Source organism: Nocardioides flavescens (assembly GCF_009823805.1).
Taxonomy (GTDB): domain Bacteria; phylum Actinomycetota; class Actinomycetes; order Propionibacteriales; family Nocardioidaceae; genus Nocardioides; species Nocardioides flavescens.
In genome coordinates this window covers 1-113,851 of sequence record NZ_WUEK01000005.1, presented here as the reverse complement: position 1 = coordinate 113,851, position 113,851 = coordinate 1, and the positions used below count along the sequence as shown (strand labels likewise).

The window sequence follows — 113,851 nt, the reverse complement described above, 5'->3', positions numbered from 1 at the left end:
GATGTACTTGCTCATCTGCGACGAGCTGATCTCGTCCCCGCCTCCGGAGCTCACCACGAACTGCATGGCGACGAGCACGCCGATGACGGCGATGACGATCCAGACCAGCGGGCCCTTGAAGATGCGCTTCACAGAGTTCTCTCGAATGCGGGGTCAGATGGGGTGACGACGGTACCTCTGAGTCGCCAATCTCCAGTGTCTCAGGTGACTGGTGGTCCCGCGAGCCGTCCGGCCCGTGTTCGCTCTCAGAGGACGGATCCTCAGCCTCCGCTCAGCCCGCGCCGGCGCCGGCTCGGTGGTCGAGGAAGGACGAAGTCCTGTCTCGAGACCAGGGCGCAGGTCGAGGGGTTTCGAGACGGCGCTGGCGCGCCTCCTCAACCAGCGGTGCTCCGGTCCAGTGGTCGAGGAAGGACGAAGTCCTGCGAGTCCGGTGGTTGAGGAAGGACGAAGTCCTGTCTCGAAACCACTTGTCGTACCTATCCCCCGTAGACGTGGGGCGCGAGGGTGCCGATGGCCCGCATGTTGCGGTAGCGCTCGCGGTAGTCGAGGCCGTAGCCGACGACGAACTCGTTGGGGATGTCCCAGCCGACGTACTTCACGTCGACGGGCATGGTGAGCGCCTCGGGCTTGCGCAGCAGGGTCGCGATCTCGACGGAGGCGGGGTTGCGCGAGGAGAGGTTGGAGGTCAGCCACGACAGCGTGAGGCCGGTGTCGATGATCTCGTCGACGATGACGACGTGGCGCCCGGAGATGTCGGTGTCGAGGTCCTTCAGGATGCGTACGACGCCGCTCGACTGGGTGCCCGAGCCGTACGACGAGACCGCCATCCAGTCCATCTCGATGTGTCGGCTGAACGCCCGGGCCATGTCGGCCATGACCATCGCCGCGCCGCGCAGGATGCCGACGATGAGCAGGTCGGGCTGGCCCTCGACGACCGGGTGGTCCGCCTCGATCTGGGCGGCCAGCTCGGCGATCCGGGCCTGGATCTGCTCCTCGGTGAAGAGCACGTCGACCAGGTCGGATTCCACGTGGGAGGCGTCCATGCCGTCAGCCTGACACAGCACCGCGGCGCAGCCGCAAACGCCCGTCGGCCCGCAGCGCGGAGACGTGGCCGGGCAGCTGCACCTCCCCGCGGCCGCTGCTGCCGAGCACCAGCCGGTCGAGCGCGGTCACGTGCACGTGGAACAGCTCGGCGGCCGGCGCGCCGGCCTCGAGCGCGGCCCGGCGCAGCACCCGGGTGCGGGTCGCGGTGGGCAGCGCGACCAGCGCGGCCACCTCGAACCCGTCGTCGGATCCGCCGGCGCCCGAGCCCCGCAGCCCGTCGTACGCCGCGTCCGCGAGGTCGTCGAGCAGGTCGCTGTCGGCGCGCAGCTGGTCGGCGGTGCGGGCGAGCGCGGCCGTGACACCGGGGCCGAGCTGCTCCTCGAGCACCGGGAGCACGCTGCGGCGCACCCGCACCCGGGCGAAGCCGGGGTCGTCGTTGTGCGGGTCGTCCCAGTAGGCGATGCCCTCGACCTGGCAGGCCGTGACGGTGTCGGTGCGGGTGACGTCGAGCAGCGGGCGGCGCACGCGGTCGAAGGAGCGGCGCATCCCGGCGAGCGAGCGGCCGCCGGAGCCGCGGGCGAGCCCGAGCAGCACGGTCTCGGCCTGGTCGTCGAGGGTGTGCCCGAGCAGCACCGCGACGGCTCCGAAGTGCTGCGCCATCTGCTCGAGCACGGCGTAGCGCGCCTCCCGCGCCGCCGCCTCCGGACCGCGGCCGCCCTCGCTGGAGACCTGCACCCGGGCCGAGGCCGTCTCGTCGGCGCCCAGTGCGGCCATCTGCTCGACGACGTGGGCGGCGTGCGCGGCCGAGCCCTCCTGCAGCCCGTGGTCGACGGTGGCGCCGACGACCCGCAGGCCCTGCTTGCGGGCCTCGAAGACGGTCGCCGCGAGCAGCGCGAGCGAGTCGGCGCCGCCGGAGCAGGCGACGAGGACGGCCGCCCCCGGCGCGGGCGCGCCCTCCACCACGAGCTCGGCCAGCGTGCGGCGTACGCCGAGACGGACGGCGGCGACCGAGGGGTGCAGGCTCACCGGTCCACGACCCAGCGGGGCATCAGGTGGCGAGGACGCGCGTCATCCAGGCGTCGGGGTCGGCGATCTCGGCCTTGGACGGCAGGTGGTCGGGGGTCTCCCAGACGACGTTGAAGCCGTTCATCCCGGCCTTGTCGACGACGTGGCGCACGAACTTCGCGCCGTCGCGGTACTGCGCCATCTTGGCGTCGAGGCCGAGCAGGCGCCGCAGCAGCCGGTCGAGCACGCCGACGCCCTTGCGGCGCTCGTTGAACGACGAGCGGATCTTGGCGACCGACGGGATGACCTGGGGCCCGACGCCGTCCATGACGACGTCGGCGTGGCCCTCGAGCAGCGACATGACTCCGGTGAGTCCGTCGAGCAGCGCCTTCTGCTCAGGGCTGCCCACGAGGTCGATGAGGCTGCCGCTGCCGGTGCCGCCCTCGCCGCGACCGCGCAGCGCGCGCATCACCCGCTCGATGCCGTCCTCGAGCGCGTTGCTCGGCTCCATGGTCTCGGCGAGCTTGCCGATCTGGCTGAACAGGTGCTCGCGCATCCACGGGACCGCCGTGAACTGCACCCGGTGGGTCTCCTCGTGCAGGCAGACCCAGAGCCGGAAGTCGGTGGGGTCGGCGCCGATCTCGCGCTCGACGTGGACGACGTTGGGGGCGACCAGCAGCAGCCGGCCGTCGGGGGCGTGGAACGGGTCGAACTGTCCGAGCACCTTCGAGGCGAGGAAGCCGAGAACGCCGCCGACCTCGGCGCCGGTGATCTTGGAGCCGACCGCGGCGGTGATGCCGCTCGGCGGCTTCTTCTCGGTCAGCTTCGCGACGATCGGGTCGAGCAGGATCGCGAACGCGTCGGCGTTGGCCTGCACCCACCCGGGGCGGTCGACGACGAGCACCGGTGCGGAGTGGTCGCGAGCGACCAGACCGGTGAAGTCGCGGACCAGACCGGTCGAGCGCTCGGCGCCGGCCCTCAGCTCGGCGACGGCCTTGGCGGCCTCGTCGAGGCGTACGGTCGGGCCCTCGCCGGCCAGCTTGGAGCCGATCGAGACGGCGAGGTCCCAGTCGACCATCTGGCGCCGCGCGTTGTCGGCACCGTCGCCGGGGTACGACTGGGTCATGTCCTCAACCTATCCGGGCCGTGGTCGGCCGATCCGTGGCTCGCGAGCCGTCCCGGTCGTCCCGGCGGGCCGGGTGGGGGCATGAGCGAGGACGTCGTCGACGCACCGGACGAGCGGCGCGACGTCGAGGACTACGAGCCCGACCCGCGGCGCTGGCGCATCCTGGGCGTCTCGCTGGCCGTCGGGTTCATGTCGCTGCTCGACGTCTCGATCGTCAACGTCGCGATCCCCTCGATGCGCGAGGGGCTCGACACCTCGTCGGGCACGATCCAGTGGGTCGTCTCGGGCTACGCCCTGACCTTCGGCCTGACGCTGGTCGCCGGGGGGCGTCTCGGCGACGCGTACGGGCGGCGCCGGATGATGCTGATCGGGCTGGCGGCGTTCGTGGTGTCGTCGGCCGCGGTGGGGTTCGCCCCCAACGCCGAGCTGGTCGTCGCCGCGCGACTCGCGCAGGGCGCGTCGGCCGGGCTGCTCACCCCGCAGAACTCCGGGCTCATCCAGCAGCTGTTCCGCGGCGCCGAGCGCGGCCGGGCGTTCGGGCTGTTCGGGTTCACCGTCTCGTCGGCGTCCGCCCTCGGGCCGGTGCTCGGCGGGCTGATCATCGCGGCGGCCGGGGAGGAGAACGGCTGGCGCTGGCTCTTCCTCGTCAACCTGCCGATCGGCGTCGTCGCGATGCTCGCGGTCGCCCGAATGGTGCCCAGGCGCGACCCCGCGACGATCGACCACGCCCGCATCGACGTCGCCGGCGCGGTGCTGCTCGGCCTCACCGTCCTGGCCCTGCTCTACCCCATCGTCTCGATCGAGCGGGGTGCCCGGCTGCCGCTCGTGCTGCTGGTGCTCGTGCCGGTCTTCGCGGTCGCCTTCGTGCGCTGGGAGCACCGGCTGACCCGGCTGGGCCACCAGCCGCTGCTCGACGTCGGGCTGCTGCGGACGCTGCCGGGCTACGTCAACGGCCTCACCGTCGGCACGCTCTACTTCACCGGCTTCACGGGCCTCGTGCTCGTCATCTCGGTGTGGCTGCAGGAGGGGCTCGGCTTCACCCCGCTGCACGCCGGGCTGCTGATCATGCCGTTCGCCGTCGGCTCCGCTGTGGCCGCGCCGGTCGCCGGCCGGTTCGTCACGTCGGTCGGCCGCGCGCTCACCGTCGGCGCGCTCGTGGTGATGATGACCGGCACGCTGCTCTTCCTGCTGCTCGCACCTGGTCGCGACCCGCTGTGGGTGTGGGCCGCCCCGACCCTGCTGATCGCCGGCCTCGGCGCCGGCGCCGTCGTCTCCCCCAACATCACCCTCACGCTCGCCGAGGTCCCGCCCCGGATGGGCGGCGCCGCCGGCGGCGCCCTGCAGACGGGCCAGCGCATCGGCGCCTCCATCGGCGCTGCCGTGCTCATGACCGTCTACCAGGTCGCCGCCCCCTCCGGCGCCGACACCGCCCTGCGCCTGTCCCTGGCGACCGGCGTCGTGCTGCTCTCCCTCGCGCTCGTCATGGCGGTCCGGGCGGTGCGCCAGCAGGGCTGAGCCCCGCCGTACGCCGACCCGGCGTGAAGTGCTGTCAGATGTACGTCGACCCGGCGTGAAGTGCAGTCAGATGTACGTCGACCCGGCGTGAAGTGCCGCCGGAAGAGCGCCGACCCGGCGTGAAGTGCAGTCAGATGTACGTCGACCCGGCGTGAAGTGCAGTCAGCCGAGTTCACTTCGCGCCGGGTCGGCGTACGTCCAGCAACCATTCGCGCCGGGTCGGCGTACGTCCAGCAACCATTCGCGCCGGGTCGGCGTACGTCCAGCAACCATTCGCGCCGGGTCGGCGTACGTCCAGCAACCATTCGCGCCGGGTCGGCGTACAGCGAGCAGCACTTCGCGCCGGGTCGGCGTCACTGCAACAGCCGTTCGCGCCGCGAGGCCCGTCCGCCGCCTGACGAGGTGGGGCGGACGGGCCTTCATCCATGCGTTCGGCGGGTGACCGATCAGTGGCAGCCGAGACTGCCGCGGAAGCCCTGCGGGACCTGGCCCGCGGCGACCTGGTCGGCGAGCTCCCAGACCATCTCGGGGTAGTCGCCCTCGGCGTCCATCTCCTGCAGGACGGGCCAGTCGCGCGAGGTGCCGAGGAGCCGCGCGGCCGCGGCGGCCCGGGAGTCGTCGCCGTCACGGGTCGCCGCCGCGAACTCCTCGATCCACGCGCAGGCATAGGCGCCCGCGACGTCGGCGCCGAGCTGGTAGGGGTCCTGCTCCTCGGAGTCGACCGTGCGCTCGGCGCCGTCGGGCCAGCCGGCGCCAGTGACGCCGACGATGCCGTCGATGAGGGAGACGCCCGCCGCCGGCCGCTCGTCGTCGGTGACGAAGCGGTCGGGCAGGCTCGCCTCGAACGCCCCCCGGTCGACGATGCGGACGTTGCTCAGCGCCTCGAGGAGGGCCTGGAGCGTCATCTCGCCGCCGCGCAGCTCGAGCCACGAGCCGTCCTGCACCTCGCGGATGACCGTGTGGTCGTCGGCGGAGTAGGCCCACATCTGACCGGCCAGGCCGGCGACCTCGACGGGCTCGCCCGGCGCGGGCGGCTCCACGATGTGCTCGCGGTCGTCGACGTACATGTCGTAGCTCGAGGCCGGGTAGCGCGTGATCTCGAAGCGGGCGTCGCCCTTCTCGTAGGTCACGCTGGCGTAGTCGCCCTCGGACTCGGCGTACGTCGCCACCCAGCCGGGCGCGTCCAGGACGGCGTAGGTGCCCGTCGCCTCGGGAGCGGGGGCCGTCGTCTCGACGGCGGCGTCGTCGCTGGGGCTCGCCGCGACGGTCGGCGCCGTGGACGAGGCGGGCGCAGGCGTCTGCTGGCCGCTGCCGCCCGCCCAGAGCGAGGTGGCGCCGACGACGCCGGCGACGACCGCGGCGGCGGCGAGGGGGATCAGCCAGCGACGGTGGCGGGGGGCGGTGGCGGGCAGGTCGGCGGGGCGTTCGGTGACGTCGGTGCTCACGATCTCCTCCAGGAGCTCGGCCCGCGCGGCGTGGAGCGGCAGGCGCGACACCGCGTGGTCGGTCAGCTTGGGGGACTGGTCGAGGCGGTCGTTCAGCGGGTCCATCGGGCGCTCCTCCCGGGCGTGGCGGGTTCGGGTCGGTCGTGGAGGTGATGTCCGGCCGGTGGTGGATCGTTGCCGAGGAGGTCGCGCAGCCGGGCCCGGGCCCGCGAGAGCCGGGGGCGTACGACGGTCGTGGTGAGCCCGAGCACCTCGGCGATCTCGCGGGGCTCGAGCCCCTCCCACAGGTGCAGCTCGAGCACCTCCTGGTCGCGACCGCTCAGGCGCCGCATCGCTGCGGTCACGTCGGCGCGCTGCACCACGTCGTCGCTCGCGTCGGGCACGTGCGAGCGCAGCTCGCGGCGCAGCCGCTCGCCCAGCGAGGTGCGACGCCGCTCACCGCGGCGCTGGTTGGCGAGCACGCGCCGCGCCACGCCGTACAACCACGGCCGCAGGTCGGGCTCGGCCGGTGCGTGGGCGAGCCGGCGCCAGGCGACGAGGAAGGTCTCGGCCGTGACGTCACCGGCGTCCTCGGGACGGTCGACGCGGCGCAGCGCGAAGCCGAGCACCGCGTCGAAGTGCGCGGCGTAGAGACGCCGGAACGACGCCTCCCGGTCCTCGGCGAAGCTGCTCACACGAGGTCTCTGTCCGGCACCGGCGGCATCGTTGCAGCCGACCTACAAGATCGCGCCCGGCGTGTACGCCGCCGCGTCAGGGAAGCGCGCGGTCACGGCCTCGACGCGGCGCACGACCTCCTGCACCTGGGAGACGGCCGCACCGGTGAAGGTGATCGGGTCGGCCACGAGGGTGCCGAGCTGGTCGGCGGTGAGGCCGAGGCGCTCGTCGGCGGCGAGCCGCTCGAAGACGTCGTTGCGGGCCGCCCCCTGGCGCATGTCGAGCGCGACCCCGACCGCGGCCTCCTTGATCGCCTCGTGGGCGGTCTCGCGCCCGACGCCGTTGCGCACCGCCGCCATCAGCACCTTGGTCGTGGCCAGGAACGGCAGGTACCGGTCGAGCTCGCGCTGGATGACCGCAGGGAAGGCCCCGAACTCGTCGAGCACCGTCAGGAAGGTCTGGAAGAGCCCGTCGGCCGCGAAGAACGCGTCGGGCAGGGCGACGCGGCGCACGACGGAGCAGGAGACGTCGCCCTCGTTCCACTGGTCGCCCGCGAGCTCGCTGACCATCGACAGGTGGCCGCGGAGCACGACGGCGAGACCGTTGACGCGCTCGCACGAGCGGGTGTTCATCTTGTGCGGCATGGCCGACGAGCCGACCTGGCCCTCGGCGAAGCCCTCGGTGACGAGCTCGTGGCCGGCCATCAGCCGGATCGTGGTGGCGAGGTTGGACGGCGCGGAGACGAGCTGGACGAGCGCGGAGACGACGTCGAAGTCGAGCGAGCGGGGGTAGACCTGGCCGACGCTGGTCAGCACGTCCTCGAAGCCGAGGTGGGCCGCGACCCGGCGCTCGAGCTCGGCGAGCTTGTCGGCGTCGCCGTCGAGCAGGTCGAGCATGTCCTGGCTGGTGCCCATCGGGCCCTTGACCCCGCGCAGCGGGTAGCGCGCCAGCAGCTCCTCGACGCGCTGCAGCCCCACGAGCAGCTCGTCGGCGACGGTGGCGAACCGCTTGCCGAGCGTCGTCGCCTGCGCGGCGACGTTGTGGGAGCGCCCGGCCATCACGAGCGACTCGTGCTCGGCGGCGAGCCGGCCGAGGCGGGCGAGCGCGGCGACGGTGCGGTCGCGCAGCAGCTCGAGCGACTGGCGCACCTGCAGCTGCTCGACGTTCTCCGTCAGGTCGCGGCTGGTCATGCCCTTGTGGATCTGCTCGTGACCGGCGAGCGCGCTGAACTCCTCGATGCGCGCCTTCACGTCGTGGCGGGTGACCCGCTCGCGCGCGGCGATCGAGGCGAGGTCGACCCGGTCGACGACGGCCTCGTAGGCCTCGACCGCGCCGTCCGGCACCTCGACCCCGAGGTCGCGCTGGGCGCGCAGTACGGCGATCCACAGCTGCCGCTCGAGGCGGATCTTGTGCTCGGGCGACCAGATCTCGGCGAGGTCGGCTCCGGCGTACCGGGTGGCCAGGACGTTGGGGACGCTCACGGGCGTCCATCCTCCCACGGGTCTCAGGCGGGGACGACCGCCGCGAGGTCGATCGAGACGACCCCGTGCTCGCCCACCTGCACGCTGCCGGTCGGGTGCTGCCTGTCGAGGTGGAGAAGCGGCTCCCAGCGGCCCTCCACGTTGGTGAAGACGTCGATGCTGCGGTGGTCGGGGTCGACGACCCAGAACTGCCCGGCGCCGGCCTCGGCGTACTCCGGCCCCTTGCGGACCGTGTCCTCGGTGCGGGTGCTCGGCGAGAGGATCTCGACGACGAGGACCGGTGCGGTCTCCACCCAGGTCGCCTCCGGCCGGGTGTCCGTCACGGTGATGTCGGGTCCGCGCATCCGGTTGTGAGGCAGGCGGACCCCGACCTCGCTCATCACGAACAGGTCGGGCAGGGCCGATTTGAGGGCGACGATCAGCCCCGTGGCTGCCAGAGCGTGACCCGGGCCGACCGGCGGGCTCACGACGACCTCGCCGTCGACCCACTCGGCGCGCTCGCTCGGGTAGGCGAGGAACTCCTCCCACGACATGCGCAGCCGCAGCAGCCCCTTCTCGGCGACGACCATGACACCCCCGGCGAACGACGACACGTCACGTCCCCTCCCAGTGTGGACCCGCGGCGCGGACCGGACCAGCCCGTCGCCCGAGGGCTGCCGGCGCGAACGGCTCTCCGCAGGGCTACGCCTTGTCGGGGCTCCCAGGCACCGAGGGCGTCAGACGCCGGCGGCGATGTCGCTGCGGTGCTGGGCGCCGTCGAAGGTGACCCGCTCGACCCCGGCGTACGCCGACGCGCGGGCGGCGGCCACGTCGGCCCCGGTCGCGACGACGGCGAGCACGCGGCCGCCGGCGGTGACGAGGTCGTCGCCGTCACGCGCGGTGCCGGCCTGGATCACGTGCACGTCGTCGAGCGCCTCGGCGGCGTCGACCCCGGTGATGACGTCGCCGCTCGACGACGACGCCGGGTAGCCCCGGCTGGCCAGCACGACGCCGACGGCGGCGCCGGGCTTCCACCGCGGCGGCTCCACGTCGGCGAGGGTGCCCGTGGCGGCGCCCATCAGCAGCGCGCCGAGGGGCGAGTCGAGCAGCGCGAGCAGCGGCTGCGTCTCGGGGTCGCCGAAGCGGGCGTTGAACTCGACCACGCGCACACCGCGCGAGGTCAGCGCGAGGCCGGCGTACAGCAGGCCGGAGAACGGCGTGCCGCGGCGCGCCAGCTCGTCGACGGTCGGCTGCAGGACGTCGGCGAGCACCTCGTCGACGAGACCCTCGGGCGCCCACGGCAGCGGTGTGTAGGCGCCCATGCCGCCGGTGTTGGGGCCCTCGTCGCCGTCGCCGATGCGCTTGAAGTCCTGGGCGGGCTGGAGGGGGTAGACCGTCGCCGTCTGGCCGTCCCACCCGCACAGCGCGAAGAGGGAGACCTCTGGGCCGTCGAGGTACTCCTCGATCACGACCCGCTCGCAGCCGGCGGCGTGCGCGACGGCCTCGTCGCGGTCGGTCGTCACGACGACGCCCTTGCCGGCGGCGAGCCCGTCGTCCTTGACGACGTACGGCGAGCCGAGGTCGTCGAGAGCCGCCTCGACCTGCTCGGGCGTGGTGCAGACGTGGGCGCGGGCGGTCGGCACGCCGGCCGCGGCCATCACGTCCTTGGCGAACGCCTTGGACCCCTCGAGCTGCGCGGCCTCGCCCGACGGCCCGAACACCGCGATGCCGCGCGCCCGCACCACGTCGGCCACCCCGGCGACCAGCGGCGCCTCGGGGCCGACGACGACCAGGTCGACCCCGAGCCGCTCGGCGAGGTCGGCGACGGCCTCACCCGAGAGCGCGTCGACGTCGTGGAGCGTCGCGACGGCAGCCGCCCCCGGGTTGCCCGGCGCGACGTGCACCTCGGTGACCGCCGGGTCGAGCGAGAGCGCCCGGGCCAGCGCGTGCTCGCGGCCGCCGTTGCCGATGACGAGGGTCTTCACGGGCCGTCAGCCTACGGAAGGCGGGCGCAGGGCCTGTCGCGCGGACAGTGGTTTCGAGACGGTCCGCCTCGGTGGTCGAGGAAGGACGAAGTCCTGTCTCGAAACCACTTCCCGGTACAGGTGGTTTCGAGACGGTCCTGGCGGACCTCCTCAACCACCGGCGCCAGCTCAGGCCAGGTCGTGCACGACGATCGTGGCGTCGCGGGCGGGGCCGACGCCGATGGCGGAGATGCGAGCGCCGGAGAGCTCCTCGACGCGGGCGACGTAGGCCCGGGCGGCGGCGGGGAGCTCCTCGACGGTGCGGCAGCCCGAGATGTCCTCGGTCCAGCCGTCGAGCTCCTCGTAGATCGGCTTCGCGTGGTGGAAGTCGGACTGGTTGACCGGCATCTCGTCGTGGCGGACGCCGTCGACGTCGTAGGCGACGCAGACGGGGACCTTCTCGAGGCCGGTGAGCACGTCGAGCTTGGTCAGGGTGAAGTCGGTGACGCCGTTGACGCGGGAGGCGTAGCGCGCAATGACGGTGTCGTACCACCCGCAGCGGCGCGGGCGGCCGGTCGTCGTGCCGAACTCGGCGCCGGTGGTGCGCAGGTGCTCGCCGAACTCGTCGTGCAGCTCGGTCGGGAACGGCCCCTCCCCCACGCGCGTCGTGTAGGCCTTCACGATGCCGATGACGCGGTCGAGGCGGGTCGGCGGGATGCCGGAGCCGGTGCAGGCGCCGCCGGCGGTGGCCGACGACGACGTCACGAACGGGTAGGTGCCGTGGTCGACGTCGAGCAGCGTGGCCTGGCCGGCCTCGAGCAGCACGGTCTCGCCACGGTCGAGGGCCTGGTTGAGCAGCAGCCCCGAGTCGACGACGTACGGCGCGAGGCGCTCGGCGTACGACGACAGCTCCTCGACGATCTCGTCGACCTCGGGGGCGCGGCGGTTGTAGACCTTGGTGAGGATCTGGCCCTTGAGCTCGAGGACGCCCTCGACCTTCTGGCGCAGGATGCCGTCGTCGAAGAGGTCCTGCACGCGGATGCCGATGCGGTTCATCTTGTCGGCGTACGTCGGACCGATGCCGCGGCCGGTGGTGCCGAGGCGTCGCGAGCCGAGGAACCGCTCGGTCACCTTGTCGAGGGTGCGGTTGTAGGAGGCGATGACGTGCGCGCTGGCCGAGATCTTGAGCAGCGAGGTGTCGACACCGCGGGCCTCGAGGCCGTCGATCTCCTCGAACAGCACGCCGAGGTCGATGACCACGCCGTTGCCGATGACCGGGGTGACGCCGGGGGTGAGGATGCCGCTCGGCAGCAGGTGCAGCGCGTACTTCTGCTGAGACTCGCCCTGCCCGATGACGACCGTGTGGCCGGCGTTGTTGCCGCCGTTGAACTTCACGACGTAGTCGACGCGGCTGCCGAGCACGTCGGTCGCCTTGCCCTTGCCTTCGTCGCCCCACTGGGCGCCGATGATGGCGATCGCTGGCATGCGGGGGTCGCTCCTTGCTGAGGGGCTGCTGGGGGAGGGTCCGTCGTCCCGGCCCGGGGTGACGGTCATGAGGATAGGGTCAACAGCGATGGACCCCCTCCTCGTGATCACCAACAGCGACGCCGGCACCGCCGACGACGAGACGCTGGCGGCGGCCCTCGCGGTGCTGCGGGAGAGGTGCTCGGTCGAGGTGACCGCCACCTCCGACCCCGGCGAGCTCGACTCGGCCCTGCACCGCGCCGGCGGGCGGCGCATCGTCGTCGCCGGCGGCGACGGCTCGATGCACGCGGTGGTCGCTGCGCTCTACCGCCGCAACGACCTCGAGGACGCGGTCCTCGGCCTGCTGCCGCTGGGCACCGGCAACGACTTCGCCCGCACCAACCACATCCCCCTCGACGTCGAGGAGGCCGCCCGGGTCATCCTCGAGGGCACCCCGCGGCCGATGGACCTCATCGTCGACGAGGTCGGCGAGATCGTGGTCAACAACGTCCACGCCGGCGCCGGCGCGCAGGCCAGCCGCCGTGGGGCGCGCTGGAAGAAGCGGCTGCACGAGATCGGCGTCGGCAAGGTCAACCTCGGCAAGCTCGGCTACCCCATCGGCGCCTTGCAGGCGGCCGTGCAGCCGCCGTTCATCCGGGTGCGCGTGGAGGCCGACGGCGAGGTGCTGGTCGACCTCGACGAGCCGATCCTCATGGTCGCGGTCGGCAACGGCGCCGACGTCGGCGGCGGCACCGCGCTGACCCCCGGCGCCGATCCCGGCGACGGCAGGGTCGACGTCATGGTCTCGCGCTCGGTCGGCCCGCTGGCGCGGGTGGCGTACGCCGCCGCGCTGGTCGCGGGGCGCCACACCAAGCGCGACGACGTGATCTACCAGCGCGCCACGACCGTCACGGTCTCCGGCGAGGAGTTCTGGTGCAGCGCCGACGGCGAGATCTACGGCCCCGAGCGGCACCGGAGCTGGCGCGTCCAGCCCGCGGCGTACAAGCTCGTCGTCCCCGGCCCCTGACCCTCCCCCTGACACAGCCCTGACCTGGGTCCGCTCCCCTCCGGCCCGGTAGCCTGACCCCTCGTGGCGAGGCAGCGTGGAGGACAGCAGGGCGACCCCTTCGACTGGGTGACGCGGGCCGCCGACGACACCCTGCGCCACGCCGAGCAGAGCGGCGAGCCGGGCCGGCTCATCACCTGCGCGTCGGGTGCGAGCCCCTCGGGCCCGGTGCACCTGGGCAACCTGCGCGAGTTCCTCACCGTGCACTTCGTCGCCGACGAGCTGCGCCGCCGCGGTGTGCCGGTGCGCCACCTGCACAGCTGGGACGACTTCGACCGCTTCCGCAAGGTGCCTGCGGGCGTCGACCCGTCGTGGGCCGACCACATCGGGCGGCCGCTGTCGGGCGTGCCCGACCCGTGGGAGTGCCACCCCTCGTGGGCCGAGCACTTCAAGGAGCCGCTCCAGGCCTCGCTGCGCGAGCTCGGCGTCGAGATGGAGGAGGTCTCGCAGACCGAGAAGTACCGCGCCGGCACCTACCGCGACCAGGTCCTGACCGCGGTCGAGCGCCGCGACGACATCGAGCGGGTGCTGGCGCGCTACCGCACCAAGGCCGCCGCCCCCACCGAGGCGCCGCCGGAGGGCCAGGAGGAGGCCGCTGAGAGCACCGCCGAGCAGGACGCCGACGGCACCGGCGCACTCGCGCGGTTCCCCTACAAGCCGTTCTGCGCCGAGTGCGGTCGCGACACCGTCGAGATGCTGTCCTACGACGACGCGAGCACCGACCTCGCCTACCGCTGCACCAGCGACGGCTACGAGGGCGTCGCCACCCTGCGCACCCACACCGACGGCAAGCTCGTGTGGAAGGTCGACTGGCCGATGCGCTGGGCCTACGAGGGCGTCGACTTCGAGCCCGGCGGGGTCGACCACGCCAGCCCCGGCTCGTCGTACACCGTCGGCAAGGAGCTCGTCTCGGAGATCTACGGCGGCCGCGCGCCGACGTTCGTCGGCTACTCCTTCGTGGGCGCCGGCGGTCAGGTCAAGATGTCGTCCTCGCGCGGCGGCGTGCCCACCGCGGCCGACGCGCTGCAGATCCTCGAGGCGCCGGTGCTGCGCTGGCTCTACGTCCGCCGTGCGCCCAAGCAGGCGTTCAACGTCGACTTCGGCCCCGAGGTCGTGCGCCTGTACGACGAGTGGGACTCGCTCGGTCGCAAGGCCGCCGACCCGGCCAAGCGTGACGCGCAGGTGCTCGCCTACGAGCGCTCCATCGCCACCGCCTCGGCCGGCACCCTGCCCGCCCCGCGCGTCGTCGTGCCGTTCCGGCTGCTCAGCTCGGTCGCCGACGTCACCCAGGGCAGCGACGAGCAGATCAGCCGCATCGTCGCCAGCGCCGGGCACCCGCACGACGAGGTCGCCGACCTCGAGCCGCGCCTGTCGAAGGCCGTCACCTGGATGCGCGACTTCGTGCCGGAGTCGGAGCGCACCACCGTGCGCGACGAGCCGTCCCCGCGTCTGGGCTCGCTCACCGAGGACGAGCAGCGCTGGCTCGCCCAGCTGCTCGACCGGCTCCCCGACCGGCTCGAGCTCGACGAGACCACCGCGCTGATCTACGGCGTCCCCAAGCTCGCCCGCGGCCTCGGCGTCGACGACGCCCCGACCGACGAGGTCAAGGCCGACCAGAAGGCGTTCTTCGGGCTGCTCTACGAGCTGCTCGTCGACGCCGAGCGCGGTCCGCGCCTGCCCACGCTGTTCCTCGCGCTCGGCTCCGAGCGGGTGCGGACGCTGCTCACGCCCCCTCCGACCGCTGGTTGAGGAGGTCGCGCCAGCGACCGTCTCGAAACCACTCGAGTGGTTTCGAGACAGGACTTCGTCCTTCCTCAACCACCGTCGAGTCCCTCCCCGGCCGCGGTGCGCGCCTCTGACGGGAGGCCGACGTCGTCCTGACAGTTCCCTGACATCTGCTCGCCAGAGTCGGGGACATGAACCTCATCGACCTCCTGACCACCGTCCTCGCCGCCCCGCTCGCCGCGGGCGCCCTCTCCCTGCCGAGCCCGGCCCCGGCCGACTCGCCCGCCGACGCCGGCCCGCCCGTGCTCCGTGTCGTCGACGTGACCAGCCAGGGCAGCGCCCGCCACGACCGGCTCGACCAGGCGTGGACCGACTGCCTCATCGAGGCCGGCGCGCCGACGGTCCCTGCCGACTCCGAGCCGCGCGCCGTGCCGAACTCGGCGTTCTCGCAGGACACCGGGCCCGTCCTCGACTGGCCTGCGCCGGCGGCCGCTCGCGAGGCGTGCGCCTCGGTCGAGCCGGAGTACCCGCCCGTCCTCGAGGCCGCCACCAACCCCGACTTCGCGGCGATGGCGCAGACCTACGTCGCGTGCCTCGAGGCCGGTGACCTGCACGTGCGGCTGCTCAACGACGAGAACCTCGACTGGACCTACCGCGCGGCGTACGACGTGCCGACCGACAGCGTCGCCACCGAGGACTCCTGCCTGCTCGGCACGTTCGGGCGGGACTGACGGGCGGCCTGACAGACTCGCCGGTCGTGGCACGCATCCTGGTCGCCGAGGACGACCCCAAGCAGGCCGAGCTGATCCGGCGCTACGCCGTCGCGGAGGGCCACACCGTCGCCGTGGTCGGTGACGGCGGGGCCGCCCTGGACGCCGTACGCCGCGACCGGCCTGACCTGCTCGTCCTCGACGTGATGCTGCCCGGCGTCGACGGCCACGACGTCACCCGGCTGCTGCGGGCCGATCCCGGGACGGCGGCGCTGCCGATCCTGATGCTCACGGCGCGGGCCGGGGAGGACGACCTCCTCCTCGGCCTCGACGTGGGCGCCGACGACTACGTCACCAAGCCCTACAGCCCGCGCGAGCTGATGGCGCGGGGCCGGGCGCTGCTGCGCCGGCACGCCGTGGGCGAGGTCGAGCCCGTGCGGCCGCCGCTGCGCGTCGGCGACGTCGAGGTCGTGCCGGCGCGGCACGAGGTGCTCCACCGGGGCGAGCGCGTCGAGTGCACGCCCGGGGAGTTCACGCTGCTGGAGCTGCTGGTCTCCGAACCGGGCCGGGTCTTCACCCGCGACCAGCTGCTGCGGCGGCTGCACGGCGCGGAGGGGTACGTCTCGCCGCGCACCGTCGACGTGCACGTCGCCAACCTGCGCAAGAAGCTCGACCCCGCCCTCGTCCGCACGGTGCACGGGGTCGGCTACGCCTGGGCCGTGCCCGCATGAGACCCCGCACGATCTCCGGCACGACCTGGCTGCGCGGGCTGCGGCTGCGGCTCTTCGCGCTCGGCGCCCTCATCGCCCTGGTCGCGGTCGTCGCGGCCACCTGGGCGACGGTGCGCGCGACCACCGTCGCGGTGCAGGAGGAGCAGCGCGAGTCGCTGCACGCCGACGCCCAGACCTACGACGCCCTGCTCGGCTACGCCGCCACCCACCGCTCCTGGTCGAGCGCGACCGGGCTCGTCGAGCGGCTGGCGCGTGAGCACGAGGGCGCGGTCGTCGTGACGGACCCGAGCGGTCGGGTCCTCGTGTCCTCGACCGCCTCGACCGGGTCGACGACGGGCGACACCCTCTCCCCCGACGACGCCCGGGCGCGCATCGACCCGCTCGACGTCGACGCGGCGCTCTTCGACCCGGCCGACCCGGTCGAGCCCTCACCCGTCCCCGCACCCACCGAGGACGGCTGCGGCGCCTCGAGCGGTCGCGGCACGGAGCCGAGCGAGTGCCGCACGGCCGTCGTCGACTCGTCGCTGCGTCTCGACCCTCGTCTCGAGACGCCGCTGACGTCCGACGAGGTCGACGCCGACCCCGCGTGGCGGCTCCTCGCGCTCCAGGTCACCGACTGCCTCGCCGACGCCGGACTGCCGGGGGCCACCCAGGTGCTGCCGGGGCCGGCCGTCCAGGTGCCGTTCCGCGACCACCGACGGGTCGCCACGTCCTGCCTCGACGACGCGCTGCGCGCCGCCCTCTCGCCGTACGTCGCCCCGCCGGCGCTGCTCCACGTCGGTGGCGAGGGCTCGCGCGCCGAGGTGTTCTGGGACCTGTCGCCGCGCAGCCAGGGGCGGATCGCGCTGCTGGCCGGGGCGGTGCTGCTGGTCGTGCTCGGGCTGTGCGCGCTGCTCGCCGCGAGCATCGCCGGGCCGCTGCGGCGCACCGCGGCCGCCGCCCGCCGCGCCGCCGACGGCGACCTCTCCGCCCGGGTGCCGGAGGGCCGGCGCGACGAGCTCGGCGAGGTGGCCCGGGCCTTCAACCTGATGGCCGAGCGCCGCGAGCAGCTCGAGGACTCGCGACGCCGGCTCATCTCCGACGTGTCCCACGAGCTGCGCACCCCGCTGGCCAACCTGCGCGGGTGGGTCGAGGCGGCCCGCGACGGGGTCGTCGAGCCCGACCGGGAGCTCATGGCGAGCCTGCTCGAGGAGAGCCTGCACCTGCAGCACCTCGTCGAGGACCTCGCCGGCCTCGCCCAGGGCGACGCCGGCGAGCTGCGGCTGCACGTCGAGCGGGTCCCGCTGGCGGCGTTCCTGGGTCAGGTCGCGACGTCGTTCGAGGTCGCCGCGGCGGTGGGCGGGGTGCGCCTCGACGTCGAGTGCACCGAGGGCGCCGAGGTGCTCGCCGACCCGGTGCGGCTGCGCCAGGGCGTCACCAACCTGGTCGCCAACGCGCTGCGCCACACCCCGCCCGGCGGGGTCGTGACGCTGCGCGGGGCTCCGGGCTCGGTGGCCGTCGAGGACACCGGGGAGGGCATCCCGGCCGACGAGCTGCCCCACGTCTTCGACCGGTTCCGCCGGGTCGACCCGTCCCGCACCCGCGCGACCGGTGGCACCGGCCTCGGGCTGGCGATCGTGCGCCAGCTCGCCGAGGCCCACGGCGGGTCGGCCCGCGCGGAGAGCGTTCTCGCGCGCGGGACGACGGTGACGCTGACCCTGCCTCAAGCCTCGGTCGTACCCGACTGATCCTGCTCGGCCGGGGCGAGCAGCACGTCGTACGCGGTCTGGCTCGAGTCGCGCAGGAAGTCGCGGCAGCGCTCCCACTCCTCGGTCTCGCCGATCGACTGCGCGGCCAGCGCGAGGATCGCCAGGCAGGCCAGGAACCCGCGGTTGGGCACGTGCTCCCACGGCACCGGGCCGTGGCCCTTCCACCCGTTGCGGCGCAGCCGGTCGAGGCTGCGGTGGTAGCCGACGCGCGCGTAGGCGTAGACCGTCACGTCGGGCTGGCCCTCGCTCGAGGCACGCGTCGCCAGCTCGGCCCACGCGGTCGGCGACGCCGGGTGGCGGCGTACGACGGCCATCGGGTCCGCGCCCGACGCCAGCTCCTCGTCGGCGGGGTCGGCGGGCAGGTGCGTCGCCGGCGGGCCGGCCATCAGGTCAGGGTGGGAGTGGGTCACCCCGCCATTGTCGCGCCCGCCGCCCCGGCTGCGGAGGGGAGGGCGGAATCCCAGCATCTGCTGGTACTGCCAACGTTCTGGGGTGTTGCAACACCCCAGAACGTCAGGGATCCCAGCAGATGCTGGGATTCCGACACCTCAGCCGAGCGACTTGCCGGCGGAGCGGAGGTGCTCGCAGGCCTCGACGACGCGGGCGGACATGCCGGCCTCACCGGCCTTGCCCCAGGCGCGGGGGTCGTAGGCCTTCTTGTTGCCGACCTCGCCGTCCACCTTGAGCACGCCGTCGTAGTTGCCGAACATGTGCCCGGCGATGGGGCGGGTGAAGGCGTACTGCGTGTCGGTGTCGACGTTCATCTTCACCACGCCGAAGTCGACGGCGGCGCTGATCTCCTCGGCGGTGCTGCCGGAGCCGCCGTGGAAGACCAGGTCGAACGGGCGGGCGTCGGCGGCCAGGCCGAGCTCGTCGATGACGGCCTGCTGGGCCTTCTGCAGGATCTCGGGGCGGAGCTTGACGTTGCCGGGCTTGTAGACGCCGTGGACGTTGCCGAAGGTCAGCGCGGTGAGGTAGCGCCCCTTCTCGCCGGTGCCGAGCGCACGCACGGTCGCGATGGCGTCCTCGGGGGTGGAGTAGAGCTTGTCGTCGATGGCGCCCTCGACACCGTCCTCCTCGCCACCGACCACGCCGACCTCGATCTCGAGGACGATGTTGGCGGCCTTGCACTTCTCGAGGAGCTCCTCGGCGATCTGGAGGTTCTCCTCCAGCGGCACGGCCGAGCCGTCCCACATGTGCGACTGGAACAGCGGCTGCTCGCCGCGCTTGACCCGGTCGATCGACACGTCGAGCAGCGGGCGGACGAACCCGTCGAGCTTGTCCTTGGGGCAGTGGTCGGTGTGCAGCGCGATGCGCACGCCGTAGCTCTTGGCCACCTCGTGGGCGTAGGCCGCGAAGGCGAGCGAGCCGGTCACCATGCTCTTCACGCCCTGGCCGGAGAGGTACTCCGCGCCCCCGGTCGAGACCTGGATGATGCCGTCGGACCCGGCGTCGGCGAAGCCCTTCAGCGCGGCGTTGAGCGTCTGTGACGACGACACGTTGATCGCGGGGAAGGCGTAGTTGCCCTTCTGGGCGGAGTCCAGCATCTCGGCGTACTGCTCGTGAGTGGCGATCGGCATGGTCAGACACTAGTGGGGCCCACCGACTGGGCCCACCCTCCTACTGTGGTGACGTGCACCGACGCCTGCGCCTCCACCGCTCGACGCGGGCCAGCACCCTCCTGCGCGAGCCCGACGACGTCTGGGTGCGCCTGACCGCTGCCGGCCTCGGCCCGCACTGGTACGTCGACGCGGCGCCGCTCGTCGTCCGCGGGTTGATCGACCGCGCCGTCGGAGGCGAGGGCCGCCGCTGGCCGGTCCCGGAGCGCGAGCAGCTCGAGACCGGCGACCAGGTCGGGTTCTGGCGGGTCACCCAGGCCGAGAAGCACACCCTCGAGCTCGTCGCCGACGTCCGTTCGCCGGGCCGCGTCGTGCTGACCACCGCGGTCACGCCGACCGACGACGGCTGCCGCGTCACCCAGGACGTCGCTTTCGAGCCCGACGGGCTGGTCGGCCAGCTCTACATGCTCACCGACATCGCCGCCCGCGAGACCGTCATCGAGCTGATCCACCGGCGGCTGCTGGCCGAGCTCGGCTGACAACCGATCCGGTCGCTCCCCCGTAGACCGGGCATGGACGACCTCGACCTCGCCACCCGGCTCGACCGGAGCATCGGCTCCGCACCCCACGGCGGTGCACCTCTGCCGACGCTGATCGCCGAGGGGCGGCGCGTCGTACGACGGCGGCGGCTGCGGGCCGCCGCCCTCTCGCTCGCCGCTGTCGTAGCGCTCGGCGGCTCCGCGACAGCGTTCGTCGACCGGAGCGCGCCGACGCCCGCGCCGACCGGTCGCCCGGATGAGCGGTCACTCGAGCTGCGGCCGCCGGCCAACGACATGCCGCTGACGTACACGCCGGCCGGCGACCTGCGGCTCGACCCGGCCTACGAGGTGGTGATGCGCGTCGACAATCCGTACTTCCTGCCCTCGCCCGATCGCTCGGTCGCCCTGGTGGTCCAGAACCAGGACGGGGAACGCTTCTGGGGAGCGGCGTTCTGGTACGCCCCGCAGGAGGGGCGGAACGAGGGCCATCCCCTGAGCGGCAGCAGCTTCGGACCTGCCGCGGCCGAGGGGGAGACGTTCCAGACGTACGTCGACCAGTCCCTACCGGTCGGGACCACGACCTCCCCCGCCCGCACCCGCCTCGTCCGCTTCGAAGGTGACGGCTTCACCCCGTTGCTGGGGGTCACCGTGCTGGAAGGGCGCAGCGACGTCGATCTGGGAACGCGGTTCGCCACCGGAGAGGACGACGTCGCGGCCGCCGAGGTGCGCTCGCCGGGCGGCGACGTCTACTACGTGCTCGGCCGACAGGGCCCGGTACTCGAGCCGTGGGTGTACGTCGTGACCAAGGCCGAGGGAGGCGCCGACCTCGACGCCTTCCTCGACTACGCCCGCGACCGCTGGGGCGGCGACCGTGCGGAGTGAGGACCGCGACGCGGCGTTCTCGGAGTTCGTCGCGGCACGCCGCACGCACCTTCGGCGGGTGGCCTACGCGATCTGCGGCGACTGGCACCAGGCCGACGACCTCGTGCAGACCTCCCTGGTCAAGCTCTACGCGGCCTGGCCGCGCGTACGCCGCGACGGCGGCGAGGAGGCCTACGTGCGCACCATCATCGTGCGCGCCCACATCGACGAGACCCGCCGACCGTGGCGCCGCGAGCGCAGCGGCGACGTGCCGGAGACGCCGGCGCGGGCGGGGGCGAGCGCGGAGGAGCGCGACGCACTCTTCGACGCGCTGCAGGCGCTCCCGATGATGCAGCGCAAGGTCGTGCTGCTGCGCCACTGGCTCGGCCTCTCGGTCGCGGAGACCGCCACCGAGCTGCGGATCAGCCAAGGCACCGTCAAGAGCCACACCTCCCGCGGTGTCGCCGCCCTCCAGGCCGTCCTCGGGACGCCCGCCGAGCCCCGCTGTTGACGGCGTCAGCCGCGCCAGGCGGTCTCGCCGGAGAGGTCGGCGTGGGCGCGGACCCAGGAGTGCATCGCGATGGCGGCGGCGGCCGAGGCGTTGATGGAGCGGGTGGATCCGAACTGCGCGATCGAGAACGTCGCGTCGCAGGCCTCGCGCGCCGACTCCGACAGCCCGGGACCCTCCTGACCGAACAGGAAGCAGACGTCGCGCGGCACCTCGGTCGTCTCCAGCGGCAGCGAGCCGGGGAGGTTGTCGACGCCCCACAACGCGACGTCCAGCCCGGACAGGTAGGACGCCAGGTCGGCGACCGTCGGGTGGTGGCGCACGTGCTGGTAGCGGTCGGTGACCATCGCGCCGCGCTTGTTCCAGCGACGGTTGCCGACGATGTGCACCTCGGCGGCGAGGAACGCGTTGGCCGTGCGCACGACGGTGCCGATGTTGAAGTCGTGCTGCCAGTTCTCGATCGCGACGTGGAACCCGTGGCGCCGGGTGTCGAGGTCGGCGACGATCGCCTCGAGCGTCCAGTAGCGGTAGCGGTCGACGACGTTGCGCCGGTCGCCCTCGGCGAGCAGCGCGGCGTCGTACTCCTCGCCCTCGGGCCACGGCCCCTCCCACGGCCCGACGCCGACCTCGGGCGGGCCGTGCGGCATCGGGTCGTACGGCGCACGCTCGTCGCCGGTCTCGCTCACGGGGGGCCAGCCTAAGACGTGGCTCACACCCACCCCGGGCGGACAGCGGACGCACAGCGAGGACAGGTACCGTGAGGGCGTGTCACTGCCGGACGTCACGTCCCTCGTCCAGCCCATGCTCCTCGGCATCAAGTGGCTGGACCCCGCGTGGCTCCAGCAGCACTACGGCTCGGCGTTCATCTGGATCGCGCTGCTGATCGTCTTCGTGGAGTGCGGGCTGTTCTTCCCGTTCCTGCCCGGCGACACGCTGCTGTTCGCGCTCGGGCTGTTCATCGCGGGCAGCAACGCGACGGGCTACTCGGTCTTCGGCTTCACCAACGAGCCGCTCGAGCTGGTCCTCGCGATCGGGCTGCTGACGGTCGCGGCGTTCGCCGGCAACGTCGTCGGCTATGAGATCGGGCGCAAGATCGGGCCGCCGCTCTACGAGCGCGACGGTCGCATCCTCAAGCGGAAGTACCTCGACAACACCGCGAAGTTCTTCGACCGCCACGGCTCCAAGGCGCTGGTCCTCGGCCGGTTCGTGCCGTTCGTGCGCACCTACATCACGGTCGTCGCCGGCGTGACGCTCATGGAGCGGCGCCGCTTCTTCATGTGGAGCGCGGTCGGCGCGGTGCTGTGGGTCGTCTCGATCACGCTGCTCGGCTACTTCCTCGGCGCGGCCTTCCCGTGGCTCGGCGAGAACATCGACTACGTCACCGTCGCCATCCTCGCCTTCACCGTGGTGCCGCTCGTCGTCGAGTGGCTCAAGCACCGCCACGACGAGCACGACGAGGCCGACGGAGCCGCGGCCACCGAGGGCTGAGTCCCGGCGTACGCCGGCCCGCGGGTCGGGCGCGAGCCAGCTGAGCGTCAGCCGCGCGCGGCCGCCGCGGCGTCGAGGTCGGCGCGGGTGAGCACGGAGCGCACCTCGAGGTCGACGTCGGCGAGCGGGTTCTCGCCCTCCGGGCTGCGGTCGATCGCGCAGACGACGACTTCGACGACCGCGCCGAGCTCGCGCAGGGCGCGGGTCGCGTCGCGGACCGCTCCCCCGGTCGTGATGACGTCCTCGATGAGCGTGATCCGGCGGCCGGAGACGTCGGGGCCCTCGGCGAGCTTGCAGGTGCCGTACTCCTTGGCCTGCTTGCGCACGAACAGGCTCGGCAGCCCGGTCAGGCTGCTCACCACCGTCGCGATCGGCACGCCGCCGAGCTCGAGGCCGCCGAGCAGCTGGGTGCCGTCGGGGAGCTTGGGCACCATCAGGCGCGCCACGCGGGCGAGCAGCAGCGGGTCGGCCTCGAAGAGGTACTTGTCGAAGTAGGTGTCCGAGACCTGGCCCGAGCGGAGCGTGAACTCGCCCGACAGCCGGCAGGTGGCGTCGATGTCGGCGGCGAGGCCCGGGTCGACGGTGCTGGTCTGGTCTGCGTGGTCGGCGCTCACGGCTCGCCACGCTAGCGTGCTGAGGTGGACTCCGCGCGTCTGGCCACCCGGCTGCAGGGCATCGCCCCGACGATCTTCACGCAGATGTCGGCGCTCGCGGTCCGCACCGGCTCGGTCAACCTCGGGCAGGGGTTCCCGGACGCCGACGGTCCGCCGTCGGTCATCGCGGCGGCGGTCGCGGCGCTCGAGGGCGGGCGCAACCAGTACGCCCCCGGCCCGGGCGTGCCTGACCTGCGCTCCGCCGTCGCCCGCCACCAGGCGCGGCACTACGGCCTCGAGCTCGACCCCGACACCCAGGTCGTGATCACCACCGGCTGCACCGAGGCGGTCGCCGGCGCCCTGCTCGGGCTGGTCGACCCCGGCGACGAGGTGGTCGTCCTCGAGCCCTACTACGACTCCTACCGCGCGGTGCTGCAGATGGTGGGCGGCGTACGACGGCCCGTGACGCTGCGCGCGCCGGCGTTCCGCCTCGACGTCGACGAGCTCCGGGCAGCGGTCACGCCCCGCACCCGCTTCGTGCTCCTCAACTCCCCGCACAACCCCACCGGCACCGTGCTCACCCGCGCCGAGCTGCAGGCGGTGGCCGACGTGGCGATCGAGCACGACCTGGTCGTCATCACCGACGAGGTCTACGAGCACCTGGTCTACGACGGCGTCGAGCACGTACCGATCGCGACCCTGCCGGGGATGGCCGAGCGCACGCTGACGCTCTCGTCAGCCGGCAAGTCGTACTCCTTCACCGGCTGGAAGGTCGGCTGGGCCACCGGGCCCGCCGAGCTCGTCGCGGCGGTGCTGGCGGCCAAGCAGTGGCTGACCTTCACCTCCGGCTCGCCGCTGCAGCCGGCGGTGGCTCTCGCGCTCGATTCCGAGCCCGACTTCCCGGCCGACCTCGCCCGCGACCTCCAGTCGCGTCGCGACCTGCTGCTCTCCGGGCTCGCCTCCGCCGGGCTGCCCGCGGCGTCGGTCCCGCGGGGCGCCTACTTCGCCACCACCGACGTCCGCCACCTCGGCTGGTCGGACGCGATGGAGTTCTGCCTCGCGCTCCCGGAGCGCGCCGGCGTCGTCGCCATCCCCTCCCAGGTCTTCTACGACGACCAGGCCGAGGGCGCGCACCTCGTGCGGTTCACCTTCTGCAAGGACCGCTCGGTCATCGAGTCGGGCGTCTCGCGGCTCGCCTCGGCCGACCTGGCCCGGTAGTCCCCTAGGGCCGCGGGGCGGCGTACCACGCCCGCGCCTCGGGGCGCAGGAGCAGCGAGCTGGCGAGAGCGCAGGCGGCGAGCGGCACGACCATGAGCACCGAGCCGATGAGCATGACCAGGCAGAGCACGCCGGCACAGGCGGCGGAGACGGTGAGGGCGATGGCGGCCCAGCGCACCCGGCGCCAGGTGAGGACGCCGAGCGCGAGGGCCACGCCCGACCACACGACGATGACGCCGCCGAGGGTGAACAGCGTGGCGCGCATGACGCCGTCGGTCATGCCCTGCTCGACGAGGTCGGGGTTCTGCCGGCGCACCTCGGCGAAGAGGGCGTCGGGGTCGGCGGCGACCACGAGCATGGTCACGACCAGCAGTGTCGCGGTGAGCCCGGCCGCGATCCAGGTCAGCACGCAGGCCCACACCACGGAGGCGGGGCGCGCCTCGGTCGTGACACGTGACGCCTGACCGGAGGCGTACGGCGTGGGGTGGAGCGGGGGCGCCGACGGCGGCGGCAGGTCGAGCAGCGGGTCGCGCGAGGGCGCGGAGGCCGCGAAAGGGTCCGGACGAGCGGGGCTCGAGGCAGCCGGGCGGGCCGGCGCCGGGGCGCGGCCTGCGAACCAGTCACGCGCCGGCTGGAACCACAGCATCACCGACGCCGCGACGACCAGAGCCGAGACGAGGCCGCCGGTCACGAGGCCGGTCACGAGCAGCGGGAGGGCAAGCACCGAGAGCGCGATCCGCGCACCCTTCGACCGCTGGAGCACCTGCCAGCCGAGGATGGCCGTCGCCGCGGCGCAGGCCGCGGCGACCATCGTCATGACCCGCATCGCCTGGAGCGCGCCCTGCACGCCGATGCCGAGCGAGTCGCCGGGCGGGGTGGAGAGGTAGTCCTCGACCGCCTCGCGGGTCTGCAGCGAGCGCAGCTCGGAGACCTGGCCGAACGCCATGAGCACCACGATCACCGAGCCGGCCAGGATCATCCAGCCGGCCATCGTCACCTGCGGGGGACGCGCGGGCGCCGTGTCACTCATGGGGCTCATCCTCCCAGGCGGGGCCAGCGCCCCCTGACGGCCGTACGACGGGCCGGGGCCCGGGCGACGCGATGGTCACCCGGGCCCCGACGTACGCCGCTGGGATCAGCGGCGCTTCTTCTTGAGCACGACCTTCTGCTTCGTCGTGGTCGTGGTGCCGTCGGCGCCGGTGAAGGTGATCTTCACCGTGACGGTGCGCTTGCCGGTCTTGAGCAGCTTGGCGCGCTGCTTGGCCGTGAGCTTCACCTTCAGCTCGACCTCACCGGCCGCGGTCGTGACGACCTCGACCCGCTTGACCTTGCCGCCCGAGAGGACGACCCTGCCCGGGCCGTTCACCGTCACGGCGAGGGTCGCGGTGCCCTTGCGGGTGTCCTTGTCTACCGAGTCCACCGCCGGCGGCTGCGTCGGCGTCACGGGCTGGGTCGGCTGGGTCTGCGTCGGCTGGCCCGGCTGGGTGCCGGGCTGCACGGTCGGCGGCGTGGTTGTCACCGGGCCGGAGGTGACCGGGATGGTCACCGTGGTCCGGCTGGGGGCCGCCACGACCTCCACGACGTCATCGGCGCGGGCGGTGCCCGGCACGGTGAAGGCGACCGTGGCCGCACCGCTGGCGACGGCCGAGGTGCTGAGCGTCGTACGGGTGCCGCCGCTGACCAGCGACGCCGTCACCGAGGTGTTGGCGGGGCTGCCCAGCGAGGTCAGGTCGAGCTGTGAGAGACCGAACGTCGTCGACTGGCCTGCCGCCAGCCCCGTCGGCAGCCCGGAGGCGCGGACCTGCTGACGGGCGAAGTCCGGCGCGAGACCGGGACGGGCCTGCAGGTAGGAGATCCACAGGTCGCGGTCGACCAGCGCGGTGTCGGTGCCGGTGCCCTGGGCGAACGCGCGGAAGTTGTCACCGCCGTCCTTGAGGAACGACACGGTCGAGACGGTGTAGGTCTTGGCCGGGTCGAGCGGCTGGCCGCTGATCCGCACGCTCGTGACGCGCGAGCCGGCGGCGGCCGTCGGGTCCGTGGTCACCACGACGTTGTCGGAGAGACCGAGCTGCAGGTAGGGACGCGAGGGCACGGTGCCGTCGGCGTTGGTCTGCCACTGCTGCTCGAGGACCTGCTTGAGCTGGGAGCCGGTGAGGCGGACCAGCCACATGTTGTTGGCGAACGGCAGGACCGCGTTGGCCTCGCTGTAGGTGACCACGCCGTCCTTGTCGACGCCGGTCGTCGTCGTGCCCTTGTAGAGGAGCTCGGCGCGCAGGCCGCCGGGGTTGACGATGCCGAGGTCGGGCTTGCCGACGCTGGCCGGGACGCCGTCGCGGAACGCGTTGGCGACCAGGTCGCCGAGCGTGGACTCCGAGGCCCGGTCGTCGCGGGTCGCCCCGTTGGCGGTGTAGGCCGTCGTGATGTCGGCGGTCACCGACCCGACCTGCACGTTGCCGACGGTCTCGGCGTTCTTGAGCGCGGCGTCGGTGATCTCCTTGACCTTCGCAACCCGGGGGTAGGTCAGGTTCTCGGTGGTCGCGCGGGCGACGTTGCGCTGGGTGTAGGACGCGACGTCACCGGTGGCGGCGTCGACCTTGAGCTGGACCTGACCGATGCGCTCGCCGTACGAGCCGGTCTGCAGGATCGGGCGGGTCTTCGTGCTGCCCGGGACCGGGCCGTTGCAGGCGTACTCCTTGTGGGTGTGACCGGTGAAGATCACGTCGACGGCGGCCGAGGTGGTGCGGGCGATCTTGCCGAACGTCGTGTCGGCGGCGATCTCCTGCGCGCAGGTCGCGGTGTCGGGCAGGTTGGCGCCGGCGCCCTCGTGGTACTCCGCCACGATGACCTGGGCCTCGCCGTTCGCGGGGTTGCCGTCGCTCAGCTGGGCGGCGACCCGGTTGACCGCAGCGACCGGGTCTCCGAAGTCGAGGCCGGAGATGCCGCTGGGCGAGACCAACGACGGCGTCTCCTGGGTGACGACGCCGACCACGGCCACGCTCACGCCGTTGACGGTGAAGGTGTCGTACTCCTTCAGGGCGGGCTTGGTCGTGCCCTTCTCGTAGACGTTGGCGCCGAGGTAGGAGAAGTCGGCGGCCGCGTCGACCCGACCGGTGAGGTCGGCGAAGCCCTGGTCGAACTCGTGGTTGCCGACGGCCGAGCTCTTCAGCCCGAGGGCGTTGAGGACGTCGATCGCGGGCTTGTCCTGCTGCACCGAGGAGGCGAAGAGCGAGGCGCCGATGTTGTCGCCGGCGGAGAGGAACAGCGTGCTGCCCTCGCCCGCAGCGGCGCGGAGCTGCTCGATGGTCGTCGCGAACTTCGTGGTGTTGGAGTCGATGCGGCCGTGGAAGTCGTTGATGTTGAGCAGGTTGACGTCAACCGGGGCCGCCGGGACGACCGCGGGCACGTCGATGCCGACCTTGACCGGGTCGTGGTCGGAGGAGCGGAACGCGTTGGCCTCGTAGAAGTCCGTCGCGTTGTAGTTGTAGCGGCTGTACTCGAACGCGATGGACTCACCGGAGTTGATGTTCCAGACGTCCGAGCCGGTGACCCAGGCCTTCGCCTTGGCGTTGCCGAGCACGTGGTCCAGCGAGCCGGACTGGCCGCTGAAGCTGTAGGTGTACTCGCCCTCGGGCGCGAGATTGCTGTAGCCGTCGGCGTAGAGGACCTGCATGGGGTCCTCCTGGCTGTAGGAGTTGAAGTCTCCGGTCAGGAAGACCGCGCCGCTACCGCCGAGGCTGGCCGAGAACTGCTTGGCGAAGTCGGAGAGCGCGCCGGCCTGGGCGATGCGGTCGGGGTTGGCGTTGCCCTGCCCGGTGCCGTCGTCGGTGCCGGAGCCCTTGGACTTGAAGTGGTTGACCACGACGGCGAACGCGTCGGAGTCGGGCGAGCCGACGGCCTTGAAGCCCTGGGCGAGCGGCTGGCGGGCGTTGGAGAACGCCGAGCTGTTCGTCAGGACCTTCGACGAGCCGACGAGGGCGACCTCGGCGGGCTGGTAGATGAAGGCGGTGCGGATGACGTCCTGCGCCGAGGTGGCGGGCAGGTCGGCGGCCGCGGGCGAGGGCACGAGCGCCCAGCGCGAGGAGCCGGCGGCGGTGTTGAGCGCCGTGACCAGCGTCTGGAGGGCCTGGTCGCGGTCCTTGCCGAACTTCACGGAGTTCTCGATCTCCTCGAGGGAGACGACCGAGGCGTCGAGGGTGTTGATGGCCGCGACGATCTTGGCCTGCTGGCGCGCGAGGTTCTCGGCGTTCGCCGCACCGCGGGGGCCGGTGTCACCGCAGGAGTTGGCGGTGATCGGGTTGCCCGCGCGGTCCTTGTAGGTCGACGTGCAGCCGGCGAGCTCGGCGGTCTGGGTGAAGTAGTTGAGCACGTTGAACGACGACAGCGTGATGTCGCCGCCGACCTCGGCGGGCTTCGCCTCCTGGGTCCGCGTGTTGGCGAACGTCGCGGTGCCCGCGCCGTCGCCGGTGACCTGCTGGCGGGGCTGGAACTTCCAGGTGCTGTTGCGGGACTCCAGGATCACCGGGCTGGTGAGCGTCGCCCGTGCCCCGACCCGGACCGGGTTGGCCTTCGAGAGCCACGGGAGCGGGATCGCCTTGTTGGCGTCGCTGCCGAGGAAGTTGATGCTCGCGCCGTCGTCGAGGACGACGCCGCGCTCGTAGTTGTCCTTCACGACTGCGGCGACCGCGGCGGTGTCCTGCGCGTCGGCGACCTCGGTCGGCGTGATGAGCGGCTTGGTGCCGGTCGCCAGCCCGATCTCGGCGTACTGGTTGGTGGAGTAGGTGTTGGTGACCGTGAAGGTGTTCGTCGGGGCGAGCAGCTCGCCCTCGTGGGCCTCGCGGTCCGCCTCGGTGGTGGGGTACGCCGTCGCGAGCGGGGTGACCGCGCTCAGCGCGGGCGTCACCGGGGTGACGGCGTTCGAGGTGATCTGCGTGCTGCCGTTGAACTCGCTGACCGCACCGGTCACCTGCACCGAGGCTCCGACGGCCGGGAAGTTCGCCGCGCCGAGCGAGGGCGCGTAGACGAACACCGCGTCGGAGGCGCCCGGCGTGGCGTCGTTCGCGCCACCGGTGCCGCCGGTCTGGAGGTAGTAGCCGTTGAACCCGCCGGTCGGGTACGCCGCGGTCACGACGCCCTGGGCGGTCACGGTCTGGCCGGCCTTGGGGCTGGTCGCGACGTCCTTGCCCTGGATCTCGGCGATCGGGGTCACCGTGCCGCCGGTCGGCGGCGGGTCGGTCGGGGTGGTGGTGCCACCGCCACCGCCCGGGGTGGGCGACGGCGCGGCGAGGCTGATGTCCGCGGCGTTGGAGTCGCTGTCGGCGCCGTTCGCGGCACGGTTGAGCGACTGCGTCGTCGTCGCGGCGACGGTGGCGGCAGCCTTCTCGTAGCTCTGCGCACCGCTCGTGCCGACCATGTCGACGACACCGGCGGCGCCGGCGAGGTCGCCGGTGCCGTACGTCGTCGCGGTGCCCAGGATCGTCTGCCCGCCCGCGGCGGCCATCTGGATGTTGGTCGACGAGACCTGGTCGGGCGTCGGGAGCGCGGCGCCGTTGGTGCCGGCCGTTCCCATCTGCACCAGGAAGGTCTTACCCGCTCCGACCGTGCCGGTCAGCGCGAGCGTGCCGCCGACGTTGTTGTTGTTGGCGCGGTACTGCAGGTTGAGCCCGCTGAGCGAGATCGTCGCCGTGGTCGGGTTGTAGAGCTCAACGAAGTCGGCGTTGTAGACGGCGCCGTTGTTGCCCCCGGCGCCGTACACCTCGTTGACGACCAGGCCGGTGCCGGTCGGGTTGGCAAGGGCTGGAGCAGCGGCGAAGACGCTGATCCCGCTGGATGCGACGGCCAGGGCAACGATGCCGAGGCCGAACCGCTTCCGCGATGAAGGCATAGGAGTACTCCGGTTCGGATGGGGAGGCGCGCGCTGCGGACCCCTCGTCCGCGCGCCCGGCCGACCCAACAGAGACTTCCGATACGGAAGTCACCCGGGAGGTGAACGGCCAGTGACCTCCGGCGGTCCGGTGTGCACCCAGTGGACCCCACTTGGCAACCCCGAATGACCCGACCTAATAACACGGGAGTCGTCTAGGGTCGCACATTCCGCGCGTCAAGGCGAACTTCATCTGCAGCGATTCAGACTGCGAGAACTGAAAGGTAGGACCCCGTTGAGCGCCTTGAGTTGCAGGTCGCGCGATTCGGATCAACACGCAACTCCGCACATGTTGCAGACCCCGACACCAATGCTAGTTTCGCTAGATGGTCAGCGTGTCAAGCCGGACTGCGTACGTTCTACTCGCGAGCATCGAAGATGAGTTCCGGGCCATCTCGGATCGCTTTCTCGGAGATCAGGCCCCGCGCGACGTCCTAGACGTTGCGCTCTACGACCGCGCAGCGGAACGTCGGCTCCGCGACGGGCTGTCTGGGGAGCCAGAGGCTTTGGCCCAACTCCTCCCCTACCTCGACTTTCAAGACAGTTATCAATTGGCCAGCTCCGCAGGTGAGGCGCTGCCGGAGGATCTCAGATCAGGTTTGCGCGCAATATCGAAAGGCGTCGGCCGGATAACGTCGGTCCGAAATCGGGTCGCCCACAACCGTCCTCTCGAGGTAGACGACCTTCCTACCATAGTCGACTTTGCGGCAACTTTGGCCAGCATTGACGGGTGGGATTGGACTTTCGTGGTTCAAACCCAGCAGGAGCTCGCATCCGACCCCGGATACATTTTCCGGGTGTCGGCGCAGCTAATTGTCGACCCCGATACGTCCGTTCCGAACAACCTCCCCTCACCTGACTTCGACGAGACATCACTGCTTGGCCGCAAGGAAGAGCGACGGCAGATTCTCCGGGCACTTCGCGGCGCTTGGCCGGTCATTTCAATCCTCGGCGACGGCGGGATTGGCAAGACCGCTCTCGCATTACAAGTTTGCTACGACCTTGTCGCGATGGAATCGTGTCCGTTTGAGGTCATTGTCTGGGTCACAGCCAAAAATGCGCAGCTCACTTCGACCGAGATTGTCAGGATCGAGTCGGCCGTCGAGGACTCGCTGGGCCTCTTCGCTTCCGCAACCGAAGCTCTCGGCGGAACCGGGAACTCTGCCGAGGCAATCAATGAGTTGCTTGATGTCCTTGACATCTTCCCGACGCTACTAGTTCTGGACAACGTAGAAACGGTTCTCGACGAGAATTTTCCGATTTTTTTGAGGGATGTACCAGTTGGCAGCAAGGTCTTAATCACAAGTCGTATTGGAGTGAAAACCGAGAACCCCTTCCGGCTGAAGGGCCTATCCCCAGATGACGCGGCTCGCTTGATGAGGATAATCGCCCGCTCGCGGGGTATAGATCTCGGGGCCGTAGCCTCACAGGAGGATCTGCAAACTTGGTCCGAGAGGATGAGTTGTCATCCGGCTTACATCAAGTGGTTCATGTCGGGGCTCCAAACTGGCCAGACTCCCGAACAGCTCCTTAGTGACAATGGTCTTCTGCTCGACTACTGCATGTCGAACGTCTTCGACTACCTCAACGCAACTGCTAGAACAGCGCTTGTCGCCATGCTGGTCGTGCCCGGCTCGCACACGATGGCAGAACTTGCCTTCCTCACTGACCTAGACGCAGCACAGATTCAGCAGGCGATTCTTGACTTGACTACCACGAACTTCGTGTCACAGGTCCGTGGCGGCGCCTCAGGGACTGCACTCGAGTTGAGCGACTTCGCCCGGGCGTACCTCAGGAGAACGCTTGACATCGACGGGGCGGAACGGCGACTTCTGATGGAGAAGCAAACGCAGCTATATGCACTTGGAGGCGGCCTGAGGGCGGCACATTCCTTGAACCCTTTCCATTCCGATACCATTGACATTCGGGGGGTCGGGGACTATTCGGCGGCCAAACTCCTGCGCGAGGCCATCGACGAGTCCGAAAGTGGACGCGTGGACCAGGGGTTGCGTCTGTGCGCGGAGGCTGCGGAACTAGCGCCCGGCTATCACGAGGCCTCAAGGGTCGAGGCGTTACTGCACGAGAGGGCTACCAACTTCGGCGAAGCGTACGAAGCCTACTCGCGCGCGAAGGACTTAGCGCCCGAAGATGCATACGTCGCTTACCACTTTGGCGACTTCATGGTGCGGTCAGGCTTCAATCCGGCCTACGGGCTTCGCGAACTCCAACGAGCAGCAAAGCTCAAGCCAGAATCCTCTTTCCTCCAGCTCGCTATAGCCGATGCGCATATCAATGGCGGCGACACGGAATCAGGGATGGAAGCAGCAGCGTACGCTCTGCGCGCAGCCGACGGCGCTGAACAAACCGACGCCTTGTACGTGCTCTGGAGAGCGTGCGCATTCAAGGGGCAAACTTCGGTAGCGGCAGCAGATTGGGCCCGCCTCGCCGAGGACTTGGAATTTACCTTAGGCGCCAACAAGTTAGCCAGCGGCGCGGATCTCGTTCCCGCTCTGGACTTCCTTCTCTGGCTTGAGCGTATGGCCGCGTCCGGCGCAACTAACGCTACTGACAACTTCATCGCGAGCAAGTTGACCGAGCTCTCCGAAGCCCTCCGAGTTGGACGACTATCTGAAGACGCATCGCACGCGTTTAGAGAGATTGGAACAGTCGAGTCTCTGGTGGCTGCACGAGGCTTTGGCTTTCTTCGAGCCAGCGGTGGACAGTTCTTTTTCCACGCCACGCAGTTGTGGGATCGTCGCTCATTCGACTCACTTCTGTTGGGTTCGACGGTCGCCTTCACTCCGGGCGCCCATCCCCGCGACGGGAAGCCAGAGGCAAAATCCGTGAACTGGATTGGGTGAAGGGGTTCGTACGACTCCAATTGCTAACTGGCACGGACGGCCGAACCGGCCTTGCCCGGTACGCCTAGATGCCAATGGAGTCAAGCGTTGAGATGGTCCAATCTCTTCGGGACCAAGCGGCTGGGCAGCTCGACTCGGGCCGCCAATTATGCCGACCGCCGCAATTCGCGTGCCCACGTCGCATACGCAGCCTGCACAAGAACTCAACGATTGTGACCCCGGTCCCGACCCGCAGTTGATGGCCCCCTGGCCGTCGAGCGGGAAGGGCCCTCCGCGTCAGCTGGTCGCGGTCAGCACCAGCCCGGCGCCGTCGTCGGGCGCGCGGTCGACGGTGACCGAGCCACCGTCAGCGACCTGGCCACCGATGAGCAGGCGGGAGAGCGGGTCGCCGATGGCGGTCTGGATGAGGCGGCGCAGGGGGCGGGCGCCGTACGCCGGGTCGTAGCTGGTCTCGGCGAGCCAGGTCTTGGCCTCGTCGGTGACGGAGATGGTGATGCGGCGGACGGCGAGGCGCTTCTCCAGCAGGCCGAGCTGCAGGTCGACGATCTCGGAGAGCTGTTCGAGGGTGAGCGCGTCGAACATGACGATCTCGTCGAGCCGGTTGAGGAACTCCGGCTTGAACGACGCGCGCACGGTCGCCATCACCGAGTTGCGGCGGGCCTCGGCGTCGAGGAGAGGGTCGACGAGGAAGTTCGAGCCGAGGTTGCTGGTGAGGATCATCAGCGTGTTGCGGAAGTCGACCGTGCGGCCCTGGCCGTCGGTGAGGCGGCCGTCGTCGAGCACCTGCAGGAGGATGTTGAAGACCTCGGGGTGGGCCTTCTCGACCTCGTCGAGGAGCACGACGGAGTACGGGCGCCGGCGCACGGCCTCGGTGAGCTGGCCGCCCTCGTCGTAGCCGACGTAGCCGGGAGGGGCGCCGACGAGGCGGGCGACCGAGTGCTTCTCGGAGTACTCGCTCATGTCGATGCGCACGATCGCGCGCTCGTCGTCGAAGAGGAAGTCGGCCAGCGACTTCGCGAGCTCGGTCTTGCCGGTGCCGGTGGGGCCGAGGAAGAGGAACGAGCCGGTCGGGCGGTTGGGGTCGGAGATGCCGGCGCGCGAACGGCACACGGCGTCGCTGACGGCGTTGACCGCGGCGCGCTGGCCGATGAGCCGCTCGCCGAGGACGTCCTCCATCTGCAGCAGCTTGCTGGTCTCGCCCTCGAGCAGGCGGCCGGTCGGGATGCCGGTCCAGGCCTCGACGACGTCGGCGATCTGCTCGGGGCCGACCTCCTCGCCGACGAGCGGCTCGGTGTCGGTCTGCTGCTCGGTCACCTCGACGTTCGCGATCTGCGCCTCGAGCGCGGGGATGCGGCCGTAGAGGATCTCGCTGGCGGCCTCGAGGTTGCCCTCGCGGGTCATCCGGTCGGCCTCCATGCGCAGCTGGTCGAGCTGGCGGCGCAGCTCGCCCTCGCCCTCGAGCGAGCTCTTCTCGCGCTCCCAGCGCGCCTCGAGCCCGCGCAGCTCCTCCTCGCGGTCGGCGAGGTCCTGGCGCAGCGTGGCGAGGCGGTCGACGGAGGCCGCGTCGGTCTCCTTCTCGAGCGCGAACTCCTCCATCTTGAGCCGCTCGACGGAGCGGCGGAGCTGGTCGATCTCCTCCGGGGAGGACTCGATCTCCATGCGCAGCCGCGAGGCGGCCTCGTCGATGAGGTCGATCGCCTTGTCGGGCAGCTGGCGGCCGGTGATGTAGCGGTCGGAGAGGGTCGCGGCGGCGACGAGCGCGGCGTCGGTGATGCGGACGCCGTGGTGCGCCTCGTACTTCTCCTGGATGCCGCGAAGGATCTGGATGGTGCCCTCGACCGACGGCTCGCCGACGAAGACCTGCTGGAAGCGGCGCTCGAGGGCGGGGTCCTTCTCGATGCGCTCGCGGTACTCGTCCAGTGTCGTCGCGCCGATCATGTGCAGCTCGCCGCGGGCCAGCATCGGCTTGAGCATGTTGCCGGCGTCCATCGCCGAGTCGCCGCCGGCGCCCGCGCCGACGACGGTGTGCAGCTCGTCGATGAACGTGATGACCTGCCCGCCGGCGTCCTTGATCTCCTCGAGGACGGCCTTGAGCCGCTCCTCGAACTCGCCGCGGTACTTCGCGCCCGCCACCATCGCGGCCAGGTCGAGCGAGAGCACGCGGCGGCCCTTGAGCGAGTCGGGCACGTCGCCGGCGACGACGCGCTGGGCGAGCCCCTCGACGACGGCGGTCTTGCCGACGCCGGGCTCGCCGATGAGCACGGGGTTGTTCTTGGTGCGTCGCGACAGCACCTGCACGACGCGGCGGATCTCGGAGTCGCGGCCGATGACCGGGTCGAGGCGGCCCTCCTCGGCGGCGGCGGTGAGGTCGACGCTGTACTTCTCCAGCGCCTCGTACGTCGACTCGGCCTCCTGGCTCGTCACCCGGCGGTTGCCACGGATGGCGGTGAGCCCCTCGCGCAGGCCCGCCTCGGTGAGGCCGTGGTCGGCGAGCACCTTCTGGGCGCTGCTCTCGGTGCCGGCGAGCGCGATGAGCAGGTGCTCGCTGGCGACGAAGTCGTCCTTCATCGACCGGGCGAGGTCCATCGCGGAGGCCAGCACGCGGGTGAGCTGGGCCGAGGCGCCGGGCTGCTGGACCGTCGTACCGCTTACGCGCGGCAGCGCGTCGGCAACCTTCTCGGCCTGCGCGAGCAGCACGCGGACGTCGACGCCGGCCTTGATGATCATGGTGGTCGCCGAGCCCTCGACGTCGTGCAGCAGCGCGACGAGCAGGTGGATCGGCTCGGTCGCGGTGTTGCCGGCGGTGGTCGCGGCGAGCTGGGCCGCCTCGATGGCGCTGCGGCTGCGGGTCGTGAACTTGTCGGCCCCGAACTGGCTCATGCGGATCAGTCTCCTGCGCTGACGTGGGTCGTGTCTTGTCAGTCCCAACATCCGAAGAGTTGAGTCAATTCCACTCAACTCTGACAGGTGTCGCGGAGTTCCCGTCGGGCCTGTTGAGAACTCAACAGAACGCCGACAGTCCCCTGCGTTCCGGCCCGGCGACCCCACTCCCGTCCCTACTGTCACTCGGGTCCGACCAGTGGGAGGTGAGGGACGTGCACGCAGTCGTGTCCGCAGCCGCGGCACCGGGTGCCACCGTGCTCGCGCACACCCTCCACTATGCGATCGTCGGCGGCGGCGCACTCGGCGTCGTCGCGCTGCTGGCTCCCCGGTGGCTGCCCAGCCCGAGCGCGCCGCGCGACGCCCACGAGGCGCGGGTGCAGGCGCTGCGCCAGGCCCTCGCCGCGCCGTACGACGCGACCCGACTGCTGGAGGCGGGCCGACCGTCGTACGCCGGACCGCGGGTCGGCACGCCGGCGAGCCTGAGTGAGCGCGTCCTGCTGCCGCTCGCCGTCGTGGCCTCCGCGGCGGCCGCCGGGGTGCACGCGGCGGCGGGGCCGGCGCACTTCCGCGAGGCGACGGTGTTCGGGCTGTTCTTCACGGCCGGCGCGCTGGCGCAGCTGGCGTGGGCGGGCGGCCTAGCGCTGCGCCCGACCCCGCCGCTCCTGGTCGCGGGTGCCGTCGGCAACCTCGCGGTGGTCGCCCTGTGGGCGACGACCCGCACGATGGGCCTGCCGTGGGGGCTGCTGCCGCAGCCGGAGGCGATCGGGCCCTGGGACCTGGCCAGCGTGGCGTGGGAGCTGCTCGTCGTCGGGTGCTGCGTCGCGGCGCTGCGGAGCGGCGTACCGCAGACCCGGCTCGCCGACGCGGGCCGGTGGCACCCGGGCGTGCGGTGGTTCGCCGTGGCCTCGGTGCTCGGACTGGTGATGCTCTCGCTCAGCGGCGCGGGCTCGTGAGGAGACGGCACAGGTGAACCTCGGGAGCTGGCAGCTCGGCCTGGTCTGCAATGCGGTGATCATGGTCGCCTACGGGTGCATCGCGATGGCGATCGTCGTGCCGCTGTGGCGCAGCCGGCAGCTGCGCACCAACGCCCTCGGCGGCGCGACCGCGGCGATCTTCTTCACCTGCGCGGTCCACCACGGTGCGCACTCGATCCACATGCTCATGCCGTCCCTGGGCGTCGACGACCCGCGGGGGCTCGCGATGCGCGAGGCGTGGGGCTGGCCGCTGGCCGGGTGGGACGTGATCGGCGCGCTGGTGGCGCTCTACTACCTCAGCCTGCGCCGCAGCTACGGCTCGCTCCTGCAGGGCGCTCAGCTCTTCGAGGACATGCGGGTGCGCGAGCAGCAGGCCCTCGAGCTCAACGACACCGTGCTGCAGGGGCTCGTGGTCGCCAAGATGGCGCTCGACCTCGACCAGCCCGCCCGGGCCGAGCAGGCGCTCGCCTCCTCGATCAGCTCCGCCAGCAAGATCATCACCGAGCTGCTCGGCAGCAAGCACCACACGCTCGACCTCATCCGCAGCGTGCCTGCGGCCGTGACGGTCGGGGCAGACACGGCGCCCGCCTCGGAACGGGTCGTCCAGGACATCGGCAAGGAAGGGGACCCCCGATGACCCTCAGCGCGACCACCCTCGGCGCCACCCGGGTGCGCCCGAAGCGCGTCGTCATCATCGACGACACCTTCGACCTGCGCGAGCTGCTCCGCATCGCGCTCACCCGCGGCGGCATGGAGATCGTCGGCGAGGCGGGCGACGGTCTGGCGGGCATCGAGGCCGTGCGCACCGAGCGCCCCGACGTCGTCCTCCTCGACCTGTCCATGCCGGTCATGGACGGTCTCGAGGCGCTGCCGAGCATCCGCCGCCTGGTGCCGTCGGCCAAGATCATCGTGCTGTCGGGCTTCGGCGCCACCCAGATGTCGGAGCGTGCGCTGGCCACCGGTGCCGACGGCTACCTGCAGAAGGGAATGTCGCTCAAGCGCATCCTCGAGCACGTCCAGGAGATCGCCGAGGGCGGCCGCGAGACCCCCAGCGTGCCGGCGACGCCCGCGCACCCCGCTCAGGTGTCCGAGCCGCCCGCCCGCCACGTCGCCCAGCCCGACCCGGTCCTCGACGCCGCGCCCACGGCGCCCGCGGCCGCCGCGATGCCGGAGGTGTCGGCGTGGGACGCGCTCGCGCTGGCGCCGTACGGCGTGCTGGAGGTCGCCGACGAGCCGTTGTTCCGCATCATCCACGCCAACCCCACCGCCCAGCGCCTGCTCGAGAACCGCGCCCGCCACGGCACGCCCCTCGGCACCGTCGCCCCGCTGCTGAGCAACCTCGTCGCCTACAACCGCCTCGACGGCGAGGCGTCGTTCGTCGCGGAGGTCAACGGGGTCGGCGTGCACGCCACCCTGCGGCGGGCGAGCAACTCGCTGCTCGTCTTCCTCGACTCCAGCGCCGAGGACCACGGCGTCCTGCGCCGCGCGATCGCCACCACGGCCCACGAGATCCGCGGCCCGGTCGCGGTGCTGTGCGGCATCGCGGAGTCGATCGCCGCCGACGGCGCGACGATGAGCGAGGCGCAGCGGCAACGGCTCATGTCGTCGGTGACCCGTCAGGCGCGGGTGCTCGACAGCATCACCGCCGACCTGCTCACCGCCGCCGAGCTGCAGCGCGGCTCGCTGCGCCTGGCCCCCGAGCAGGTGCGCCCCGCCGACGTCGTGCGCGCGGTCGTCGACGACCGCTACCTCGTGCACGTCGAGACCGTCGTGCGCGACGACCGCACCGTGCTCGCCGATCCGCTGCGTCTCGAGCAGATGCTCGGCAACGTCCTCGGCAACGCGTTGAAGTACGGCCGCGCGCCGTTCGTCGTCGCCGTCCGCCCCCACCGCGACCAGCCCCACCTCGTCGCCATCGAGGTCAGCGACTGCGGCGACGGCGTGCCGGAGGAGTTCCGCGACCGACTGTTCCGCGAGTACACCCCCGCCGGCGGCTCCGTCGCCACCGGCACCGGCCTCGGGCTCTACGTCGTCCGCTCGCTCGCCGAGGCCCAGGGCGGCGACGCGACCTACACCCCCGGACCCGACGGCGGTGCGTGCTTCACCATCGCGCTGCCGGCGTACGACGTCGACTGAGTCGGTCGCTCGGTCGGCGGCCTTCGCGGGCCGGTGCGGTAGTCACCGACGTTCTGGGGCCTGAGAGCCGTCTCAGACCCCCGGAACGTCGGTGACTACCGCACGTCGACCTCCTCGAACGTCTCACCGTCGTCCGCCGAGACGTAGACCCGCTGCTCCCAGGTGGTGAGCCAGACGAGCTGCTGGTCGGCGTCGGCCTCCAGTCGCACCACGTCGCCGTAAGCACCCCGCCGCTGACTCAGCGGCGGTGAGAACGTCGCCTCGCTCGGCGCCGAACGGGTCCAGTCGTCGCCGTCGCTGACCCACAGCCCGCCGCGACCGCGCACCGTCAGCGCGGTCAGCAGCCGGCCGTCCGCAAGAACCACAGCGCCGCTGACCTGGGCTCGTGCCGGCTCGACCACGTCCTGCGGCGCCTCACCATCTCGCGCGACCCGGCGGAACGGCGGAACGGTCGCGCCGTCGGCACCATCGACGGACACCGTCGTTCCCGGTCGCAGCGAGCCGTCCCCCGTGGCCGCCACCCTTGCTCGGAGCTCGTCGGCGTCACCAGACTCGTAGCGCGCCTCGCCCCCGGCATGCCTGGACACCGCGATCGCCGGCAGGCACTCGTCGTGGTCGCACGAGACCCCCCACACCGCCGTGACGTCGTACCCGTCACCGTCCCGGGTGAGGCGCACTCCGTAGAGGTTGTCGGCACGGGCGACCAACTCCTGCAGCGTCTCGTGGGCTCGGGGTCCGCCTCGCTCGACGAGCTGCCACACCAGCACGCGGGTGGCCGCCGGGTCGCCGGGCACGACGACGCTCCAGGTGTCGCGCCCGATCTCGAGGCGGTGGACGGCGTCAGGCCCGGCGGGCACGACGGACACCGGTCGCCCGCGCACCTCGTAGGTCCGCGCCGCCTCGACCGGCGGCGCCAGGCGCGTCTGCACGACGTACGCCTGCACGTCGAGTCCCTTCCACCGCGCGGCGACCGACTGCACCGCACCGCCGTGGGAGGGCTCGTACTCCCCGAGCGCCACCGCGCGCACGGCTCGCAACGTACGCCGGGCGCGTGCGTAGAGCTGCGGGTGGCTCATCTGTGCCGGCACCACCGACGGCACACCCGACGGCACGGCCGAGGGAGTCACCACGTCGACGGCGGTCGTGGTCGCCGTGGGCTGCGGCGACAGCGACGCCCGGTCGGAGTCGTCGTCGCACCCCGCGACGGGCAGGAGGAGCAGCGGCAGCATCAGGAGTCCCCGTCTCACGGCCCTCAGACGCTCACCGGGCATCGCTGGTTGCCTCAACCGGCCACCGTTCGTCCACAGGAGCCGGCACAGCATTCCCCCGGGGCGCCCCGATCCCTCGGCTCGCGAGCACACCCCTACCGATCGGGGTCCTCGTGCGCCGACTGCTCCCTGTCCTCGTCGGCCCGAGCGCCTCGGCGATGCCGGTGCCGCTCGAGCCGGGCGCCGCTGCCCAGGCCGAGTCGAACGTCCGATGCGGCACCGGTCTCGTCGGGGCGGGGAGCGACGGTCGCGTGCGCCCGCGCGGCTTCACCAACGCCCGGCTCAAGGTCAGCCTCGTGACCCGACAGAAGCTCAAGAGCGACGTCACCGCGTGGGGGCTCTACAGCCAGAACGACGACGGTCTCACCCTGGCGGCTGTCACCGGCTCTGGCCGTCCGGAGCTGATCACCCTGAAGCGCACGAAGCAACGGCTCGCGATCGCGCGGGTCAGGAAGCTCGACCAGCGAGGCTCCACTCCCCCGGTGTTCACCGACGGCTACTCCTCCTTCGCCTACACCGTGGGCGGCGACAGCCTGCAGCGGTGGACCCTCACCCCGGGACCAGCGGGACCGGATCAGGTACGTCGGTCCGCAGCGCATCGCCTCCGGGTTCGGGTTCGGCGACGCGACCGCGATCACCTCCGGCCGAATCTGCGACATCGGCAAGGTGCCGACCGAGATCCTCTACCTCACCCGCGCGGACGGCTCGATGTCACAGGTGCGGGTGGAGGAGACCAAGGGCAAGCCGCGGGTGCGCACGCTGCAGATCGCGAGCACCGGCTACGCCGGCGTCACCGAGCTGGCCTGGTCCGTCTGCGTCAAGCCCCGGGGGGCGGCATCGCTCATAGCCGTCGTGCCGAGCGAGGACCGCGCGACGTGGACCACGGTCGCGCGGGTCGGCACCGAGCCGCGAGACACGCTGTGAGGCGACCCCGAGGGCGACCTCGACTGGAGCCTGATCACCGCCGCCTACTGACCCCTCAGCGGTCGAGCGCCCCGAGGTAGCGCGTCGTCATGAACGACTGGAACGCCGTGGCCGCCGGCCCGCCGAGCCGGGTCAGCAGGGTGCCGGGGCGCGAGAACGCTGTGATGGTCAGCGTGATCGCGCCGTCGTCCCCCTGGCGCAGCCAGAACGACTCCTCGCCCTGCTCGGGGTGGCCGGGCAGCGTGCCGTAGACGAACCCCGCCTCGCCGGGCTCGTCGACGACGCGCACCACCCGGCACGGGATCCGCAGCGAGAGCGGACCCGGACCGAGCCGCAGCACCACCACCGTGTCCTCGCGCAGCGGGACCTCGGAGGCCGCGACCTGCAGCCCCGAGCGCGCCTGCACCTGCCAGGCGAACAGGTCCCGCGCGGCGCCGTCCAGGTCGCGCCGGCGCAGCACCCGCGACTTCTCGAGCCAGCCGTAGCCCGGCGGTGGACCGGTCAGGTCCTCCCCCACCGGCGTGTAGGTGAGCGGCTGCGCGCGCAGCTGCTCGGTCTCGTCGTCGCTCAGTCGTCGTACGTCTCTCCCCACCCGGCCATCATGACCGGGATCCGGTGACCGGCGCGGGTACCGATCCACCATGACGAAGCACTGGTTCATCACCGGCACCTCCAAGGGCTTCGGCCGCGAGTGGGCCATCGCCGCCCTCGAGCGCGGCGACAAGGTCGCCGCCACCGCCCGCGACACCTCGACGCTCGACGACCTCGTCTCGACGTACGGCGACGCGGTGGTGCCGATGCAGCTCGACGTCACCGACCACGACGCGGCGTTCTCCGCCGTGCGCGAGGCGCACCAGCGGCTCGGTCGCCTCGACGTGGTGGTCAACAACGCCGGCTACGGCCACTTCGGCATGGTCGAGGAGATCACCGAGGACGAGGCCCGCGCCCAGCTCGAGACCAACCTCTTCGGCGCGCTGTGGGTGACCCAGGCCGCCATCCCCCTGATGCGCGAGCAGGGCAGCGGCCACATCGTCCAGGTCTCCTCGATCGGCGGCATCTCGGCGTTCCCGACCGTCGGCATCTACCACGCCTCGAAGTGGGCGCTCGAGGGACTGAGCCAGGCCCTGGCCCAGGAGGTCGCCGGCTTCGGCATCAAGGTGACGCTCGTCGAGCCCGGCGGCTTCTCGACCGACTGGGGCGGCCCGTCGGCCTCGCACTCCGAGGAGATGGAGGAGTACGCCGGCGTGCGCGAGGCCGCCGCCAACCGCCCGAGCCGCCGCGGCACCCCGGGTGACCCGGTCGCCACCCGCGGCCCGATCCTCGAGATCGTCGACGCCGACGAGCCGCCGCTGCGCGTCTTCTTCGGCGAGCTGCCGCTCTCGATCGCCAAGGCCGACTACGAGCAGCGCCTCGCCACCTGGGAGGCCTGGCAGCCGACCGCCCTGCGCGCCCACGGTGGGGACGCGGCCGATCAGGCCTGAGCCCCGTCCGGAGTGGTTTCGAGGCAGGACTTCGTCCTTCCTCAACCACCGGGGAGCACTCGGCGGTTGAGGAGGTCGTGCAACGACCGTCTCGAAATCACCCCATCCGACCACCCCTCGGGGTGCTCCATCAACCAGTGACACTGCCGAAACAAGAGGGGTCTTAGCCCGACACACGGACCGCGTAGACCTTGCCGCGACCCGCACCTCGTCGCGAAAGGCTCCACCGACCCATGCCCATCTCACCGCGCGCCCGGGCCTCCACCCGGTTCGCCGCACTCCCCGTCGCCGCCGCGCTCGGGCTCTCGGCCCTCGCCGTCGCGCCGTCCGCCTCGGGGATCACCAGCGTCACCACCACCGGCACCAACGCCACGGTCAACGTCAACGACGCCCGCCGCCCCGGCCTCGACACCGGCTCGATCCGCAACATCAGCCTCGCCCGCGCCGAGGGGATCGGCAGCCTGTTCCTGCACGTCGACGGCCCCGCCGCCTCGGCGCCACGCATGAACGACCAGATGCTGCGCGGCTTCGGCCTGACCGCCTCGACCCCAGGGTCCTACCGCTCGACCAAGGCGGTCCGGCTCGGCGACGTGCTCGTCACCCGCAAGCTGCAGGTCGGTGCCGCCACCAGCACCGCGACGTTCTTCGACACCTTCACCAACACCTCCACCGCCCCGGTGACCATCGAGGTGTCGTTCGGCGGGTCGCTCGGCTACGGCACCGCAACCAACGCCGGCCCCATCACCGCTTCTACCGACGGCGACGCCGTCGTCGAGCCCACCGACACCTGGGTCGTCTCGACGCCGACACCCACCACCCTCCGCCCCATCGGCCTCGTCGTCGGCTCCGGGGTCGACTCGCTGGCCGACCAGCAGTCCGACCCGTTCACCACGCCGTACGTCGCCACGGGGAGCCGCGCCAACGACCTCGGCTTCGTCCGCGAGCTGACCATCGCGCCGGGCCAGACCCAGTCGCTCGCGCAGTACGTCGTGATCGGCGCGGTCAACGACGCCCAGATCTCGGCGAACACGGCGAGCGCCGCCGCGACCCCCGACTTCTCGGCGCTCACCCTCGACGAGATCTGCACCCTGCAGAACTGGGACATCTCCTCCTACGCCGCCGCCTGCGTCGGCGCCGAGCCGCTGCAGCTGCCCGACGCCGAGCCCTCCGCGACGCCGTCGACCGACGTGGCCTACGACGTCACCGGCAAGACGATCGCCGCACTCCAGGCCGACCTGCGAGCCGGCCGTGTCACCTCGGTGCAGATCACCAAGGCCTACCTCGACCGGATCGAGGCCTACGACGACGGCGCGCTCGGCTTCCACGCGTTCATCACCGTGGCCAAGGACGCCGTGGCCCAGGCGCTCGCCGCCGACCGGGCCCGCGCCGCGGGTCGCGACGACGACCTGCTCGGCATCCCGATCGCGCTCAAGGACCTCTACGACACCAAGGACATGCCGACCTCGGGCGGCACCCTGGCGCTCGCCGACTGGCAGCCCGGCAAGGACGCGTGGCAGGTCGCCAAGCTGCGCGAGGCCGGCGCCGTGATCATCGGCAAGACCAACCTCTCGGAGTTCGCCAACTCGGGCTCGTTCAGCGAGAGCGGCCTCGAGCAGACCTGGAACGCGCTCTACCCGTCGAAGACCTCGTTCGGCTCCAGCGGCGGCTCGGCCACCGCGGTCGGCGCCGATCTCGCCGCCGCCGCGATGGGCACCCAGACCGGCGTCTCGCTCTACGCCCCCTCGACCGGCGCCAGCCTGTCGACGTTCCGCGGCACCGACGGCCTCACCAGCACCAACGGCGTCATGCCGCTGACCTGGGCCACCGACTACGCCGGCCCCATGGCCAAGTCCGTCACCGACCTGGCCTCGATGCTCGACGCCGTGGCCACCCGCACGACCGGCAACGACCCCGACGACCTGCTCACCAGCCGCGTCGACAACTCGCTGCGCCCGGCGGAGTGGAAGAGCGCCCTGCGCCCCGACGCCCTGCGCGGCAAGACGATCGGCTACGTGCCGGCGGGGTTCCAGTCTCTGCTCGTGACCGACGAGAACGCCGGTCTCGTGGCCCTCGCCCAGGCCCGGGCCGCCATCGAGGCGGCCGGCGGCACGCTGGTGGCGCTGCCGGCCGGGTCGTCGGCGACGGCACCGGTCCAGCCGGCCGCAGCGGACTACCCGACGACCGGCAACCCCGGCGCCGAGGGCTGGGAGCGCTACATCGCCGAGTCCCGCCCGGCGACGTTCCCGCTCACCACCAAGCAGCTCATGGAGAGCCCGAAGAACCTGCCCTACAACGTGTCGGGCAACTACACGCAGCAGCCCATGGACGACGCCAGCGTCGCCAACCTGCTCGCGCGCCGCGACGCCTACAAGGCCAGCGCCGCGACCTGGATGGACACCGCGTTCGGCACCCCTGTCGACGCAGTGATCTACCCGGGCTTCCTCACGAGCATCGGCAACAACGACACCTCGACCGCCACGCTGACCTCCGACCGCGCGTCGGGCGTCATCACCCAGACCGTCGGGCTGCCCACCGCGATCATCCCGATCGGCCGCAACGACGAGGGCCAGTCCAACTCGGTACAGATCGTCGGCCGTGCGTGGAGCGACGCCTCGGTGCTCGGCATGGCCTACGCCGTCGAGCAGCAGACCGCCGGCCGCCAGGCAACGACCTTCGCCCCGGCGCTGCCCTGGACCGGTCCGGCCGCCTCGACCACGTCGGTCTCGCTCGGCACCACCGGCGTGACCTTCGGCTCCTCGACCACCGCCACGGTCGCGGTCGCGGCCGACCCGTCCGCCACCGGGTCCGTCTCGGTCGCGGTCGCCGGGCGCACCGTCACCGGCACCCTCGCCGGCGGCCGCGCGACGCTGACCCTGCCGGCCGACCTGCCCGTCGGCACCCACCTGGTGACGGCGTCGTACGCCGGCTCCCCGACGGTCGCGGCCAGCCAGGCCACGGCGACGCTCAAGGTCGCCAAGGCGGCCCCCGGCCTGACGGTGAAGGTCAAGAAGAAAGCCAAGGCCAAGCGCACCGGCCGGGTCACGCTGAAGGTCGCGGTCTCGCCCGCGCCCGCCGGCGGCACCGTGCTCGTGCTCGACGGCTCGCGGGTCGTCCGCACGGTCTCGCTGCCGGCCGACGGCACCCGCACCGTGCGTCTGAAGAAGCTGTCCGCAGGCAAGCACAAGCTGACCGTGCAGGTCGTGAGCACCGCGGAGTACGACGCCGCCACCTCGGCTCCGATCACCCTGCGGGTCCGCAAGCGCTGAGGCGTTCGATCCAGAGCGAGTGGTTTCGAGACAGGACTTCGTCCTTCCTCGACCACCGGGAGCATCCGGTGGTTGAGGAGGTCGTGCAACGACCGTCTCGAAACCACTCGCGGCATGATCAGGGGATGCAGCTCGAGAACGTCGTCGTCGACGCCGCCGACCCCCGCAGCCTCGGTCGGTTCTGGGAGGCCGCGCTCGGCACCGAACGCCTGACCGACGAGCCCGACGTCTACGAGACCCGGTTGTCGGTCGAGAGCGGGCCCTGGCTCGACCTGTGCTTCCAGCGCGTCGCCGAGCCTCCCGCCCCCGGTCCGCGCCTGCACCTCGACCTCGACGGCGGCGCCGACCCCGCCGCGACGGTGGACCGGCTGGTCGGGCTCGGCGCCACCCGCCTCGACACCGCACCCGAGGGCGCCGACTGGGTCGTGCTCGCCGATCCCGAGGGCCACGAGCTCTGTGTCGTCGGGCCGCGCCCGGCGTACGCCGGCACCGGACCGCTCGCCGCGCTCGCCCTGCACTCGGCCGACCCGGTCCGTGACTCGGCGTTCTGGGCCTGGCTGACCGGTTGGACCCAGGTCGACGCCGTCGCGCCGCGCTCGCTGCGCCACCCCTCGGGGCGCGGGGTCCTGCTCGAGTTCGTCGACGAGGCGCACCCGAAGGGCTCGACCAAGAACGCTCTGCATCTCGACGTCCGGCTCGAGGCGCACGAGGACGCCGACGAGGTCGAGGCCGCGATCATAGAGCGTGGCGGTCGGCCCGACCCGCACCCCGAGTGGGGCGACCTGCCGTGGCGGACCTACCTTGACCCGTCCGGCAACGAGTTCTGCGTGCTGCGGGCCAGTGAAGCTGCGCTCAGCTGAAGACTGCGGTGCGCCGCCCAGGTCGCACGACCGCGGTCGAACCGACGCCTGCACCGACCAGCGCGAGCAGCAGCGCTACGCGCGCCCGCGTGCCGTCACTCGCCGCACACGCGCGTTGCAGGCCCCGCTCGGTGTCGGTGGAGGCGGGGGGCACTGGTCCCCCTGACTCGGCGGCGACGATCGGCCCGGCGCAGGCGCGGGTCTCACCGCCGTAGGACACGGTCGCCCCACCCCCCACGAGCAGACCCGCCGCGAGCAGCAGACCGACCGACACCACGACGACGAACCGATCGACCATCCATGGAGCGTAGGCGCCCCCGGCCCGGCAGGGCCAGAGACGCAGGGGGACTGCACGTCCGCCCCTCAGTGGGCGAGGTCTCGGACCAACCCCAGCGCGTCGCTGTCGCGGAGCCCGAGCGACCGGGTCTCAGTGAGGTAGGCGAGTGCGGCCGCCTTCGCGCGACGCGTCACCCCGTCGCCGGTGACGAAGCTGCCGCTGCGCCCTCGGGTCTCGATCACACCGGCCTGCTCCAGCTCGCGGTAGGCCCGCGCCACGGTGCCCGGCGCGACCCCCAGCTCGTCAGCGAGGCCGCGGACCGTCGGCAGCCGGTCGCCCGCCACGAGGTCACCGGCGTCGACCGCCTCCGCGACCGTCACCCGGATCTGCTCGTACGGCGGCACGCCGGACCCGGCGTCGAGGCGGATCGCGAAGCCGGTCACGGGGTCGGTCACGAGGCCCAGCCTGCCGGGTCGGAGCCGGCCCCGCCCGATCCCGGTCGGTACTCACCGACGTTCCGGGGCCTGAGACCCCTCTTACACCCCCGGAACGTCGGTGAGTACCGACCGAACGTCGGTAACTACCGCTCGCGAGCCAGGCCAGCCGGGCTCAGCGGCCGCGGCGCCAGACGACGATGGAGTGGTCGCGCTCGGGGGGCCGGAGGGCGGGGAGGCGGGACTCGACGGGGCGGGCGGCCAGGGCGGCGCGCAGGGCGGCCCGGGTGGCCTCGAGCTCGTCCTGGAGCTCCTCGTTGCGGGCCGCGAGGGCGGCGGCGCGGTTCTCGAGGTCGAGGATGCGGCGCACGCCCTCGATGCCGATGCCGGCGGAGGTCAGCTCGCTGATCTCGCGCAGCCGGTCGATGTCACGGGCGGAGTAGCGGCGACCGCCGCCGCCGCTCCGCCCGGGCGTGATCAGGCCCATGCGCTCGTAGGTGCGCAGCGTCTGCGGGTGCAGCCCGGACAGCTCAGCGGCGACGCTGATGACGAACACCGCCGCGTCCGGCGACGGAGACCCGAACGGCGGCACGGTGGCGGACATCGTCAGCTCCTCGCTTCCTCGAACAGGTTGGCCCGCAGCGGGCGGTCGGCGGTGGCGGCGCGGTAGGCCTCGACGGCCTCGCGGGCCGCGGGGTCGAGCGTGCCCGGCACGTGCACCAGCACGGTGGCGAGCAGGTCGCCGTAGGTGCCGTCCTTGCGGCGGGCGCCCTTGCCGCGCACGCGGAACGTCCGTCCGGACGGCGTACCCGGCGGCACCTTGACGGTGACGGGGTTGCCGCCCCGGGTCGGGATGCGCACGTCGGCGCCCAGCGCGGCCTCGTCGAAGGAGATCGGCACCTCGAGGGTGAGGTTGTCGTCCTTGCGACCGAAGAGCCGGTGCGGCGTGACCTTGACGGTGACGAACAGGTCGCCGGCCGGTCCGCCGCTGGAGCCCGAGGAGCCCTTGCCCTTGAGGCGGATCCGCTGACCGTCCTTGACCCCGGCCGGGATGCGCGCCTGGATGGTGCGGGCCGACATGCCGTGACCCGAGCCCTTGCAGGTCGGGCACGGCTCGTCGTAGATCAGCTGGCGGCCGCCGCAGCGCGGGCAGGTCTCGTTGAGCGAGAACCCGCCGCCCGCCGTGCTGGCGACGTAGCCCGCGCCCTCGCACTCCGGACAGATCCGCGGCTTGGTGCCTGGCTTGCCGCCGGTGCCGTTGCAGTCGGGGCACGGCGCGTCGGAGGTGAGCCGCAGCGAGATCGTGACGCCCTCGAGGGCGTCGTCGAACGAGATCGTCGCGGTGGTCTCGGCGTCGGCGCCCTTCTGCGGGCGCGGCTGCGAACTGCGCCCACCGCGACCGAAGCCGCCGAAGAGGTCACCGAACAGGTCACCGACGCCGGGGCCACCGGCCCCGGCGCCACCGGCGCCACCGCGGTCGCGGAGCAGGTCGTCGAGGTTGAAGCCCCCGCCGCCGAAGCCGCCGCCACCGCCGCTCCCACCGAAGCCCCCGCGGAACCCGCCGGAGCCGTAGAGCGAGCGCATCTCGTCGTACTTCTTGCGCTTCTCGGTGTCGCCGAGGACGTCGTAGGCCTCGGCGACCGCCTTGAACCGCTCGTGCTTCGCGGTGTCACCCGGGTTGGAGTCGGGGTGGTTCTCGCGCGCCAGCTTGCGGTAGGCCTTCTTGATGTCCGCGATCGCGGCGTCCTTCTTGACGCCGAGCACGGCGTAGAAGTCCTTCTGCGCCCACTCGGGGCGGAAACCGTCGTTGGCTGCCATCCGGCGCGCCTCCCTTCTGCCTCTCCGGTGTCTCTCTCAGGTGGTGCTGGCGACTACTGCTGCTCGGGCGTCTCGCCCGCGGCGGGCGCGGAGCCGGCCGCCGGATCGACGACCAGCACCTGCGCCGCGCGGACCACGCGGTCGCCGATGCGGTAGCCGGCCTTCGCGACCACCTTGCAGGTGGTCACGCTGACCTCGGGGTCCTCGCCCAGGTGGCTCAGCGCCTCGTGGTACGCCGGGTCGAAGGCGTCGCCCGGGGCGCCGAACTTCACGAGCCCGGCCGTGGCCACGACCCGCTCCAGCTGGTCGGCGACGGCCCGCAGGCCACCGTCGATCTCGCTGTCGCTCTGCGCCGCGCTCTCGCGGGCGCGGTCGATGGTGTCGAGCACCTCGGTGATCGGCGCGAGCGCGGCGTAGGTCGCGTTCTGCTTCACCAGCTCGCGGTCGCGGTCGACGCGGCGCTTGTAGTTGAGGTACTCCGCCTGGACCCGCTGCAGGTCCGCCGTCAGCTCGGCGACCTGCTGGGCGGCGGCGTCGTCGGCCGCACCGCCGTCCGCGGGCGGCGTCACCTCGACCTCGGTCTCGTTGGGCATCTCGGCGGACGCGTCCGCCGGGAAGGAGCCCGCCTGGTCGGCGGGCTCCCCCCGGGTGACGTCCTCGTGGGAGGAGTCGGTCACTTGCTCTCGCCCTCGGAGCCCTGGGTGCCGTCGGTCGGCTCGTCGACGATCTCGGCGTCCACGACGTCGTCGTCGGACTCACCGGTCGCGCCGGTGCTGCCGCCGGCCGCCGCCGAGTCGGCCTCGGCCGCGGCGTACATCGCCGCACCCATCTTCTGGCTCGACTCGCTCAGCTTGCTGACGCCCGCCTGGATCTCCTCGCTGGTGGAGTCGGCGTTCTCCAGCGTCGCCTTCAGGCTGTCGACGTCGCCCTGCACCTCGGTGCGGACGTCCTCGGGCAGCTTGTCGGTGTTGTCGTTGAGGAACTTCTCGGTCGTGTAGACGAGCTGCTCGGCCTGGTTGCGGGTCTCGACGGCCTCGCGACGCTTGGCGTCCTCCTCGGCGTACTCCTCGGCCTCGCGCACCATGCGGGCGATGTCGTCCTTGGCCAGCGACGAGCCGCCGGTGATCGTCATCGACTGCTCCTTGCCGGAGGCCTGGTCCTTGGCGTGGACCTGGACGATGCCGTTGGCGTCGATGTCGAAGGTGACCTCGATCTTCGGCACGCCGCGCGGCGCCGGGGGCAGACCGGTGAGCTCGAAGTTGCCGAGCGGCTGGTTCTGCGCCCACATCTGGCGCTCGCCCTGGGCGACCTTGATCTCGACCGACGGTTGGTTGTCGTCGGCGGTGGTGAAGATCTCCGAGCGCTTGGCCGGGATGGTCGTGTTGCGCTCGATGAGGGTGGTCATGACACCGCCCTTGGTCTCGATGCCGAGCGAGAGCGGGGTGACGTCGAGCAGGAGGACGTCCTTGACCTCGCCCTTCAGCACGCCGGCCTGGAGCGAGGCACCGACCGCGACGACCTCGTCGGGGTTGACGCCCTTGTTGGGCTCCTTGCCGTTGAGCAGCTCGGTGACGACGCGGCTGACGGCGGGCATGCGGGTCGAGCCACCGACGAGGACCACGTGGTCGATGTCGGAGATCGCGACGCCGCCGTCCTTGAGGACAGCCTTGAAGGGCTCCTTGGTGCGGTCGAGCAGGTCAGCGGTCAGGCGCTCGAACTCCGAGCGGCTGAGCTTCTCCTCGAAGTGGAGCGGGCCGGACTCACCGTGGGTGATGTAGGGCAGGTGCACGGTGGTCTCGCTGGAGGACGACAGCTCGATCTTCGCCTTCTCCGCGGCCTCCTGGAGGCGCTGCTTGGCGATCTTGTCCGCGCCCAGGTCGACGCCGTTGCCGTCCTTGAACTTCTTGATCATCCAGTCGACGATCCGGGCGTCCCAGTCGTCGCCACCGAGGTGGTTGTCACCGGAGGTCGCCTTGACCTCGATCGTGGAGAAGCCGTCGTCGTCCTTGCCCACCTCGAGCAGGGAGACGTCGAAGGTGCCGCCACCGAGGTCGAAGACCAGGATGGTCTGGTCGCCGTCGCCCTTGTCGAGGCCGTAGGCCAGCGCGGCAGCGGTCGGCTCGTTGACGATGCGGCTGACGTTGAGGCCCGCGATCTCGCCGGCCTCCTTGGTGGCCTGGCGCTGCGCGTCGGAGAAGTACGCCGGGACCGTGATCACCGCGTCGGTGACGGTCTCGCCGAGGTAGGCCTCGGCGTCGCGCTTCAGCTTCTGCAGGACGAACGCGCTGATCTGCTGGGGCGTGAAGTTCTTGTCGTCGATCGCGATCTTCCAGTCCGTGCCCATGTGGCGCTTGACGGAACGGATGGTGCGGTCGACGTTGGTGACGGCCTGGCGCTTGGCGACCTCGCCGACCAGGACCTCGCCGTTCTTGGAGAAGGCGACGACCGACGGGGTGGTGCGGGCGCCCTCGGCGTTGGCGATGACGGTGGGCTCGCCACCCTCGAGGACCGCGACGACGCTGTTGGTCGTGCCGAGGTCGATGCCGACAGCTCGTGCCATGGTGGGGTGCTCCTTGTTCTCGGTGGTTCTCAGAGGTTCGCTGGTCTGTGGGCCGCTGCGCTCGGTGGCTCAGGGGTTGAGCGCCGGCGACTCAAGTTTGCTCACTGGGCACAACGCTACCCAGTCGGCCAAGTGTTCCCACCCGGGCCGGCGAATTCCTGCGCGTCTTTCCGTGCGACCAGGACACACTGCGGTCCGGGCCGGACAGGGGGTGGACATGGACCGGACGAGACCACCAGCACACCCACCCGACCCGTTCGAGGCGTCGTTCGAGGCGTCGTTCGAGGCGTCGTTCGAGGCGTTGTACGCCGCCACCTGCGCCGACCTGCTCAGGTTCGTGCAGCGCCGCACCCGCACCCACGACCGTCGCGTGCACGCGGAGGACGTCGTCGCCGAGACCTGGGTCGTCGTGTGGCGACGCTGGGCCGACGTGCCGGGCGACCCTGACGACGCGCGGGCGTGGGTGCACGGGGTGGCCCGGCAGGTGCTGATGAACGTCGAGCGCGGCTCCCGACGGCGCCGGGCGCTCGGCGTACGTCTCGCCCAGGCGGAGCTCCACGAGCCCGGCGCGAGCACCGACCACGACGACGCGCTGCTGCGCCTCGACGTCGCCCGGGCCTGGTCGCGACTGTCGGAGGCCCACCAGGAGACGCTCGCCCTCACGGTGCTGGACGGGCTCGACGGCCCCCAGGCCGCCCGGGTCCTCGGCATCTCGCCGGTGGCCTATCGCCTCCGGCTCAGCCGCGCCCGCCGCGCGCTCCGCGCCCTGCTCCAGCTCTCCCCCACCTCCGAGAGGACCCCCTGCGATGTCCCGTGAGCTCTTCCTCCCGACCGGCGACCCCAACGACGCCGCCGTCGACGCGGCGCTGCGCTCCCTCGACCCCGCGGACCGCGACGTGACGGTGCCGCCCGTGCCGTCGTTCGCCAGCGGCGGTGCGGCGCCGACCCCCCTCCGGGCGCGCCGGCGCGTGGGTCGTCTCGTCCTCGCCGCGGCCGCGGTGGTCGCGGTCGCCGGCTCCGTCGTCGCAGCACCGGCCCTCACCCGCGGCGACGCGGCGTTCGCGACCTGGGAGCCGGTGCCGACCGGCCTGTCCGCCGGCGAGGCCCGCGACGCCGCCGACCAGTGCCGCGAGGCGCAGGGGGTCGACGGCGGACGGGCCGTGGTCGCCGAACGGCGCGGGGCTTGGACGACGGTGGTGATCGCCAGCGCCCAGCCCGGGGCCACCTCCGCGCTCTGCGTGACCGACGAGTCGCGCCCCTTCTTCCGCTCGTGGATCGGCTCGAGTGGGCCCGCGGTCGACGAGCCCGGCCCACGTGAGGTGGTCGTGACCGACCTCGGCACCGGCTCGATCGACGGCGCCGACATCTCCCTGGCGGCGGGCCGGGTCGGCTCCGACGTCGTCTCAGTGGCGCTGGGCGATGTCGAGGCGACGGTGCACGACGGCTGGTTCGCCCTCTGGGAGCCCGGCGCGGCACTGACCGACGCTCCTCGCGACGGGGTGCAGCTGCGCGTCGGCCTCGCCGACGGCTCGAGCGACCTCGTCACGGTCCGCCTCGACTGAGCGCGAGCTCCGGCGCTTGTGGAAAGCGCCTGCCCAGGGGTCGCATCAGCCCTAACCTGAGTCGAGTCGACGACGGGCAGGGACGGAGGACCCCGGGTGACGAGGCTGACGCGTCCTGGACGGGTCCTCGCGGTCCTCACCGCGATCCTGGTGGTCGTGCACGTCTGCACCGACCCCAACGGCGCGCTCGGCATCACGACCTATGTCACCGCCATCTCCCTGGGCGGCGCCGTCGCGACGGGCGCAGCGCTGCAGCGCCCCCGGGGCGAACGGCTCGTGCCGGGCCTCGTCGCGACCGGTCTGACCGCCAACGCGGTCGCAGAACTGCTGTGGTCGGTCATCAGGGCGAGCGGGGAGTCACCCACCATGTCGGTCGCCGACGTGGGGTTCACGGTCTGCTACGCGAGCCTCGCGGCTGCGCTGCTGGCGGCGCTGTTCAGGCGCGGCGCGCGGAGCCGTGGTCAGAACGTCGACGCCCTGCTCGACGCCATCACCGTGGTCCTGATCTGCATGATCGTCCTGTGGAGCGCGGCCGTGCGCGAGATCGCGTTCGACGCCTCCCTCCGGCCCAGCGAGCGGGTGTTGCTCGCCGTCTACCCGATGCTCGACGCACTGCTGTTCGCCCTGGCCCTGCGGATCCTCCAGTCACGGGCGCGTGGACAGCTGGGGCCGGGCTTCGTCGTCGGGATGCTCCTCTGGCTGGCCGCCGACATGCTCTACCTCTTCAGCAGCGACGGCGCCGTCACCGTCAGGCTGGAGGACGTCGGCTGGATGCTCGGTGCCCTCCTCATGGCCTCGACCCTGTGGCGCACCCCGGCTCAGGAGGCCGCCGAGACGCCGGCCGCACTCACGTCGTGGCGGCTGCTCGGCCGCCTCGCGTACGCCGGCGTACCCCTGCTCGTGCCGCCTGCCCTGATCGCCGCGGCCATCGCCACCGACCGGCAGGTGCGACCCGTCGACGCCCTGGTCGGCACCCTGCTGGTCGTCGCGATGACGGCGCTGAGACTGGCCCGTCTGCTCCTCGCCGAGCAGCGCACGCTGCAGGAGCTCTCGACCGCCCGCGACGAGGCGCTCGCCGCCTCGCGGGCCAAGTCGGCGTTCCTGGCGACGATGAGCCACGAGATCCGCACCCCGATGAACGGCGTCATCGGCCTCAACGACCTGCTGCTGACCACGACCGCACTCGACGAGCGCCAACGGCAGTACGCCGAGGGCGTGCGCGACGCGGGCCACGCGCTGCTCGGCGTGATCAACGAGATCCTCGACTTCTCCAAGATCGAGTCGGGCCACCTCGAGCTCGAGTCGATCGACTTCGACGTGGTCGAGGTCGTGGAGTCCGTCGCGGGCCTGCTGGCCGAGCCGGCCCAGGGCAAGGAGCTCGAACTGCTCGCCCATGTCGCGCCCGACGTGCCGTCCGCCCTGCGCGGCGACCCGTCGCGGATCCGCCAGGTCCTGCTCAACCTCACCGGCAACGCCATCAAGTTCACCGCCACCGGCGAGGTCGTGCTGCGCGCCCGGCTCGACCCGGTGCCCGAGCCGAGCGCCCTGGACGGGCCCGTCCTGCCCTCGCAGTGGGTGCGGTTCGAGGTGTCCGACACGGGCATCGGGTTGGCCGAGGAGGGGCGCGCCCACCTGTTCGAGGCCTTCTCGCAGGCCGACACCTCGACGACGCGGGTCTACGGCGGCACTGGTCTCGGACTCGCGATCTGCCGCCAGCTCGTCGAGGCGATGGGCGGCGAGATCGGCGTCGACAGCGTGCTCGGTGAGGGCAGCACCTTCTGGTTCCGGCTGCCGCTGCACCCTGCCGAGGCACCCGCCAGCACCCCACACCCCCTCAGCGGGCTCGCGGGGCTGCGCGCCCTCGTGGTGGACGACAACGCCACCAACCGCGCGATCCTCCACGACCAGCTCGGCACCTGGTCGGTCCCGGTCGACGAGGTGCCCGACGCGGCGGCTGCGCTGGCCGCGCTCGCCGACGCCGCCGCGACCGGGCGGCCCTACGACCTGGTGCTGCTCGACCTGTGCATGCCGGTGACGGACGGCCTCGAGCTCGCCCGCCTGATCGCCGCCGACCCGACGTACGCCCGGGTCGGGGTCGTGCTGATGACCTCGGGCCCGAGCGTCAGCGACGGGGAGGCCCGCGCCGCCTCGATCGACGTCGCCCTGACCAAGCCCGTCGGCCGCACCCGGCTGCACACCGCACTGCAGCAGGCCGTCGCGGCGCGCACGCCCCACGTCGTCGAGACCGGACCGGAGGCTGCCGCCGCGCTCGCACCCGTGACGTCCCGCGGCCGGGTCCTGGTCGTCGAGGACGGCGAGGTCAACCAGCTCGTCGCGGTCGGGGTGCTGACGCATCTCGGCTACGACGCCGACGTCGTCGAGGACGGGTTCTCGGCCGTCGAGGCGGTGCGCACCACGACCTACGACGCGGTCCTGATGGACGTGCAGATGCCGGGGATGGACGGCTACGACGCGACGGCGGCCATCCGGGAGCTCGAGGCCGGCGGGCGGCGCACTCCCGTCATCGCGATGACCGCCGGGGCCAGCGAGGGCGAGCGCGAGCGGTGCCTGGACGCCGGCATGGACGACTACCTCACCAAGCCCTTCGACCGGGCCCGGCTCGCGGAACTGCTGGAGGCGTGGGCGCCGGTGCGCTGAGCCACGGTGAGGAATGGAGCCGCAGCCTTGCGGCTACCGGATCCTCATGAGCGTCCCGACCATCACCCTCAACAACCAGACCCAGATCCCGCAGCTCGGCTTCGGCACCTACCAGGTGCCGCCGGAGCAGACCGCCGAGGTCGTCTCGCAGGCGATCCAGGTCGGCTACCGCCACATCGACACCGCCGAGATGTACCAGAACGAGCAGGAGGTCGGCGAGGCGCTCAAGGCGACCGACGTCCCGCGCGACGAGCTGTACATCACCAGCAAGCTCAACAACGGCTACCACCGCCCCGACGACGCCAAGCGCGCCTTCGACGAGACGATGTCGAAGCTCGGCCTCGAGCAGATCGACCTGTTCCTCATCCACTGGCCGCTGCCGACGCTGTACGACGGCGACTACGTCTCGACGTGGAAGACCCTCGTCGAGTTCGTGCAGGACGGCCGGGCGCGCTCGGTGGGCGTGTCGAACTTCCAGCCCGCCCACCTCGACCGGATCGTCGCCGAGACCGGCGTGGTGCCCGTCGTCAACCAGATCGAGGCCCACCCCTACTTCCTCAACGACGAGGCCCGTGCCGCCACCCACCGCCACGGTGCGGTCGTCGAGGCGTGGTCGCCGATCGCCCAGGGCAACGTGCTCGACGACGCCACCATCGGCGAGATCGCGAAGGCCCACGACAAGACCCCCTCGCAGGTCACCCTGCGCTGGCACGTCCAGCGCGGCGACATCGTCTTCCCGAAGTCGATGCGACGTGAGCGCATGGAGGAGAACTTCGCGATCTTCGACTTCGAGCTGAGCGAGGACGAGATGTCGAAGATCAGCGGGCTCGACAAGGGCGAGGAGGGCCGCACCGGCCCCAACCCCGACACCTTCGACTACGTCCCCTCCTGACGGCTCCGCGACTCCCTCACGACGGCCCGCTCGGCTCCCCGCCGGGCGGGCCGTCGTACGCCATGGTGGCGTGACGCGGTCGGTAGTCACCGACGTTCGACCGGTAGTCACCGACGTTCCGGGGGTCTGAGAGGTGTCTCAGGCCCCGGAACGTCGGTGACTACCGCTCGGGAGGGAAAGGCGCCCGGATCGGGCGGCCGGGCCGGTCTCAGCCGACCTGGACGGTGACCGCGTTGGAGACCGCGTCGGAGTCGGTGTCGCGGACGCGGAACTGGTTCTCACCGGCGCGTGCAGTCAGGACGTACGTCGAGAAGGTGGTGCCGCTGACGACGGCGTCGACGGTCGCGAAGTCGACCCACTCGCCGTCCTCGAGGCGCTGGACCTGCACGACCTTGCCGTCCCCGCCGGTGTAGGTGCCGGTCAGGTAGATCTCCTGCATCGGGCTGACCTGCGCGTCCGCCGCCGTGAGCTGGATCGGGTCGGTCGGGGTGGGCGGCGCGGTCGGGGTCGGCGGCGCCGAGGTCTCACCGGGCGCGAGCGTGACGAGCGGGCCGTCGGTGGACTCGGTGGCCGACGGCTTGGGGAGGTACATCGACTCCCGGCTCGTCGCGTTGCCGCTGTCGTCGCCACCGCCGAGGCCGAACACCGAGGTCGCGGCCAGCGCGCCGCCGCTCACCAGCAGGCCCACCACCACGGCGACGGCGACCAGGGCGAGGAGCCCGGCGAGGACGGGATGACCGTCCGGGTCGCGGGTCTTGTCGGTCACGGCGAGTCCTTCCGAGGGGGTCGCGGGGTCGCGTGCCGCCCATTCTCGGCCAGCATCGCCGACCGCTCCAAGCCGCGGTGGAGCTTCAGCCGCCGCACAGGTCGGCCGAGCCCGCCCAGGGTCGCCAGGGGCCGCTCACCGAGCCGCCCGGGACCTTCGCCACCCGGAACTCCAGGCGCGTGTAGGCCTCGGTCGCGGCACCGCAGGTCCCCAGGTCGGTGGCCCGCAGCACGATCCGCGCGGGCTTGCGGTAGTAGCCACCGCCGGGTCGGAAGATCGGCGTCAGGCCGCGCGCCTTCGTCGTCGGCTCGCCCCACGAGCGCCAGCGCAGCGCCTTGACCGAGCCCGACGGGTCGCCGCCGTTGTCGATCACCCGCGGGTGCGCGGTGCCCCAGCCGACGCCGTACGGCGCCATGTAGGACGGCGAGCCCAGCACGGGGGTCGGGGCGCCGGTGGCGCCGCCGGAGGAGGCGGCGGTGAGCACCGCGAGGGCGGTCAGCAGGGTGACGGTCAGCACCGCCACGGTCGTGAGGGTGCGGCGCAGCAACAGCTCCATGTCCCGGAGACGCGCGCCGGGGGCGGTCGGTTGCCGCAGGTGTCCCGACGCGGGGTCGTGTGCCCAGCCCGACGGAGCGGTGCACCAGCAACCTCCTGCGGGATCAGGATGGTTGCTCAGGCACCGCCACCCCCGAGGCGCGGCTCAGCGCGCAGCGGGCGGCAGCTCGGCGGGGTCGGCGGCGGGAGCCGCGAGCGGGTCGGCCGGGAGCGCGGTGACCTGCTCGACGCACCAGGGGCTGACGTCGCGGGTGCCGGCGAGGACCTCGGCGCGGAAGGAGCCCCACTCGACCCAGACGTGGTCGGCGACCTCGGCGGCGTCGAGCGCGAGCGACGAGGCGGCGCGGGCGACGAAGACCGGGCAGAGCTCGTGCTCGACGGTGCCGTCGCCCATGACGGCGCGGTAGCGGAACCGCGGCAGCACCAGGGTCAGGTCGTCGAGCTCGAGGCCGAGCTCCTGCCGCACGCGGCGGCGTACGGCGGCCTCGGCGGACTCGCCGGGGGCGGGGTGGCCGCAGGCGGAGTTGGTCCACACGCCGCCCCAGGTCGGCTTCTCGTGGGCGCGCTGGGTCAGCAGGAGACGCCCGTCGGCGTCGAAGACGTAGCAGGAGAAGGCGAGGTGGAGCGGGGTGTCAGGGCCGTGCACGCCGGCCTTGGCGGCGGTGCCGATCGCGTGGCCGGCGTCGTCGACCAGCACGACCTCCTCGACGGAGCCGGAGGAGCCCGAGGGGCCGGAGGAGGTGGTGGTCGTCATGCGGGCCTCGCGAGCTGGTCGACGGCGGCGCCGAACACCCGCGGCAACCGGGCGGCTGTCGGCACGATGAGTCGGCGTACGGCGGGAACGCGGGCGCTGCTCAGCAGCGCCTGGGTGAGGAGCTGGTGACGGCGCCCGAGTCGACGGTAGGCGGTCTCGTAGTCCTCGGCGCAACCGGCGACGACCGCCTCGACCGCGGCGGCGGCCTGGGCGAGACCGAGGGCGATGCCCTCGCCGGTGATCGCGTCGAGGTAGCCGGCCGCGTCGCCGACGAGCAGCGTGCGCCCGACGACGCGGCGGGTGACGCGCTGACGCAGCGGGCCGGCGCCGCGCACGGGCGACCAGGTGGCCCCGGCGAACCTCTCGGCGAGCCCGCGGTGGTCGGCGAGGAGCTCCGCGAACGGCGCCGGCCGGTCGGTCAGGATCGCCAGGCCGACCTCGTCGCGGGCGACCGGGGTCACGTAGGCCTCCGAGCGGCGCGACCAGTGCACCTCGACCTCGGAGCTCCAGGGCGCGACCGCGGTGTGGGCGCGCAGGCCGTAGCGCTTCGCTCCGGAGAGGTCGCGCTCGGCGCCGACGAGACGCCGCACCCGCGAGTGCAGGCCGTCGGCGGCGATGAGATGGCCCGCGGGCTCGTCGTCGACGAGCACGTGGTCGTCGCGCTGCTCGACCGCCTCGACGGGACGGGCCACGACCTCGACCCCGGCCGCCGCGACGGCGTCCAGGAGCGCCGCGGACAGCGCGGTGCGTCGTACGCCGCGACCGGGGCCGTGGCGGAACTCCGCGACCGCGCTGTCGTGGTCGTCGACGTAGCGGATGCCGGTGATCGGCACGCCGGGCGGGTCCACGCCGAGATCGGTCAGCGCGGCCAGCGCGCCGGGCATCAGTCCCTCGCCGCAGGCCTTGTCGATCGGCGGGCGGCGCGGCTCGCGGACGACGACGTCGAGGCCGGCCCGCGCGGCGTGCAGCGCTGCGACGAGTCCGACCGGCCCGCCGCCGGCGACGACCAGGTCACGCACGCGCGACCCCCGCACCGGCGGGACCGGTGAGCTCGGCCAGTGCGGCGTCCTCGCACCGGATCCGCACGGTGAGCAGCGCGGCGTTGAGCACCGTGAAGACGAGCGCGGTGATCCACGCGGAGTGCACGAGCGGCAGCGCGGCGCCCTCGACGACGACGGCGACGTAGTTGGGGTGGGAGAGCCAGCGGTAGGGCCCGCGCCGCACCGGGGAGAGCCCGGGGACGACGACGACGCGGGTGTTCCACTGCGGGCCGAGCGTGGTGATGCACCACCACCGCAGCACCTGGCTCGCCACGACGAGGGCGAGCATCGACCAGGCGAGGGCCGAGGGCACGTCGGGGCGGCGCACCCACCCCTCGACCAGTGCGCCGACGAGCAGGCCGGTGTGGAGCACGACCATGAACGGGTAGTGGCCGAAGCCGCGCTCGACGCCGCCGCGCTCGAGCGACCAGGCGAGGTTGCGCTTGCTGACGACGAGCTCGGCGATGCGCTCGACCCCGACGAGCAGCACGAGGACGGTGAACGCCGCGAGGGTGGTCACGCCGCCGCCTGCAGCAGCACGAGCTCGGAGCAGAAGCCGGGTCCCATCGCCATCAGCATCCCGTAGGTGCCCGGAGCGGGCGGGCGGTCGCGGAGGGTGTCGGCGAGGACGTGGAGCACGGAGGCCGACGAGAGGTTGCCGATCTGCGCGAGCGAGGAGCGGGTCAGCGAGACGGCCTCGTCGGGCAGGTCGAGCGTCTCCTGCAGCGCGTCGATGACCTTCGGGCCGCCGGGGTGGCAGACCCACCAGCCGATGTCGTCGCGGGCCAGGCCGTGGTCGGCGAGGAACCCGTCGACGTCCTCGCGCACGTAGCGCCCGATCACCGTCGGCACCTCGGCGTCGAGCACGATCCGCAGGCCGGTGCTGCCGACGTCGAAGCCCATGACCCGCTCGGAGTCGGGGTAGAGCCGGCTGCGGGTGGCGAGCACCTGCGGCGCGGAGAGATCGGCGGGCGCGGTGCGCGACGCGCCGGTCGCGACCACGGCGGCCGCGCCGTCGCCGAAGAGCCCGCTGGCCACGAGGTTGGGCACCGACACGTCGTCACGCTGCACGGTGAGCGAGCAGAGCTCGACCGCGACGAGCACGGCGACCTCGTCGGGGTGCCCGGTGAGGTAGTCGGCCAGCCGCGCGATCCCGGCGGCGCCCGCGACACAGCCGAGGCCCACGAGCGGCACCCGCTTGACGTCGGGGCGCAGCCCGACCCGGGCGGCGATGCGCGCCTCCAGAGTCGGTACGGCGAGACCCGTCACCGTCGCGCCGACGATCAGGTCGACGTCGGACGGCGTGAGGTCGGCGGCCTTGAGCGCGTCGGTGAGCGCCCGCGCACCCAGCTCGACGGCGTGCTCCAGGAAGTGGTCGTTGGCCTCGGTGAACCCGCTGAGCTCGCCGTACGCCGACAGCGGGAGCGCGGTGTGGCGGTGCTCGACGCCCGCGTTGGCGTGGAAGCGGCGCAGCAGCCGTTCGTCGAGCCCGCCGCCCGTCGCGATCACCCGCGCGAACGCGTCGGTGATGTCGGCCTGCGCGTGCCGGTGACCCGGCAGCGCGCCGCGCACGGCCGCGACGTTCATCAGAGACCGCGTCTGAGGTGTCATCCTGCGCTGCCCACCCGTCCCGAGAGCCGACCCCTGAGCCGATCGGTGACGCGCTCTGCGCCCTTGCGACCCAGCCCGCCGGCGAGTCCCAGGACGAGCCGCCCCGAGATCCGCCCGTCGCCCAGACCGAGCTCCACCAGCTCGTCGAAGACCCTCGGGTCCCGGCGGGCCACCCGGATCCCCCCGTCGACGATGACGGGGTGCTCCGCGAGCCGCGACGCCGCCCACGTGTGCTTGAGGTGCCGGCCCAGCAGACGGCGTACGGCCTGGCGGTGCAGTGCCCCGGCGCCGAGGGGCTCATGCGCCCGGACCGCCCTGGCAGCCGCCAGGCCGGCCTCGACGCCGGTGGCGACGGCGTAGTAGATGCCCTCGCCGGTCATCGGGTTGATCAGCCCGGCCGCGTCGCCGACCAGCAGCACCCGCCCGTCGGGCTGGTGCCAGCGCCACCCCGACAGCGGGAGGTGGTGACCCTTCCAGTCGGTGCCGCCCTCCGCGGCGCCGGGCAGCAGCTCCTCGAGCTGCTCCATCAGCAGCGCCCGCGACGGCGCCCCACCCGGCTCGCCCGGGCCGGGGAGCAGCTCGCCGTACCCGACGTTGGAGAGGCCGTCGCCGCGGTCGAAGGCCCAGGCGTACGCCGGCTGACGGCGGTCGCCGTAGCGGATCACCTGGGTGCCGCGGCGGTGGTCGGGGGTGGGCGCGTAGCCGCGGATGGCCAGCGCGCGGCGACCCCACGGGAGCCCGAGCTCGGCGCGCACGAACGAGTGGGCGCCGTCGGCGCCGACGACCACCGCGCCGGCCGGCAGCTCGGCCAGGGAGTGCACGCGACGACGCTGCAGCACGGCGCCGCGCTCGACCGCACGCTCGACGAGGCGGGCGTCGAAGACCTTCCTCGGGATGACGTGCACCTCGCGGGCGAGGTCGCGCGCCACGGCCGTCTCGCCGCGCGCGAGCTCGAGCTGGGTGAGCGGCGTCCAGCCGTCGGTGACACCGGTGACGCCGACGCGCGCCAGCGCGACGCCCACGTGGGGCGGGATGCCGTCACCGCACGACTTGTCGCGCGGGAAGTCGGCCCGGTCGAGCAGCAGCACCCGCAGCGACGGGTCGGCGTGCAGCGCCGCGAGCGCAGCGCTGCTGCCGGCGGGACCTGCGCCGACGATGACGACGTCCCAGTGTCCCTCGATCTGTCCGCTCGGCTCGTTCATCGAGACCACACCAGCACACCGACGTCGACGAGCGCCATCACCACGGCGATCCGGAACGGCGTGCGACCCTGCGTCGCCAGCGCGGCGACCGCGAGGACGGCGGTCACCGCGAGCGTCGCGACGGCCAGGCCGACGGGCTCGACGGGCGCGGCGAGCACGACCACCACGGCCGCCGCGACCAGCACCCCGACCGCCACCGGCGGGCACCAGCGCGGCCCGAGCCGGTGCGGCAGGCCACGCACACCGGTCGCCTCGTCGTCGGCCAGGTCGGGCAGCACGTTGACGACGTGGGCACCGACGCCCAGCAGGGCGCCGGCCACCGCGAACCACACCGGCGGGCGCTCTCCCGCCGCGAGCGAGACGAACGCCGGCAGCGCGCCGAAGGCGACGGCGTACGGCGCCCAGGACAGGACCGTGGCCTTGGCGCCGAGGTTGTAGACCCACCCGGCGGCGACGTGGAGCAGCTGCACCAGGCCCGCGGCCCACCCGAGCGCGAGCGAGAGCGGGACGGTGGCCACGAGCGCGAGCCCGCAGGCGACCTGGATGGCGCGGACGCCGATCTCGCCGGACACGAGCGGCTTGTCGGTGCGGCCGACCGCACGGTCGCGGGGCAGGTCGATCAGGTCGTTGGACCAGCCGATCGACAGCTGGCCGGTGAGGACCGCCGCGACCACCAGGACGACGGCGCCCGCACCGAGCCCGACCGCGCCGGCGAGCAGCCCGGCCAGCACCGTCACCGCGAGCGCCGGGCCGGGGTGGGCCGCGCCCAGCAGTCTCATCGGGGCAGCCTCACCCGGTGTACCGGATCTCGGTCACCCGGTGCCGCACGACGGCGCTCTCGTCGTCGGCGCGACAGGTCAGCAGCGCGCGGTCGGGCCCGCGCAGCGTCTCGACGGTCACGGCGTAGGTGCGGTCGTCGACGGCGAGCACCGCCTCGGTGCGGTCGCCGTCGCGGGTGCGGGAGACGAAGCGGACGCCGTCGAGACGGCGCTCGTCGACGTGACGGCGCAGCGCCAGCTCGGCGACCTGCAACGGCGGCGCGAAGCCCGACCGGCCGCGCAGCACCTCGAGCGGCACCTCGCCGGCGCGCAGCAGCCGCACCGCCTCGCGGGCCGACTCGGGGGTGAGCCGGCCGAGGTAGAGCCCCCGGGGCAGCACGACCGCGTTGCCGGCGTACCGATCGCCGCCGAGGTGCGAGACCTCCCAGGTCTCGCCGGGGAACGCCTCCTCGAGCGCCTGCGAGACCGGGCGCCCGCGCTCGGCGCAGCAGGCGTCGTGGCGACCGTGGGTGCAGACCGCGACGAGCGGTCCGTCGTACGGCGTGAGGCCGAGCGAGCGGCCCTCGACCAGCGCCGTCAGGTCGAGGTCGGCGGCATCCTCGATGCGGTCGAGCACGGTCGTCTCGAGCCAGGGCGCGGCGTGGTCGGCGTGGGCGGCGAAGACGCGGACACCCCCGCTCTCCTTCGAGGCGCCGTTCGGGCGCCGGGTGAGCAGCACCTTGGCGCCGGCCTCGGCGGCGCGGCGCTTCAGCTCCGTGCCGAGGCCGTCGGGCAGACGCGCATCGGTGAGAGCGGTGACGCCCCAGGGGCCCGGGTGCTCGACGAGCAGGAACGCGCGGGTGGTCGAGGCGCTGCCGGCCAGCAGGTCGTCGCGCGCCTCGCTGGCGACGGCGCAGCGGAACGGTTCGCTCACCACCCCGCCATCCTGACCCCTCACTCCCGGTCGATGCGCAGGAGCCCCTCGCGGACGAGCCGGCGGGCCAGCACGAGCCGGCTCCGCGGGTCGAGCGGCAGGTCGGCGGGCGTGAGCACCTCGTGGCGGCGCACGACCTCGAGCGCGTCGGCGAGGTGGGCCGGTACGTCGAGGCTGCGGTCGCCGAGCAGCACCTCGAGGCGCTCGCCGCGCTCCACGACCACGCACGCGTGGCCGGGGCGGCGGCGCAGCCGGGTGGTCTCGTCGATCGTGTCGAGGGCCAGGCCGTCGACCAGCGCACCCTCGAGACGCGGCGGCCGCGAGGCGAGGAACCTGCGGAGCTCGGCGTCGACCGCGGCGGTCGGGTCGACCTCGCGCAGCCGGTCGGCGACGTCGGAGAGGTGGCGCCCGAGCTGGTGGGCCAGCGCCTGCGGGTCGTCGAGGTGGCCGGCCGGGAGGTGCTCGTCCGGCACGGCGTCGGCGAGCGAGGCCAGCGCCCGCTGCACCAGGCCACGCCAGGTGAGCTGGTTGATGCCGATGGTGACGTGCAGCGAGACGGTGTCCTGGGCGCGGGCGGCGTGCGGGGTGCCGGTCGGCACGTACATCACGTGGCCCGGCTCGAGCAGCGGCTCCTCGACGGCGTCCGCCGGGTTGCGCGGACCGGGGTGGAGCTCCCACTGCTTGGAGCCGGCGGTCTGCAGGACGAAGACGTCGTGGACGTCGGAGTGCACCGCGAACCCCTGCGAGCCCGGCGGGGTGAGGTAGGCGTTGGCCTGGCACGGGTGGCCGAGCTCGAGCTCCAGCTCCGCGCACAGGTCGACCAGCGGCGGGAACGAGCGGTGCAGCCCCTGGAAGACCACCGTCGCACCCTCGCGGAACGCCTCCACCGCCTTGCGCCCGTCGACCAGCCCGGTCAGCGAGCGGCCGGCCAGCGTGGCGCCGCGCGTGAAGTCGCCCTCGGGCAGCACCGAGCCGTCGCGCACGAGCCGCACCTGCGGCGTACGCACGGCCGTGGCGGTGAGCAGCCGGTCGGCGTCCTCGAGCGAGAGGTAGCCCGCGAGCCGGTCGGGGTCGACGTGGTGGTGGTGGACCCGCGACGCCCAGACCTTCTCGCGGAAGGTCTGGGCGTCGCCGGTCAGCAGGTCGAGAGTGCTGGTGCCGATGGTCAGGACGCGTCCTTGGGGCCGACCTCGGGGCCGTCGCCCGCGTCGACTCCGTCCTCCGACTCGCTGTCGCCGGCGTCGGCGTCGGAGGTGTCCATCGGGCCGGTGTCGGGACCGGGGCCGGCGTCGACGCCGTCCGCGGAGCCCTCGGAGCCCGCTCCGGCGCCGTCGGTGGCGCTGGTGGTCATGTCGTCGTCGTCGAGCGGCTTCTCGGTCATGGTGCCTCCGGTGAGTGGGTGAGGTGGGTCACAGGTGGGGTACCCCGAGCCGGTTGGCGCAACGGCCGCCCCGGGCAGCTTCACCCCAAAGGTGCGGTGAGCTCGACGTTGATGTCGTCGGGGTCCTGGAAGGACAGGATCGCGAGGCCGGAGTCCTCCATGTCGATGATCTCGCCGTGCTCGATGCCCGCCTCGGCGAACGCCTGCTCGGCGCGCTCCAGCGCGTCGCGGGAGTCGACGGAGAAGCTCACGTGGTCGAGGCCGGTCCGCGTGTCGTCGAACGCGTCGCTCCCGACCGGCCGCAGACCGAAGAGCGTGCCCTGCGGCGTCTGGTAGACGACGCCCCCGTAGAACTTCTCCGGCGCGTCCTCGACGCCCGGCTCCCCCGCGTGCTCGGTGCCGTCGACGGCCACCTCCCACCCGAAGACCTGGTCGTAGAACGCCTTGGACCGCGCGATGTCGGTCACGGTGAGGCGGACGTGGGCGAAGCCTGTGCTGTCGACGAGTGCCATGCTGAGTCGGTACCCGGCCGGCGCCGTACGCCGGGCCCACCGAAGGGGTGGTCCCCGCCGGCACCGCCCGCTTGTAACGCGGAGTTGATGACGGTTCCGACCCGTTGCAACGGGTCGGGAGGGCCTCCAACTCCGCGTTACAGCTGGAGGGTGCGGGCGAGGATGGGGGCGTGAGTGACGAAGTCACGTACACTGAGGAGTCCGAGATGGAGCGCCTGGTCGCGCTGCTCGACGACCGGCTGGGCCGCGCCCGACGTTCTCGGGACGGCATCGACGTGGTGGTCGCCCCCGGCCGGTAGGTCGGGGTGGTGATGACTCCGGCAGAGCTGGACGACCTGGCGGTCGCGGGGTTCGTGTCGACCGAAGCCGTCGCCGACCACATCGAGGGCCTGCTCTCGGTGCTGCCGGCGAGCGCCTCCTACCTCGTCTGCTCGCAGTACTCCTTCGAGCCGAGGGAGACACCGACCCGCTGGACGGTCGCGGACTCCGTGCGAGCCGTTCGCGACGGGCGGTGGCGCAGGGGGGCCGGGCCGCAGCTGTAACGCGGAGTTGATGACGGTTCCGACCCGTTGCAACGGGTCGGGAGGGCCTCCAACTCCGCGTTACAGCTGGCGGGGCGGGCGCAGAGGGGGCCGGCGGTCAGGGCTCGAGGAGGCCGCGGCGGCGGGCGATGGCGGCGGCCTCGGTGCGCCCGGCGGCGCCGAGCTTGCCGAGGATGCGGGAGACGTGGACCGAGACGGTCTTGGTGCTGATGAACAGCTGACGGCCGATCTCGCCGTTGGTGCGGCCCTGGGCGACGAGGGCGAGGATCTCGGCCTCGCGCGGGGTGAGCGCATCGGGGGCGGCGACCTCGCGCGGGCGGGAGGCGGCGCCCTGGGCGCGCAGCCGTTCGAGCAGCGGCCGGGCCCCGAGCCGGTGGGCGACCTCGCGGGCTGCGTCGGCGAGCTCGCGGGCGGCGGCAGCGTCGCCGCTGGCGCGCAGGATCCCCGCCAGGACGGCGCGCACGCAGGCGGTCTCGTGGACGTGGCCGAACGCCGCGAAGAGCGACTCCGCGGACCGCCAGGCACCCACGAGCTCGTCGACGCCCGGCGCGTCGACCCCGGCCGCCCAGTGGGCGCGCAGGGCCTCGGCGTCGAGGCGGGCGACCCAGGCGCGGCCCTCGGGTCCCCAGTGGCCCGACGGATCGGCGTACAGCTCGACCACGGTGTGGCCCTCCGCCCGCAGCCGGTCGACGACGGAGACCCAGTGGGCCCGCTCGGCGGCGGGTACGGCGGGCAGCGCGTCGGCGATCGCCCCGGCGGTCACGGCCGCGAGCCGGGTGCGGGCGCTGAACCACTCCGTCCACAGCCGCGACAGCACGCCGACGACGTCGTCGTGGACGGCGAGCACCGCGGCCGGGCCGCCGGTCGACGCCGCGTCGGCGAGCTCGGCGACGGCCGAGTGGATCGCGATCGCACCGTCGTGCTCCCAGTGCTCGCGCAGCGCTCGGGCCTCCTCGCCGACGCTCTCACCGCGCCCGAGCCGCACCAGCACGCCCACCGCGGCCAGCAGCGCCGCGGGCGGCGGTGCCACGGGTTCGCCGTCGGTGCCGGCGAGGCGGAGCGCCTCGTCCCACGCGCCGGTGACGTAGGTGACCCAGGCGAGCTGCCAGCGCGCCTCGAAGGCGTAGGGCGCGTAGGGCAGCCCGGCCGCGGCGGCCGCGTCCATCGCGCTGCGGAACCACCGCTCGGCCTCGGCCCACTCGGCCCAGTCCTGGTGGGAGCGGCCCAAGAAGTACCGCGCGCGCAGCTCGGCGTGCAGCGCTCCCGCCACGACCGCGCTGTCGACGGCCTCGGCCAGCGCCTCGCGCAGCCCCTCCTTGGGCCCGGTCCGCTTGACCTGGGAGAGCGTGATCTCGACGTCGGTCGCGAGCTCGTGCAGGTCGAGCCGCTCGGTGAGCTCGAGGGCGTCGAGCCCGACCGCCCGCGCCTCCTCGAACCGCCCGGCGCGCGACAGCAGCCGGGCGTACGTCGCCAGGACGGCCGCGCGCAGGCCGCCCGGCGCGTCGTCCGGGAGGGCGGCGACGGCCTCGGTGGCGACGTCGAGCGGGTCCTCGTGGCCGTCTATCCCGTCCAGGGCGTCGGCGCGGTGCACGAGCAGCCGGGCCCGCCAGTGCGGCGGGGTGTCGTCGTCGAGCCGGGCGAGCTGGTCGGTGAGCAGCGCGACCGCACGGGTCGTCTGGCCCGACAGCACCAGCGCCTGCGCGGCGGCCGCCGCGACCGCCGAGACGTCGAGGTCGCCGCGACGGCGGGGGTCGGCGAGCAGGGCCAGCGCCTGCTCGTAGGCGTCGGCGGCCTCGGCCGCGCCGGCCACCGCCATCGCCTCGTCGCCGGCCCGGATGCCGGCGTGCAGCGCGGTGTCGAGGTCGTGGGCGAGCCGCGCGTGGCGGGCGAGCTCGGCGGCGGTGCCGCGGGCGCGGCCCTCGCGCAGCGCGTCGGCGTACGCCGCGTGCAGGCGCACCCGTTCGCCGGGCAGCAGGTCGTCGTAGACCGCCTCGGCGAGCAGTGCGTGCCGGAAGGAGTAGGTCGCGTCGCCGGGCACGAGGAGGTGGCGCTCGACGGCCTGGCGCAGCCCCTGGTCGAGGTCGGCGGGGGCGAGACCGGACGCCGCCTCGAGCAGCTCGTGACCGACCCGGCGCCCGGCGACGGCGGCGACGCGCACGACCTGGCGGGCGGTGTCGTCGAGCCGGTCGAGGCGCACGAGCAGCACGTCGGCGAGCTCCTCGGGCAGCTCCTCGGGCACCCAGCTCCCGGGCTGCGCGGCGGTGGCGACGAGCTCCTCGACGAAGAAGGCGTTGCCGTCGGCGCGCCGCACGATCGAGCCGACCTGGTGCTCGCCCAGCGCAGCGAGGCTGCCGATGAGGAGCCGCACGTCGTGCTCGCCGAGGGGGGTCAGCGAGACCCGCTCGAGGGCCGCGAGCCGCGACCACTCCGCGAGGTGGGAGCGCAGCGGGTGGCGGCGGTGCAGGTCGTCGGCGCGGTACGACGCGACGAGGGCGACGGGCGCGGCGAAGGGCCGCGAGAGCAGGAAGCTCAGCAGGTCGCGGGTCGAGCGGTCGGCCCAGTGGACGTCCTCGACGACCACGAGCAGCGGCCGCTCGGCCGCCGCCGCGTCGAAGAGGGCGTGGACGGCCGCGAACAGGTCGCCGCGGTCGAGGCTCTCGCCCTCGGCTCGCGCCGATCCCTCGGCCAGCACCCGCCGCCCCGGCTGCAGCCGGGCGAGCACGGGGTGGGTCGCCGCGACGGCGCGCACCACCTCGGGCAGCTCAGACCCGAGCCGCCCGAGCACCTCCGAGAACGGCAGGTAGGGCAGCGCGCTGTCACCGAAGTCGAGGCAGTGTCCGGCGACCACGCGCCACCCCTGCTCCAAGGCACGGTCACGCAGCGCGACCAGCAGCCGGGTCTTGCCGACACCCGCGTCGCCCGCGAGCAGGACGTGGCGGCCCGGCGCGGGCTCACCGTCCCCTACTCCCAGGGTGCGCGCGAAGTGCGAGAGCTCGGCGTCGCGACCGACCATGGGGTGCTCGGCGCGGGTCACGCCGACCATGATCCCGCGTGCTGCGGTCGAGGCGTCGCTCACCGCACGTCGCGCGGAGCCGGGTCGCCCGGCGTACGGCGAGCGGAGAGGAACCGCACGCGGCGGCGGTTGCGGCCGACGCCCGTGCGGACACGGTTGGCGCGGTACTCGATCTCGGCGGTCCAGATGTCGGTCCAGATGTCTGAGGTGTGCATGACGACCACGTTCGGCGCCTGAGGTAGCCCCGCACATCGGGCGACCTCCCTATCTGGGGACGATCGCTACCTCAGCCCAGACTGCCGGCGACCACCTCGGCGCCCATGAGCGTCGCGACGACCAGCGGCACCCCGGGGCGGTAGGCGAGGTGCACGGCGCTCGGCGCGTCGAGCACGACGAGATCGGCGCGGGCTCCGGGGGTGAGGTGGCCGACGTCGTCACGACCCAGCGCGCGAGCGCCGCCGGCGGTGGCGGCGTGCAGCGCCTCGGCCGGCGTCATCCCCATCTCGCGCACGGCGAGGGCGATGCAGAACGGCACCGACGAGGTGTACGACGAGCCGGGGTTGCAGTCGCTGGCGATCGCGACGTGGATCCCGGCGTCCAGCAGGCGACGCGCGTCGGGGTAGGGCTGGCGGGTCGAGAACTCGACGCCCGGCAGCAGCGTCGCGACCGTGCCGGAGTCGCGCAGCGCGTCGACGTCGGCGTCGGTGAGGTAGGTGCAGTGGTCGACCGCGGCGAGGCCGAGCTCGGCGGCGAGCAGCACTCCCGGGCCGGGGCCGAGCTGGCTGGCGTGGAGGCGACCGCGGAGGCCGTGGGCGGCGCCGGCGACGAGCACCGCGCGGGCCTGGTCGACGTCGAAGGCGCCGGTCTCGCAGAAGGCGTCGACCCAGCGCGCGTGCGGCGCCGCGGCCTCGAGCATCGGGCCGGTCACCAGCTCGACGTAGGCCGCCGGGTCGTCGGCGTGCTCGGCCGGCACGACGTGGGCGCCGAGGAACGTCGTCTCCTCGGTGAACTGCCGCGCCACCGCCAGCGACCGGGCCTCGTCGTGCACGCTGAGGCCGTAGCCGGACTTGATCTCGAGCGTCGTCGTGCCCTGGCGCCGCATCTCCTGCACGAGCCGTGCGACGTGGGCGGTGAGCTGCTCGTCGCTCGCGGCGCGGGTCGCGGCGACGGTGGTGCGGATCCCGCCGGCGGCGTACGGCGTGCCGGCCATCCGGGCCGCGAACTCCGGGGCCCGGTCGCCCGCGAACACCAGGTGGCTGTGGCTGTCGACGAACCCCGGCACCACCGCGCGCCCACCGACGTCGACCCGCACGTCGGCGGCGGGCGCCTCGGCGGTCGGCCCGACCCAGGCGACCCGGGAGCCCTCGACCACGAGCGCCGCATCGCTCAGCACCGGCCGCTCGGGGTCGTGCGTCGTGAGCTCGGCGATGCCGGTCAGGACAGTGCTCGGGCTGTTGCTCATCCGAGTGCTCGGCACAGGGCCTCCTCCAGCTCGGCGCCGATCCCGGCGTCGTCGCCCGTCTCGTAGACCGTCTCGCCGCCGACCACGACGCGGGTCACGTCGGCAGCGGTCGCGGCGAACACCGCCGTGTGCTCGTCGGCGCCGGTGCCCGCGGTGCGCGGGCTGCGGGTGTCGAGGGTGACCAGGTCGGCGGGCTCGCCGACGGCGATCCGAGCCCCGGCGGCACCGACGTCGAGCAGCTCGGCGGCGCTCCAGTGACCGCGCTCCCCGGTCGCGAGCCGCTCGTGCATCTCGAGTGCGCGCAGCTCCTCCCAGGGGTCGACGACCGCGTGGCTGTCGCTGCCGATCGTGATCCGGCAGCCCGCCTCGTGCAGCCGCCGCGCCGGCCCGATGCCGTCGGCGAGGTCGCGCTCGGTGGTCGGCGTGATGCAGACCCGCGTGCGGCTCTCGCCGAGCAGCGCGACGTCGTCGTCGGTGAGGTGGGTGGCGTGCACGACCGTCGTGCCCGGCCCGAGCAGCCCCTCCTCGTGGAGCAGCCGCGTCGGGGTGACGCCGTGGGCCGCGACGCAGGCCGCGTTCTCGGCGGGCTGCTCGCTGAGGTGGACGTGCAGCGGAGCGCGCCCGCGGAACGTCGCGAGCTGCTCGCGCGGGACCGCGCGCACGGAGTGGATCGCCGCCGGACCGGGGCCCGCGCGCTCCGCCCAGCGCGTGGCGTCACCGTCGCTGAAGCGCCGCTGCACGCCCTCGACCGGCGCGCCGAAGCCGCTGCTGACGTAGCAGGTGTCGAGCAGCGTGAGCCGGATCCCCGCCTCGGCGGCGGCCTGCTCGAGGGCATCTCGCATGGCCAGCGGGTCGGCGTACGCCGAGCCGTCGGGGCGGTGGTGGAGGTAGTGGAACTCGCTCACCGCGGTGCAGCCGGACGCTACAGTCTCGCGGTAGGCCGCCCGCGCGAGGGCGCCGTAGGTCTCGGGCGTGAGCCGCCCGGCCACGGCGTACATCTGCTCGCGCCAGGTCCAGAACGTCCCCCGCTCGCGCTGGGTCCGCCCGCGCAGCGCCCGGTGGAAGGCGTGGCTGTGGTCGTCGACCATCCCGGGGAGGGTGAGGCCGGCGAACCGCGTCCCACCCGTGCCACCCGGCTCGACCCGCGTGAGGACCCCGCCGTCGATCTCGACGAGCACGTCGTCACGGACGGCGCCGTCGACCCAGGCGCGTTCCAGGAGGTAAACCGTCGTCACGAGCCGAGCCGTTCGAGCGCGTCGGCGAGGGCCTCGACGCCGGCGAGGCAGTCGGCCATCTCGGCCGACTCGGCCGGTGAGTGCGAGACGCCGGTCGGGTTGCGCACGAACAGCATCGCCGTCGGCACGCCCGCGGCCGCGAGGACGCCGGCGTCGTGGCCGGCGGCGGTCGGCACCACCGGCCACGACGGTTCGGCGGCGCGTCCCGTCAGCTCCGCGTCGAACCCCACCGCACCCGAGACCGACTCGGGAGTCACCTGCACCGTCGTGCCGTCGCGCTCGGCGCGCTCGCGCGCTTGGCGGCCGACCGCCCCGACCAGCGTGTCGAGCACCTCGGGCGTCGCGCACCGCGCGTCGAGCCACGCCCGCACCCGCGACGGCACCGCGTTGGTGCCGTTGGGCACCACCTCGACCCGCCCGAAGGTCGCGCGCGCGTCGAGCAGCCGAGCCTGCTTGTTGGCGGCCAGCAGGGTCATCGCGCACGTCAGCATCGGGTCGGCTCGGTCCTCCATCCGCGTCGTGCCCGCGTGGTTGGCCTCGCCGTCGAAGTCGAAGCGGTAGCGCCCGTGCGGCCAGATCCCGCTGCCCGCCCCCACGGCGGCCCCCCGGTCGACGAGGTCGCGGCCCTGCTCGACGTGGAGCTCGACGTAGGCCCCCACGTCGCCGAGCAGTGGGGACGCATCAGTGCCCTCGACCACGTCGCCGAGCGCGGTCCCGTCGCGGTCGCGCAGCTCGCGCGCGGCGTCCCAGGACACCGCGCCGGTCGCGAGCCGGGACCCCAGGCAGGCCAGCCCGAAGCGCGACCCCTCCTCCTCGACGAAGACCGCCACCCCGATCGGGCGGCCGGGCTCGACTCCGCGCTCGCGCAGCCGGTCGAGCGCGGCCAGCGCCGAGACGACTCCCAGCGGACCGTCGTACGCGCCGCCGTCGAGCACCGAGTCGAGGTGCGACCCGGTCAGCAGGCCCGGCCCGGAGCCGGTGCGCCACCAGGCGACCGTGTTGCCGAACGCGTCGGTCTCGACCTCGAGACCGCGCGCCCGCGCCTGCTCCTCGAACCACGCCGCGAGCTCGCGCTCGGCCGAGAGGAACGGCTGACGGAAGTAGCCGCCCGAGGCCGCCGAGCGACCGACCGGCGCCAGGTCCGCCCACATCCGCTCGAAGTCGTCCACCCCCCGATCCAACCGCGGCCCACCGACAGTCGGCCACCGACCGCGCCCGCTACCCGTCTCGCATCCGAGACGCGCCGGGGCGGAGGGCAGGATGGGCGTCGTGGAGTTCCAGGACGTCGTCCGCCGTCGCCGCATGGTCCGCGACTACCGCACCGACCCGGTCGACCCGGAGGTCGTCGAGCGCGCGCTGGCGAACGCCGTACGAGCGCCGAGCGCGGGGTTCAGCCAGGGCTGGGCCTTCCTGGTCCTCGACACCCCCGAGGACGTCGCGCGCTACTGGCGGGCCGCGGCCGACGACGTCGAGAACGCCGACCGGTGGCTCACCGGGATGATGCGCGCCCCCGTGCTGGTCATCCCGTGCTCGAGCAAGGCGACCTACCTCGAGCGCTACGCCCAGGACGACAAGGGCTGGACCGACCGCGACGAGGCCCGCTGGCCGGTGCCGTTCTGGCACATGGACGCCGCGATGGCCAGCCTCCTCATCCTGCAGACCGCCACCGACGCCGGTCTCGGCTCGGCGTTCGTCGGCGTCCCGCCCGCGCGCACCGCGCAGGTGCGGGCGGAGTTCGCGATCCCCGACGACCACGACCCCGTCGGTCTCATCACCATCGGTCACCGCGCTGACGCGGAGTCGCCGTCCGGCTCCCCGCGCGTACGCCGCCGCCGGCCCATGGGCGACGTCGTCCACCGCGGCCACTGGGGCCGCTGAGCGGTTCCGGTCACCGAGGGTGGCTTCGAGACAGGCCTAGCGGCCTTCCTCAACCACCGGGGCGGTGGTTGAGGAACGACGAAGTCGTGTCTCGAAACCACCCGACCACCGCACCCCTGTCGCCTGTCGGCGCCGCCGCGTAGGTTCGCGCCATGACCGACCGCGCAGTGGCGAAGCTCCAGGCCCTGGTGCGCATCCCCACGGTCTCCCACCGCGACCGCGAGCGGCTCGACGTGGCGGCGTTCGACCGGTTCGTCGCGGAGCTGAGGGCGCAGTTCCCGCTGCTCCACGACCGGCTCGACCTGACCCGGGTGCTCGACCACGGGCTGCTCTTCCACTGGCGCGGGCGCGGCGACGGCGACCCGGTCGTGCTGATGGCCCACCTCGACGTCGTGCCGGTCGAGGGCGACTGGCAGCACGACGCGTTCGCGGCCGAGGTGGTCGACGGGCACGTGTGGGGCCGCGGCACGCTCGACGACAAGGGCGCGCTGGTCGCGGTCTGCGAGGCGGTCGAGACGCTGCTCGAGGACGGGTTCACCCCGGCGCGCGACGTCTGGCTGTCGTTCGGCTGCGACGAGGAGGTCGCAGGCGTCGCGGCCCCGGCGGCGGTCGACGTGCTCCGCGAGCGGGGCGTGCGGCCGTGGTTCGTGGTCGACGAGGGCGGCGCGGTGGCGACCGAGGCGATCGCCGGCGTCGACGTGCCGGTGGCCGTCGTCGGCGTGACCGAGAAGGGGATCATGTCGGTGCAGCTGAGCGTCGAGGGCCGCGGCGGTCACGCCTCGACCCCGGCCCGACTCGGGCCCACCGCGCGCCTCGCCCGCGCGATCACCCGCATCGACCGCTCCTCGATGCCCGCGAGCGTGCCCGCCCCGACCGTCGAGCTGTTCCGCCGCGTCGCGCCCCACGCCGGACTGCCGCTGCGCCCTCTCCTCGCGAACGCCGAGCGGCTCGCCCCGGCACTCGCCCGCGCCCTCGTGGCGCTGGGCCCCGAGACGGCCGCGATGACCCGCACGACCTTCGCCGTGACGACACTGCAGGGCTCACCGGCGCTCAACGTCATCGCCCAGCGCGCCACCGCGGGGGTCAACGTCCGGATCATGCTGGGCGACACCGTCCAGGGCGTCCTCGCCCACCTGCGCAAGGTCGTGCGCGACGACGCGGTGGGCATCGAGGTGCTCGAGGCCGAAGAGCCGAGTCCGCTCTCGCCGTACTCCACCCCCGGGCGGCCCGACCCGGCGTTCGCCCTGCTGGAGGCGACGATCGGCGAGGTCTTCCCCGACGCGGTGGCGGCGCCCTACGTGATGATGGCGGCCACCGACTCGCGCAGCTTCGCCGCGATCTGCGAGCGGGTCTACCGGTTCGCGCCGTTCCGGATGAGCAGGGAGCAGCGCGAGGCGATCCACTCCTACGACGAGCGCATCGGCGTGGAGACGTTCCTCGAGGGGGTGCGGTGGTACAGGCGACTGGTCGAGCAGCTCCCCCGGTAGGCAGCGCGGCACGCGGCCTGGTCGCGATCGTCGGCTTCCTCGTCGCGGTCGAGGTCGCGAGCGGTGTGCTCCAGGGCTACTACACGCCGATCTTCAGCGACATCGCCGACCACCTGTCGATCGCCGACGGCGACGTCAACTGGTTCGAGGCGGCGCAGCTGATCGTCTCCGCGCTGCTGGTGCCACCGCTCGCCCGGCTCGGCGACCTCGTCGGCCACAAGCGGGTGCTGGTGTTGTCGACCGCGGTCACGGCGGCGGGCTCGTGGGTGCTGGTGGTCGCACCCGGCTTCGAGACGTTCCTGGTCGGGTGGGCCCTCCAGGGCGCGTACGTCGTCTGGCTGCCGCTCGAGATCGCCATCGTGCACCGCCGCACGGCCGGCACGGGTCAGCAGGCGCTGCTCACCCGGCGATCGGCGGCGGTCCTGGTCGGCGCGCTCGAGCTCTCGGTCATCGTCGGCGCTCTCACCTCGGGTGCGCTCGTCGAGGCGACCTCGATGACCTTCCTGCTCGCGCTGCCGGCCATCGTCGTGACGGCGGTGCTCGTGGTGATCTGGTTCGGTGTCGAGGACGTCCCCGGCGAGGCCACCGGCGGCTACGACTGGGGCGGGCTCGTCCTCGTGACCACGGCGGTGGGCCTCGTGATGGGCGGCCTGGTCTGCATCCGGGTGCTCGGGCCGGGCTCGGTCGCGCCGTGGCTGCTGGTGGTCCTCGGGCTGCTGGCCCTCGTGCCGTTCGCACGCTACGAGGCGCGCCACCCCGAGCCGATGGTCGACGTGCGCCTGCTCGCCACGCCGGGGCAGTGGCCGGTCCAGGTGACGGCGTTCCTCTTCGGCATCTCGGTGCTCGGCGCCCAGATCCCGCTGTCGACGTTCGCCCGCACCGACCCCGACGCCGCGGGCTACGGTCTCGGCGCCGACGCGGCGTTCGTCTCGACGCTGATCGGCGTCTACGTCGTCTTCCTGGCCGTCGGGGCCTTCACCCTGCCTCTGACCTCCCGGCTCTTCGGGCCGCGCGGCGCGCTGGTGGTCGCAGCCCTGCTCGTCGCCGTCGGCTACGGGCTCTGGCTGCTGCTGCACGACTCGACGGGCCAGGCCCTGCTCAACATGGCCGTCGCCGGGCTCGGCTCGGGCGCCCTCGTCGCCGCACTGCCGGCCACGGCGGCCGCCGCCGCACCTCCCGACCGCACCGGCTTCGCGACGGGCATGACCAACGCGACCAAGACCATCGGTGGCGCGATCGCCTCGTCGGTCTTCGCCATCTGCCTGGCCTCGACCGGCTCGATCGGCGACCCGACCGAGGGCCACGCGCCACTGTCGGGCTACCTCACCGTCTGGGCGATCTGCTCGGTGGCCGCCCTGGTCGCGGCCCTCGCCCTGCTGGTGATGCCGCGCGAGGCGACCTCGCGACCCGTCGGGGTCTGAGGGGCACCGGTGGGCCACCGCACCGACCAGTGGGACGACGAGCCGATCGGCGACCTCGACCTCGGCTTCCGGCGCCGGTGGCGCCGGGCCTGGCACCACTACGCCGCGATCATGCTCGGCTTCGTGGGGTTCGTCCTGGCCGTCGGCTCCGTGCGGGCCCCCGGCCTGCCCACCCTCGGCGCCGCCCTCGTGCTGCTGAGCCCGTGGGCACTGACCCGCGCCGACGGTCCCCGGGCCCGCGCCGGAGCACCCCCGCCCCCGCCGCCGCCCCTGCGCGACGAGCTGTGCTGGACCGCCGCGGCCCTGGCCCTCGCCGTCGTGGGGGCCGGGCTCTTCGCCGTCTGAAGCGCCCGATCCGGTTCGGGCGCGGGGTTACCGTGGAGGGCATGGCGGACGCACCACGCCCCGACGGCAAGGGAGCCGCGGCGGCCCGGATCGCCCAGCAGCACACCTGGGTGGACCTGCAGGTCCAGCAGGCCATCGAACGCGGCGACTTCGACGACCTGCCGGGGGCGGGCAAGCCGATCCAGCTCGACGACACCCACGACCCCAACTGGTGGGTCAAGAAGCTCATCGAGCGCGAGAACGTCGCCATCGTCCCGGTCAGCGTCGCCCTGCGCCGCGAGGACGCCGAGCTCGACGAGCGGCTCGACCGCCACCACACCGAGGCCGACGTACGCCGTGAGCTGAAGTACTTCAACGAGCGGGTCGTCGCGGCCCGCTACCGCCTGCCCGAGGGCCCGCCGCTCATCACGATGCCCCGCGACGTCGACGCCACCGTGGCCGCGTGGGCCGAGCGCCGCGCCGCCCGCCTCGCCGAGCAGCGCGAGCGCGCCGCCGAGCTCCGCGCCGAGCGCGAGTCGCAGCGGCGCCGGCGACGCTGGTTCCGGCGTACGGCCTGACCTGCAGCGCTCAGGGCTGCAGCAGCTCGAGGTCCTGGAGCAGCCCGGGGTGGCTGGGGGTCCAGCCGAGAGCGGCCCTCGTGTGCGCGCCCGACGCGGGCTGGTCGAGGGCGAAGATCGGCCCGAAAGGACCGAACTCCTCCTCGGGCAGTGACCGCACCGGCAGACCGAGCCGGCGGCCGATGACGCCGGTGATGGCGCGCACCGTGTCGCCCTCGTCGCCGACCGCGTGCCAGACGGTGCCGGCCGGGGCGGACTCGAGGGCGAGGCGGAAGAGCGAGGCGGCGTCGGCCGCGTGCACCGCCGGCCAGCGCTGGGTGCCGTCCCCGGGGTAGCCCGCGACGCCCCACCCGCGGGCCATGTCGGTCAGCAGGCCCGCGAAGCCGCCGTGGCCGTCGGCGTGCACCGTGCGTGGCAGCCGCACGGCCACCGCACGCACGCCACGGTCGGCGAGCGCGAGGGTGGCGGCGACGGTCTGGGCGCGCCGGGCGACCGGCCCGTCGGTCGGCAGGGGGTCCTGCTCGGTCGAGGCCCGGCCCGGCACCCACGGGGTGCCCGAGACGATGACCAGGGGCCGGTCGGTGCCGACGAGGGCCTCGCCGAGCGCCTCGACGGCGGCGGCCTCCTCCGCCATGCCGGCCTCGACGGCCTCCGCGCTGCCGTAGTCGCGGCTGAAGGCGAGGCTCACCACGCCGTCGGCCCCGGCGGCCGCGGCGCGCAGCACGTCGAGGTCGCCGAGCGACCCGCGCACGGGTCGGGCCCCCGCGGCGACGAGCGCCTCGGCCGAGGCGTCGGAGCGGGCGAGGGCGCTCACGGTGTGGTCGTGGCTGATCAGCTTGGCGACTACGGCGGTGCCGATGGTGCCGGTGCCACCGGTGACGAAGACGTGCACGGGATGCTCCTGGGGGTTGATGCGACAGTTGTCCCGTCACGCTAGCACCCGATGCGACACATGTCGCGTCATCTGCCCTCCGGGCTAGGCTCCACTCGTGCCACGTTGGGAACCCGGCGCCCGGGAGCGCCTCGTCCTCGCCGCGGTCGACCTCTTCACCGAGCAGGGGTACGACGACACGACGGTCGCGCAGATCGCCGAGCGGGCCGGGGTCACCCGGAGCACGTTCTTCCGCCACTTCTCCGACAAGCGCGAGGTGCTCGTCGCCGGCCAGGAGTCGCTCAGCCGGTTGCTCGCCGAGGGCATCACCGAGGCCCCGTCCGACGCGACCCCGCTCGAGGCGGTCGGCGCCGGGCTCGCGCGCGCGTCCGGCGCGATGGGCCCGCACAACCGCGAGCTCGGCCCACGCCTCCAGGCCGCCGTCGCGGCCAGCGCAGAGCTCCAGGAGCGCGACGCGCTCAAGAGCGTCGGGATGGCCGCCGCGATGACCGAGGCCCTCGTCGGGCGCGGCGTGCCCGAGACCGCCGCCCACCTCGCCGCCGAGATGGGGGTGCTCGCCTTCAAGCGCGGCTACGCCCGGTGGTCCGAGGGCGAGCGCAGCGACGACGACACCCTGGCCCCCCACGCCGCCGACGCCCTCGCCGAGCTGGTCGAGGCGAGCGCCCTCCTCCGCTGAGGTCCCCCTCCCCGGGCCGATACCGCGCGGTACTCACCGACGTTCCGGGGGCCTGAGAGACCTCTCACCCCCCTCGAACGTCGGTGACTACTGACCGGACGTCGGTGACTACCGCCCGGACCGGGGCGCACGCCGGCCCGGCCAGGTCCGCGCGAACCGGGCGGCGACCGTGTCAGATCGGTCATACCGCGGCGGCCACAGGGTCTGGTTACCTTCGGGTATGACTGGCTCGCGACCCGCCAAGGACTTCTTCCGGCCCCTTGCGGTGGGGGCCCCCGAGCCGGTGCGCGAGGTGCCGGCCCGCCCCAGCCGGGCGATCCACTTCTTCGACCCGAGCAACGCCAAGATGGCCGCCAAGGTGCCCGACATGGTCGGCACGGTCGACGTGCTGCTCGGCAACCTCGAGGACGCCGTCAAGGCCGACAACAAGGTCGCGGCCCGCGAGGGGCTCGTCGAGATCGCGCAGGCCACCGACTTCGGCCCCACTCAGCTGTGGACCCGCATCAACGCCCTCGACAGCCCGTGGGTGCTCGACGACCTCACCACGCTCGTGCCCGCGATCGGTGACAAGCTCGACGTGGTCATGGTGCCGAAGGTCCAGGGCGCCGAGGACATCCACTACATCGACCGGCTGCTCGCCCAACTCGAGGCCAAGGCCGGGCTCGACCGCCCGATCCTCGTGCACGCGATCCTCGAGACCGCTCGCGGCGTGGCCAACGTCGAGGAGATCTGCGGCGCGAGCCCCCGCATGCAGGGGCTCAGCCTCGGCCCCGCCGACCTCGCCGCCGACCGGCGCATGAAGACCACCCGCGTCGGCGGCGGCCACCCCGGCTACCTCGTGCGCGAGGACCCGCCGCGCGTCGACGGGGTCGCCAACCTCGAGGCCAGCCGCTCGACGTACCAGCAGGACCTGTGGCACTACACCATCGCCCGGATGGTCGACGCGTGTGCGATGCACGGCATCTACCCCTACTACGGACCCTTCGGCGACATCAGCGACGTGGTGGCCTGCGAGGACCAGTTCCGCAACGCCTTCCTCCTCGGCTGCGTCGGCACCTGGTCGCTGCACCCCAAGCAGATCGCGATCGCCAACCGGGTCTTCTCCCCGAGCACCGAGGACGTCGCCCACGCGCGGCGGGTCGTCGCGGCTATGGGCGACGGCACCGGCGCGGTGATGCTGGACGGCAAGATGGAGGACGACGCCTCGCTCAAGCAGTGCCTGGTGATGGTGGAGCTCGCCGAGCAGCTCGCCGCGATCGACCCCGAGCTCAAGGCGGCCTACGACGCGATCGAGGTGGCCTGAGCATGAGCGAGCAGGCCTCCGCCCAGAGCTTCACCCCGCTGCGCAGCGTCCTCTACATGCCGAGCTCCAACGAGCGGGCGCTGGAGAAGGCGAAGTCGATCCCCTGCGACGCCCTGATCCTCGACCTCGAGGACGCCGTCGCCCCCGACGCCAAGCCCGCGGCCCGCGAGGCCGCCTGCGCCGCCGCCGCGAGCGGTGAGTACGGACGCCGCACCGTCACCATCCGGGTCAACGGCATCGGCACCGAGTGGCACGACGCCGATCTCGCCGCCGCCGCCCAAGCCGGTCCGGCCGCGGTCGTCGTGCCCAAGGTCGGCAGTGCCGACGAGGTGCGCCAGCTGGTCGACGGTCTCGAGCGGGCCGGCGCCCCCGACCACACCCGGCTGTGGGCGATGGTCGAGACCCCGGTCGCGGTGCTCGACGTGCTCTCGATCGCCCAGGCCTCGCCGCGCCTCGGTGCGTTCGTGATCGGCACCAACGACCTCGTCAAGGAGCTGTACGCCGAGCACGTCCCCGGTCGCGCGCCGATCCTGCCGAGCCTGCACCAGATCCTGCTCGCCGGCCGCGCCGCCGGCATCGCCGTCCTCGACGGCGTCTACAACGACGTGAAGGACGCCGACGGCTTCCTCGCCGAGTGCCGCCAGGGCCGCGAGATGGGCTTCGACGGCAAGACGCTGATCCACCCCGGCCAGGTCGAGGGCGCCAACGCGGCGTTCGCCCCGAGCCCGGAGGCGGTCGAGGACGCCCGCGGCCTCATCGCGGCGTTCGAGGAGGGGCGCGGCTCCGGGGTCGTCACCTACCACGGCCGGATGGTCGAGCAGCTCCACGTCGACTCCGCGCGTCGGACCCTCGCCATCGCCGAGGCGATCGAGGCGCTGGCCGACTAGTTGGCCGACGAGCTGGCCGACTAGAACGGCTCCAGGAAGACCGGGCGTCAGGGGTTTCCGCACGGCGGCGTTCGGGTAAGGCACCGCGGTGACGAACCCCCTCCCGCCGCGCCGCACGCGCGTCCTGGCCGCCTCCGGCGCCACCCTCGCCCTCGCCGCCGGCCTGCTGGCCGGCACCACCCCGGTCGCCTCCGCCGAGCGCAGCGGCACGACCGGCAGCAGCGTCTCGGCCGCGGCCGTCGCCGGTCCCGCCGCCGGCGAGCAGGCCCGCCGCAAGAAGAAGAAGCTGAAGGTCGTGTGGGACTCCACCACCTTCAACCCCGGCGGCGCCGGCGTCGTCGCCCACGGCAAGGTCTCGGGCAAGAAGCGCAAGCTCGCCCTGCAGGTCAAGATCAAGGGCGGCTGGACGAGCTTCGGCAAGACCCGCGCCGACCGCAAGGGCAACTTCGCCATCTCCGGCGCGCTCGACTGGTACGGCGCGCACAAGGTGCGCATCACCACGAAGGGTGGCGGCAAGCGGCTGAGCAAGAGCACCACCGCCACCGTCGTGCCGTACTACACCCCGCGCGGCAACCCGGCGGCCTACTCCTACATCTCCGGGATGCACACCGAGCGGCGCAAGGCGTTCGCGTTCAACCCGTGCAAGACGCTGACCTACGCGGTCAACTACTCCCTCGTCGGCGACACCGGCCTGGCGCTGGCCCAGCAGGCCATGGCCCAGGTCTCGTGGGCGACCGGCATCAAGGTCCGCTACGTCGGCCCGACGAGCAACGTCCCGCACTCGAACTACCAGAAGCCCGTGCCCAACCCGAAGGGCGTCGACCTGGTCATCGCCTGGGGTTCGCTGGCCCAGGTGCCGGAGTTCCAGGCCCAGAACAAGGCCGGCTTCGGCGGTCCGGTCAAGGCCGTCTACGCCCGCAACGCCAAGGGCAAGCGGGTCATCCAGACCCGCACCGCGGCCGTCACGATCGCGGCGGAGTACTTCGACCCCAACAACCAGTACGGCTTCGCCCAGAGCTTCGACTCGACCCGCCAGCCCACCCAGGGCGAGATCCTCATCCACGAGATCGGGCACGCCATGGGCCTCGACCACGTGCCGTCCAACCCCGAGGAGATCATGAACGGGGTGACCTACCTGCGCTACCCCGACGGTCACTACCGCGGTCTCTACGCCCTCGGTGACCTCGCCGGTCTCCAGACCCTCGGGCTCGGCGAGGGCTGCACCCGCCCGATCCGCAAGGGCGGACGCCGCGAGGCCGTCGTCGACGTCCCGCTGGCTCGCGACTGACCCACCCCGCTCCCTCATCGCTCCCCTGGGCCTCGGCCCCGGGGAGCGGTGTCGTCTGCGGGACCCGTCAGCCGCTCAGTCGCTGCCGCGCGTGCGCCGCAGCTGCTCGTCGAACCAGATCTTGGCGCTGCCGAGGAACCCCGCGACCTCGTGGACGAGGTTGCCGAGCGCGTCCTGGGTCTGGCGGAAGGTGTCGGCGTAGCTCGCCGCGGCCGCGCGGGCGGCGTCGGTCATGCTGGCCGACGCGTCGTCCTCGCGGCGCGGGTAGTCGCCGCCCAGCACCCGGGTGTAGTCGCCCGAGTCGACCCAGCGCCGCAGCTCCGCCGCGCGTACGGCGGCGTAGGGGTGGGTGGTGCGCTCGACCAGCATCAGCTTGAGCACGGAGTCGCGGACGTCGCTGGTGTCGAGGTACTCCTGGCCCTGTGCGAAGAACGACGTCTGGTCGAGCTCGGAGAGGTCGCCGGAGCCGCTGGCGAGCTTCATGTGCACGCGGAAGGCGACGGCCGGGTCCTGGGTCGCGAGCAGCCCGGCGCGGTCGGCGGACAGCTCGGACTTGCGCTGCCACTCGTAGAGCGCGGCGATGATGACGCGGACGCCGAGGGCCCCGCCCGGCACCGCGCCCCAGACCCCGGACAGCTCGAGCAGCCGCATCAGCAGGGTGCGGTAGACCGCGTGCCCGCTCAGGGCGTGCCCGATCTCGTGGGCCACGACGAAGCGCAGCTCCTCCTCGGTGAACAGGTCGAGCAGCGCCGAGTGGAGCACGACGATCGGCTTGTCCATGCCGATGGTCATCGCCCCGGTGAACGGCTGGTTGACCACGAAGACCTCGGGCAGCTCGGCCACGTCGAGCACCCGCCCGACCTCGGCGACGAGCCGGTGGATGCCCGCGAACTGGCGGTCGTCGACGCGGACGCCGGAGCCGAGGTACTCCAGCCGCACCCGGCGCTCGCTGACCAGCCCCGAGACGGCCTTGAGCACCGAGTCGAACCCCTTGAGCTTGCGCAGCGCGACCAGCGCGCCCCGGTCGGCCGGGTGCTCCCAGGCTCGCGAGCTGATGCCGGTGAGGCTCGTGCGGGACCGCGCAGGCTGGCTCGTCACGCGGTCAGCCTACGGATCGTGTCCAGGCCGGGTCGCGACCGATGAAGCCGACCAGCCGGGTCTCCGCATCGGCGTCGTCGGGCACCGCGACGCGGGGGCCGTACTGCCCGCTGCCGCGCAGGAGCCCCTCGATCGGCTCCATCCCGGCGAGCATCTCGGCGCACCGTGCCGGGTCCAGCCGGGCCGGCTGACCGGTCGCGCGGGCCAGGTCCCACGTGTGCATGAAGACGTCGGCGGTGAAGAACTGCGCGACCGCCTGCGGCACCGGCACCTCGCCGATGTGGGGGTTGCTGAGCGTCCGGTCGGCGTACGCCGGGTCGTCGAGCAGCGCCTGCACGCCGTCCTGGAGCACCCGCCACGCCTGCGCCGGGTCGTCGTCGACCGACGGCCCGGCCGGCAGCTCGATGCCCGCGCCCCCGGCCAGGAACGGCGGGAACCACCCGACGAGGTGGCGTACGACGTCCCGCGCGACCCAGCCCTCGACGGGCGCCGGCGCGTCCCACGCCCCCTCGGGCACGGCGTCGACGACCTCGGCGAAGCGACCGGCGACCTGGCGGAACTCCTCGGCGGGCGTGCTCACCGGCACGACCCTGCCAGACCTGCGGCGTGGTTTCGAGACGGTCGCTGCACGACCTCCTCGACCACCGGGAGGTCCGGTCACGGTGGTCGAGGAAGGCCGCCAGGCCTGTCTCGAAACCACCTCACTCCTGCATCGGCACCCGCACGCCGCGCTCGGCAGCGACCTCGGCGGCGAGGTCGTAGCCCGCGTCGACGTGGCGGACGACGCCCATGCCGGGGTCGTTGGTCAGCACCCGCTCGATCTTCTCCGCGGCGAGGTCGGTGCCGTCGGCGACGCAGACCTGGCCCGCGTGGATGGAGCGGCCCATGCCGACGCCGCCGCCGTGGTGGATGGAGACCCAGGTGGCGCCCGACGCGGTGTTGACCAGGGCGTTGAGCAGCGCCCAGTCGGCGATGGCGTCGGAGCCGTCGAGCATCGCCTCGGTCTCGCGGTACGGCGAGGCGACGGACCCGCAGTCGAGGTGGTCGCGGCCGATGACGATCGGCGCCTTGAGCTCGCCGGAGGCGACCATCTCGTTGAACCGCAGCCCGGCGCGGTGGCGCTCGCCGTACCCCAGCCAGCAGATCCGGGCGGGCAGGCCCTGGAAGGAGACGCGCTCACCGGCCATGGTGATCCACTTCCGCAGCCGCTCGTCGTCGGGGAAGAGCTCGAGGATCGCCCGGTCGGTCGCGGCGATGTCGGCGGGGTCGCCCGAGAGCGCGGCCCAGCGGAACGGGCCCTTGCCGGAGCAGAACAGCGGCCGGATGTAGGCCGGCACGAAGCCGGGGAACGCGAACGCCCGGTCGTAGCCGCCCTTGCGCGCCTCGTCGCGGATGGAGTTGCCGTAGTCGAAGACCTCGGCGCCCTTGTCCTGGAACCCCACCATCGCGCGCACGTGCGCGGCCATCGAGGCCTGCGCGTCCTTCGTGAAGCCGTCGGGGTCGCGCTCGGCGGCGCCCTTCCAGTCGGCGAAGGGGACGCCGACCGGGAGGTAGGACAGCGGGTCGTGGGCCGAGGTCTGGTCGGTGACGACGTCGATCGGGGCCTCCAGCTCGAGCAGCCGCGGGAACACCTCGGCGGCGTTGCCCAGCACGCCGATCGACAGCGGCCGCCGCGCGTCGCGGGCCTCCACTGCCAGCTCGAGGGCGTGCTCGAGCGAGTCGGCGCGGACGTCGAGGTAGCGGTGCTCGATGCGGCGGGCGATCCGGGTCTCGTCGACGTCGACGCAGATGGCGACACCGTCGTTCATCGTCACCGCGAGGGGCTGCGCGCCGCCCATGCCACCGAGGCCGGCGGTCAGGGTGATGGTGCCGGCCAGGGTGCCTCCGAACCTCTTGTCGGCCACCGCCGCGAAGGTCTCGAAGGTGCCCTGCAGGATCCCCTGGGTGCCGATGTAGATCCACGACCCGGCGGTCATCTGGCCGTACATCGTCAGCCCGAGGTCCTCCAGGCGGCGGAACTCCTCCCAGTTGGCCCAGTCGCCGACCAGGTTGGAGTTGGCGATCAGCACCCGTGGGGCCCACGCGTGGGTGCGCATGACGCCGACCGGCTTGCCCGACTGCACGAGCATCGTCTCGTCGTCGCCGAGCGTCTCGAGCGTGCGCACGAGCGCGTCGTACGCCGCCCAGCTGCGCGCGGCCTTGCCCGTGCCGCCGTAGACGACGAGGTCCTCGGGGCGCTCGGCGTTGTCGGGGTCGAGGTTGTTCATGAGCATCCGCAGCGGCGCCTCGGTCTGCCAGGAGCGGGCGCGCAGGGTGGTGCCGCGGTCGGCGCGGATCGGGAGACGGGGGTTGCGGTCGGCGGTGACGGTCATGCGAGCTCTCCGGTGACGTTCTCGACGGTGGACAGGACGGCGCCCGAGGCGACCAGGCCGACGGCGGCCTCGATCTCGGGGGCGAGGAAGCGGTCGGTGCCAGGACCCTCGACGCCGTGCTCGCGCAGCAGCGCGACGACGGCGGCCGTGGCCGGGGCGGGCGCGAGCGGGGCGCGCAGGTCGAGCGCGCGGGCGGCGGTCATCACCTCGACGGCGACGACGCGGGCGAGGCCGTCGACGGAGCGGCGCAGCTTGCGCGCGGCGTTCCACCCCATCGAGACGTGGTCCTCCTGCATGGCGCTGGAGGGGATCGAGTCGACGCTGGCCGGGGTGGCGAGGCGCTTCAGCTCGGAGACGATCGCCGCCTGGGTGTACTGCGCGATCATCAGCCCGCTGTCGACGCCCGGGTCACCGGCGAGGAACGGCGGCAGGTCGTGGCTGCGCGCCCGGTCGAGGAACCGGTCGGTGCGCCGCTCGCTGATGCTCGCGACGTCGGCGGTGACGATGGCGAGGAAGTCGAGCACGTAGGCGACCGGCGCGCCGTGGAAGTTGCCGTTGCTCATCACGCGCCCGTCGTCGAGGACGACCGGGTTGTCGACGGCCGAGGCGAGCTCGCGGTCGGCGACGGTGGCGGCGTGCTCGACGGTGTCGCGGGCGGCACCGTGCACCTGCGGCGAGCAGCGCAGCGAGTAGGCGTCCTGGACCCGGTGCACCTTGTCCTCGCGGTGGCTCGCCATGACCTCCGAGCCCGCCAGGATGCGCACGAGGTTGGCCGCGGAGAGCCCCTGCCCGACCTGCGGGCGCAGCGCCTGCAGCTCGGCGGCGAAGACCCGGTCCGTGCCGAGCTGGGCCTCGACCGACATGGCCGCGGCGACGTCGGCGGTGCGCAGCAGCATCCTCAGGTCCGCGATCGCCATGAGCAGCATGCCGAGCATGCCGTCGGTGCCGTTGATGAGGGCTAGCCCCTCCTTGGCGCCCAGCTCGACGGGGGTGAGGCCGGCCGCGGCCAGCGCCTCGGCCGCCGGGCGCAGCTGGCCGTCGACGTCGCGCACCGGTCCTTCGCCGATCAGTGCGAGCGCGCAGTGCGACAGCGGTGCGAGGTCGCCGGAGCAGCCGAGCGAGCCGTACTCGTGCACCACCGGCGTGATCCCGTGGCTCAGCAGGGCGGCGAGGAGCTGCGCGGTCTCGCGGCGTACGCCGGTGTGGCCGGTCGCGAGCGTCGACAGCCGCAGCAGCATCAGCGCGCGCACCACCTCGCGCTCGACCTCGGGACCCGAGCCGGCGGCGTGCGAGCGCACGAGGGAGCGCTGCAGCTGGGCCCGCATCTCGACGGGGATGTGCCGGGTGGCGAGAGCACCGAAGCCGGTCGAGATGCCGTACGCCGGGGTCGGGGCGGCGGCCAGCTCCTCGACGACCGAGCGGGCCCGGTCGATCGCGACGAGGGCCTCCTCGCTCAGCTCGACGCGGGCGCCGCGGCGGGCCACGGCGAGCAGGTCGTCGGGTCGGACGGGGCCGGTGCCGACGGTCACGGACGGGGGGTGCGGGTGCGTCACGCCCTCAGTGAACGCCGCGCCGACGGGACCCGACCACGCCTCGGAACCCGCCCGGGTCTCGGATCCGAGAAACCCCAGACTGGTGCGGTGACGACCACCGAGGCCCGACCCGACATCGGCACCGGCCGGCGCTGGGCGATGCTCGCGGCGAGCACGGCGGCGCAGGCGGCCTCGGCCGTGCTCGTCCACGGTCCGGCGTTCCTCATCCCCTCGCTCCACGAGCGCGAGGGGCTCAGCCTCGCCTCCGCGGGCCTGGTCGCGGCGGCGCCGCTCGCCGGCATCACGCTGGCCCTGGTGCCGTGGGGCATCGTCACCGACCGGCGCGGCGAGCGGCTCGTGCTCCTCGTCGGTCTCACCGGCAGCGTCGTGTGCGGGGTGCTCGCCGCGCTGTCCGGCAGCCCCGTCCTGCTCGCCGCCGCGCTCGCGCTGGGCGCGGCGTTCGCGGCCACGACCAACGTCGCGAGCGGGCGGGTGGTCGTCGGCTGGTTCCCGCCGCAGCGGCGCGGCCTCGCGATGGGCATCCGTCAGATGGCCCAGCCCGCCGGGGTCGGCATCGCGGCCGTGTCGATGGCGGTGGTCGCCGACCGCTCGGGGCCGTACGCCGCGATGTGGGTCGCCGTCGTCGTCTGCGCCCTCGCGGCCGGGCTCGTCGCCGCCGTCGTGCTCGACCCCCCGCGGCCCGCCCGGGGGTCGGTCGCGGCGCCCAACCCCTACGCCGACCGCTACCTGCCCCGCATCCACGGCGTCTCGGTGCTGCTCGTGGTGCCGCAGTTCCTCGTGTGGACCTTCGCGCTGGTCTGGCTCGTGCAGGACCGGGGCTGGTCACCCGGCGCCGCGGGCACGCTCGTCGCCGTCGCCCAGGTCGCCGGGGCGCTGGGCCGCATCGGCGTCGGCCAGCTCTCCGACGTGGTCGGGGCCCGGATGCGACCGCTGCGCTGGGTCACGCTCGCTGCCGCGGTCACGATGGGGCTGCTCGGCGTGAGCGCCGGTCTCGACCTCGCGGTCGCCGTACCCCTCGTGGTGCTCGCGACCGTCGTCACCGTCGCCGACAACGGCCTCGCCTACACCGCCGTCGCCGAGCGGGCCGGGCCGCACTGGTCGGGCCGCGCGCTCGGGGTGCAGAACACCGCGCAGTACCTCGCCGCTGCCGCCGTCCCGCCCGTCGCCGGCCTCGCGGTCGCCTCGTGGGGCTACTCCGCGACGTTCGCGCTGGCCGCGGCGTTCCCGCTGGTCGCCGTCGCGCTGGTCCCCGTGCGTGACGAGCGACACCTCTCCTGACCTGCACAGGGACGTCCCACCACCCTTTACGGGTCTTGTCGTGGCGGTGCCCGTCGGTCATGATCGACCCCACACCCGCAGAGGTGGGGAGGGGTCCACCGGGGGGTCGGATCCGACGCACACGTCGAAGGATCCGGGGGGACCGGTGCTCAAGAACGCCGCCATGATCGTCGTGGTGGTCCTCGTGGTGCTCGCGATCGCCGCGGTCGCGCTGCGCGGACGCTCGCGCCCGGGCCGGGGCGCCCCGACCTCGTCGGCACCGGCCACGGTGCGCAAGCCGACCTTCTCGCTCAGCGAGGAGCGCGACCGGCGGGCCGAGCGGGCCGCCACCCGTGACGAGGTCGCCCGCCGTGTCGTCGAGCGAGCCCGCCGCGCCGCCGACGAGCAGCGGCACGAGCCCGGAGCCTGAGAAGCCTCCCCTAGGCTGACCGGCCGTGGGACAGGTGCCGGCTGCGACCCGCACGCTGCGGGTCCTGCGCTACCTCGCCACCCAGGCCGACCCGGTCAGCCTCGACGCGATCGCCCGGGCCTGCGCGCTGCCGCGCTCCTCGGCGTACCACCTGCTGACGGCGATGGTCGAGGAGGGCTTCGTCGTCCACCTGCCCGACGAGCACCGTTGGGGGCTCGGGGTGGCGGCGTTCGAGGTCGGCAGCGGCTACAGCCGTCAAGCGCCGCTGCAGCGGCTCGCGCGCCGCCCGCTGGCCGAGCTCGTCGACCGGGTCGGGCACTCCGCCCACCTCGCGGTCCTCCACGGCTCGGACGTCCTCTACGTGCTCGAGGAGCGCGCACCCGGGCGCCCACCGCTGGTCAGCGACGTGGGGGTCCGCCTGCCCGCCCACCTCACCGCCTCGGGTCGCGCCGTGCTCGCGCACCTGCCGCCGGCCCAGCTGCGGGCGCTCTACCCCGCCGCGTCGGCGTTCGTGACCCGCCACGGCACGGGCCCGACCTCGCTCTCGGCCCTGCGCGTGCTGCTCGCCGAGACCCGCCAGCGCGGCCACGCCGAGGAGCGCGGCGAGGTCACCCCCGGGCTCGCGTCCGTCGCCGTCGCGGTGCTCGACCACAACGCGCACCCGCTGGCCGGGGTCGCCGTCACCTTCCCCGAGGGAGACGCGGGCGGCGACCTCGAGCGCCTGGTCACCGAGGTGGCCCGCACCGCGGGACTGCTGTCGCGACGGCTCCGCGGACCGACGAGCGCCGGCCCGGCGCCCCGGGGGCGAACCGGGCCGAAGTTACCCAGAAGTAGGATTTCTCTCACCCCGCCCTGAGCGGGGGTGCCGAGCCGTAAGGTTCGAGCGGCAGGGCGACGCAAGCGACGAAAGAGGCTCGAACGTGGATCTGTGGGTGCTGATCGCCGGACTCGTCATGATGGCGGTCGCGCTGCCCTTGGCGGGCAAGCGGGTGTTCTTCCTCTACCGGCTGATCAGCAGCGGCAAGCCGGCCCCCGACCGCATCGAGCAGGCGCGGCGCAACATCGGTGAGACCACGCGGGCCCAGCTCGTCGAGGTGCTCGGCCAGCGCAAGCTGCTGAAGTGGTCGGTGCCCGGCGTGGCGCACGCGTTCGTCTTCTGGGCGTTCCTGATCCTCGGCACCGTCTACCTCGAGGCGTTCGGCATCCTGTTCAGCCGCAACCCCGAGTGGGCCATCCCGGTCGTCGGCCACTGGGACGTGCTCGGCTTCGCGCAGGACATGATCGCCGTCCTCTGCCTCGTCGGCCTCGGCCTCTTCGCCTGGATCCGGCTGCGCAACAACCCCCGCGAGCTCGGCCGTCGCTCCCGCTTCTCCGGCTCCCACCTCGGTGGCGCCTGGCTGATCCTCTTCATGATCGTCAACGTCATCTGGACGTTGTTCCTCTTCCGCGGCGCGGCCGCCGCCGAGGGCAACCTGCCCTACGGCTGGGGCGCGTTCGTCTCCACCGCGATCGGCAAGCTGCTGCACCCGATCGGCGCCGACGGCCTCGAGGTGCTCGAGGGTGTCGGCCTGCTGCTGCACATCGGCGTCATGCTCGCCTTCCTCGTGATCGTGCTCAACAGCAAGCACCTGCACATCTTCGTGGCCCCGCTCAACGTCATGTTCAAGCGCGACCCGGTCGCCCTCGGCGCCGTGAAGCCGCTGATGAACGACGGCAAGCCGGTCACCCTCGACGACATCGACGACCTCGACGAGGAGGCCACGCTCGGCGTCGGCTCCATCGAGGACTTCAGCTGGAAGGGCCTGCTCGACATGGCCAGCTGCACCGAGTGCGGCCGCTGCCAGAGCCAGTGCCCGGCGTGGAACACCGAGAAGCCGCTGTCTCCCAAGATGCTGATCATGAACCTGCGCGATCACGCGTTCGCGAAGGCGCCCTACATCCTGGCCGACGAGGCCGCCCGCGCCGGCCTCGGCACCGACGTCCTCGAGGAGGCCGAGCGCCCGCTGGTCGGCGAGACCGAGGGGCTCGCCTGGGAGCCCGAGGGCGGCGCGATCATCGACACCGACGTGCTCTGGTCCTGCGTGACCTGCGGCGCCTGCGTCGAGCAGTGCCCCGTCGACATCGAGCACGTCGACCACATCGTCGACATGCGCCGCTACCAGGTGCTCGTCGAGTCCAACTTCCCCGCCGAGCTCAACCAGCTCTTCAAGGGCATGGAGAACAAGGGCAACCCCTGGAACATGTCGCCCACGGCGCGCATGGACTGGGCCAAGGGCCTCGACTTCGACGTCAAGGTCGTCGGCGAGGACGTCGAGTCGCTCGACGAGGTCGAGTGGCTGTTCTGGGTCGGCTGCGCCGGCGCCTACGAGGACCGCCAGAAGAAGACCACCCGCGCGGTGGCCGAGCTGCTGCACATGGCCGACGTCGAGTTCGCCGTCCTCGGCAACGGCGAGACCTGCAACGGCGACCAGGCCCGCCGCGCCGGCAACGAGTTCGTCTTCCAGGGCCTCGCCCAGCAGAACGTCGAGACGTTCAAGGAGTTCAAGGTCAAGAAGGTCGTCTCGACCTGCGCCCACTGCTTCAACACGCTCAAGAACGAGTACAAGGAGTTCGGCGTCGAGCTCGAGGTCGTGCACCACACCCAGCTGCTCAACCGGCTGGTGCGCGAGGGCAGGCTGACCCCGGTCGCCCAGGGCGCCGGCGCCCACCAGCGCAAGATCACCTACCACGACCCCTGCTACATCGGCCGCCACAACGGCGTCTACTCGCCGCCGCGCGAGCTGCTGCAGGTGCTCCCCGGAGCCGAGTACGTCGAGATGGAGCGCCACTCCGAGCGGTCCTTCTGCTGCGGCGCCGGCGGCGCGCGCATGTGGATGGAGGAGAACATCGGCGAGCGGATCAACATGAACCGCTCCAACGAGGCCATCGGCACCGGCGCCGACCAGATCGCCGTCGGCTGCCCGTTCTGCCGCGTGATGCTCTCCGACGGCCTGACCGCCGCCCAGGACTCCGGTCAGGCCCGCGCCGAGGTCGAGGTCCTCGACGTCGCCCAGATGCTGCTCGCCTCGGTCAAGGGCGAGATGGCCACCCGGGCCGCCCCCGGCTCGCTCGACGGCTCGTCGAACGGCGTCCCCGCCTCCCCCGAGGCGCGGGCGACCGCACCGACCGAGGGCCGCTCGGTCGAGACCAAGGCCGAGCCCGAGCAGGGCGACGTCACCCTCGAGAGCCCCGAGAACACCGTGGTCGACACCGCGGAGGCCTCCCCCGCCGCCAAGGCGTCGGGTGGTGGCTCCTCGCTGTTCGACAACCCCTTCGAGGACGCCTCCGAGGACCCGGACAAGCCCGCGACGGCCGCCGCCGGCGCCTCGCTCGCCGAGGAGGCGCAGGCCGCGAAGCCCGCCACCTCGGGCGGGTCGCTCTTCGACGTCGACGACAGCTCGACCACCGCTGCCGACGAGCCCGCCCCGGCGGCGAAGCCCGCCGGCACCTCGGGCGGCTCGCTGTTCGACGTGGAGGACGACGCCCCGGCCGAGCCCGCCCCCGCGGCGAAGCCCGCCACCTCGGGCGGCTCGCTCTTCGACGTCGCCGAGGACGAGCCGACCCCCGCCGCCCCGGCGGCGAAGGCCGAGCCGGCCGCGCCGGCCGCGCCGGCCGCCGAGACGTCGCTCGGTGGCGGGTCGCTCTTCGACATCGCCGAGGACGAGCCCGCCCCAGCGGCGCCGGTCGAGCCGGCCGCACCGGCCGAGTCGTCGGTGCCCGACGAGACCCCGGAGCTCGCCCCGGCAGCCGAGGTCGACCTGTCCTCGGGGGGCTCGCTCTTCGACCTCGAGGAGCCGGCGGACCCGGCCCCGGCGGCGCCCGCCGAGGCGTCCGAGGCCGCGGCACCCACCGGGGCGCAGGTGGCCGCGGAGACCGAGGCCGAGCCCGCCGACCAGGTGCAGACCGAGCAGGCCCACGAGCCCACCTCGGCCAACACCACGGTCGCCGAGCCCGAGCAGCCCTCGACCCCGCCCAGCGCGGCACCGGTCCAGGCGAGCGGCGCCGACTTCAGCGGCTCGCTCTTCGACATCGCCTCGCCCACCGTCGAGAGCACCCCGGCACCCACCCCGGAGCCGGAGCCGGCCCCGGCGCCGGTCGTCGAGGAGCAGCCGGCCACCGAGGAGCCGGAGCCCGCTGAGGAGCCCGCGTCGAAGCCGGCTCCGAAGCCCGCGGCCTCCGGTGAGAGCCACACGCCGAAGACGGGTGTCGACATCGACGAGTCCGGGTCGCTGTTCGACCTCTGAGTCACTCCGCATCAGCGAGAGCGCACGTCTGGCACCGCCGGACGTGCGCTCTCGTCGTTCCCACCCCTGGGGGGCCTGACTAGGCTCGGGACGGAGGGGTGGAGTGGACTTCGACCAGTACGTCGCGGCGCGCTACGGGCGGCTCATCGAGCACGCCGTGCTGCTCGGCGTCGCCGAGGGCCAGGCCGGCACCTACGTCGACCGCGTGCTGCTCGAGCAGCGCAAGCGGATCCGCCGCGCGGACGACCCCGACCCGCTGGTCCACGAGGCGCTGGAGCGAGCGATCGGCGGTGAGGAGAAGCGCGAGCGCAGCCCCGGGCCGTTCGTCGCGGTGGCGATCGTCGCCGTCGTGGCCGTGGTCGCCGTGGCCCTGAGCTGGCGACCCTCGACGCAGGCCATGCCCTCGCTCTTCGGCCTCGACGGCACCGCAGCGGAGGGCTTGCTGGACGACGCGGGGTTCGACGTCGTCCTGCGGCCCTCCCGCGCCTGCGAGCCCGACGGCCTGGTGCTGGGCTCCGACCCGGCGGCGGGGCGCCTGGTCACCGAGGGCTCCACGGTGACGGTCCGCACCGCGGTGCCGTCCGGATCGACCTGCGACGCCGACTACCCCGCCCGCACGGCGGCCTGGGGCTTCATCGCGTTCGCTCTCGGCGGGCCCGCGCCGGACTTCGCCCGCACGGTCCGGGTCGTCGTCGACGGCAGCGAGCCCTGGGCCCTCGACCGCGTCGCCGCCGTCGACCAGGACCGCTGGTCGACGCTGCTCGAGGCGATCGCCACCGCCGGTCGCGTCCCCGCCTCGACGCCCACCGGGATGCCGCGGCTCGTCGTACGCACCTCGACGCCGCCGGCCGAGACCTGTGGCGTCGAGCGCCCGCCCGGCGTGGGCGACCGCGAGGCGCTCCGCTTCGAGATCGACCCGCGCGCGGACGACGAGGAGCCGGGCTGCCCGTTCACCGTCGACCTCTACCGCACCGGCGGTCCCCTCAGCGGAGCCATCGACGGCGTCGTCGTCTACACCGGCCGCTGACTTCCGCGGGGCCCCTCTCCTGGAGCCACTTCCTGACGTTCTGGGGTGTTGCAACCCCCCAGAACGTTGGCGATCCCAGCAGCTGCTGGGATTCCCCACCCCGTCAGTGCGAGGGGCCGCCGCGGTGGTCGGGGTCCGAGACGTGTTCGGGGACGACGACCGGGCGCAGCCGCGCCCAGACGAGGAACACCGCGCCGACCACGAGCAGGGCGATGCCCGCCCAGAGGTTGGCGTTGACGTCGCCGGTCTTGTCGAGCTCCTTGTCGCCGAAGAGCCCCATCAGCGTGAGGATCAGGCCGTAGGCGCCCAGCAGCCCGCCGATGATGTTGCGGATGTCGAGGGCGCCCGCGGTGTGGGTCCTGCCGCTCTGCTCCGCCGTGGTGTCAGCCATGTCGTCCTCCTCAGAAGGCCACGTTCAAGATGATGACGAGCACCAGCGCGATGCCGGCGAGCGGCAGCGTGCGGTTGAACCACGGCCGCGACGCCTCGTCGGCGTCGACCAGGTCCTCCTTGGGCGTCTCGGAGTAGACCAGCCCGCGCAGCTCCTCGACCGGCTTCGGCTTGGTCACCATGGAGATCGCGATGCTCAGCACCACGTCGACGACGAAGGCCACCGAGGCCGCGAGGAACGACGCGCCCTGACCCGAGAGCGGGATGACGCCGACGCTCAGGCCGCCGAGCGTGCCGTCGCACAGGATCGCGGTGACGACCGCGGCGATGGTGCCGGAGGCCAGACCGATCCAGCCCGCCGCCGGGGTCATCCGCTTCCAGAACATGCCGAGGATGAAGGTCGCGAACAGCGGCGCGTTGAAGAACCCGAACAGCGTCTGGAGGTAGTCCATGATGTTCGAGAAGCTCGAGGCGAGCGCCGCGGTGAAGATCGCGACGAACGTCGCCACCACGGTCGCGAGCCGCCCGACCCGCAGGTAGTAGTCGTCGCTGCGCTCCTTGACGACGTACGTCTGCCAGAGGTCGTAGCTCAGCACCGTGTTGAACGCCGAGATGTTGGCCGCCATGCCGGCCATGAACGCCGCGAGCAGACCGGTGATGGCGAGCCCGAGCAGGCCGTTGGGGAGCACGTCGCGCATGAGGTAGAGCAGCGAGTCGTTGTAGGTGACCCCGTCCCCCGACGCACCGCCCGCGACCGTCTCGCCGGCCTTCATCCGGGCGATGTCGGAGACCAGGACGGCCGCGATCATGCCGGGGATGATGGTGACGAACGGGATGAACATCTTCGGGAAGGCACCGATGATCGGCGTCTTGCGGGCGGCCGAGATCGAGTCGGAGGCCATCGCGCGCTGCACCTCGACGAAGTTCGTGGTCCAGTAGCCGAACGACAGCACGAACCCGAGCCCGAACACGATGCCGACCACCGACCAGAAGTCGGAGTCGAAGCCGGTGAGCGCGTTGCCGGGCCAGGAGTTGAGCTGCTGGGCCGCCGGCGCGATCGTGTCGCTGCGCGAGGCCGCCTCGGTGATCTTGTCCGTGAGGCCGCCCCAGCCGCCGACGCGGTGGAGGCCGATCAGGGTCAGGGGCAGCAGCGCCGCGACGATCACGAAGAACTGCAGCACCTCGTTGTAGATCGCCGCCGAGAGGCCGCCGAGGGTGATGTAGGACAGCACGATGGCCGCAGCCACGATCAGCGCGACCCACAGCGGCCAGCCGAGCAGCGCGTGGATGATCGAGCCGAGCAGGTAGAGGTTCACGCCCGCGATGAGCAGCTGGGCGACGGCGAACGAGATCGCGTTGACCAGGTGGGCCCCGGTGCCGAAGCGGCGCCGCATGAACTCCGGCACGGAGCGGACCTTCGAGCCGTAGTAGAACGGCATCATCACGACGCCGAGGAACAGCATCGCCGGGATCGCCCCGACCCAGAAGTAGTGCACCGCCGGCAGCCCGAACTGCGCGCCGTTGGCGGACATGCCCATGATCTCGACCGCGCCGAGGTTGGCCGAGATGAAGGCCAGGCCGGTCACCCACGCGGGCAGCGAGCGCCCGGACAGGAAGAAGTCGACGGAGTCGGAGACCTGGCGTCTCGCCATGATCCCGATGCCCAGGACGACCGCGAAGTAGAGGAAGACGATCAGGTAGTCGACCGCGTTGGCCGAGATGATCGTGTCGGACGCGAGGGGGACGGGTGCTTGCATGCGGGCGCGCCTTTCTGAGCCGGGGGGCCCGAGGGCCACGGGACGCGGTTCCCCTTGACCTCGGCAACCAAACCCGCAGGTCGTGACCACGACCACAGCGGCCCACGCACCAGCGCAATGCCGCACGACACCATCACGACACCATGGTGGTGTCACAACCGCTTGACCTGACGTCACTGTGGTGTCATGGTGGTGCACATGGACCTCACGCCGTACGTCGACAGCCTGCGCCGCGACCTGCTCGCCGCGGCCGAGGCCGCCGGTCCCGAGGTGCGTCAGGCCGCCGAGCGCCTGACCTTCGCCCTCGACCCCGCGGCGCGCCTCGCCCTGATGGAGGCCGTCTCGCAGGCGGCCAGCGAGATCACCGCCGAGATGCCCGACGGCGGCGTCGACGTCCGCCTCGACGGCCGCGAGCTGGCCTTCGTGGTCGACGCGGCCGTGCCGACGCCTCCGGCCCCGCCGGCCCCGCCCGCGCCACCGGCCCCACCCTCGACCGAGGACGCCGACGACGTCGCGATCGCCCGGGTGACCCTGCGCCTGCCCGAGTCGGTCAAGGCCAAGGCCGAGGAGCTCGCCGCCCGCTCGGGCCACTCACTCAACACCTGGCTCGTCACCGCGGTCCGCGCCGCGACCCGGGAGGGTCCGATCCACGTGGACCTCGACCTGTCCAGCCTGCCCTTCTCCTCGGGCGGCCAGCCCGGACACCCCGGACACCCAGGCCGCACCAGCCGCCGCATGACCGGCTGGGTCTGACCCGCCGGCCCCACCACCTCACCCACTCACCACCGGTCTGCCCGAGCGGGCAGGACAGGAGGCTCCGCCGTGCCCACCCACCACTTCGAGACCCACCAGCCCGTCGCCCTGCACGTCGAGATCGGGCGCGGCGACGTCACCGTCCACTGTGTCGAGACCACCGAGACCACCGTCGTGGTCGAGGGCAGCGGCGCCGACCAGCTGGTCGTCGAGCAGGACGGCGACACCGTCCGCGTCGTCGAGCCGCGCCGCACGGGCCTGTTCCGCAGCTCCTCGGTCAGCGCGGTCGTCACGGTCCCGCTCGACAGCGACGTCACCGTGCGCACCGGCAGCGCCGACGTGGTCGCGGACGGCCGCGCCGGCGACGTGCAGGTCCGCAGCGGCTCCGGCGACGTCTCCCTCGCCGAGGTCGGGGGCCGCGTGCACGTCGAGACCGGCTCGGGCGACGTCCACGTCGGCCGCATCGGGGGCGACGGTCGCGTCAAGAGCGGCTCCGGCGACCTCAGCGTCGAGCGCGTCGACGGCGATCTCGCGGTGTCGACCGGCTCGGGCGGCGTCAGCGTCGTCACGTCGTACGGCGCGACGGAGGTCAAGACGGGCAGCGGCGACCTCGACCTGCGCCACGCCCACGGCGACGTCGCGATGACCACCGGCAGCGGCGACCTGTCCGTCGGCCAGGTGCACCGCGGCCGTGTCACCGTGCGCGGCGCCTCGGGGGACGTGCACGTCGGGGTCACCCGTGACGTGCCCGTCTGGACCGACATCACCACCATCGCGGGCTCGATCAGCTCGGACCTGCGCGGAGCCGGCGAGCCCACCGAGGGTCAGGACCACATCGAGGTCCGCGCCCGCACCGTCAGCGGCGACATCTCGCTCGTCGAGGTGTCCTCGTGACCCTCGCCCGCACGACCTGGCAGCGCATCCACACCGTCCCGACCCACCCCCTCAGGAGCAGCCGTGAACACCACCCTCACCGAACTGCACGCCCGTCACCAGATGCAGGAGCGGCTCACCCGGGCCGCCGCGCCCCGGATCCGGGCGCGTAGCGGCCGCCACCAGCTCGCCGACCGCCTCCGCCGCGTCGCCGACCGCCTCGACGGCTGACCGGGCTCCGGTGGTCGAGGAGGTCGCGCTGGCGACCGGCTCGAAACCGCGCGACCTGCGGCAGTGGTTCCGAGACGGGACTCCGTCCTTCCTCAACCACCCCGCACCTCAGCAGAGAGCGCTCACGAGCGCATCGCCACGCCCTGGCGCCAGTAGCCCATGAACGCCACCTGCCGCCGGTCCATCCCGAGCTCCTTCACCAGCAGCCGGCGCAGCCCGGTGACCACCTTGGACTCCCCCGCGATCCAGGCGTAGCAGTCGTCGAGGTCCTGACCGGCCGCCGCAACCGGCTCGTCCACGACCTCGCCGGAGGAGGAGTACGACGGCGTCTCCCACAGGTCCACCGGCACCTCGGCCTCGTCGACGTCGGTCGCGTGCGGGTCCTGGACGCCGAGATGGGCGCGGACGCGCTCGTCGAGCAGCGAGCCGAGCGGGGCGCCGTCACGCGGCAGCCAGTGCACGGCGACACCGCGCGGGGCGGCCGCCGCGGTGTGGGCCGCCAGGGCCTCCACGTCGCCGCTCTCGGGCACCTCGAGGAACGCCGCTCCGACCGCGTCGGCGTCGAGGTCCTCGAGGATGCTGCAGATCGCGGGCACGGCGGTCTCGTCGCCGACGACGAGCAGGTCGCGTGCCGTGCCGGGCTGGAACTCGATGCCGCCGTACTCCTGCCCGCGGCGCGGAGCGATCGCGATGACCCGCTGCCCCGGCGCGGCCTGCGCGGCCCACTGCGCTCCGGGACCGGTGTCGCCGTCGAGGTGCAGCACGATGTCGACGACCATCCGGGTGTCGACGCCCGAGCCGCGCACCGCGCGCACGGTGTAGGTGCGCATGCTGCCACGCTCCTCCTCGGGCACCTGCAGCCACGACTCCCACCACGACTCGTCGTACGCCGAGAGGTCGGGCAACCGCCCGGCGGCGTTGGGGAAGATCAGCTTGATCCGCTGGTCCCAGAACCGGTCGGCCACGCCGAGGTCGCTCATCGCCGGCCCGCCGAGCTCGAGCCGCACGAAGGACGGCGAGATCCGCTCGACCAAGACCACCTCGACCTCGTCGAGGATGAAGGAGGGCTCGCTGGTCGGCTCAGCCGTCTGCGTCATGCACCTCAGTGTAGGTGAGGTGAGCCTAACCTTGCTCGGCCGGACCCTCGATCGTCGTGCGGTGGAAGTTCTGGAAGGACCGCGACGGCGTCGGGCCGCGCTGGCCCTGGTAGCGCGAGCCGTACTTCTCCGAGCCGTAGGGGTGCTCGGAGGGCGAGGAGAGCCGGAAGAAGCAGAACTGCCCGATCTTCATGCCGGGGTAGAGCTTGATCGGCAGGGTCGCGACGTTGGCCAGCTCGAGGGTCACGTGTCCGGAGAACCCGGGGTCGACGAACCCCGCCGTCGCGTGCGTCAGCAGCCCCAGCCGCCCGAGCGACGACTTGCCCTCGACCCGGGCCGCGATGTCGTCGGGCAGCGTCACGACCTCGTAGGTCGAGCCGAGCACGAACTCCCCCGGGTGCAGGATGAACGGCTCGTCGCCGACCGGCTCCACCTCGCGCGTGAGGTCGGACTGGTCGGCGGCCGGGTCGATGTGCGGGTAGCGGTGGTTCTCGAAGACCCGGAAGTAGCGGTCGAGCCGCACGTCGATCGAGCTCGGCTGCACCATGGAGGGGTCGAACGGCTCGAGGGCGATCCGGCCGCGGTCGATCTCGGCCAGGACGTCGCGGTCTGACAGCAGCACCCGCACAACCTACCGATCCCGCGACCGACCCCGTCCTGTAGCCTCGTCGCTGCCGGTCGCCACGACGGCACTGCGGATGTAGCTCAGTTGGTAGAGCGCGACCTTCCCAAGGTCGATGTCGCGAGTTCGAGTCTCGTCATCCGCTCCAGCGCGTCACACCAGTGGGTAGAGCGCGACACTGCGCCGAACGTCGATGTCGCAAGTTCGAGTCTCGTCATCCGCTCCGAACGCTGGTTGAGGAGGGCCGCCAGGCCCGTCTCGAAACCACCTGCGTAGGCCCTCAGTGGTTTCGAGACAGGACTTCGTCCTTCCTCGACCACCGATGCCGCGGGCACCGCTGGTTGAGGAGGGCCGCCAGGCCCGTCTCGAAACCACCTGCGAAGGCCCTCAGTGGTTTCGAGACAGGACTTCGTCCTTCCTCGACCACCGATGCCGCGGGCACCGCTGGTTGAGGAGGGCCGCTAGGCCCGTCTCGAAACCACCCTCATGGGACCTCGACCCCCGTCTGCCTAGGCTCGGGCCCGTGCCGTTCACCGGGATCCCCGTCGCTGCGCTCGACTTCTACGACGACCTCGAGATGGACAACACCCGGTCGTTCTGGGAGAAGCACAAGCACGTCTACGAGGGGTCGGTGAAGGCGCCGATGCAGGCACTGGTCGACGAGCTCGCGGCGGAGTTCGGGACGGCCAAGCTGTTCCGGCCCTACCGCGACGTGCGCTTCGCGAAGGACAAGACGCCCTACAAGACCCACCAGGGCGCGTTCGTGCGGGTCGCGGACGCGACGGGGTGGTACGTCGAGGTGTCGCCTCGCGGGGTCCGCACGGGCGGCGGTTTCTACCACGCCGAACCCCTGCGGCTGGCCGCCGTGCGCGAGGCGGTCGCGCACGAGCGCACCGGCCCCGAGGTGGAGCGGCTGGTCGAGGACCTGCGGGCGCAGGGGTTCGAGATCGGCGGCGAGCGGCTCAAGACGAGGCCGCGCGGCTACCCGGCCGACCACCCGCGCATCGACCTGCTGCGCCACAAGGCGATCGTCGCGAATCGGGTGGTCGGCTTCGAGCCGGTGATCCACACCCCCGAGCTGGTCGACCTGGTCCGCGCCGACTGGCGCGCGACCCGCCCCCTCGTCGAGTGGGCCACCGAGCACGCCGCCACCTGACCCGTCACCTGACCCGTCACCTGACCCGTCACGCGGCGTTCACCGCGGGGCCAGGTCGGTCCGTCACCGTGGTCGCATGGCCAAGCCCCACGCGTTCCTCCTCGTCGGTCTGCCCCACGCGGGCGTGCCTGTGCTCACCGCGGCGCTTGAGCAGCACCGCGACGCCATCGTCGCCCAAGGCGTGCGCGCGCCCGCCAAGTCGGTCGACGAGGTGTTCCGCGCCGCGGTCGAGGTGAGGCGCGAGCACCGGGCGTGGGGGCTGCGCCGCAAGGACGTCGAGGGCACCTGGTCCCAGCTGTGCCGGCGCGTCCACAAGCACCCCGAGCCCGTCGTGCTCGGCCACGAACTGCTGGCCGGTGCGAGCCCCGAGGAGATCGCGCTGCTGGTCGACGGCCTGGCCGGGCGCCGCGTCCACGTCGTGGTGGTCGCGGCGCGGCCCGACGGACGGCTCGGGCTCTTCCCCGACGAGCTCGACCTCGCCTCGGTGCTCGAGCGCTGGAAGCAGGCCGTCGGCTCGCCCGACCGGCTGCACGTGGTGGTGAGCGACCCGGCCGCACCGCTCGGTGCGTGGCGGGCGCTGGGCCGCATCGTCGGCTTCGACGCCGACGCGCTCCCGCTGCCCGACCCGGCCGGCCTCGAGGCGCCCGCCGACGCCGCCAGCCTGCGGCTGATCGCCGAGAGCGGGGGCGGTCACGTCGAGCACACCGAGCTCGTCGAGATCGCGGAGACCTGGGTCGACGTCGTCGGCGCCGCCGGCTACGACGTGGTCGGCGACCTGCGCGCGCTCGTGCCGGTCGCCGAGCAGACCGACGCGCCGTCGTACGACGCACGCGAGGAGGTGCTCACCCGCGCACTCGCCGAGGCGGTCGCGGAGGTGGGGCGGCTGCGCGAGCGGGTCCGCGAGCTCGAGCGGACCCAGCGCAAGCGCTCAGTGCGGCTGCCAGGCGTCCTCGTCCGCGGTGCGTGAGGTCACCGCGTCGGGCATCTCCTTGGCCGCGAGCTGCTGGATCGAGACCTGCTCGAACACGTCGCGCAGCGAGCGCCGCGCGGCGATCCACACGTGCTGCAGGACGTCGGCGGTGTCGTTGTACTCCACCGCCTCGGGCCGCAGACCGTAGACCGACACCAGCGGGCCGTCGACGGCCCGGATGACGTCGGCGACGGAGACGTCGGCCGCCGAGCGGCCCATCCGCCACCCGCCGGACTGCCCGCGCTGCGACATCACGATGCCGGCGCGGCGCAGGTCGGCGAGGATCGCCTGCAGGAACCCGTGGGGGATCTCCTGGCTCTTGCCGAGCTCCTCGGCACTGACCGCCTTGCCGTCGGTGCGGGAGGCCATCTCGATCAGCGCGCGCAGCGCGTAGTCGGACTTCGCGGAGACTCGCACGGGGTCAGTGTGTCAGACGACTCGATCCACTCGACCGTTCTAGGCGAGTATCCCCTGGGCTCGTCGCGACGGATCGGCCGGCGGCTGCTCGAGCTTGACGGCCCAGGCCGTCCACAGCACCCACAGCGTGAACACGATCGAGGCGAGCAGTCCGCGCGTGACCCCGGTGGCGTCGGCCCACTGCGCGAGGGTCTGCACGTTGGTCAGCACGATGAGGCCGCCCGCGGCGACGCCGAGCACGCGCGCGGGGAGGTGGCGCACGAGCAGCGCCGCCACCGGGGCTGCGAGCACCCCGCCGACCATCAGCGCCGCGACCGCCGCCCACTCGATGCCCCGCACCCCCAGTCCGACGAGGAAGCCCAGCGAGCCGCCGAGCGCCACCACGAACTCCGCGGTGTCGACCGAGCCGACCACCTTGCGCGGCTCGAGCCGACCGGAGGCCAGCAGCGACGAGGTGCCGACCGGTCCCCAGCCGCCACCGCCGACGGCGTCGAGCGTCCCGGCGACCAGGCCGAGCGGCGCGAGCGCGCGAGCCCGCGGGCGCCCACCGAAGCGCAGGCGGCGCGGGGAGAGGAAGCGCATCGTCACGAAGGCACCCAGCGCCACGAGCACCACGGCGACCACGGGTACGGCGACCCGCGCGTCGAGCGAGACGAGCAGCGTCGCCCCGGCGAAGGCGCCGAGGGCGCCCGGGCCGGCGAGCACCAGGACGGTGCGCCAGTCGACGTTGCCGAGGGCGTGGTGCGAGACGCCGGAGGCCAGCGAGGTGCCGATCTCGGACAGGTGGATCGCGGCCGACGCGGCGGCCGGGGCGATGCCGGCCGAGACGAGCAGCGTCGCCGACGTGACGCCGTACCCCATCCCGAGGGAGCCGTCGACCAGCTGCGCGGCGAGGCCCACGAGGGCGAGCAGCACGAGTCGACGCATGCGTCTAACTCTATAGAGTCACTCGGCTTTGACAACCGCGCATACGAGATGTGACCGGTCGCACCGTTTCCTTGCCGCTGTCCCGACCGGTGCCTACCATGAAGTTACCGACCGGTAGAACTGACCGGTAGCAGCACCATCTCTCCCGAGCACCTGAGGACGCACCGTGAGCCACTACAAGACCAACCTGCGTGACATCGAGTTCAACCTCTTCGAGGTCCTGGGCCGCGACGAGGTCCTGGGCACCGGGCCCTTCTCCGAGATCGACGGCGAGACCGCGCGCTCGATCCTCGCCGAGGTCGAGCGGATGTCGCGCGAGGAGCTCGCCGCGTCCTACGAGGACAGCGACCGCAACCCGCCGGTCTTCGACCCCGCGACGCACACCGCGCCGCTGCCGGAGTCGTTCAAGAAGAGCTACCGCGCCTGGATGGACTCGGAGTACTGGCGCCTGCAGATCAAGGAGGAGCTCGGCGGCACCCTCGCCCCCTCCAGCCTCAACTGGGCGATCGCGGAGATGGTGCTCGGCGCCAACGCCCCGATCTGGATGTACGGCTGCGGCCCGGCGTTCGCCGGCGTCATCGAGCGCAACGGCAACGAGCGCGACACCCAGATCGCGCAGTACGTCATCGACCGCGAGTGGGGCACCACCATGGTGCTCACCGAGCCCGACGCCGGCTCCGACGTGGGCGCGGGCCGGGCGAAGGCGACCCCCAACGAGGACGGCACCTGGAACATCGAGGGCGTCAAGCGGTTCATCACCTCGGCCGAGTCCGACCTGCAGGAGAACATCATCCACCTCGTGCTGGCCCGCCCGGTCGGCGTCGAGGGCGTCGGCGGTCCCGGCACCAAGGGCCTCTCGCTCTTCATCGTGCCGAAGCACCACTTCGACCTCGAGACCGGCGAGCTGACCGGCGAGCGCAACGGCGCCTACGTCACCAACGTCGAGCACAAGATGGGCATCAAGGTCTCCAACACCTGCGAGGTCACCTTCGGCGACCCGTCGGTCGGCGGCGGCGAATCCGCCCGCGGCTGGCTGCTGGGCGAGGTGCACAACGGCATCGCGCAGATGTTCCAGGTCATCGAGAACGCCCGGATGATGGTCGGCTCCAAGGCCATCGCGACCCTGTCGGCCGGCTACCTCGCTGCCCTCGACTACGCCAAGACCCGCGTCCAGGGCGCTGACCTGACCCAGTCGGGCGACAAGACCGCGCCGCGCGTCACGATCACCCACCACCCCGACGTGCGCCGCTCGCTGATGGTGCAGAAGTCGTTCGCCGAGGCGATGCGTGCGCTGGTGCTCTACACCGCCTCCTGGCAGGACAAGGTGCAGGTCTTCGAGCACGAGGGCACCACCGACTCCGACGAGGCGAAGCTCGCCGCGGCCGTCAACGACCTGCTCCTGCCGATCGTCAAGGGCTACGGCTCGGAGCGCTCGTGGGTGCTGCTCGGCACCGAGTCGCTGCAGACCTTCGGTGGCTCCGGGTTCCTCACCGACTACCCGGTCGAGCAGTACGTCCGCGACGCCAAGATCGACACCCTCTACGAGGGCACCACGGCGATCCAGGGCCAGGACTTCTTCTTCCGCAAGATCGTCAAGGACCAGGGCACCGCGCTCGGCCACGTCGCGGCGCAGATCCAGGGCTTCATCGACAGCGAGGCCGGCAACGGCCGCCTCAAGGTCGAGCGCGAGCTGCTCGCCACGGCCCTCGAGGACGCCAACGCCCTGGTCGGTCACATGATCAACGACCTGATGTCGGCCCAGGACGAGATCCGCAACATCTACAAGGTCGGGCTCAACACCTCCCGCCTGCTGATGGTCCTCGGCGACGTCGTCTGCGCCTGGCTGCTGCTGCGACAGGCCGAGGTCGCCCTGGAGAAGCTCGGCGGCGACGCCGGTCGCGACCAGGCGTTCTACGAGGGCAAGGTCGCCGCCGCGCAGTTCTTCGCGCAGTACAACCTGCCGAAGGTCAGCGCCGAGCTGGCCATCGCCAAGGCCACCGACCTGTCGCTGATGGACCTCGCGGAGGAGTCCTTCTGAGTTCTGCGGAGTGGTTTCGAGACGGTCGCCAGCGCGACCTCCTCAACCACCGGGAGGCGAGCCCCTGGTGGTTGAGGAAGGACGAAGTCCTGTCTCGAAACCACTCGCGGCGGCGACTCACTGACCGTTGGGCGCGGCGCTGCTCTCCTCGACGGCGTCGGCGTCCTCGCGGCCCTCGTCGGGCTCGCGCTCCTTGCGGCGCAGCAGGAACGCCGCCAGCGCGAGCAGCAGGGTCAGCGCGCCGAGGACGGCGATGAGAGTGACCTCGTCGTCGAAGACCTCGCCCTTGCCCGCGGCGTCGGCGGCCTTGACCGAGAGCACCACGATCTCCTTGATCGAGGCGATGATGCCGACGATCAGGAACGGCTCCGCCACGAGCTCGCGCCGCGCGACCGTCGCGCGTACGGCGAACAGCAGCTCGACCACGATGAAGACCAGCAGCACCGCGTCGAGGGCCTCGAGGACGGGGTTCTGACCGCCCTTCGTGAACAGACTCGGGATCCCACGGGCCAGGCTCACCACCAGCGCTGCAGCGCAGACCGCCAGCACCGCCGCGATGACGACGTACAACGCGTCCTCGAGCCAGCCGATCGCGGTGTCGATCTTCTCGGCGCGGCGTTCCTCGGCTGATCCGGTGCGGGTCACCGCTGGATCATGGCAGCCGGCCTCAGGTGCTCGCCCGCCGCCGCGCGCACCAGGTCGCTCAGCGTCGCGAGCGAGGCCGACTCGATGCGCCAGCGCTGCCAGTGCAGCGCGACGTCGTGGTGGGCCCGACCCGCGAGGGTCCGCAGGAGCCCTTCCTCGAGGTCCGGGTCGAGCTGAGGCGTCGGCAGCATCCCCCAGCCGAGCCCGCAGCGCACCGCCTCGTGGAAGTCGGCGCTGGTGGGCACGACGTGCACCACGTCGGGCTCGGTGACGCCGCGCTCGCGCAGGAACCCGTGCTGGAGGTCGTCCTTGGCGTTGAACACGACCACGGGCATCCGCTGCCAGTCGGTGCCCCGGCCGCGGCGGTGGCGCTCGGCGAGGTCGGGGGTCGCGGCGGGCCGGTAGCGCAGCGTGCCGAGCGGCTCGGACCGGCAGCCCTGCACCGGGTGCGGGTCGCTCGTCACCGCCGCGAGCGTGTCGCCGCCGCGGAGCAGGTCGGCCGAGTGCGCCTGGTCCTCGACGACCAGCCGCACGGCCAGGTCGCCGCGACGCCCGACCTCGCGCAGCACGTCGCGGAACCACGTGGCGAGCGAGTCGGCGTTGACCGCGACGTCGAGCACCACCGGACCCGTCTCCTCCCCGATGCTGGCCCTCGCCTCGGCCTCGAGCAGCCGCACCTGACGACCCCACCGCACGAGCGCCGCCCCGGCATCGGTGGGCTCGCACGGCGTGCCGCGGCGTACGACGACCCGGCCGACCTCGCGCTCGAGCGCGCGCACGCGCTGGCTCACCGCGCTCGGCGTCAGGTGGAGCGCACGGGCCGCGGCCTCGAAGGTGCCGTGGTCGACGATCGCGACGAGGGTCTCGACCGCCGCGGCGTTCAGAGGCATGAAGCAACACTAATCACCGAGCAAATTCTTTCGCTGGTCTTCACCACGGCGGTGCCCCTAGCGTCGCACCGTGCTCGACTCCGCCGTCGCCGGTCTGCTCACCGGACTCACCCTCATCGTCGCGATCGGGGCGCAGAACGCGTTCGTCCTGCGCCAAGGCCTCGCGCGCGAGCACGTGCTGCCGGTCGTGGCGATCTGCGCGATCTCGGACCTGCTGCTGATCCTCGCCGGAGTCGCCGGCATCGGCACCGTCGTGCGCCAGGCCGGGTGGCTGGTCGAGGTGGTGCGCTGGCTCGGGGTCGCGTTCCTGACGTGGTACGGCGTGCGCACGCTCCTGCAGGCCCGCCGCGCCTCCGGACTGGCGGCCGCAGCACCCGAGCCGATGTCACTGCGTTCGGCGGTGCTGCGGGTGGTCGCACTGACCTGGCTCAACCCCCATGTCTACCTCGACACCGTGCTGCTCCTCGGCTCGATCGCCAACACCCACGGGCACCCGGGGCGCTGGTGGTTCGCGGCGGGGGCGTCGGTCGCGTCGGTGCTGTGGTTCTCGGGGCTGGGGTTCGGCGCGCGGGTCTTCTCCCCCCTGCTCGCCCGCCCGCGCGCCTGGCAGGTGCTCGACGTGCTGATCGGGCTGACGATGCTCGCGATCGCCATCAAGCTCGCTCTGGGGTGACACCGGGAGTGGTTTCGAGACGGTCCTAGCGGACCTCCTCAACCACCGGTGACGGTGGCTGAGGAGGGACGAAGTCTTGTCTCGAAACCACTCGTCCGGGCACGTGGATTCGAGACGGTCCTAGCGGACCTCCTCAACCACCGGTGACGGTGGTTGAGGAAGGACGAAGTCCTGTCTCGGGACCACTCGTCCGGGCACGTGGATTCGAGACGGTCCTAGCGGACCTCCTCAACCACCGACGTCTCCGCCGAGCGGCAGCTCGAGGACGGCGGGCGCGCCGTCGGTGATGCGCACGGGGACGCCCCAGTCCTGCTGGTGGACGTGACAGGCGGCGCCCTCCCCCTCGTCGGCGTCGCAGGACGCGGCGCGGGCGGCGACGTGGAGCACGCCCTCGCCGACGGCGGGGTCGAGGACGAGTCGGCGGCGCAGGTCGGTGCCGCGGCCGCCGCCGTCACGGATGAGCGCCGGCGGTGTCGCCTCGACGTAGAGCTGGGACGACGGGCCGAACCGGTCGTCGACCTTCTGACCCGGCGGCGGGGTGAAGGCGACGTCGAGGTCGAGGTCCGCCGCGACCTCGGTGACCGGGCGCTGCGTGGTGTGGGCGAAGCCGTCGGTGCGGGTCGCCGCGCCCCCGAGCGGCACCCGGGTGAGGCGGTGGGCGTTGGTCTCGACGACGACCAGCTCGGCTCCGTCGACGTACGCCGCACTCGGCTCGGCCAGGCCGCTCGCCAGCGTCGCCACCTCGCCGGTCGCGGGGTCGAAGCGGCGGACCGCGCCGTTGTAGGTATCGCAGACGGCGACGCTGCCGTCGGGCAGTGCGGTGACCCCGAGCGGGTGCTGCAGCAGCGCCTGGTCGGCCGGGCCGTCGCGGAAGCCGAAGTCGAAGAGCCCGGTGCCGACCGCGGTGCGGGCCTCGCCCGCCTCCACCCAGCGCAGCGAGGACGTCTCGGAGTCGGCGAGCCAGAGCCGGTCGCCGGCCGGAGCGAGACCGGAGGTCTGGGCGAACCACGCCTCGGGCAGCGGCCCGTCGAGCAGGCCCTCGTGGGCGGTGCCGCCCGCGACCGCGACCTCACCCGTCGCCGGGTCGAAGGTCCAGAGCTGGTGGTTGCCGGCCATCGCGATCCACACCCGCTCGCCCCACCACGCGACGTCCCACGGGCTGGTGAGGCGCTCGACCCCGTCGCCCTGCATCCACTGGTGGCCGTCGCCGGCCAGCACGGTGACCTCGCCCGAGTCGAGGTCGATGCCCTTCAGCTGGTGGTGCACGGTGTCGGCGACGTAGACCGTGCGCCCCACCACGCACAGGCCGTTCGGCTCGGCGAAGCCGTCCCACGCGCGCACGACCGCGGCGTCGGGGCCGTCCCCGTCGAGCTCCACGACCCGGTCGTGGCCGGTGTCAGCGACCAGCACGTGGCCGTTGCCGAGCGGCGCCGCCGCGGCCGGGAACCGCAGCGTCGTCGGCTCGACCGGCGGCGCGACGTACGGCGAGTCGCCGGGCTGGAGCGTGCCCTTCGCGCGGTGCTCGGCGACGAGCTCGTCGAGCAGGCGGTCGATGGCGTGGGCGTGACCCTCGCCGGCGTACTGCGCGACGACGTAGCCCTCGGGGTCGACGAGGACCAGCGTGGGCCAGGCGCGCGCGGTGTAGGCCTGCCAGGTGACGAGCTCGGGGTCGTCGAGCACGGGGTGCCGCACGCCGTAGCGCTCGACCGCCGCGGCGAGCGCGTCCGGGTCGGCCTCGTGGACGAACTTCGGCGAGTGCACGCCGATGACGACGAGGTGGTCGCCGTGCTTCTCCTCCACCGGGCGCAGCTCGTCGAGGACGTGCAGGCAGTTGACGCAGCAGAAGGTCCAGAAGTCGAGCAGTACGAACCGGCCGCGCAGCTCGCCGATGGAGTACGCCGTCCCGCCGGTGCCCAGCCAGCCCCGTCCTCGCAGCTCCGGAGCCCTCACGCGTGCCATGCCTCCATCCTGCCTGGCCGCCGTCGGGCGGACCCGGCCTGGTTGAAGGCGTAACCATCGGCCCGGGTGGGAAGTTGTCCCTACGTGTCCACCACGCCGAACGACGACGCCTGGGTCAAGGTGCCGCTGTACGCCGCGATCGGCTACGTCGTGCTGCTCGCGGTGGTGCTGCCGCTGACCGGCGGCAGCCGGGTCGCGGTGGCCGGGTGGCTGCTGCTGCCGGTGGTGCTCGCGACCGGGCTGCTCGTGCTCGTCGCGACCAACGTCGAGCGGCGCTGGGACACCCGCACCTACGCCGCGCTCGCGCCGGTGACGGTGCTGGCGCTGACCGCCGTCGTCGGCGGCGTGCTGCAGGTCTCACCGCCCTCCGAGGCCCGTGAGGCGACCGGCGAGCCGCGGTCGCTGGCCGAGCTGACCGCGGGCACTCCTCAGGACGGATCTGCACAGGACGACGCGACGCCCCAGGTCACGGCTCCCGCCGAGCCCACGGTCTCGACGGCGACCCTCGTCGCCCCCGCGACCGGTGGCGGCTGGACCCGGATCGAACGGCCCGAGGACCAGGTCGCCGACACCCAGCTCGCCCAGTGGACCTCCGACCTCTACGGCATCGCCGACGTGGTGGTCGGCAGCTACCAGCTCGACTCCTCGCCCGGCGTCGTCTTCCGCTACGTCGGGGTCAACGGCCCCATCGCCGACACCTCCTCACCCGAGGCGGCCGGCCGGGCGGCGCTGGTGAGCGCGACCGGCTCGACGGTCACGACGTTCCCACCCGCCGCCGACGGCTGGCTCGGCTGCAACACCACCTCGGCGCAGGGGCTCCCGCGCATCACCTGCGCGTGGGTCGGCGAGGAGCGGGCGGTGTTCCTGCGCTGGGACTCCGCCGACATCTCGCTCTCCTACGCCGCCACGGTGACGCGCAGCTTCCGCGACGTGGCCAGCGTCGACGGCTGAACCGCACCGCTCTACGGTGGCCGGGTGAGCGACCGTGAGGAGCTGGCCGGCTACGTCGAGGTCTGGTGGCAGGCGGTCGGCGACTTCCTGACGCTGCTCGAGCAGCTGCCCGAGGAGGCCTGGTCGACCCCCACCGACCTGCCCGGCTGGGACGTCCGCGCGTGCGCCGCGCACACCGCGCACCTCGAGGCCGTGCTCGCCGGCGGCGGGGAGGAGACCGCGGAGGTCGGCACCCCCGACCACGTCACCGGCTTCATGGGGGCCTACACCGAGATCGGCGTCGTCAACCGCCGCTCCACCCCGCCCGCCGCGATCGTCGCCGAGCTGCGCGACGCCGCCACCCGGCGTCACGAGGCCCTGCTCGCCGACCCGCCGACCGACGGCTCCGCGCGCCCGGACGTCGTCTTCGGCCGCGTGCCGTGGGACTGGCGGACCCTGCTGCGCAACCGGCCGCTGGACGTGTGGATGCACGAGCAGGACGTGCGCCGCGCCGTCGGTCGCCCCGGCGGCATGGACACCCCGGCCGCCCGCCACACCGCGGACTACCTCATCGAGGGCTTCGGCTACGTGCTCGCCAAGCGGGTCGGGGCGCCCACCGGCACCACGGCCGTGCTCGACGTCGGCGGCAGCGCGCCGTACGCCGTGCGGATCGGCGACGACGGCCGCGGTCGGCGGCTGCCCGAGGTGCCGGACGCACCGGACGTCGCACTGCGCATGGACCGCGAGTCGTTCGTCCGCCTCGCCGGCGGCCGGTGCGCGCCCGAGGACGGCGGAGTGCGCATCGAGGGCGACCGCGAGCTGGGCGCGCGGATCGTGGACCGGCTCGCGACGACCCCATGATCCCGGGGTACCGACCTGTCGTGAAGCACCTGACCGATGTGTCCCGCATGGGCTACGGCGCCATGCAGCTCGCCGGCCCGCACGTCTTCGGGCCCCCGGCCGATCCCGAGGAGGCGAAGCGCGTGCTCGTGCGCGCCCTCGACCTCGGCGTCGACCACATCGACACCAGCGACTTCTACGGGCCGTTCGTCACCAACGAGATCATCCGTGAGGCGTTGCACCCCTACGACCGGGACCTGTGCATCGTCACCAAGGTCGGCGCTCGGCGCGACGACGAGGGCAACTGGCTCCCCGACTTCGAGCCCGAGTCGATCCGCCGGCAGGTGCACGACAACCTCGGGCGCCTCGGCACCGACCGGCTCGGTGGCGTCAACCTGCGGCTGATGGACCCCTCCGCCGACTTCCGTGCCCAGTGGGAGGTGCTCGCCGAGCTGCAGTCCGAGGGCCTGATCGGCGACCTCGGGCTCTCCGAGGTCACCGCCGAGCACGTCGCGACCGCCCAGGAGATCGCCCCGGTCGCCTGCGTGCAGAACCAGTTCAACATCGCCCAGCGCGGCGACGACCCGCTCATCGCCTCCCTGGCCGAGCAGGGCGTCCTCTACGTGCCGTACTTCCCGCTCGGCGGGTTCACGCCGTTCGACACCACCGAGCTGGACCGGATCGGGGCGTCGTACGACGCGACCGGGCGCCAGGTCGCCCTCGCCTGGCTGCTCCAGCACTCGCCCAACATCCTGCTGATCCCCGGCACGTCGTCGGTCGCGCACCTCGAGGAGAACGTCGCCGCCCGCGACCTCGTCCTCAGCGACGAGGACGTCGCTGCCCTCGACTCCCTGCACCCCGCCTGAGCACCCGCTGGACGAGCGAGCGCCTCACCCGGTGGTTGAGGAGGTCGCGCTAGCTGTGATGTCCAGGCACGTTGGTCGAGATCGTGCGACGACACGATCTG

At 72.9% G+C, this 113,851-nt stretch carries 105 protein-coding genes and 1 tRNA gene (1 of these 106 cut by a window edge); 50 read left to right on the top strand and 56 right to left on the bottom strand.

Going from position 1 to position 113,851, the window contains the following annotated elements:
- From ftsH to GRQ65_RS09385, 4 genes are all read right to left on the bottom strand, one after another.
- Nucleotides 1–132: the 5' end (the start) of an ATP-dependent zinc metalloprotease FtsH gene (gene ftsH, locus GRQ65_RS09400; RefSeq protein WP_160877557.1), read on the bottom strand. The gene continues 1,956 nt to the left of window position 1, outside the view; 132 of the gene's 2,088 nt are visible here — the first part of the coding sequence; it begins with the start codon at nt 130–132; its stop codon lies beyond the left edge, outside the window.
- Between the two features lie 344 nt (nt 133–476).
- On the bottom strand, nt 477–1,043 hold the full coding sequence (hpt, locus tag GRQ65_RS09395; protein ID WP_160877555.1) for a hypoxanthine phosphoribosyltransferase: 567 nt from the start codon (nt 1,041–1,043) through the stop codon (nt 477–479).
- Between the two features lie 4 nt (nt 1,044–1,047).
- Entirely contained in the window at nt 1,048–2,070 is a 1,023-nt protein-coding gene (gene tilS, locus GRQ65_RS09390; protein ID WP_160877553.1) for a tRNA lysidine(34) synthetase TilS, read from the bottom strand.
- Between the two features lie 22 nt (nt 2,071–2,092).
- Complete coding sequence (locus tag GRQ65_RS09385) at nt 2,093–3,175, bottom strand: zinc-dependent metalloprotease (RefSeq protein WP_237448025.1); 1,083 nt, start codon at nt 3,173–3,175, stop codon at nt 2,093–2,095.
- 81 nt (nt 3,176–3,256) lie between these two features.
- On the opposite strand from GRQ65_RS09385, the gene GRQ65_RS09380 reads away from it, so the two are divergent.
- Nucleotides 3,257–4,690 carry an MFS transporter gene (locus tag GRQ65_RS09380; RefSeq protein ID WP_160877551.1) on the top strand — a complete coding sequence of 478 codons (1,434 nt, stop codon included), beginning with the start codon at nt 3,257–3,259 and terminating at the stop codon, nt 4,688–4,690.
- A 446-nt stretch (nt 4,691–5,136) separates the two neighbouring features.
- On the opposite strand, the gene GRQ65_RS09375 is transcribed toward GRQ65_RS09380, so the two are convergent.
- The 6 genes from GRQ65_RS09375 to GRQ65_RS09350 all read right to left on the bottom strand — a co-directional run bounded on the left by GRQ65_RS09375 (nt 5,137) and on the right by GRQ65_RS09350 (nt 11,698).
- The gene (locus tag GRQ65_RS09375) at nt 5,137–6,240 is read right to left on the bottom strand and encodes a hypothetical protein (protein ID WP_160877549.1); all 1,104 of its coding nucleotides are present in this window, start codon (nt 6,238–6,240) and stop codon (nt 5,137–5,139) included.
- A complete protein-coding gene (locus GRQ65_RS09370; protein ID WP_160877547.1) occupies nt 6,228–6,809 on the bottom strand; it encodes a sigma-70 family RNA polymerase sigma factor in 582 nt (193 codons plus the stop codon). The genes GRQ65_RS09375 and GRQ65_RS09370 overlap by 13 nt, the downstream gene beginning before the upstream one ends.
- Before the next feature lie 42 nt (nt 6,810–6,851).
- The gene (purB, locus tag GRQ65_RS09365; protein ID WP_160877545.1) at nt 6,852–8,270 is read right to left on the bottom strand and encodes an adenylosuccinate lyase; all 1,419 of its coding nucleotides are present in this window, start codon (nt 8,268–8,270) and stop codon (nt 6,852–6,854) included.
- A gap of 23 nt (nt 8,271–8,293) precedes the next feature.
- The gene (locus tag GRQ65_RS09360) at nt 8,294–8,863 is read right to left on the bottom strand and encodes a Uma2 family endonuclease (RefSeq protein WP_160877543.1); all 570 of its coding nucleotides are present in this window, start codon (nt 8,861–8,863) and stop codon (nt 8,294–8,296) included.
- Nucleotides 8,864–8,986: 123 nt separating this feature from the next.
- The gene (purD, locus tag GRQ65_RS09355) at nt 8,987–10,234 is read right to left on the bottom strand and encodes a phosphoribosylamine--glycine ligase (protein ID WP_160877541.1); all 1,248 of its coding nucleotides are present in this window, start codon (nt 10,232–10,234) and stop codon (nt 8,987–8,989) included.
- A gap of 168 nt (nt 10,235–10,402) precedes the next feature.
- The gene (locus GRQ65_RS09350) at nt 10,403–11,698 is read right to left on the bottom strand and encodes an adenylosuccinate synthase (RefSeq protein WP_160877539.1); all 1,296 of its coding nucleotides are present in this window, start codon (nt 11,696–11,698) and stop codon (nt 10,403–10,405) included.
- Between the two features lie 88 nt (nt 11,699–11,786).
- Between GRQ65_RS09350 and GRQ65_RS09345 the strand changes: the two genes are divergently transcribed.
- The 5 genes from GRQ65_RS09345 to GRQ65_RS09325 all read left to right on the top strand — a co-directional run bounded on the left by GRQ65_RS09345 (nt 11,787) and on the right by GRQ65_RS09325 (nt 17,636).
- Complete coding sequence (locus GRQ65_RS09345; RefSeq protein ID WP_202387864.1) at nt 11,787–12,704, top strand: diacylglycerol/lipid kinase family protein; 918 nt, start codon at nt 11,787–11,789, stop codon at nt 12,702–12,704.
- Nucleotides 12,705–12,767: 63 nt separating this feature from the next.
- Nucleotides 12,768–14,492 (top strand): lysine--tRNA ligase, encoded by a 1,725-nt coding sequence (gene lysS, locus GRQ65_RS09340; RefSeq protein WP_160877537.1) that lies wholly within the window; start codon nt 12,768–12,770, stop codon nt 14,490–14,492.
- 167 nt (nt 14,493–14,659) lie between these two features.
- The gene (locus GRQ65_RS09335; protein ID WP_160877535.1) at nt 14,660–15,199 is read left to right on the top strand and encodes a hypothetical protein; all 540 of its coding nucleotides are present in this window, start codon (nt 14,660–14,662) and stop codon (nt 15,197–15,199) included.
- A gap of 26 nt (nt 15,200–15,225) precedes the next feature.
- Nucleotides 15,226–15,909, top strand: a complete 684-nt coding sequence (locus GRQ65_RS09330; protein ID WP_337191599.1) for a response regulator transcription factor — start codon at nt 15,226–15,228, stop codon at nt 15,907–15,909.
- Nucleotides 15,906–17,636, top strand: coding sequence for a sensor histidine kinase (locus GRQ65_RS09325; RefSeq protein WP_160877533.1), 1,731 nt, complete (start codon nt 15,906–15,908; stop codon nt 17,634–17,636). The genes GRQ65_RS09330 and GRQ65_RS09325 overlap by 4 nt, the downstream gene beginning before the upstream one ends.
- On the opposite strand, the gene GRQ65_RS09320 is transcribed toward GRQ65_RS09325, so the two are convergent.
- Both GRQ65_RS09320 and fbaA read right to left on the bottom strand, forming a co-directional pair.
- Nucleotides 17,612–18,043, bottom strand: a complete 432-nt coding sequence (locus GRQ65_RS09320; protein ID WP_202387900.1) for a DUF3151 domain-containing protein — start codon at nt 18,041–18,043, stop codon at nt 17,612–17,614. The two genes, GRQ65_RS09325 and GRQ65_RS09320, sit on opposite strands and share 25 nt — an antisense overlap.
- A gap of 162 nt (nt 18,044–18,205) precedes the next feature.
- Nucleotides 18,206–19,237 (bottom strand): class II fructose-bisphosphate aldolase, encoded by a 1,032-nt coding sequence (gene fbaA / locus GRQ65_RS09315; RefSeq protein WP_160877529.1) that lies wholly within the window; start codon nt 19,235–19,237, stop codon nt 18,206–18,208.
- 53 nt (nt 19,238–19,290) lie between these two features.
- Between fbaA and GRQ65_RS09310 the strand changes: the two genes are divergently transcribed.
- The 3 genes from GRQ65_RS09310 to GRQ65_RS09300 are packed head-to-tail and all read left to right on the top strand — an operon-like array spanning nt 19,291 to nt 21,127.
- Nucleotides 19,291–19,755 carry a DUF2867 domain-containing protein gene (locus GRQ65_RS09310; RefSeq protein WP_160877527.1) on the top strand — a complete coding sequence of 155 codons (465 nt, stop codon included), beginning with the start codon at nt 19,291–19,293 and terminating at the stop codon, nt 19,753–19,755.
- Between the two features lie 33 nt (nt 19,756–19,788).
- Entirely contained in the window at nt 19,789–20,637 is an 849-nt protein-coding gene (locus GRQ65_RS09305; RefSeq protein WP_160877525.1) for a hypothetical protein, read from the top strand.
- Nucleotides 20,627–21,127: a SigE family RNA polymerase sigma factor gene (locus GRQ65_RS09300; RefSeq protein ID WP_160877523.1), complete on the top strand. Its 501-nt coding sequence runs from the start codon at nt 20,627–20,629 to the stop codon at nt 21,125–21,127. The genes GRQ65_RS09305 and GRQ65_RS09300 overlap by 11 nt, the downstream gene beginning before the upstream one ends.
- A 5-nt stretch (nt 21,128–21,132) precedes the next feature.
- Here the strand turns inward: GRQ65_RS09300 and GRQ65_RS09295 are convergent, their stop codons facing one another.
- A complete protein-coding gene (locus GRQ65_RS09295; protein ID WP_160877936.1) occupies nt 21,133–21,771 on the bottom strand; it encodes a TrmH family RNA methyltransferase in 639 nt (212 codons plus the stop codon).
- A gap of 118 nt (nt 21,772–21,889) precedes the next feature.
- On the opposite strand from GRQ65_RS09295, the gene GRQ65_RS09290 reads away from it, so the two are divergent.
- Complete coding sequence (locus GRQ65_RS09290) at nt 21,890–22,612, top strand: DedA family protein (protein ID WP_337191597.1); 723 nt, start codon at nt 21,890–21,892, stop codon at nt 22,610–22,612.
- Nucleotides 22,613–22,659: 47 nt separating this feature from the next.
- Here GRQ65_RS09290 and pyrE read toward each other — a convergent pair whose 3' ends face one another.
- Nucleotides 22,660–23,226 carry an orotate phosphoribosyltransferase gene (gene pyrE / locus GRQ65_RS09285; RefSeq protein WP_160877521.1) on the bottom strand — a complete coding sequence of 189 codons (567 nt, stop codon included), beginning with the start codon at nt 23,224–23,226 and terminating at the stop codon, nt 22,660–22,662.
- Between the two features lie 24 nt (nt 23,227–23,250).
- On the opposite strand from pyrE, the gene GRQ65_RS09280 reads away from it, so the two are divergent.
- Entirely contained in the window at nt 23,251–24,423 is a 1,173-nt protein-coding gene (locus GRQ65_RS09280) for a pyridoxal phosphate-dependent aminotransferase (protein WP_337191596.1), read from the top strand.
- A 4-nt stretch (nt 24,424–24,427) separates the two neighbouring features.
- Here GRQ65_RS09280 and GRQ65_RS09275 read toward each other — a convergent pair whose 3' ends face one another.
- Nucleotides 24,428–25,453: a hypothetical protein gene (locus tag GRQ65_RS09275; protein ID WP_160877519.1), complete on the bottom strand. Its 1,026-nt coding sequence runs from the start codon at nt 25,451–25,453 to the stop codon at nt 24,428–24,430.
- A 105-nt stretch (nt 25,454–25,558) separates the two neighbouring features.
- On the bottom strand, nt 25,559–30,304 hold the full coding sequence (locus GRQ65_RS09270; protein WP_160877517.1) for an ExeM/NucH family extracellular endonuclease: 4,746 nt from the start codon (nt 30,302–30,304) through the stop codon (nt 25,559–25,561).
- A gap of 365 nt (nt 30,305–30,669) precedes the next feature.
- Here GRQ65_RS09270 and GRQ65_RS09265 point away from each other — a divergent pair, with 365 nt between their 5' ends.
- The gene (locus GRQ65_RS09265; protein WP_160877515.1) at nt 30,670–33,204 is read left to right on the top strand and encodes an NB-ARC domain-containing protein; all 2,535 of its coding nucleotides are present in this window, start codon (nt 30,670–30,672) and stop codon (nt 33,202–33,204) included.
- Nucleotides 33,205–33,480: 276 nt separating this feature from the next.
- Here the strand turns inward: GRQ65_RS09265 and clpB are convergent, their stop codons facing one another.
- A complete protein-coding gene (gene clpB, locus GRQ65_RS09260) occupies nt 33,481–36,084 on the bottom strand; it encodes an ATP-dependent chaperone ClpB (protein WP_160877513.1) in 2,604 nt (867 codons plus the stop codon).
- A 215-nt stretch (nt 36,085–36,299) separates the two neighbouring features.
- Between clpB and GRQ65_RS09255 the strand changes: the two genes are divergently transcribed.
- Genes GRQ65_RS09255 through GRQ65_RS09245 form a run of 3 tightly spaced genes read left to right on the top strand, consistent with a single transcriptional unit; the run spans nt 36,300 to nt 39,197 of the window.
- Complete coding sequence (locus GRQ65_RS09255; RefSeq protein ID WP_160877511.1) at nt 36,300–37,040, top strand: hypothetical protein; 741 nt, start codon at nt 36,300–36,302, stop codon at nt 37,038–37,040.
- A 13-nt stretch (nt 37,041–37,053) separates the two neighbouring features.
- Nucleotides 37,054–37,698, top strand: coding sequence for a hypothetical protein (locus tag GRQ65_RS09250; protein ID WP_160877509.1), 645 nt, complete (start codon nt 37,054–37,056; stop codon nt 37,696–37,698).
- Nucleotides 37,695–39,197 carry an ATP-binding response regulator gene (locus GRQ65_RS09245; protein ID WP_160877507.1) on the top strand — a complete coding sequence of 501 codons (1,503 nt, stop codon included), beginning with the start codon at nt 37,695–37,697 and terminating at the stop codon, nt 39,195–39,197. Before GRQ65_RS09250 ends, GRQ65_RS09245 begins: the two co-directional genes overlap by 4 nt.
- A 95-nt stretch (nt 39,198–39,292) precedes the next feature.
- On the opposite strand, the gene GRQ65_RS09240 is transcribed toward GRQ65_RS09245, so the two are convergent.
- A complete protein-coding gene (locus GRQ65_RS09240; protein WP_160877505.1) occupies nt 39,293–40,444 on the bottom strand; it encodes a hypothetical protein in 1,152 nt (383 codons plus the stop codon).
- A 687-nt stretch (nt 40,445–41,131) separates the two neighbouring features.
- Here GRQ65_RS09240 and GRQ65_RS09235 point away from each other — a divergent pair.
- The gene (locus GRQ65_RS09235) at nt 41,132–41,389 is read left to right on the top strand and encodes a hypothetical protein (RefSeq protein ID WP_160877503.1); all 258 of its coding nucleotides are present in this window, start codon (nt 41,132–41,134) and stop codon (nt 41,387–41,389) included.
- 55 nt (nt 41,390–41,444) lie between these two features.
- Here the strand turns inward: GRQ65_RS09235 and GRQ65_RS09230 are convergent, their stop codons facing one another.
- Nucleotides 41,445–41,981 carry a DUF1990 domain-containing protein gene (locus tag GRQ65_RS09230; protein WP_337191595.1) on the bottom strand — a complete coding sequence of 179 codons (537 nt, stop codon included), beginning with the start codon at nt 41,979–41,981 and terminating at the stop codon, nt 41,445–41,447.
- Nucleotides 41,982–42,030: 49 nt separating this feature from the next.
- Here GRQ65_RS09230 and GRQ65_RS09225 point away from each other — a divergent pair, with 49 nt between their 5' ends.
- The 3 genes from GRQ65_RS09225 to GRQ65_RS09215 all read left to right on the top strand — a co-directional run bounded on the left by GRQ65_RS09225 (nt 42,031) and on the right by GRQ65_RS09215 (nt 46,996).
- A complete protein-coding gene (locus GRQ65_RS09225) occupies nt 42,031–42,870 on the top strand; it encodes an SDR family oxidoreductase (RefSeq protein ID WP_160877499.1) in 840 nt (279 codons plus the stop codon).
- A 233-nt stretch (nt 42,871–43,103) separates the two neighbouring features.
- Entirely contained in the window at nt 43,104–46,136 is a 3,033-nt protein-coding gene (locus GRQ65_RS09220; RefSeq protein ID WP_160877497.1) for an amidase family protein, read from the top strand.
- A gap of 125 nt (nt 46,137–46,261) precedes the next feature.
- A complete protein-coding gene (locus GRQ65_RS09215; RefSeq protein ID WP_160877495.1) occupies nt 46,262–46,996 on the top strand; it encodes a VOC family protein in 735 nt (244 codons plus the stop codon).
- Here GRQ65_RS09215 and GRQ65_RS09210 read toward each other — a convergent pair.
- From GRQ65_RS09210 to dnaK, 6 genes are all read right to left on the bottom strand, one after another.
- Nucleotides 46,989–47,294 carry a hypothetical protein gene (locus tag GRQ65_RS09210; protein WP_160877493.1) on the bottom strand — a complete coding sequence of 102 codons (306 nt, stop codon included), beginning with the start codon at nt 47,292–47,294 and terminating at the stop codon, nt 46,989–46,991. The genes GRQ65_RS09215 and GRQ65_RS09210 overlap by 8 nt on opposite strands.
- A gap of 65 nt (nt 47,295–47,359) precedes the next feature.
- Nucleotides 47,360–47,728: a GntR family transcriptional regulator gene (locus GRQ65_RS09205; RefSeq protein ID WP_337191594.1), complete on the bottom strand. Its 369-nt coding sequence runs from the start codon at nt 47,726–47,728 to the stop codon at nt 47,360–47,362.
- Between the two features lie 154 nt (nt 47,729–47,882).
- Nucleotides 47,883–48,311 (bottom strand): heat shock protein transcriptional repressor HspR, encoded by a 429-nt coding sequence (locus tag GRQ65_RS09200; protein ID WP_160877491.1) that lies wholly within the window; start codon nt 48,309–48,311, stop codon nt 47,883–47,885.
- A gap of 2 nt (nt 48,312–48,313) precedes the next feature.
- Nucleotides 48,314–49,525, bottom strand: coding sequence for a DnaJ C-terminal domain-containing protein (locus GRQ65_RS09195; protein WP_160877489.1), 1,212 nt, complete (start codon nt 49,523–49,525; stop codon nt 48,314–48,316).
- 53 nt (nt 49,526–49,578) lie between these two features.
- Nucleotides 49,579–50,202, bottom strand: a complete 624-nt coding sequence (grpE, locus tag GRQ65_RS09190; RefSeq protein WP_337191593.1) for a nucleotide exchange factor GrpE — start codon at nt 50,200–50,202, stop codon at nt 49,579–49,581.
- Nucleotides 50,199–52,085 carry a molecular chaperone DnaK gene (gene dnaK, locus GRQ65_RS09185; protein WP_160877487.1) on the bottom strand — a complete coding sequence of 629 codons (1,887 nt, stop codon included), beginning with the start codon at nt 52,083–52,085 and terminating at the stop codon, nt 50,199–50,201. Before dnaK ends, grpE begins: the two co-directional genes overlap by 4 nt.
- Before the next feature lie 217 nt (nt 52,086–52,302).
- Between dnaK and GRQ65_RS09180 the strand changes: the two genes are divergently transcribed.
- The 4 genes from GRQ65_RS09180 (at nt 52,303) to GRQ65_RS09165 (ending at nt 57,197) form a co-directional block, all read left to right on the top strand.
- Nucleotides 52,303–52,902: an RNA polymerase sigma factor gene (locus GRQ65_RS09180; protein WP_160877485.1), complete on the top strand. Its 600-nt coding sequence runs from the start codon at nt 52,303–52,305 to the stop codon at nt 52,900–52,902.
- Nucleotides 52,892–53,647: a hypothetical protein gene (locus GRQ65_RS09175; protein ID WP_160877483.1), complete on the top strand. Its 756-nt coding sequence runs from the start codon at nt 52,892–52,894 to the stop codon at nt 53,645–53,647. Before GRQ65_RS09180 ends, GRQ65_RS09175 begins: the two co-directional genes overlap by 11 nt.
- Nucleotides 53,648–53,743: 96 nt before the next feature.
- Nucleotides 53,744–56,305: a response regulator gene (locus GRQ65_RS09170; protein ID WP_160877481.1), complete on the top strand. Its 2,562-nt coding sequence runs from the start codon at nt 53,744–53,746 to the stop codon at nt 56,303–56,305.
- A 46-nt stretch (nt 56,306–56,351) separates the two neighbouring features.
- On the top strand, nt 56,352–57,197 hold the full coding sequence (locus GRQ65_RS09165; protein ID WP_160877479.1) for an aldo/keto reductase: 846 nt from the start codon (nt 56,352–56,354) through the stop codon (nt 57,195–57,197).
- A gap of 208 nt (nt 57,198–57,405) precedes the next feature.
- Here GRQ65_RS09165 and GRQ65_RS09160 read toward each other — a convergent pair whose 3' ends face one another.
- The 12 genes from GRQ65_RS09160 to GRQ65_RS09105 form a co-directional block, all read right to left on the bottom strand.
- Nucleotides 57,406–57,963, bottom strand: coding sequence for a hypothetical protein (locus tag GRQ65_RS09160; protein ID WP_160877477.1), 558 nt, complete (start codon nt 57,961–57,963; stop codon nt 57,406–57,408).
- Nucleotides 57,964–58,048: 85 nt separating this feature from the next.
- Nucleotides 58,049–58,519, bottom strand: a complete 471-nt coding sequence (locus GRQ65_RS09155; protein ID WP_160877475.1) for a hypothetical protein — start codon at nt 58,517–58,519, stop codon at nt 58,049–58,051.
- 144 nt (nt 58,520–58,663) lie between these two features.
- Nucleotides 58,664–59,272 (bottom strand): isopentenyl-diphosphate Delta-isomerase, encoded by a 609-nt coding sequence (idi, locus tag GRQ65_RS09150; protein ID WP_160877473.1) that lies wholly within the window; start codon nt 59,270–59,272, stop codon nt 58,664–58,666.
- Nucleotides 59,269–60,291: an FAD-dependent monooxygenase gene (locus GRQ65_RS09145; RefSeq protein WP_160877471.1), complete on the bottom strand. Its 1,023-nt coding sequence runs from the start codon at nt 60,289–60,291 to the stop codon at nt 59,269–59,271. The genes idi and GRQ65_RS09145 overlap by 4 nt, the downstream gene beginning before the upstream one ends.
- The gene (locus GRQ65_RS09140; protein WP_160877469.1) at nt 60,284–60,832 is read right to left on the bottom strand and encodes an isoprenylcysteine carboxylmethyltransferase family protein; all 549 of its coding nucleotides are present in this window, start codon (nt 60,830–60,832) and stop codon (nt 60,284–60,286) included. Before GRQ65_RS09140 ends, GRQ65_RS09145 begins: the two co-directional genes overlap by 8 nt.
- A complete protein-coding gene (locus GRQ65_RS09135; protein ID WP_160877467.1) occupies nt 60,829–61,899 on the bottom strand; it encodes a type III polyketide synthase in 1,071 nt (356 codons plus the stop codon). The genes GRQ65_RS09140 and GRQ65_RS09135 overlap by 4 nt, the downstream gene beginning before the upstream one ends.
- A gap of 20 nt (nt 61,900–61,919) precedes the next feature.
- A complete protein-coding gene (locus tag GRQ65_RS09130) occupies nt 61,920–63,125 on the bottom strand; it encodes an NAD(P)/FAD-dependent oxidoreductase (RefSeq protein WP_202387863.1) in 1,206 nt (401 codons plus the stop codon).
- Nucleotides 63,122–63,904 (bottom strand): UbiA family prenyltransferase, encoded by a 783-nt coding sequence (locus GRQ65_RS09125; RefSeq protein ID WP_160877465.1) that lies wholly within the window; start codon nt 63,902–63,904, stop codon nt 63,122–63,124. Before GRQ65_RS09125 ends, GRQ65_RS09130 begins: the two co-directional genes overlap by 4 nt.
- A 10-nt stretch (nt 63,905–63,914) precedes the next feature.
- Nucleotides 63,915–64,817: a sucrase ferredoxin gene (locus GRQ65_RS23945; protein WP_160877463.1), complete on the bottom strand. Its 903-nt coding sequence runs from the start codon at nt 64,815–64,817 to the stop codon at nt 63,915–63,917.
- Nucleotides 64,818–64,837: 20 nt separating this feature from the next.
- Complete coding sequence (locus tag GRQ65_RS09115) at nt 64,838–65,824, bottom strand: JmjC domain-containing protein (RefSeq protein ID WP_337191591.1); 987 nt, start codon at nt 65,822–65,824, stop codon at nt 64,838–64,840.
- Between the two features lie 158 nt (nt 65,825–65,982).
- Complete coding sequence (locus GRQ65_RS09110) at nt 65,983–66,198, bottom strand: hypothetical protein (protein ID WP_160877461.1); 216 nt, start codon at nt 66,196–66,198, stop codon at nt 65,983–65,985.
- An 80-nt stretch (nt 66,199–66,278) separates the two neighbouring features.
- A complete protein-coding gene (locus GRQ65_RS09105; protein WP_160877459.1) occupies nt 66,279–66,710 on the bottom strand; it encodes a VOC family protein in 432 nt (143 codons plus the stop codon).
- A gap of 170 nt (nt 66,711–66,880) precedes the next feature.
- Between GRQ65_RS09105 and GRQ65_RS23355 the strand changes: the two genes are divergently transcribed.
- On the top strand, nt 66,881–67,009 hold the full coding sequence (locus GRQ65_RS23355) for a hypothetical protein (protein WP_272917630.1): 129 nt from the start codon (nt 66,881–66,883) through the stop codon (nt 67,007–67,009).
- Nucleotides 67,010–67,018: 9 nt separating this feature from the next.
- Complete coding sequence (locus GRQ65_RS09100) at nt 67,019–67,252, top strand: hypothetical protein (RefSeq protein WP_160877457.1); 234 nt, start codon at nt 67,019–67,021, stop codon at nt 67,250–67,252.
- Nucleotides 67,253–67,349: 97 nt separating this feature from the next.
- On the opposite strand, the gene GRQ65_RS09095 is transcribed toward GRQ65_RS09100, so the two are convergent.
- The 5 genes from GRQ65_RS09095 to GRQ65_RS09075 all read right to left on the bottom strand — a co-directional run bounded on the left by GRQ65_RS09095 (nt 67,350) and on the right by GRQ65_RS09075 (nt 74,131).
- Entirely contained in the window at nt 67,350–70,328 is a 2,979-nt protein-coding gene (locus GRQ65_RS09095) for an AAA family ATPase (protein ID WP_160877455.1), read from the bottom strand.
- Nucleotides 70,325–70,480, bottom strand: coding sequence for a hypothetical protein (locus GRQ65_RS09090; RefSeq protein ID WP_160877453.1), 156 nt, complete (start codon nt 70,478–70,480; stop codon nt 70,325–70,327). The genes GRQ65_RS09095 and GRQ65_RS09090 overlap by 4 nt, the downstream gene beginning before the upstream one ends.
- Nucleotides 70,481–70,551: 71 nt before the next feature.
- Nucleotides 70,552–71,727, bottom strand: coding sequence for an imidazolonepropionase (hutI, locus tag GRQ65_RS09085; protein WP_160877451.1), 1,176 nt, complete (start codon nt 71,725–71,727; stop codon nt 70,552–70,554).
- Nucleotides 71,724–72,962, bottom strand: coding sequence for a formimidoylglutamate deiminase (locus GRQ65_RS09080; RefSeq protein WP_160877449.1), 1,239 nt, complete (start codon nt 72,960–72,962; stop codon nt 71,724–71,726). The genes hutI and GRQ65_RS09080 overlap by 4 nt, the downstream gene beginning before the upstream one ends.
- A complete protein-coding gene (locus GRQ65_RS09075) occupies nt 72,959–74,131 on the bottom strand; it encodes an allantoate amidohydrolase (protein WP_337191590.1) in 1,173 nt (390 codons plus the stop codon). The genes GRQ65_RS09080 and GRQ65_RS09075 overlap by 4 nt, the downstream gene beginning before the upstream one ends.
- 91 nt (nt 74,132–74,222) lie before the next feature.
- Here GRQ65_RS09075 and GRQ65_RS09070 point away from each other — a divergent pair, with 91 nt between their 5' ends.
- From GRQ65_RS09070 to GRQ65_RS09050, 5 genes are all read left to right on the top strand, one after another.
- Nucleotides 74,223–74,840, top strand: a complete 618-nt coding sequence (locus GRQ65_RS09070; protein WP_237448024.1) for a nitroreductase family protein — start codon at nt 74,223–74,225, stop codon at nt 74,838–74,840.
- 152 nt (nt 74,841–74,992) lie between these two features.
- Entirely contained in the window at nt 74,993–76,327 is a 1,335-nt protein-coding gene (locus GRQ65_RS09065; RefSeq protein ID WP_160877445.1) for a M20/M25/M40 family metallo-hydrolase, read from the top strand.
- The gene (locus GRQ65_RS09060; protein ID WP_337191589.1) at nt 76,291–77,748 is read left to right on the top strand and encodes an MFS transporter; all 1,458 of its coding nucleotides are present in this window, start codon (nt 76,291–76,293) and stop codon (nt 77,746–77,748) included. The genes GRQ65_RS09065 and GRQ65_RS09060 overlap by 37 nt, the downstream gene beginning before the upstream one ends.
- A gap of 9 nt (nt 77,749–77,757) precedes the next feature.
- Nucleotides 77,758–78,093 (top strand): hypothetical protein, encoded by a 336-nt coding sequence (locus GRQ65_RS09055; protein WP_160877443.1) that lies wholly within the window; start codon nt 77,758–77,760, stop codon nt 78,091–78,093.
- A 41-nt stretch (nt 78,094–78,134) separates the two neighbouring features.
- Nucleotides 78,135–78,650 (top strand): DnaJ family domain-containing protein, encoded by a 516-nt coding sequence (locus tag GRQ65_RS09050; RefSeq protein WP_160877441.1) that lies wholly within the window; start codon nt 78,135–78,137, stop codon nt 78,648–78,650.
- A gap of 10 nt (nt 78,651–78,660) precedes the next feature.
- On the opposite strand, the gene GRQ65_RS09045 is transcribed toward GRQ65_RS09050, so the two are convergent.
- Nucleotides 78,661–79,542 (bottom strand): NAD-dependent epimerase/dehydratase family protein, encoded by an 882-nt coding sequence (locus tag GRQ65_RS09045; RefSeq protein ID WP_160877439.1) that lies wholly within the window; start codon nt 79,540–79,542, stop codon nt 78,661–78,663.
- Nucleotides 79,543–79,639: 97 nt separating this feature from the next.
- Here GRQ65_RS09045 and GRQ65_RS09040 point away from each other — a divergent pair, with 97 nt between their 5' ends.
- From GRQ65_RS09040 to GRQ65_RS09025, 4 genes are all read left to right on the top strand, one after another.
- Nucleotides 79,640–80,218 (top strand): TetR family transcriptional regulator, encoded by a 579-nt coding sequence (locus GRQ65_RS09040; RefSeq protein WP_160877437.1) that lies wholly within the window; start codon nt 79,640–79,642, stop codon nt 80,216–80,218.
- A gap of 220 nt (nt 80,219–80,438) precedes the next feature.
- A complete protein-coding gene (locus tag GRQ65_RS09035) occupies nt 80,439–81,521 on the top strand; it encodes an HpcH/HpaI aldolase/citrate lyase family protein (RefSeq protein WP_160877435.1) in 1,083 nt (360 codons plus the stop codon).
- A 2-nt stretch (nt 81,522–81,523) separates the two neighbouring features.
- A complete protein-coding gene (locus GRQ65_RS09030) occupies nt 81,524–82,408 on the top strand; it encodes an HpcH/HpaI aldolase/citrate lyase family protein (protein WP_160877433.1) in 885 nt (294 codons plus the stop codon).
- A gap of 88 nt (nt 82,409–82,496) precedes the next feature.
- Complete coding sequence (locus tag GRQ65_RS09025; RefSeq protein WP_160877431.1) at nt 82,497–83,696, top strand: zinc metalloprotease; 1,200 nt, start codon at nt 82,497–82,499, stop codon at nt 83,694–83,696.
- 75 nt (nt 83,697–83,771) lie between these two features.
- Here GRQ65_RS09025 and GRQ65_RS09020 read toward each other — a convergent pair whose 3' ends face one another.
- The 4 genes from GRQ65_RS09020 to hutH all read right to left on the bottom strand — a co-directional run bounded on the left by GRQ65_RS09020 (nt 83,772) and on the right by hutH (nt 88,719).
- The gene (locus tag GRQ65_RS09020) at nt 83,772–84,794 is read right to left on the bottom strand and encodes a M48 family metalloprotease (RefSeq protein WP_160877429.1); all 1,023 of its coding nucleotides are present in this window, start codon (nt 84,792–84,794) and stop codon (nt 83,772–83,774) included.
- 4 nt (nt 84,795–84,798) lie between these two features.
- A complete protein-coding gene (locus GRQ65_RS09015) occupies nt 84,799–85,374 on the bottom strand; it encodes a TIGR03086 family metal-binding protein (protein ID WP_337191587.1) in 576 nt (191 codons plus the stop codon).
- 121 nt (nt 85,375–85,495) lie between these two features.
- Nucleotides 85,496–87,166 (bottom strand): urocanate hydratase, encoded by a 1,671-nt coding sequence (gene hutU / locus GRQ65_RS09010; protein WP_160877425.1) that lies wholly within the window; start codon nt 87,164–87,166, stop codon nt 85,496–85,498.
- Nucleotides 87,163–88,719, bottom strand: a complete 1,557-nt coding sequence (gene hutH / locus GRQ65_RS09005) for a histidine ammonia-lyase (RefSeq protein WP_160877423.1) — start codon at nt 88,717–88,719, stop codon at nt 87,163–87,165. The genes hutU and hutH overlap by 4 nt, the downstream gene beginning before the upstream one ends.
- Nucleotides 88,720–88,806: 87 nt before the next feature.
- Between hutH and GRQ65_RS09000 the strand changes: the two genes are divergently transcribed.
- The 5 genes from GRQ65_RS09000 to GRQ65_RS08980 all read left to right on the top strand — a co-directional run bounded on the left by GRQ65_RS09000 (nt 88,807) and on the right by GRQ65_RS08980 (nt 95,716).
- Nucleotides 88,807–89,997, top strand: a complete 1,191-nt coding sequence (locus tag GRQ65_RS09000; RefSeq protein ID WP_337191586.1) for an MFS transporter — start codon at nt 88,807–88,809, stop codon at nt 89,995–89,997.
- Between the two features lie 145 nt (nt 89,998–90,142).
- Nucleotides 90,143–90,406, top strand: coding sequence for a hypothetical protein (locus GRQ65_RS08995; protein WP_160877421.1), 264 nt, complete (start codon nt 90,143–90,145; stop codon nt 90,404–90,406).
- A gap of 25 nt (nt 90,407–90,431) precedes the next feature.
- Entirely contained in the window at nt 90,432–91,262 is an 831-nt protein-coding gene (locus tag GRQ65_RS08990) for an IclR family transcriptional regulator domain-containing protein (protein WP_160877419.1), read from the top strand.
- A 64-nt stretch (nt 91,263–91,326) separates the two neighbouring features.
- Entirely contained in the window at nt 91,327–94,689 is a 3,363-nt protein-coding gene (locus tag GRQ65_RS08985; protein WP_337191585.1) for a (Fe-S)-binding protein, read from the top strand.
- 103 nt (nt 94,690–94,792) lie between these two features.
- On the top strand, nt 94,793–95,716 hold the full coding sequence (locus GRQ65_RS08980; protein WP_160877417.1) for a PASTA domain-containing protein: 924 nt from the start codon (nt 94,793–94,795) through the stop codon (nt 95,714–95,716).
- Nucleotides 95,717–95,819: 103 nt separating this feature from the next.
- Here the strand turns inward: GRQ65_RS08980 and GRQ65_RS08975 are convergent, their stop codons facing one another.
- Both GRQ65_RS08975 and GRQ65_RS08970 read right to left on the bottom strand, forming a co-directional pair.
- Nucleotides 95,820–96,107 carry a hypothetical protein gene (locus GRQ65_RS08975; protein WP_160877415.1) on the bottom strand — a complete coding sequence of 96 codons (288 nt, stop codon included), beginning with the start codon at nt 96,105–96,107 and terminating at the stop codon, nt 95,820–95,822.
- Between the two features lie 10 nt (nt 96,108–96,117).
- Nucleotides 96,118–97,863, bottom strand: a complete 1,746-nt coding sequence (locus GRQ65_RS08970; RefSeq protein WP_160877413.1) for a sodium:solute symporter family protein — start codon at nt 97,861–97,863, stop codon at nt 96,118–96,120.
- Nucleotides 97,864–98,049: 186 nt separating this feature from the next.
- On the opposite strand from GRQ65_RS08970, the gene GRQ65_RS08965 reads away from it, so the two are divergent.
- The 3 genes from GRQ65_RS08965 (at nt 98,050) to GRQ65_RS08955 (ending at nt 99,720) form a co-directional block, all read left to right on the top strand.
- Entirely contained in the window at nt 98,050–98,616 is a 567-nt protein-coding gene (locus GRQ65_RS08965) for a pilus assembly protein HicB (protein WP_237448023.1), read from the top strand.
- A 69-nt stretch (nt 98,617–98,685) separates the two neighbouring features.
- On the top strand, nt 98,686–99,510 hold the full coding sequence (locus GRQ65_RS08960) for a DUF4097 family beta strand repeat-containing protein (RefSeq protein WP_160877411.1): 825 nt from the start codon (nt 98,686–98,688) through the stop codon (nt 99,508–99,510).
- Between the two features lie 63 nt (nt 99,511–99,573).
- On the top strand, nt 99,574–99,720 hold the full coding sequence (locus GRQ65_RS08955) for a hypothetical protein (RefSeq protein ID WP_160877409.1): 147 nt from the start codon (nt 99,574–99,576) through the stop codon (nt 99,718–99,720).
- A 122-nt stretch (nt 99,721–99,842) separates the two neighbouring features.
- On the opposite strand, the gene GRQ65_RS08950 is transcribed toward GRQ65_RS08955, so the two are convergent.
- Together GRQ65_RS08950 and dcd are read right to left on the bottom strand one after the other, a co-directional pair.
- Nucleotides 99,843–100,817 carry a siderophore-interacting protein gene (locus GRQ65_RS08950; protein WP_160877407.1) on the bottom strand — a complete coding sequence of 325 codons (975 nt, stop codon included), beginning with the start codon at nt 100,815–100,817 and terminating at the stop codon, nt 99,843–99,845.
- 25 nt (nt 100,818–100,842) lie between these two features.
- Nucleotides 100,843–101,439 carry a dCTP deaminase gene (gene dcd, locus GRQ65_RS08945; RefSeq protein WP_160877405.1) on the bottom strand — a complete coding sequence of 199 codons (597 nt, stop codon included), beginning with the start codon at nt 101,437–101,439 and terminating at the stop codon, nt 100,843–100,845.
- A 72-nt stretch (nt 101,440–101,511) separates the two neighbouring features.
- Between dcd and GRQ65_RS08940 the strand changes: the two genes are divergently transcribed.
- From GRQ65_RS08940 to GRQ65_RS08930, 3 genes are all read left to right on the top strand, one after another.
- Nucleotides 101,512–101,587: transfer RNA gene (locus GRQ65_RS08940), tRNA-Gly, on the top strand.
- 375 nt (nt 101,588–101,962) lie between these two features.
- A complete protein-coding gene (locus GRQ65_RS08935; protein WP_160877403.1) occupies nt 101,963–102,595 on the top strand; it encodes a TIGR02453 family protein in 633 nt (210 codons plus the stop codon).
- 76 nt (nt 102,596–102,671) lie between these two features.
- Nucleotides 102,672–103,562 carry a hypothetical protein gene (locus tag GRQ65_RS08930; RefSeq protein ID WP_160877401.1) on the top strand — a complete coding sequence of 297 codons (891 nt, stop codon included), beginning with the start codon at nt 102,672–102,674 and terminating at the stop codon, nt 103,560–103,562.
- Here GRQ65_RS08930 and GRQ65_RS08925 read toward each other — a convergent pair.
- Nucleotides 103,524–103,982, bottom strand: coding sequence for an Rrf2 family transcriptional regulator (locus tag GRQ65_RS08925; protein ID WP_160877399.1), 459 nt, complete (start codon nt 103,980–103,982; stop codon nt 103,524–103,526). The two genes, GRQ65_RS08930 and GRQ65_RS08925, sit on opposite strands and share 39 nt — an antisense overlap.
- 39 nt (nt 103,983–104,021) lie before the next feature.
- A complete protein-coding gene (locus tag GRQ65_RS08920) occupies nt 104,022–104,909 on the bottom strand; it encodes a sulfite exporter TauE/SafE family protein (protein ID WP_160877397.1) in 888 nt (295 codons plus the stop codon).
- Between the two features lie 166 nt (nt 104,910–105,075).
- On the opposite strand from GRQ65_RS08920, the gene GRQ65_RS08915 reads away from it, so the two are divergent.
- A complete protein-coding gene (locus GRQ65_RS08915) occupies nt 105,076–106,947 on the top strand; it encodes an acyl-CoA dehydrogenase C-terminal domain-containing protein (RefSeq protein WP_160877395.1) in 1,872 nt (623 codons plus the stop codon).
- A gap of 117 nt (nt 106,948–107,064) precedes the next feature.
- Here the strand turns inward: GRQ65_RS08915 and GRQ65_RS08910 are convergent, their stop codons facing one another.
- Both GRQ65_RS08910 and GRQ65_RS08905 read right to left on the bottom strand, forming a co-directional pair.
- Nucleotides 107,065–107,592, bottom strand: coding sequence for a phosphate-starvation-inducible PsiE family protein (locus tag GRQ65_RS08910; protein ID WP_160877393.1), 528 nt, complete (start codon nt 107,590–107,592; stop codon nt 107,065–107,067).
- Nucleotides 107,589–108,482 (bottom strand): ArgP/LysG family DNA-binding transcriptional regulator, encoded by an 894-nt coding sequence (locus tag GRQ65_RS08905; protein ID WP_160877391.1) that lies wholly within the window; start codon nt 108,480–108,482, stop codon nt 107,589–107,591. Before GRQ65_RS08905 ends, GRQ65_RS08910 begins: the two co-directional genes overlap by 4 nt.
- A gap of 70 nt (nt 108,483–108,552) precedes the next feature.
- On the opposite strand from GRQ65_RS08905, the gene GRQ65_RS08900 reads away from it, so the two are divergent.
- Nucleotides 108,553–109,155, top strand: a complete 603-nt coding sequence (locus GRQ65_RS08900) for a LysE family transporter (protein WP_160877389.1) — start codon at nt 108,553–108,555, stop codon at nt 109,153–109,155.
- Between the two features lie 228 nt (nt 109,156–109,383).
- Here the strand turns inward: GRQ65_RS08900 and GRQ65_RS08895 are convergent, their stop codons facing one another.
- Nucleotides 109,384–111,114, bottom strand: coding sequence for an NHL domain-containing thioredoxin family protein (locus GRQ65_RS08895; protein WP_160877387.1), 1,731 nt, complete (start codon nt 111,112–111,114; stop codon nt 109,384–109,386).
- An 84-nt stretch (nt 111,115–111,198) separates the two neighbouring features.
- Here GRQ65_RS08895 and GRQ65_RS08890 point away from each other — a divergent pair, with 84 nt between their 5' ends.
- Genes GRQ65_RS08890 through GRQ65_RS08880 form a run of 3 tightly spaced genes read left to right on the top strand, consistent with a single transcriptional unit; the run spans nt 111,199 to nt 113,750 of the window.
- Nucleotides 111,199–112,065 (top strand): hypothetical protein, encoded by an 867-nt coding sequence (locus tag GRQ65_RS08890; RefSeq protein ID WP_160877385.1) that lies wholly within the window; start codon nt 111,199–111,201, stop codon nt 112,063–112,065.
- A 24-nt stretch (nt 112,066–112,089) separates the two neighbouring features.
- Nucleotides 112,090–112,905, top strand: coding sequence for a maleylpyruvate isomerase family mycothiol-dependent enzyme (locus GRQ65_RS08885; RefSeq protein ID WP_160877383.1), 816 nt, complete (start codon nt 112,090–112,092; stop codon nt 112,903–112,905).
- A 20-nt stretch (nt 112,906–112,925) separates the two neighbouring features.
- On the top strand, nt 112,926–113,750 hold the full coding sequence (locus GRQ65_RS08880; protein ID WP_337191584.1) for an oxidoreductase: 825 nt from the start codon (nt 112,926–112,928) through the stop codon (nt 113,748–113,750).
- Nucleotides 113,751–113,851 lie beyond the last annotated feature (101 nt).

What these genes read in the sequence shown, in the direction of transcription:
- GRQ65_RS09245 (WP_160877507.1), top strand. Translation starts at nt 37,695, where the DNA reads ATGACCCTCAGCGCGACCACCCTCGGCGCCACCCGGGTGCGCCCGAAG.
- GRQ65_RS09165 (WP_160877479.1), top strand. Translation starts at nt 56,352, where the DNA reads ATGAGCGTCCCGACCATCACCCTCAACAACCAGACCCAGATCCCGCAG.
- GRQ65_RS09065 (WP_160877445.1), top strand. Translation starts at nt 74,993, where the DNA reads ATGACCGACCGCGCAGTGGCGAAGCTCCAGGCCCTGGTGCGCATCCCC.
- GRQ65_RS09050 (WP_160877441.1), top strand. Translation starts at nt 78,135, where the DNA reads ATGGCGGACGCACCACGCCCCGACGGCAAGGGAGCCGCGGCGGCCCGG.
- idi (WP_160877473.1), bottom strand. Translation starts at nt 59,272, where the DNA reads ATGACGACCACCACCTCCTCCGGCCCCTCGGGCTCCTCCGGCTCCGTC.
- GRQ65_RS09270 (WP_160877517.1), bottom strand. Translation starts at nt 30,304, where the DNA reads ATGCCTTCATCGCGGAAGCGGTTCGGCCTCGGCATCGTTGCCCTGGCC.
- GRQ65_RS09175 (WP_160877483.1), top strand. Translation starts at nt 52,892, where the DNA reads ATGTCCCGTGAGCTCTTCCTCCCGACCGGCGACCCCAACGACGCCGCC.
- hutI (WP_160877451.1), bottom strand. Translation starts at nt 71,727, where the DNA reads ATGAGCAACAGCCCGAGCACTGTCCTGACCGGCATCGCCGAGCTCACG.
- GRQ65_RS09090 (WP_160877453.1), bottom strand. Translation starts at nt 70,480, where the DNA reads ATGCACACCTCAGACATCTGGACCGACATCTGGACCGCCGAGATCGAG.
- GRQ65_RS09195 (WP_160877489.1), bottom strand. Translation starts at nt 49,525, where the DNA reads ATGGCAGCCAACGACGGTTTCCGCCCCGAGTGGGCGCAGAAGGACTTC.
- GRQ65_RS09035 (WP_160877435.1), top strand. Translation starts at nt 80,439, where the DNA reads ATGACTGGCTCGCGACCCGCCAAGGACTTCTTCCGGCCCCTTGCGGTG.
- GRQ65_RS09155 (WP_160877475.1), bottom strand. Translation starts at nt 58,519, where the DNA reads ATGGAGCTGTTGCTGCGCCGCACCCTCACGACCGTGGCGGTGCTGACC.
- GRQ65_RS09305 (WP_160877525.1), top strand. Translation starts at nt 19,789, where the DNA reads ATGGACGACCTCGACCTCGCCACCCGGCTCGACCGGAGCATCGGCTCC.
- GRQ65_RS09350 (WP_160877539.1), bottom strand. Translation starts at nt 11,698, where the DNA reads ATGCCAGCGATCGCCATCATCGGCGCCCAGTGGGGCGACGAAGGCAAG.
- GRQ65_RS08970 (WP_160877413.1), bottom strand. Translation starts at nt 97,863, where the DNA reads ATGCAAGCACCCGTCCCCCTCGCGTCCGACACGATCATCTCGGCCAAC.
- GRQ65_RS09180 (WP_160877485.1), top strand. Translation starts at nt 52,303, where the DNA reads ATGGACCGGACGAGACCACCAGCACACCCACCCGACCCGTTCGAGGCG.
- GRQ65_RS08965 (WP_237448023.1), top strand. Translation starts at nt 98,050, where the DNA reads ATGGTGGTGCACATGGACCTCACGCCGTACGTCGACAGCCTGCGCCGC.
- GRQ65_RS08895 (WP_160877387.1), bottom strand. Translation starts at nt 111,114, where the DNA reads ATGGCACGCGTGAGGGCTCCGGAGCTGCGAGGACGGGGCTGGCTGGGC.
- GRQ65_RS09380 (WP_160877551.1), top strand. Translation starts at nt 3,257, where the DNA reads ATGAGCGAGGACGTCGTCGACGCACCGGACGAGCGGCGCGACGTCGAG.
- GRQ65_RS08975 (WP_160877415.1), bottom strand. Translation starts at nt 96,107, where the DNA reads ATGGCTGACACCACGGCGGAGCAGAGCGGCAGGACCCACACCGCGGGC.
- GRQ65_RS09130 (WP_202387863.1), bottom strand. Translation starts at nt 63,125, where the DNA reads ATGAACGAGCCGAGCGGACAGATCGAGGGACACTGGGACGTCGTCATC.
- GRQ65_RS09125 (WP_160877465.1), bottom strand. Translation starts at nt 63,904, where the DNA reads ATGAGACTGCTGGGCGCGGCCCACCCCGGCCCGGCGCTCGCGGTGACG.
- GRQ65_RS08905 (WP_160877391.1), bottom strand. Translation starts at nt 108,482, where the DNA reads ATGCCTCTGAACGCCGCGGCGGTCGAGACCCTCGTCGCGATCGTCGAC.
- GRQ65_RS09295 (WP_160877936.1), bottom strand. Translation starts at nt 21,771, where the DNA reads ATGCCGCACGGCCCGCCCGAGGTCGGCGTCGGGCCGTGGGAGGGGCCG.
- GRQ65_RS09215 (WP_160877495.1), top strand. Translation starts at nt 46,262, where the DNA reads ATGCAGCTCGAGAACGTCGTCGTCGACGCCGCCGACCCCCGCAGCCTC.
- hutU (WP_160877425.1), bottom strand. Translation starts at nt 87,166, where the DNA reads ATGACCGTCACCGCCGACCGCAACCCCCGTCTCCCGATCCGCGCCGAC.
- GRQ65_RS09385 (WP_237448025.1), bottom strand. Translation starts at nt 3,175, where the DNA reads ATGACCCAGTCGTACCCCGGCGACGGTGCCGACAACGCGCGGCGCCAG.
- GRQ65_RS09030 (WP_160877433.1), top strand. Translation starts at nt 81,524, where the DNA reads ATGAGCGAGCAGGCCTCCGCCCAGAGCTTCACCCCGCTGCGCAGCGTC.
- GRQ65_RS09335 (WP_160877535.1), top strand. Translation starts at nt 14,660, where the DNA reads ATGAACCTCATCGACCTCCTGACCACCGTCCTCGCCGCCCCGCTCGCC.
- GRQ65_RS09325 (WP_160877533.1), top strand. Translation starts at nt 15,906, where the DNA reads ATGAGACCCCGCACGATCTCCGGCACGACCTGGCTGCGCGGGCTGCGG.
- GRQ65_RS09070 (WP_237448024.1), top strand. Translation starts at nt 74,223, where the DNA reads ATGGGCGTCGTGGAGTTCCAGGACGTCGTCCGCCGTCGCCGCATGGTC.
- GRQ65_RS09105 (WP_160877459.1), bottom strand. Translation starts at nt 66,710, where the DNA reads ATGGCACTCGTCGACAGCACAGGCTTCGCCCACGTCCGCCTCACCGTG.
- GRQ65_RS09210 (WP_160877493.1), bottom strand. Translation starts at nt 47,294, where the DNA reads ATGGTCGATCGGTTCGTCGTCGTGGTGTCGGTCGGTCTGCTGCTCGCG.
- GRQ65_RS09320 (WP_202387900.1), bottom strand. Translation starts at nt 18,043, where the DNA reads ATGGCCGGCCCGCCGGCGACGCACCTGCCCGCCGACCCCGCCGACGAG.
- fbaA (WP_160877529.1), bottom strand. Translation starts at nt 19,237, where the DNA reads ATGCCGATCGCCACTCACGAGCAGTACGCCGAGATGCTGGACTCCGCC.
- GRQ65_RS09135 (WP_160877467.1), bottom strand. Translation starts at nt 61,899, where the DNA reads ATGAACGTCGCGGCCGTGCGCGGCGCGCTGCCGGGTCACCGGCACGCG.
- GRQ65_RS09265 (WP_160877515.1), top strand. Translation starts at nt 30,670, where the DNA reads ATGGTCAGCGTGTCAAGCCGGACTGCGTACGTTCTACTCGCGAGCATC.
- GRQ65_RS09110 (WP_160877461.1), bottom strand. Translation starts at nt 66,198, where the DNA reads ATGACCGAGAAGCCGCTCGACGACGACGACATGACCACCAGCGCCACC.
- GRQ65_RS09275 (WP_160877519.1), bottom strand. Translation starts at nt 25,453, where the DNA reads ATGAGTGACACGGCGCCCGCGCGTCCCCCGCAGGTGACGATGGCCGGC.
- GRQ65_RS09225 (WP_160877499.1), top strand. Translation starts at nt 42,031, where the DNA reads ATGACGAAGCACTGGTTCATCACCGGCACCTCCAAGGGCTTCGGCCGC.
- GRQ65_RS08920 (WP_160877397.1), bottom strand. Translation starts at nt 104,909, where the DNA reads ATGCGTCGACTCGTGCTGCTCGCCCTCGTGGGCCTCGCCGCGCAGCTG.
- hpt (WP_160877555.1), bottom strand. Translation starts at nt 1,043, where the DNA reads ATGGACGCCTCCCACGTGGAATCCGACCTGGTCGACGTGCTCTTCACC.
- GRQ65_RS08950 (WP_160877407.1), bottom strand. Translation starts at nt 100,817, where the DNA reads ATGACGCAGACGGCTGAGCCGACCAGCGAGCCCTCCTTCATCCTCGAC.
- clpB (WP_160877513.1), bottom strand. Translation starts at nt 36,084, where the DNA reads ATGAGCCAGTTCGGGGCCGACAAGTTCACGACCCGCAGCCGCAGCGCC.
- GRQ65_RS09220 (WP_160877497.1), top strand. Translation starts at nt 43,104, where the DNA reads ATGCCCATCTCACCGCGCGCCCGGGCCTCCACCCGGTTCGCCGCACTC.
- dnaK (WP_160877487.1), bottom strand. Translation starts at nt 52,085, where the DNA reads ATGGCACGAGCTGTCGGCATCGACCTCGGCACGACCAACAGCGTCGTC.
- GRQ65_RS09345 (WP_202387864.1), top strand. Translation starts at nt 11,787, where the DNA reads ATGGACCCCCTCCTCGTGATCACCAACAGCGACGCCGGCACCGCCGAC.
- GRQ65_RS09375 (WP_160877549.1), bottom strand. Translation starts at nt 6,240, where the DNA reads ATGGACCCGCTGAACGACCGCCTCGACCAGTCCCCCAAGCTGACCGAC.
- GRQ65_RS08930 (WP_160877401.1), top strand. Translation starts at nt 102,672, where the DNA reads ATGGCCAAGCCCCACGCGTTCCTCCTCGTCGGTCTGCCCCACGCGGGC.
- GRQ65_RS09200 (WP_160877491.1), bottom strand. Translation starts at nt 48,311, where the DNA reads ATGTCCGCCACCGTGCCGCCGTTCGGGTCTCCGTCGCCGGACGCGGCG.